This window comes from Haliscomenobacter sp., from assembly GCF_041740695.1.
Taxonomy (GTDB): domain Bacteria; phylum Bacteroidota; class Bacteroidia; order Chitinophagales; family Saprospiraceae; genus Haliscomenobacter.
In genome coordinates, this window is the sequence record NZ_JBGSLK010000091.1 from 1 (window position 1) to 93,905 (window position 93,905).

A 93,905-nucleotide genomic window follows, 5' to 3' on the forward strand; every position below is an offset into this window, starting at 1 on the left:
CTTCTGCAGTTACTTTACCCCAGCAAATTACGGTTGCGTTGGGAGAGTCGCTTGTAAACAAGCCATAAGTCCAAACACCAGCACAGTCGATTACTGCACCGTTGGTTTGGTTGTTGTCCATAACCCGTACGTATGCTCCGGCGCAAGATCCGTCAGATACGAGGTTACGGGTAAGTGTGAACTGGCAATTGGCATCCAATGAAACACTTACATTGTAACAACCACAACTAGTGGGTACTTCCGTACAAAGCGTTCCATTGTTGGCGAAGTTATTGACATACCGCTCCGTTGCCGTACCATCAACAACGGTATTGCGGTAATCGCCGCCACCCATACCTGCTGCTGCAGAACTAGGATCGCTTCCGTTGTTAAACAAACGAATTCCTTCTACACAAGCACCACCTGGCAGGGTAAAATGGAAAATCAACTTTTCCACACCAGAGGTAAAGTTGACAGGAGCGCCCAAGGAACCTACACCATGGAAATCACTGCCAGGTGCAGCACCTGGAGCAAAGGCGTTGGAATTGTCATCCCAAGCACCCGCTTCTACATTTGTAATGACCAAATCCGCATCCGGTACAGAAGCCGGAACAACTATAGAAATTTGGGAAGGGCCCCAAAAAAAAGTTGCATTGCTCGCCGAGGGCAACGCGTAAACCTCATAACGCGACAAGGCCAGGTTGTACCTGACCGTGAGCTGAAGGTTTTGAGCCAGCATGGGAATACTGCTCAAGAAAAGTGAATAAATAAAAAAGAGTATCGTCTTTTTCATGCCCAGAGATTTTGAAATGTCTTGTAGATTCAAAAGAGCCGACAGCTTTCGCTGCCGGCTGTAGTTAATCGATATGAATGATCTTATGGAAGTTGTTCAACAAATAAATCGTAGTTATACAGGTCCATCAAGTTCAGCGTGTAGTTGGTAATGATGTTGGCAAAAATGAAAGCGGGGTCGTTACCACTACCTTGGTATTTCACTTTGCCATCCATGTTGATGTCACCAGAGAAATAGCCCAGTGCCAAATCGAAGTTATAAGTACCACCTACATTGCTTGCATGCGTCAATACTTGTGAAAGGATAGTCGCATTGTCATTGCTTGGCCCCTGGTATTTCACCTTCACATCGGCATTGGCATTACCTGCCCAGAGTGCTTTTACCGCACCGATGGTAATCATCTCTGCACCATCATAACCTGCATTGTTGAATACATTGGCATTGCTCATGGTAGTGAAATCAACTACCGTACCACCAACCGTCAAAGTTTGAGCAGAAGCGGTCATCACACCCAGGTGGTTGCGGTGTTTGATGGAAACAAAGTAGCTGGTGCCCGCCAAATTGGTGAACTCAAGTGGGGAATCACCATCAACTGGGCTTACTACATCACCATCTCTTTGTACCAATGCAGCACGTGTTTCAACAACTACACTGGAATTACCCGAGCTGCGCAATTCGACAAACACCCAATCCACAATCGCATCAGGAGTACCTGCATCAGCATTCAACACCAGGTTTGTCGCGCTAGCTGCTCCACCACTACCCGCATGGGCAAAACGTGGGTTACCAGATAAGGTGTAAGGATCGTTAAGTGGAACGTAGCCATTTGAGCGAAGGTCATCGCGCATTACCCCTGGAGTCATGGTACCCAACAAGGCACCCTGAAGCAGCACTTTAGCGCGCAGACGGCCATTTTCATCCACATCCGTTATGGTCACTGCGATAGCCTGTACATCAGTCAGCGCACCTGCATCGGTTACGGTTACTTGTACATCGTACACATTGTTGGCACCTGCATCAGTTGGGTTTTCAAAATCGCGTCCTGATACAAAGGCCAAGGCGCCTGTATTGGCATCAATAGTGAACAAAGCCGCGTCGGCTCCACCCGTGATGCTGAATTTAGGTATACCATAGAGGTTTTCTGGATCCGTGGCAGTAACCGTAGTAACAGGTGTAGAATTTTCAGGAATGGAAATGCTCGCCGTTGCGCCACCACCATTTGAGGTAATGCTTGGTGCCTCGTTGACATTGGTTACGGTCACCGCAATGGCTTGTACATCCGTTCCTCCGTTGCCATCCGAAGCGGTTATTTGAACATCGTAAATGTTATTGGCACCTGCATCCGTTGGGTTTTCAAAATCCTTTGGCGTGATGAAGCTGAGTACACCCGTCATTGGATCGATGGTAAACAAGGCGCCGTCAGCACCACCCGTGATGCTATAGGTAACTGGATTACCATCTGGATCCATCGAAGTAACGGTGGTTACCGCGGTAGTGTTTTCAGGAATGGAAACACTGGCATTGGGACCACCACCATCCGAAGTGATGACTGGTGCGTCGTTGGCGTTGGTTACTGGCACCGTGATGTCCTGCACATCGGTCAAGAGGCCTGCATCCGTGACCGTTACTTGTACCTCGTAATTGTTATCAGTATTGGCATCCGTTGGTACCTCAAAATCAGGAGCGGTGATAAAGCTCAAAGCACCCGTTGCTGCATTGATGGTAAACAAGGCGGCATCTGCTCCACCGGTAATGGTAAACTTAGGCACATTGTATGCATTCTCAGGATCGGTAGCTGTTACAGTCGTTACTGCGGTAGTGTTTTCAGGCACTGGAATGTTTGCAGTTGGACCAGCTCCGTTCGAGGTAATGCTTGGTGCTTCGTTGACGTCGGTTATAGTCACAGCAATGGCTTGTACATCGGTTCCGCCCAATGGATCGGTAGCCGTTACTTGTACATCATAGATGTTATTCAAACCAGCATCCGTTGGGTTTTCAAAATCTTTTGGCGTGATGAAGCTCAGCGCACCCGTCATTGGATCGATGGTAAACAGGGCTTGATCAGCACCGCCGGTAATACTGAAAGTCACCGTACCATTTTCGGGGTCGGTTGCTGTTACCGTTGTTACTGCCGTAGTGTTTTCAGGAATGGAAACACTGGCATTGGGGCCGCCACCATCCGAAGTAATCACCGGATTTTCGTTGGCGTTGGTAACTGGCACCGTGATGTCTTGGACATCAGTCAAGAGACCTGCATCAGTGACTGTAACTTGCACGAGATACATGTTATCCGTGTTGGCATCCGTTGGCACCTCAAAATCAGGCGCGTTGATGAAGCTCAAAGCACCTGTTGCTGCATTGATGGTAAACAAGGCTGCATCCGCACCACCGGTAATGGTAAATTTAGGCACATTATATGCATTCTCAGGATCGGTAGCTGTTACGGTTGTTACTGCTGTAGTGTTTTCCGCTACTGGGATATTGGCAGTTGGGCCAGCTCCATTAGAAGTAATGGTGGGAGGTTCGTTGACATCGGTTACAGTGACGGCAATGTTTTGTACATCGGTCAATAAACCTGAATCCGTAGCAGTGACTTGCACATCATATACATTGTTGGCACCCGCATCGGTTGGATTTTCAAAATCCTTAGGTGTGATGAAGCTCAAGGCACCCGTCATTGGATCGATGACAAACAAAGCTTGATCGGCTCCCCCTGTAATGCTGTACGTAATCGCACCATTTTCGGGATCACTAGTCGTTACAGTCGTTACCGGTGTGGTGTTTTCAGGAATGGAAACACTGGCACTCGGCCCGCCACCATTGGAGGTAATGACCGGAGGCTCGTTGGCGTTGGTAACCGTTACTGCGATGTCTTGTACATCGGTCAAGGTACCATGGTCGGTTACCGTTACTTGCACATCGTACACATTATTGGCACCCGCATCGGTTGGGGTTTCAAAGTCAGGCGCAACTAAAAATGTCAATACCCCCGTAGCCGCATTGATGGTAAACAGCGCCGCATCAGCCCCACCAGTAATGCTGAATTTGGGTGTGCCATACAGGTTTTCTGGATCTGTAGCGGTTACCGTGGTTACAGCTGTAGTATTTTCTGGTACCGAAACACCAGCCGTTGGGCCACCACCATCCGAAGTAATCACCGGAGGATTGTTGGGATCGGTATAGTCTGGGTCACCGTCGTTGGTATTGTCGGGTAGGGTTGGATCATTTGCATCGCCAAATACGACTGGAGCCCCATCTACCACTTGTGGTATACCATCTCCTTCAGGGTCAGAATTGTTGTCGATAAAACCATCATCGTTGGCATCCAGTGTACCTGGGTTGGCCACGCCACTTTCTTCAATATCCGTTAAACCATCACCATCTGAGTCGATATCCAGGTAGTTCGGGCCACCCATGCCATCCGTATTGACTGGGGCGGGATCTGCTGAGTCTCCGAAGCCAACGAAGTTGTCCGCAGAATCAGGAATACCATCTCCATCAGTGTCCGGGCCATCTACTACACCATTGTCGTTGGCATCCACTAAGGCCGGATTGCCACTTTCTACTATATCATTGATGGCGTCGTTGTCGCTGTCCAAATCATATGGATTGGGGCGACCATCATTGTCAAAGTCATCACCAACCAGTGTATCTCCCGTACCTGCGGTAGAAGGAATACCGTTGTTGTTGGCGGGCATGCCATCATTGTCATCGGCCTCGCCATCTCGGTCCAGGTCGATTCCTCCTGCTTCGTCAACATCGCTAATGCCATCATTGTCGCTATCTGGATCCAAACTGTTGATGACGCCATCACCATCGGTATCGGTGCTGAGTTGGCCATTTTCTACGGTATCCAGAATACCATCATTGTCATCGTCTAAGTCAACGTTATCCGTAACTGTATCGCCGTCCGTATCAGGGAAACAAGTGGTTCCATTATTGTTGTAGTTGCCAACATAACGTTCTTGAGCCAAACCATCGGATACGGTATTGGAAAAGTCGCCACCACCCATGCCAGCAGCAGCCGAGTTGGGGTCGCTGCCGTTGATGAACAAGCGCAGTCCATCATAACAACCACCTGCAATGGTAAAATGGAAAATCAGTTTTTCTACGTTCATCACCAGGTTGGTGGGCGCCCCCAAAGAACCAACACCATGATAATCAAAAGCAGGAGTTACCGTAGGGGCAACAATAATCGAGTTGTCTATCCAGGCACCAGCACTTACACTTGTAATCGTAAAAGCAGCATCAGGCACAATGGCTGGTGCTACAATTGAGATTTGTGAAGGGCCCCAAGCAAAAGTTGCATTGGTAGCTGAGGGTCGGGCATACACCTCATAGCGGGCCAGGGGAATATTGTAGCGGAGGGTAAACTCGAGGTTTTGTCCATACAGGACTCCTCCAAGTAATACCAATCCTAGTGTGGTTAGAAGTTGTAATAATTTTTTCATGAAATACAATTTGAGTGGTCAAAAAGGAGAAACTTCCCTTTCCTGCGTGCAGGAAAGAGAAGTAGATGAAGGACTTGGTTATGGAATTTGCTCGTTGAATAAATCGTAATTGTATAAATCCAGCGAGTTCAATACAAAATTGGTAATCAGGTTGAGGAACATGAAGCCAGGATCATTGGTCGTACCTTGGTATTTCACCTTACCATCCAGGTTGAGGTCACCATAGAAATACCCCAACGCGAGGTCGTAGTTGAACACACCTAAAGTGTTGCCTGGAAAAGTCAGGACTTGACTCAGCACCGCTGCATTGTCGTTGGTTGGGCCCTGGTATTTGACTTTTTTATCCGCATTGGCATTTCCTGCCCACAGCGCCTTGAAGCCATTAATCGTAACCCTTTCAGCACCGTCATAACTAAAGGGTGAAGTAAAGTTGTACACATTTGCGTCACTCATGGTGATGAAGTCAACCGTAGTACCTGCCAGTGTCAAGGTCTGTTCAGTAGCAGTCATTATCCCGAGGTGATTGCGGTGTTTAACGGCCACGAAATATGCGTTGCCTGCCGTACCGGGAATCACCAATGGGGAAATACCATCAACAGGGCTGACTACGTCTCCATCTCTTTGCAACATTGCCGCACGGGTTTCTACAACCACTGTTGAATCCAGGGCACTACGCAGCTCCACAAAGACCCAGTCTACGATGGCATCATCCGTACCTGCATTGGCAGACAATACGCCAGAAGTAGTGGAAGCAGCTCCACCAGCTCCAGCATGGGCAAAGCGAGGATTACCAGATGCGGTATATGGGTCATTGAGCGGAATATAGTTTCCTGAGCGCAGGTTGTCACGCATGACACCGGGAGTAGGGCTATTAAACAAGGCACCTTGTAGCAATACTTTTACCGAGAGTTGGCCATTTTCGTCGACATCGGTCACCGTTACTGCAATATCCTGAACATCAGTAGCATTGCTTGGGTCCGTTGCCGTTACTTGCACGTCGTATACGTTATTGCCACCTGCATCCGTTGGGTTTTCAAAATCAGGCGGGGTATTGAAGGTCAAGGCACCCGTCATTGGGTCAATCGCAAATAAAGCAGCATCTACACCGCCTGTAATGCTATAAGTAACCACACCATTTTCTGGATCACTAGCGATTACCGTAGTGACTGCGGTGGTATTTTCAGGAACAGACACAGCTGCCGTTGGGCCACCACCATTGGAAGTAATGACTGGAGGACAAGTGTTGATGGTTACGGTAACTGCGCCAGAAGCAGGGCCATAACAACTATCTATGGTGTCATAAAAGAATGCATAATAAGTTCCTGCTGTAGCCGCACCCGGAGTTGGATAGGCGGTGCCTGTTGCTCCATTATTGGTAAACCAAACCACGGTGGAATCAGCACCCATCGGTGGAATATTGGTAACCAAACTATTCAAGTCAACTGTCACTGCTGGACAGGTATTGCTAATGGTATTTGCACTTAAAAGAGGCGCAGTGGTTGGACAACAATTTAAGCTGCCATCGTTGGCCCCACGGGTATCCACAAATGCCCCATAAACCTGAATGATGTTGATGACACTGGCCAAAGAGCCTACACTGATTTGAATCTCATCGTAGGGTAAGGTCGTACGGAAACCAATGTTAAAATCCCCGGGCCCAGTTAAACTTGCATTCAATAAGCCCAAAACCGCCAGATCGAGCAGGCCACTTCCATTCTCGCTTTCTTGTGGTATCCCATTATTATAGGTCGTAATGGTAATGCTGTTGAACAATTCAAGTTGCAAAAGGGTATTCACATCCCGAATCACAAACCCTGCTGTACTTCCAGCCGGGAAAGTACTGAGCACGTCTTTTACCGCAATGGAAGCAGGAGACAAGGCACCAATGACAGTAGTAATGACCGCAAAATCGGTGGTATCATCGGTAATCACATAAGGTGCATCTTGTACCGAACAAGCGACACAAGTTAAACCATCTACCCCACTGAGTGAATCATCAATGATCACCGGAAAATCCGGTCCATTCAAATAATTGGTCGTGTTGCATTCCAGCACAACCGGGCAGAATTTTTCAAAAAATACATTAAACACTCTGGTAATGCCTACATTGACCAAAAGGGTGTTGGATACACTCAACCTTACTTCGTCAAAAGGAGCTGCGGTAACAAAACCAACAGTTCGTCGGCCATTGCCAGTGAGCAGGCCAGTGCCCACTGCAAGTAAGGCAGCCAGGCCAGTTTTAGTTTCTACCGCAACAGGATTCCCATTCAAATAGGTAGAAATGGTGAGGCCCGCCAGTAGATCAACATTTACTACTGCGGTATTTTCAATGTCAAAAGCCACAAAAGTTCCGGCTGGGTAATCCGTAAGTTGGTCTCTAACCGCAATACTACCAACAGATCCAACCCCAGCAGTGAGGTTGATTCTGGCAGAATTGTTCGGGATGTTATCAATCAGGTTATTGGTACTATCCACGCTACACAGTACACACGCTATCCCTGAGGTGCCCGTATTAGGGCCTGCAACCAAGACTGGATACGCGGGTGTAGCCATTGAGGTAAGCGTATTGCAAGGCAAATCTGGCCCCACACAGAAACTTTGGAAAACGGCACCATATACATTGGTCGTGCTGGCAACCCCCAGCAAGTTGGTCACTTCTATTTTCACTTCGTCAAAATCCATTGTCGTGACAAACCCCACGGTTTGTTTCCCTGCGCCTGTCAACAAGGTAGAGCCCACGGAGAGCAGGGTAGCCGCATTTGAGGTTTCCCTCGGCGCACCATTTTTATAGGTTCTAATCGTTATCCCTGACAACAAATTGGCGTTGACCAAGTTGGGATTTGAAATGTCAAAACCCGCAAAAGTTCCTAAAGGGTAGTCGGTGAGTTGATCCATAACTGCAATCGACCCGGTTGTTCCTAAGGCGGCGGTCAATACGATGGTTGCAAAATCGGTAGTGCTGTTGCTCACTGCATTTTCAGCATTGTTGACCGAACAACCTACACATACACCGCCCGTAATGCCCGTATTGGTGGCACTTATTAAGGTTGGGAAGGTCGGATTGTTCATCCGAGTTTGAACGTTACAAGCCAGGGATGGCCCTGCACAGTAGCGCTGCACTACTGCATGATATACTGTCCCGGTAAATAGCAAGGCTACAGCAGCGGTGTAGGTAATGCGAATTTCATCAAAGGCACCAACAGTAGTTACAAAACCGAGGGTGGCCGTTCCGTCGCCATTGATCAGGCTAGAGTTCAACCCTAATCCAGAACTTACTACTGTTTGAGACTCAACAAAAGAGCCACCATTATAGGTAGATATGGTAATGTTCAGGCCTATGCTTATCCCCACTAAACCTGCTGTTCCGACGCGATAGCCAGCAAAGGTCCCTACAGGATAGGTATCAGATACATCTGTATCCACCACACTTAAGGTAGAACTACAACCACCCAATCCACTGACGAAATTGATGGAAGCAAAATCACTCAGGTTATTATTGCGCAAATTACCAAGATTGGTATTGCTGCCTATACAAGCGAGACCATCAGCAGCGAAATCTATAACCGAGGAGCTAAGTCCATTAAATGACGAATCTACCCAAGGCATTTTGGTATTGCAAGGGTAGTTGCTCGCACCAAAATTGGCCATCGGTGCTTTATCGTAAGCTTTTGCTTCCAGAACGCTAACAAGCATCAGCGCCAATATCCATAGGTATCTTGACTGCATCAGCGAGGATTGAAGGGTGGATAGGATTGGACTAAGTCTTTGAAGCGTACAGGATTGATTCACCAAAAATGGCAATAAACCTCTCCCGTTCAAAGACTTGAGCGATTTCAAGTATTTGTAGCGTGTTTGCATGTGCGGTCGTCTTGTAAAAACAGTTATAAAAGGTGTATTTGAATACTGTACATGAAGTCAGCATCAACAAGGCATTTTAAGGCTCACCAAGTAAATACTCGTCCTAATAAATTAATAATCAGCATTTAAGGGATAGACAAAACGTAGCGAATGTTATCTTCAAAATTGAGTCAATTCAACAGCTGAGCCAGCCAAAACAATTGATACAGTGTTCAATTGGGGGGTTTCTAGTTTTGGCTAGCTCATTGTTAGGTGCATTTTTTAGCACACAGTGTTAGAGTGCCATTAGCGTCTAAGCGCCAACGGTGTCGATTGTAATCACTTTGTTAAACGTAACAAGTTCAACAATCATAGTGATTGAGGCGATAACATCCATTGAAACGGTATTTACAGTGTTCAAAAAAACTTTACGATTACAAATATCGGGAGGTCTACATTAAGATGTAAGGACACTAAACGCCATTTTGCTTCTTTATTAATTACGTCTAATAGGAAAAGTATTTTTTTTAATAGTCTTGCTATCAATTTATTAGATTATTCAGATTTGTTGCTTTTACGGAAAAGCCCTCTTGGCTTCTTTTTAAGCTGTCTAATTAAATAATCAAGGTGCTGGAGTCCTTTTTTACAATTGACTCTATTTTTCTAACCCTTTTCGGGTATCTCTATTTTCCAGATGTTCTAAAATGATACCCCATAGTTTTTCGTAAGGGATAATTTCGATTTCTCGGGATTGATGTGCCATTTCCAATGGTACTTTGGTTAATCGTTGCCAGTATTTTTCGGTATGCCGCTGAATAGCAACGGGGTGAAAATTCTGTAGTGGGATTTCAAGCAACATATTGATGAAGCAGTTGCTCCTGAACAATTCATTTTCCTTGAGGTAACGGCTGCAATATTTTTTCATTGCTTCGATCCGATCAATTACCGCATCGTCTTTTTGTTCCTGGAGCAACAACAACATTTGTACAATCAATATAGGCACGTTCATTCCTCTTTTGTCTTTGGAAAAAATAGGAATGGTGTTGAGAAATTTTCCTAGCCGGAAATGATTGAACACGGAGTCATCGGGTGGAAGTGAGATTTTTCCTTCACGCTGTAAAAATACGGCAAAGGCCAAGTTGATGTACCAAATTTCCTTGGTGGGAGCGGGTAAAGCCTCAAAAGCTTTTTCATTAAATACCATTTCCAGCACGTCACAGCCGCCCTGAAAGTTGTCGTTGTGAAAAGAGAGCTGAAGAAAAAGTTCGTTGTATTTAAACCAATTGTAAGAACCTCTTTCAATGTACTGAAGTGCACGTGGTGCCGCTTGTTGTCCTCGAGGATAATCACCAAGCTGGATAAAGCAGATCAATTGCTGATAGTTAAAAATTTGGATCGGGACTCCAGCGGTGTAGGGCTTTTGGCTGAATTTGTCCAGCATATCATCGCATAAGCCCAGCAATTGTTCATAATCATTGACGCTGGAATGAATGATGAGTTGAATCAGGCCACTGTACAACAAGAGTCGATAAGTACCGTATTCTTCTACTGCAGGTTGGAGTTCTGCATAAAATTGGACCGCAGCTTCCTGGGTCTCCGCTTTGACCGACTTGTCTTGTACATAGCTAGCACTCAAATTGGCGTACAGCTCCTCAGCCAGGTCTTCAAAACTCAGGATCTTCCAATATTTATGGTACAACTCATTGAAATGACCGAATTTGTCCAGACGCCCTTCGCGGGTACCGTAGTGCAAACGCAGGGCCCGCGCAATATCCGTGACCAGATCGGTGAACTCATAAGTTTCGGCCTTTTTCAGGATATGCTCTAACAAAATCATTGCTGCGGGCTGGGTATTGCGGCTGAGAATGATTTTAGCAGCAGCCCATTCTTTGTAACATTCAAAATAGGCGCGTTGGCGATCCGAGAATTTTTCTTTGACGATGTCGATGAAAAAAACGGCATCCACCAAACGCCGGCGCAGGTTCCCCTTTAGTTTCAAGTAAGCCGAATGACGTTTATTGGCTTGGTAAAGCTGTAGGGCAGCATCGTCGTCATCTTTAAATTTGTCGCTGATGAAACCTTCGTACAATACCGATAACTTGGGGTGGTGTTCAATACTTTGCAATAACTCTGGTAGGTACAATTTAGTATTGTGAATCAGCACCGCCAGCCCTTTTACCAGATTCATGGTGGTTTGTTTTTCGTCAAGTATTAGGTGTTAGTGTTCTACAGAAGCAAAGCTTCAAAAAGACAAGGCTAAAAGTAAGCATAAGTTGGGGATAATACAGTGGGGAATTACTGGATTCGGAGATAATTGCGCTGATTCTACTTTTTAACACCAATAAAAGCGATTACTGATACCCATATTTTTTCCAAATCTTTTTAGCTTCCGCTGAAAACAAAAAATCAAAAAATTTTCGACTGGCCTCCGGGTGCTGCTTTTGTCCATAGCTAGTAATCACGGCCGCCTGGCGAATCGGCGCATGGTGTTTGGGATCAATTTCTATCCATTTGCCTTTGCTGCGCATTTCTTCGGCCATCACCATCGACTTAGCAGTTAGCCCTACCTCACAGGCTCCAGCCAAAATGTATTGGGTGGTTTGGGCAATACTTTCACCGTACACCAATTTGCTTTCCACCTTTGTATACAAGCCTTTTTTCTTCAGCCATTCAATGGCCGCTCGCCCGTAGGGCGCCGTTCTGGGGTTAGCTACTGCAATTTTGTTTACCCGAGTGTCCAACAGAATTTTACCATCTGACTTAAGCACAAGCCCCGGCTGAGTACTCCACAACACCAACGTGCCTTGGGCATAGACCTTGGGTGCATTAGCCGTCATCCCGGCTTTTTGCAAACCTTGAGGATAATCTACATCGGCAGACACAAACACATCAAAAGGAGCGCCTTGGGTGATTTGGGTGCTCAGTTTACCGGAGGAACTGTAGTTGATGTCAACTTTCAGTTTGGTTTTGGCTTCGAATGCTTTTTCAATGTCTTCAAGGGCGAAACGGACATTGGCGGCGGCGGCTACGGAGAGGTCTTGGGATAGCAAAGGGATAGCAAAGAAAAATAAGGCTACAATAATAGAAGGCATACATTTCATACAAAGTCATCTTGTTTTTGAAAAGAACCGTAGGCTCCTTTTCAGTTGCGAAAAGAAGCCCCGGTTGCCGTATATAACCTAATATCAATAGACAAATTTGAATCTGGCCTGTACTCAGCATCGGAGATGCACAACCTAAGGTGCCCTTAGGTGCCTTAGGTGGTTCAAAATGAGCCTAATTGGTTCTGAAAACTTTAGAAGTTTTTAATTTGAACCACCTTAGGCACCTAAGAGCACCTTAGTAAAGATGCGCGCCTTTGGCGCTTACGAGAAGCCGCAGCTAAAATAGCGTTATATTTTTAAAGAAATAACGAAAAGCAAAAAAAGTTCAACCCGAGCTGTTTTTTTAAGCTTTGCTCAGCATTATTCCCCGCGCAATAGGTTTCGAGTTTCTTGCTGCAAAAAAGCTTCAAAGCGCTGGCGCAGTTCGCGGTAAGTTTGAATGAGTGTTTGGGCTGTCTCGCTGAGTTGGGCTCCCCCACCCTGCTCACCGCCCGTTTGGGTCACAATCAGTGGCGTTTCAGCCTGCCGATTGAGCGACTGCACCATCAGCCAGGCTTTTTTGTAAGACATGCCCATTTCTTTGGCGGCTTTGTTGATCGAGCCAGTGGCAGCAATCCGTTCCATGAGTTCAATCCGCCCAGGGCCAAGGAAAGGCTCGTCGGGGCCAACGATGCGTATCATGCCACTGACGCGGTAAGACGAGCTTTCTTTGAGGTATTTTTGGATGTTCAAGATTTGATGTCTTTTTATTCGAATGAAAAATACCATTAAAGTCCATACATCACCGCTTTATCACCTCAATTCGCGTAAAAAATTATCAACAGAATTAATTTTTTCAAAAACTCTATCGAAAAACTAGACTTTTAAAAACATTCCCCTATCTTTGTAACGCTCAACTAACAAATCATCAAAAACTACAAGGAGATGAATTCGCTGACCCAAGCACTAGTCGCACAAATCGCCAACCAACTGGACGCCCAGGGCGAAGCTAACCCCCTGCAAAATCTCCGCCTCATCGCCGAGCAATTCGCAGGCAAGGCGATTTTTTTGACCAATTTTACCCTCGAAGACCAACTCATCACCCATTGGATTGCCATACACAACTTGCCCATCAAGATCGTCGTGAGTAATCCTAACTACCCCTTCAAAGAAACTTACGCTACCTGGGCAAAAACCCAGGAGCGTTATCAAGTGCCGATTGCCGTTTATGCTGCCGATGGCAGTATATTGGAAAACCAGCCCCAAGATCCAGCAGCGACTACATCTTCACTGGAAGATAATCTACAGTCTGTTTTGCAAGGTGAAATGTTGTTGATCACCGGTACTCGCGCCGGTCAAAGCTGGCAAGGCCGTCAGCTCACCGCTGATTTTTCCTGGAACAAATCCTTGAAGATTTTTGAATTTCATCCCCTCTTTCACCGCTCCTTTCACAAAGTATTTGTGGAAGTACTGCGCGAAGGGGTTCCTTTCAACCCCCTGCACAATAAGGGTTACCTGCGGGTAGGCCATGCACAGGACATCGAAACGGCGCATAGCTCCGAATTTTGGGATGGCCGCTGGTGGTGGGAGCATGCCCAACGCATTTTTATCCATCCACATACTCCTGGCGTGCGTAAACAAGCGGTGTAGATAGTTCATATTTTCCTTGTAGAAAACAATCAAAAACGGCATGGTGGATGATCCGTTGAGCTACAAATTTGCCTCACCACCAAGGCTCCTGTCAAAAGTTTTACCCCCAATACCTTTGGCCTCCAAGACTTGGCGGGCATTGTAAGGGAGTGGTGTGCAGACAATTCTCCCCCTGATCATTACTCAGATATTTTAAGTACCGCCCAGCTCTCGGATAATCCTGAGGGTCAAGCGATAGCTTTGACCCAGTTGAACTGTGTACCTATAAAAGTGATGCGTGGCGGCTCATTTTTGCACCATAACTCCTTTGCAATTCGAAAGCAAAACACCCGTGATTAACACATTTACACTTTTAAATACAATGAGCATGAGCACGACAAAAACTTTGCGATTATTGATTCCCCTCTTGCTTTGGGCTAATCTTATCCTGGCTCAGGATCAATTGACGGGCAATGTTAAGGCCAAAGACGGTACGCCGCTGGTAGGCGCTACGGTGGTCATAAAAGGCACCAACCTTTTTACGGTAGCAGACATCAACGGCGAGTTTAAGCTGCAGGTCAAAAAAGAACTGCCTTTTGTGGTACGCATCAGTTCGGTAGGTTTTATTCCTCAAGAACTTGAAGTGACGAGTTTGGCTACCAATTTGGAGATCAAACTGGTAGACGACAACAACCTGTCGGAAGTAGTGATCTCTTCACGCCGCCGGGACGAAACTGCGCAGGATGTGCCGATTCCTATTTCGGTAGTAGGCGGCAAACTGGTGGCCGATGCCGGCGCGTTCAATGTGAACCGCCTCAAGGAACTGGTGCCTACGGTACAACTCTATACCTCTAATCCTCGTAACACGACATTGAATATACGTGGTTTGGGCTCTACCTTTGGCCTCACCAACGACGGGATTGACCCTGGGGTAGGGTTTTATGTAGACGGCGTTTATTATGCTCGTCCCGCCGCTACTACCCTTGACTTTATCGACATTGAGCGCATTGAAGTACTGCGTGGCCCACAAGGTACCTTGTTTGGTAAAAACACCACCGCCGGTGCCTTCAACATCGTCACCAACGGGCCTAGCTTCAAACCTGGAGCCATTTTTGAAATGAGCTACGGCAACTACGGCTACATCCAGGCCAAAACCTCAATTACTGGGCCAATTGGTGAAAAATTCGCAGGACGCCTTTCCTTCTCTGGGACCCAGCGCGATGGGTTGATTTACAATACGCGTACCCAAAAGTACATCAATGACATGAACAACCTGGGCTTGCGTGGGCAACTGCTTTACAACCTAAGCGACAACGTAAAAATCAATTTTACGGGGGATGTGTCCAGCCAAAAACCGGATGGATTTGCTCAGGTTGTTGCAGGTGTGGTGACTACTCAGCGTGCCCCATATCGCCAGTTCAGACAAATCATCGCTGACCTGGAGTATGCCTTGCCTTCTGAAAATCCTTTTGACCGTGTTGTTGACCACGATTCACCCTGGCGTTCAGGGAATGAACTGGGCGGTTTTTCAGTCAATTTGGACGCCAAAATTGGTAAGGGTACCCTGACCTCTACTTCGGCTTGGCGCTACTGGAACTGGGATCCTTCCAACGACCGCGACTTTACGGGTTTACCTGTCTTGTCTAAATCTGCCGCAACTTCCCGGCATACGCAGTTGACGCAGGAAATCCGTTATGCAGGCGATATTTCCTCCAAACTGAGTGGTGTGATTGGGGCCTTCTACATTAGCCAAGACCTGAATACCGACCCCGTACATACCGAAGAATCCGGCGCTGCCCAGTGGCGTTTTTCACAAAACTCGACCAGCGCACTCTGGAAAACGCCTGGGCTATTGGAGGGTTATGGCATCAAGACCACTTCACGTTTGCAAACCGTAGGAGCGGCAGTATTTGGTCAACTTGACTGGGCCATTACCGAAAAACTACACGTATTGCCCGGTCTGCGCTACAACTACGACACAAAAGATGTAGACTACGAGCGCAAAACGTATGGGGGCTTGCAAACGACCGACCAAGCACTGCTCGCCATCAAGCGTGGCGTATATAGTGATCAAGCGTTCAAAACAAGTGTAGATGAGAATAACTTATCTGGTCAATTGACCATTGCTTTTAAAGCTTCAAAGCGCTTCAACTCTTTTGCTACGTATTCTACCAGCTACAAACCCGTGGGTGTAAACCTGGGTGGTTTGCCCACCGCGAACGGTGCCGTATTGCTGGATTTGGCGCGCGTCAAGCCGGAGTACGTGACCCACTGGGAAATTGGCATCAAAACTTCGCCAACCGAAAACTCTACCTTGAACATTGTATACCACAACACCGATATCGAGGATTACCAAACGAACGTACAAACTGCCGAAGTGGGGGTAAACCGTGGTTATCTGGCCAACGCTGAGAACGTACGGGTAAGAGGGCTGGAAGTAGATGGTAACATCCGAATCAGCAAAGCGTTTTATGTGTATGGCGCCGTAGCTTATACCGATGGCAAGTACGTTTCTTTCAAAAACGCTCCGGTTCCATTGGAAGAAACAGGTTCAGCCAGTGGTGCCTTTAAAGACATTTCAGGGGGCCGCTTGCCTGGGATTTCCAAATGGGCAGGTTCACTGGGTGGCGAGCTGAGCTTCGCGGGTAAATTGACCAGCGAAGAAGGCAAGTTTTTCCTGGCGCTTGATTCTTACTACCGCTCCGAGTTTTCCTCTAGTCCTTCACCTTCCCAGTTCCTGAACATTGAGGGGTATACCCTAGTGAATGGCCGGATAGGTTTCCGGGCCAATGATGGATTGTCCCTTTTCGTATGGGGACGCAACCTGTTGAATAAGGATTACTTCGAGCAATTGTTGCCCGCAGCAGGAAGTGCAGGTCACTATGCCGGGGTTTTGGGTGATCCAAGAACCTATGGCGTGACTTTGCGCTACACGCTATAATAAAGCATACATAAAAGCACACAGGATAAGGAGATATCCCGTGTGCTTTTATTCCATCCTCTTGTACAACTTATAAAATTTGCTATCTTTGAAAAAAAAAATCATTCTAACTTCTTGTTTTTATGACAGATAGAGTCAACTCTACAGCTGGGAGAATAATTTTTCTCAATAAACTCTACTAAGTTGATGAGGTTTTAATAAATTTGTGTCTTGAACGCCAATAAACTCAAAATATGCTCGAAAAAATTACGCTTAGACACATCACAGTAAGCATTGTGGTACTCAAGGTGGCAATGGCTATCTACTTGGTTGGGAGTGTATGGAGTCAAACAGGAGGAGTTGCTACCTTTCATTTTGACTGGACATTTCTCGCCTACTTGCTGACCGGCTTTATCGCTCAACTAATTGATGGCGCTCTAGGAATGGCCCATGGGGTAACCTGCACAACGCTGTTGTTTCACTTTGGCGTTTCTCCGGCAGTAGCAACCGCCAGTGTCCATACAACAAAAGTATTTACAGCCGGGGCTTCCGGGCTTTCTCATTTGTATTTGGGCAATGTTGACCGCAAATTGCTATTGCGCCTCATTTTACCCGGTATTTTGGGCGCTGTAATTGGAGCATATATGATCTCGGAAGTATTTGACGGCAAATGGATCAAACCCTACGTCACCATGTACTTGCTTTTTTTAGGGGTACTGATCTTATTAAAAAGCTTTCGATCACAACGCCCAAAGACCGAGATAAAATTTGTCTCTTTGCTGGGGGCATTTGGTGGTTTTTTCGATTCTATTGGTGGTGGTGGTTGGGGGCCGATTGTGACTTCCAACATCGTGAATCAAGGCAATGATCCACGCGAGGCGGTGGGTACGGTCAATACTGCTGAGTTTTTTGTGGCTTTTTGCAGTACCTTGGTATTTCTGGTCTTTGTTGTTGTAGAGAGTTGGCAGGTGGTTTTTGGACTCATTGTAGGTGGGCTTTTGGCCGCACCACTAGGCGCATTGTTGGTTCGGAAGATCAGTGCAAAATCGCTGATGTTTTTAGTAGGGATCACCATTATTCTTTCACAAACTTACACCCTGTATACCTGGTTGTTTTAGAGCTCGTTTTAAACAAGCTCCTAATCAACAAAAAATTCACTTCAAGAGGGGTGAATTTTTTTGGCAAAAAACTCGATAAAATCAATAGAATTAGTTTTTCAATTTGATAAAGCTCGATTTATGAAACAGATTTATCTCCTCTTTGTACTCATATGGGCCTTGGGCATCACCCATCGAGTCAGTGCCCAGAACAACTTGGTTGAAATCAGTGGCCAGGTGAAAGACGCGGCTGCAAAAACGCCCTTGGCCAATGCCACGGTATACATTCGTGAACATGATGCAGGAGCGGTGACGGACAGTACGGGACAATTTGTGATCAAAAGTTACCTACGTTTTCCTTTCACCCTGGAAATTACTTTTGTGGGCTACGAAAAACAGTTGTTTACCGTAGAAAATGAACGCGCCAAGCTCCAATTCCAATTGCAGCCACTGGTGATGATGTCGGATGAAATGGTCGTTACCGCTTCACGGGTGGAAGAGCGCTTGTTCAAATCACCTGTTGCCATTGAAAAACTGGACATTCGGGCCATTCGCGAAACGCCAGCTGCATCCTATTACGATGCCTTGGAAAACGTTAAGGGAGTGCAACTGACTACCTCGAGCTTGACCTTAAAAGTACCCAATACCCGGGGATTCAACAACCCGAATAACTTCCGCTTCATGCAACTGGTGGATGGGGTGGATGTACAAGCAGCTACCTTGGGCGTACCGCTGGGCAACACCATCGGTCCATCTGAATTGGATATTGCCTCGGTAGAAATTACCCCTGGATCGGCTTCCGCGCTTTATGGGATCAACTCCATCAATGGTTTGGCCCATTTGCGCAGCAAAAATCCATTTTTAACCCAGGGTTTGAGTTTTTATCAACGCGTCGGCGTGAATCATGTCGATGCCATCGACCATCCCACTGCCTTGATGAGCGAAACTGCGCTGCGTTTTGCCAAAGTGTTGGACAAAGCTGAAAAAGTTGCCGTAAAACTCAACCTGAGTTACTTCCAGGGCATTGACTGGGTGTCTTCGGCTGCCGTGGATCAAAATGCCAGCAACAGAGCCTCAGCCAATCCAGCCTTCCCGGAACTGGGCAGCGGCGAAACCAACCCCGCTTACGACGCCTGGAACCGCTACGGTGATGAGCGCAACAACAACGTAGCCGTAGCCGTCAACTACCTGGGCAAACGCCAAACCTTCAATGTACGCCGCACGGGGTACTGGGAAAAAGACCTGACTGAACCCCAGGTAAGCAACCTGAAATTTTCAGGAGGGCTGTTTTATCGGCCTTTTAAAGATTGGGAGTTGAACTACAACTACCGCTACGGGAGTATGGATGGTACCTTCCAGCGTGGCAACAAAATCAGGCTCAACAATGCCGTGGTGCAAAACCATTCATTGGAATTGAAGAACAAGCGCCTGACCGCCCGGGTGTATTTCACTGACGAAAACACGGGCGATTCTTACAATCTCAAACCTTTGGTAGACAATTTCGAATTGACGACCAAAACCAATAAAGATTGGAGCGCTCTGTATCAAACTACCTTGCAAACTGGCATCGACCAGGGCAAGTCCCTGACTGAAGCACACCTGGCCGCCCGCGCTAACGCCGACAATGGCCGTCCGGAACCAGGAACACAGGCATTCCAAGACTTGAAAAACAAGATTATCGGCATCAACAATTGGGATCACGCTTCTTTGATCGCAGGCGCCCCTGCCACGGGTGGAGCTGCGCTCTGGCAACGCAGTCATTTGTACCATGGCGAACTGCAATACGATGCTTCGCACTGGTTTAAGGAAAAAGTAAGCTTGTTGCTGGGCAGCGATTTGCGGGTCAACGAGGTGATTCCTGATGGCAACAATTTTGTTGATTTTAGCCGTCCGATTGAAGACCGCACTTTGCCTGGAGGTGATAAGGTTCGGTATTCCAAGCTGGGTGCTTTTGCCCAAGCCACCAAGTTGTTGTTTGAAGAAAAGTTAAAACTGGTTGCATCGATTCGTTACGACCACAACTACGACTTCCCCGGGCGTTGGAATCCACGGGTAGCTGCCGTTTATTCGCCGAACGAAAAATGGAACTACCGCATTTCCTACCAGTCGGGGGTACGTTTCCCAGCTTTGTTTGAGGCACTTTCTTACGTCAACAATGGCAATGTACGCCGGGTAGGTGGTTTGGCCAAAGTGAATGAAGGCCTGGGCTTCCTCGAAAACTCCTATACCCTCAACTCCCTCGATCTTTTTACCGCAGCAGTGAACAAAGATGTGGCCGCAGGCAGTACCCGCAACGATGCTGGGATCAAAAACCGCAACTTGTTGGCGGTTGCCAACTTGCCACAACTGAAACCAGAAGCCGTACAAGCCTGGGATGCCGGGGTGAAGAGTGTGTTGTTTGACAACAAAGTGGTGCTCGACTGGGATTTCTATTACAACGTCTATGGTGGCTTCCTTGGACAGGTGGAAGTAGCAGTACCGCTGGATGGCAAAGTGGGTACCGACGCCTCAGTGTTGAACATGTTGGACCGCAACAAACAGGTTCGTTACCGCGTGTTTACCAATGCTACAAATACCTACTACAACTATGGTTCGGCGCTGCGTTTGAGCTACAACTTTTACAAAAAGTATTCGCTCTCCGGCAACCTGAACTACAACGATTTGCAAACCAAAAACGACAACGACATTTTCATCACCGGCTTCAACACGCCAACCTGGTCGGGCAATATTCAGTTTGGCAACCGGGAAGTACTGCCCAATTTTGGGTTCAACGTGGTGTGGAAATGGCAGGATACTTTCCGGTGGCAGACGCCATTGGCGGAAGGCCAAGTGTCTGCTTTTTCAACCGTAGATGCTCAAGTATCCTTACAAATACCAAAATGGAACGCTTCCTTCAAATTGGGGGGCACCAACCTGGCGAACAAACGTTACATTCAGTACGCAGCCGGGCCAACCATTGGCGCCTTGTACTACCTGAGTGTGACCTGGGATATCTGGAAGAAGTGATTAAAATCAAACCTGATCAGCAGGATTGTTTTTATCTTTAGGAATTGGATACAGTGCGGCGAATTAATCATAAAAATCCTAAACCGCTTTCAATCCAAGTATGTTCTCATTCCATACATATACCTAAAAACAAAGAATATGAGTTTGCGTCTCGGCGATATTGCGCCCAACTTCAAAGCCCAAACCACTGCGGGCGAAATTGACTTCTACGAGTACCTGGGTACTGGCTGGGGTATCCTTTTTTCACACCCTGCTGATTACACTCCGGTATGTACAACTGAGCTAGGCCGTACTGCTGCACTGAATGACGAATTTGCCAAGCGCAATACCAAAGTGCTGGCCGTAAGTGTGGATCCCCTGGACAAACACAAAGGCTGGATCAACGACATCAACGAAACCCAACATGTCGATGTACAATTCCCCATCATTGCGGATGAAGACCGCACGGTGGCTGGCTTGTACGATATGATTCACCCGAATGCTTCGGAGACCTTTACAGTGCGTTCTTTGTTCATCATCGGGCCAGATAAAAAGGTAAAACTGATGATTGTTTACCCTGCATCTACGGGTCGTAATTTCACGGAAGTACTACGGGTATTGGATTCACTGCAACTGACTGCCAATTACAGCGTGGCGACTCCTGCCGACTGGAAACATGGTGAAGATGTGATTGTGGTGCCTGCGGTATCTACGGAGGCTGCTATTGAAAAATTCCCTAAGGGAGTAACCATTGTGAAGCCGTATCTGCGCTATACACCACAGCCAGATTTGGAAGATTAGAAACAAGTTTTTAATAATCGAGTATATTTTTCGGAGCGCTCTGTCGCAAGACAGGGCGCTACTTTCCCACGAATAAATTCATGGGCTGTTTTCCCACCGCTACCGTTCTCTAGGCTCTAGCGTTTGAATTGCCTCCAGCTTTAGCTGGTGGTTTGAAGGACAAATCTTGAATGGGCTTTAGCCCAATATCAACTTAATAAATGGGGCTAAAGCCCAAAACTAGCGTCCACTGCTTACCCACCAGCTAAAGCTGGAGGCAATTCATGCGCGTTCAGTCAAAGATGATAGTTTATTTCAAAAACTTCAGGATTCGTAGGTTATTTGAATACCACCTTATAGATCACCCAAGTTCCAGATTTCCCGTTGCGCCACTTTGGGCCATTCTCAATGATGTGTTCAGCGGCCTGATCACAACCAAAACCCAGACCACGCAGTACGCTGATCCGAGTCGGTGTTCCATCTTTTTCAAACGTAAATTCCAGGGTGACATCTCCGCTGATGGCGTTCCGTTTGGCCTCGTGGGGCGTTTCGAGATTTTCCCGAATGTATTGTTCAAACTTTTCAAAGCCTCCTTCCGGACTCGGATAACCTACCCCTTCCCGGCGGTCGCTGGCCTCGAAGGATTTTTTTAAGGTTTTGGTTTTGCGTTGCAGCACTACTTTTTCGTCGTTATCATCCAGGCGCAGCGACTGCGTTTCAAATTCAGGATCAACGACCTTCACTTGTGCGGGGGCGGAGGAAGGCAGTGCAAAAGCCCCATCGCGATTGGTAATGGCGAAGGTATTGGCATCGCGTTGTACGGGGATGCCCACTGCGCGTTGTCCACGTTCATCTACCACTATGCCTCCTACGGTGGGAATGGGCTGTAGCGCAGTCAGATCACGTGTAGAAGCAGGTGGGCTAATTTTTGCCAGGTCTTTATCCGCCGCATTGCCTGCTGCACGACTACTGGCGGCATTGCCAGGAGCATCATCTCTAGTTGCTTCTACCTTAGGTTTTGCTTCGGCGATTTCTACAGCGGCCAGGCCATTTGCATCTTCTTTGATTGCGCCTTCATCAGCTAACTCTTCAGTGCTGAAGGTGGCAGGTTCAGGTCCTTGATTGGCTTTGTGTTTTTGGGGTGGTGTTTTTTCTGTTTTTTCAATGGGGACATTGGCTACCTCTGGAACGGCAGGAACAAGTTTGGATTCGGTTTCCCTGTTTGATTCAATTTGTGGAACATCAACCACTAAATCTTCACTGGGTACAGGGTTAAAGAGCCATTTCCAACCAAAAGTAAGCAGTAACAATACCGCAGCAGCAGCAGCTAGGCGGGGCAACCAAATCAAAATCGGCCCAGTTTTGCGCTGATCTGTTTGAGTCCTAGTGGCAATTCTAGCATTCAGTTGCTTGAGCTGCTGCAAGTGCTCGGCTTGAGGCTTTTGGCTCAAACCCTCCCAGGCATCTGCCAGGAAAGGATCTTCCTGTGCTGCTCGTTCCAAACGACTTTCTTCGCTGCCTCGGGTTTCACCGCGCAGCCAACGTCGTAAAAGATCGATTAATGCCTGGTTTTGCATACATTTATTTTTAGGCACCCGCGAGGGGTGCCTCTACACAATTTTTCAAATTCCGCCGCCCGTTCTGGATATGGGATCGCACAATGTTCAAATCCACCTGCATCCCATCGGCAATATCCTTGTAACTGCGGTCTTCAAAATAAAACAATCGAACACAGTCCTTTTGTTGATCGGAGAGTTTTTCGATGCAGCTTTCCAATTTTGTCAGCATCACTTCCCGATCTGGAAGCTCTTCTGCATCAGGATGCAACAATTCGAGGGAATACATAAGTCCGGGATCAAAACTTACGGTAAAATTTTGGCCTGCCTTGCGCAAACGCATCAGGCAATGGTTTTTGGCCAAAACGTACAACCAGGGCCGAAACTGAGCGATGTCGTGCTTTTTCGCTTTTTGAACCAATTCTTCAAAAATTTCCATGACTGCATCGGCTGCCGTTTCTTCCTGCTTCAAGTATTTCAAACAAACGCCATAAACCAATTCCGTATAACGACTGTACATGGTACCCAAAGCTTGCAGGTCGCCACTCTTCTGATAGTGGGCCAGCAAGTTTTCGTCCGAGGACGTTTCCGCTTTGGGTGTAAACAGACGCAGTTTCAAATGGATCAAATTATCATTGGTAGTGGGGCAAAAATAAGTGTTCATTTTTCCTGAGTCAAAGGATTAGATAAGACACTTAAAATGAATCGTTAACTTATCTAATCCTTTGACAAAATGAAGCACTTATTTTTTTATCGCCCCTTGTACGGGTAAAAATAGGAAAAGGGAACGTGGAAATAGTACTCGTTAAAAAAAATTCTTCCCTGCGCTGGATTTACGGCCAAAAATCCCGACCTTAAACAAGAACCAACTAAAGCTTATCCATACCAAAACCTGATACCATGCAAACCATCCTCGGCGCCGGAGGCGTCATTGGCAACGAATTAGCCAAAAGCCTCATGATTTACACCGATCAAATCCGCCTCGTCAGCCGTAATCCAAAAGCCATCAACAAAAACGACGAATTATTTGCAGCTGATTTGCTTGATCCTAAAGCAGTCCAGGCGGCCTTAAAAGGCTCAAACATTGCTTACCTCACCGCAGGGTTGCCTTACTCCAGCAAAATCTGGCAAGAAAAATGGCCGATTTTGATGCGCAATGTCATCGATGCCTGCAAAGCCAATGAAACCCGCCTCGTCTTTTTTAGCAATGTGTACGCACTGGGCAAAGTAGAAGGTTGGATGTCGGAAGAAAGCCCAATGAATCCATGCAGCAAAAAAGGTGAAGTTCGGGCTAAAATCGAACAAATGCTCCTGGATGAGGTCCAAAATGGCAATATTCAGGCCATCATTGCCCGTGCTGCCGACTTTTATGGCCCTGATGCCAACCTTGGCTTTGTGGATTTTATGGTTTTCCAAAACCTGGCAAAAGGTAAAACCCCACAAATTTTGGTCAACGCAAATACCAAACATTCCTATACCTTTACACCCGATGCAGCCCGAGCTACTGCTGCCCTAGGCAACACAACGGATGCCTACAATCAGATTTGGAATTTACCAACCGATCCTGACGCCTTAAGCGGAAAGGATTTTGCCGAACTCGTTGCCCAAGCCTTTGGAGCCAAATTCAAATACACCCTTGTGCCCAAATGGATGACTCGCATCCTGGGCTTGTTCATCCCCGAAATGGGGGAAGCCGTAGAAATGCTCTACCAAAACCAATACGATTATCTGTTTGACAGCAGTAAATATGTCCGGCATTTTAAACATCCTGCTACCACCTACCGCGAAGGCATCCAAGAAACCGTAGCTCATTTGCAACAGCAAAAATAATGAAAGTCAACTTATAATAACACCCAAACAATGAACACCTTAGCGCACCAGATTACCCAGCTATTCCCGGAAGAAAATGGCATTCCTGAGGAAAATAGGCTGAGTGCCCCCATTCACCAGCGCGAAATGCTGATCGATGGACAAATGATTCCCTGGTCAGGTACAGTGCAAGACGTGTATTCACCCGTACATGTTCACACACCCGATGGGCTGAAACGACTCCACATCGGCAGTTATCCCTTAGCTGGACAAGCTGAAGCCGATGCCGCGCTGGAAGCTGCCGTACACGCTTTCGACAATGGTCGGGGCGAATGGCCAACCATGCCGATTGGTGAGCGGATCGAATGTATGGAAAAATTCATCGGTCGGATGATCGAGCAAAAAGATTTGATTGTCAACCTACTGATGTATGAGATTGGTAAATCCATTGCGGACTCTACCAAGGAATTTGACCGCACGGTGGAATACATCTACGATACCATCGACATGCTCAAAGAGCTCGACCGTAATTCTTCGCGCTTCCGCATTGAGCAAGGGATCATTGGTCAAATTCGGCGCTCGCCGCTGGGCGTGGTACTCTGTATGGGCCCCTTCAACTACCCCTTGAACGAGACTTATACGATGTTGATTCCTGCCCTGCTGATGGGGAATACCATTCTGTTCAAACCTCCAAAACACGGTACGCTCTTGCATTACCCCATGTTGGAGGCCTTCCGCGACTGCTTCCCTAAGGGTGTGATGAACACTTTGTATGGGCGCGGTGGAACAGTGGTTCCCGCTTTGATGCAATCGGGCAAAATCAATGTGCTGACCCTGATTGGCTCAAGTCGGGTAGCGAATGACTTGAAAAAAATGCACCCGAAGGTCAACCGCCTCCGGGCTGTATTGGGACTGGACGCCAAAAACGCGGCCATCATTCTGGAAGATGCCGACATCGATTTGGCGGTGCGGGAATGTATCCTGGGCTCCTTGTCTTTCAACGGCCAGCGTTGTACAGCCATTAAAATCATCCTGGTGCACCGCAACATTGCCGACAAGTTCCTGGAGCGCTTTTCAGCCGCAGTGAATCAATTGCCTTTTGGCATGCCCTGGCAAAAAGGGGTTGCGATCACGCCACTGCCCGAGCCCAACAAACCAGCTTACCTTCTGGATTTGGTCGAAGATGCCAAAGCACACGGTGCTCGGGTGATGAATGAAGGCGGCGCCACCATTCACGAATCCTTTTTCTACCCAGCGGTGGTTTACCCCGTCACTGACGAGATGAAAATTTACCGTGAGGAACAATTTGGTCCGGTCGTACCTGTATCTTCTTTTGCCAGTGTAGAAGAGCCGATCCAATACCTGATCGACTCCCCACACGGCCAACAAGTCAGCATCTTTGGCAATGATCCCGATGAAATCGCCCACCTGGTGGATCAACTGGTCAACCTCGTAAGTCGCGTAAACATCAATGCGCAATGCCAGCGTGGGCCGGATACCTTCCCCTTCACCGGGCGCAAGGACTCTGCCGAGGGTACCCTTTCGGTGGAAGATGCGATTCGGGCTTTTTCCATCCGTACCATTGTCGCTACCAAGGAGACCGAGAAGAACAAAGAGATTTTGAACGAAATTGTGGAGGGGCACAAGTCGCAGTTTTTGTCTACGAAGTTTATTTTTTAAAAAATATAGCCACTAAGGGGCGATAAAAAAATAAGTTCATTTTGCCCCACTACTAAGAACAAACACATTCTGAATTTCAGAAAATTTCCAATGCGACATTTTTTTATCACAAAGAAAACACAAAGAGACACAAAGAGCACAAAGTCAGATGTTGACAACGCTTCGCTTTGTGTCCTTTGTGTCCTTGTTTTTTTCCTCTGTGATAAAAAAATGTCGCTTTAGTTTTGAATCTTTTTTGCTAAATGGTTGGTGATTTTCACTTCAAAATTGCCGCCCCCACCGCACAATGCAAACACTGCCGCTGATCACAATACATGCGTTTCAAATGGATCAAGGCCTGGGTTTGTCCGGCGTCTTCAGGTTCAAAGCCCAATTTTTTCCAGCCATCAATGATGTGATTCGCCTCTGGGGGGAGCTCTTGTAAGAAGCGCAGGGCTTTGTCACAATACTTTGAGTCCTGGGTGTACATCCCATAATAAAAGATAAGTGGGATGCAGGCATTCAGAATGAGCAGCTCGATAAAACTGCTCCCAAGGTGCTTCAATTTGCGGGTCGAAGGCTTGTCGAAGGTGTAGTGTTCCGACCAGTACCCATGCAAAGTAACACTGAACAAATTCGCCAGTTCTTCGACATCCTGAGCAGCTAAAATTTTGCTAAAAAGGTTGCTACCTTGGTACAAGAGCACCGCAAATTGAGCCAGACGCATCGTGGGAAAATTGGCAGGGCGCATCCGCAAAAACTTCCAATTGCTGGCGGCCATTGGCTCCAGGCCATACTTCTGGCGCAAAAAACGGTATTCGCCTTGCAATTGCTGCGGGTATTTTTCCACAAAATCGGGTTCCAACAAACCCGCCTGACCAAAAAGCAGGGCTTCAATTTGCAGCAAATTATCCCGATGGCGGCCAATGAGTTTGAGGGGCAAGCTGCGGGCCACCTGTTCGCAGGGGTCCAGGTTGACACTGAGGCCAAAATTGCGCAACAACAATTGGTAACAAACCTCTTCCCAATCTCCCTGATTGAAGTCCAAAAATCGTTTGACAAGTTCGGTTTTGGCCTCCAAACGTTCAACCATTACCCGTTCCAGCCACAACTTGACACTTAGCGTTTTTACCTCTTGCCAATGGTTTTGACAAGGAACCCACAAGTTGTTGTTGAGCATGCGGTAATAAGCGCTACAAAGGTTGGGATCGAGCAAGCGACGCAACTCCAGACACGGAATGCGCTCGCCATTTGGATCGTAAATGGCCTGGTCTTCGTCCAGCACGACATGCAGGATGACATTGGCATAAGCAGGGTCTTTCTCATGCCGATGCAACAACCAATCCGATGCTTTAAGGTGTACCTCTACATTGCCCGCCCAATAGGTATCCTCAATCCGGAGGCGTGCATTGAGAAAATCGGGGCCAGCGTGGCGGTTGTGCTCACCAATAGCCAGAATGGTCAAGTTTTGACCTTGGGTCGTTTGTAAATGGTTGGAATTAAAATGCTGGTAACGCCAGGCGTAATGGAGAAAATCTTCAGTCATGTTCTCAAGGTTAAAAGATGAATAACCTGAGAATCATTGTTGTTAAGGGTGGATCGAATGCACAAAAGTGCCGTATTGCTTACAAATTTAAAACTTATTTTTTAAAAAGCAAATCCTCACACTTCTTCTTTGCTTTCAATCCGGTTGTAGATTTTAAAAATGTAGTCCATTTCGTTTTTGTCGTCGGCTTTATGGGCCTCTTTGAACGTCAGGCGCCATTCCTTGGGCTCAATTTTTGGAAAAAAAACTTCCCCTTCCGGTTCCAGATCAACTTCGGTGAGGTAAATTTTATCCCAATAATCCTGGCTTTGTTCGTAAATCTGTCCGCCGCCAATGATAAAAGCCTCGCTTTCCCCATTGTCGTAAGCCAATTCCAGGGCCTCGTCCACGGAGTGTACCACCATACAATCGGTAGCCACAAAAAAGATGTCGCGGGTCACGACGATGTTGGTCCGTTGGGGCAGTGGACGCCCAATCGAATTAAAAGTATTGCGCCCCATGATCACGTGGTGATTCAGGGTAGTCCTTTTGAAGTATTTCAAATCGGCAGGCAAATACCAGGGAATTTGGTTGTGCATCCCGATGACGCGATTTTTAGCGGCGGCGACGATGGTGGATACGATCACGGGCGTTTATTTTTCGGTAGGAATAGTAATCTCTTTGGCACTCACTTTACGTTCTATGGCACCATGTTGCGTCAAGTTTTTGCGAATCACATCCGCACTTTGTTTCATCGCAGCGCGGGTAGTTTCGGGCATGGGTTGCTGGGCTTGCATTTCCCCATTTTCAAAAGCGGCCACTGGCACGGTCATGTAAACAGGTTTACCCGCAGCCGGGCGATAGATGTAGCGGTATACCGGAATGTACTCCACTTTGCTGATTACCGTTTGCGGACTGCTGATGGCTGATGGCTGACTGCTGACCGCTGATTCCTGACCGCCGTTCTTTTTTTCTAATTCAATTTCCACCATCAAACCAATGTCGGTATAAGTTTTGGTTTGAGCAGAAATGAAGTTCCCCATCGAATACACCACCAGTCCATTGCGGGTGCTGCCATCGGCTTCCTGCAAGGGATAGTTTTTGATGGGTTGCACCACATGAGGATGGGCACCAATGACCATGGTAGAACCCCAACTGAGCATTTTTTGAGCCAGGGCGCGTTGGCGTTCGTTTTCAGCCAGCTGGTATTCATCACCCCAATGGACTACGGTGATGATGGCATCAGGTTTATGGGCTTTGGCCGCATCGATGTCGGCTTTAATGGCTTTCTCGTCGATGAGGTTCACCACGCTGGGCTTGTGGTTGGGGATGCCGTTGGTACCGTAGGTATAATTGAGAAAAGCCAGTTTAAAGTTGCCTTTGTATACAATCAATGGGTACAGGGCCGCCCGATGCGAGGAATCGATAAAGGTACCCGTTTGATAAAATCCGTTTTTTTCCAGGGTTTTGATGGTGTTTTGCACCCCGATCAGGCCCCCATCGTTGGAGTGGTTGTTGGCGGTGACCAACAAGTCGAAACCCGCAGCGCGCAAGGCCAAGGGCAATTCATCCGGGCTCTTGAAGGTCGGGTAACCCGTATAAGGCGGCTTACCCGGCAAGGTCAACTCCAGGTTGCCGATGGCCAGGTCGGATTGCTCCAACAAGGGTTTGAGGAACTGAAAACAAGGGGAATAATCGTAGAGTTTATTGGCTTCGATGGCGGCAGACTCAATTTGGGGGCCATGCCCCATGATGTCGCCTACAAAAATCATTTTGAGCTTGTCTTGAGCAGAAAGCGTAACGCCTAAAACAAACAGGGTAAAAAACAGCAAAAAATTCTTCATAAATACTTAAAATTAAGCCAATTAACTCAAATCAAATGGCAATCCCGAAGGGATTGTATGTTTATGGCACTACTAAGGTTGGCTTGATTTGCCTTTTTTCCCAGGAACTTCCCGAATGATGTAGTCCTTTTTCAAGACCTGTTTTTCCATTTCCCGGCGAGCTGGCGTCCGAATTTCCCCTTTGAGGTATTTTTCAATCATCAAACTGGCCACGGGTGCCGCAACGGAGCCCCCAAAACCAGCGTTTTCGGCATACACCGCAATGGCAATGCGCGGATTGTCTTTTGGGGCAAAACAGAAAAAGATCGAGTGGTCTTCCCCTGAGCTGTTTTCAGCAGTACCGGTTTTACCACAAATAGCAATATCCGGGATAAAGGCCCGACGGGCGGTACCCGCTATGGTAACCCGTTCCATTCCATCCACTACGGGTTCGAAGTACTTGCGTTCGATTCCCACTTCATTTTTGGTACGGAAAGTGCTCCGGGTAGTTAGGGAGGAATCACCAAAAGCCTTGAGGAAGTGCGGGGTATAATAATGGCCACGGTTGGCGATGGTAGCGGCGAGGTTGGCCAACTGGATATTGGTACACAACAATTCCCCTTGCCCAATGCCCAAGGAACGAATCCAAATCGATTTCCACTGACCGTCGCGTGCATACCAACGGTCAAAAAAAGCGGATGTAGGAAAGCGGCCCGCTTGTTCACCGGGGTAGTCAACCCCCAGTTTGCGGCCATAACCAAATTTATTCAGGTAATGGTTGATCGTATCCAGGCCCTTATTGGGATGGCGATACCCATTCATGTCGACAATGGCACGAAACAGGGTTACAAAATAGGCATTGCAAGAATGTTGGATGCCTGCACGCAAATCACTACAATGGGCGTGTCGGTGACAACCCAAACGCACACCGGGTGCAAAGTAGCCCCCGGCACAGCTCACGCCCCGATCTTCGTTCCATATGCCAATCTGCTGGCCAATCAGGGCCAAAATCGTTTTGTGGATAGACCCTGGAGGATACTGCGCCATTACCGCCCGGTTGAACAGAGGAATATTGGGGTCGGTAGCCAGTTTTTTATACACGTCGCCGCGGGCGTTGTTGGTAATGGTGAGTTCGTTGGGGTCGTAGTTGGGCGTGGTCACCATGGCCAGAATTTCTCCGGTCCTGGGTTCAATGGCGACCAGACCTGCACGTTTGTTGCTGAGCAGGTGCTCGGCGTATTGCTGGAGGTCCAAATCGACGGTGGTTCTAAGGTCTTGACCAGGCACTACTGGAATATCGTCTTTGCCATTGCGGTAGGAACCAGCATAACGTCCCAATTTATCGCGCAACACAAAAGCGACGCCTTTTTTACCCCTCAGCTCATTCTCGTAAGTTTTTTCTAGTCCACTTGCTCCGATGTAGTCACCAGGGGCATAGATGTCGGACTTGGTTTCCACCTCGGTCCTGTCCACTTCGCGAATGTATCCCAACAAATGTGCAGCCACTGGCGCCGGGTATTGACGGGCGTTGCGCAGGACGATTTCAAAGCCGGGAAATTCGGGCAGCGCTTCCTGAAAACGCGCGAACGCCTCAGCAGAAATTTTACTTTTAAATACAAAGGGAACGGATCGAGAAAAACGACCACTTTTGAAGTCTTTATCCAGCGCTTTTTTGTACTCTTCGCGGGTCATGCCCGCCAGTTTGCAAAAGCGCCCTACATTGATGTTTTTATCCATTGCATCCACCGTGAGCATCAGGTCATACATGGGATTATTGACTACCAGTAATTTTCCGGTGCGGTCATAAATCAAACCCCGTGCCGGATAAATAGGAAAACGGGCTACAGCACCAGTGATTTTATCACCAGATTTGAACTCTCCATTGATGACCTGCAAGTAAAAAGCCCTAGCCAGAAGCAAAGTTGCTGCAACGATGAATACCACCTGTATGACCTGCTGACGATTGCTGCCGATATCCATAGCGCTATCTTATGAAAAATGAGTTAATCTAAACCGTTTAATATACCTGCTAAAATTAGGGTAAAAAAAACGGAAACTATAAAACTGAGTAGACTTTTAACGATGATTTCCACGATAAATACATGTGAAAAGAACACCATTATGTAGTAAAAAGGCAAATACACCAAAAAGGAATAGATCACGTAGCGCAAAAATGGAAGGAATTTTAGCCTCCCTAACGACGGTGTAAATGCCTCATCGATTCCACGAGGCAAAACCAAGGCTAAAATATAGGGCCGGGCAAAAGCCAACACAACTGCACTCGCCGTGTGTACACCCAAGGTATTGTAGGAAGCGTCGATCAAGAGCCCCGAAAAGAATGCAATGAGCATCAACCTGTTGACATGCATGCCAAAAGGGAGCAATAAAATGAACAAAGGATACACAAACGCTTCATAATAATAAGAACCCAGTGGCAAAAACTGTACCTGCTTTAGCACAATGATTTGGAGGATCCAAATGATGATGAATTTTAGCGAAATGCGCAATGTCGAGCTACTGTTCATCTTTGGCGCGTGCTTCTAGTTGATTGATTTCATCGGCATGTACGTTCACTACAATTTGAGCGTAGCGCACGTTTGCCATATTGGTATTCAGTTTGACCTGAATCAAATGGTTGCTGGATCCGGGTGGGATGCTGTGGTAAAACACTTTGCCGATCGTCACCCCGGGTGGATAATATGTGGAAAAGCCAGTGGTTTCTACAACGTCTTCCTTAGAGCTAATTTTGTTGTGCTTAGGAATATCGACCAATTGCATGAAGCGAGGGTCTTTACCTCGCCAAACCAGAGAACCATAAAAACCTTTGTCTACGCCGCGAATTTGCGCACTTACCCGGGAATCGGTATGCAAAACGGACATAACAATGCAATAATACTTCGATACGTACCTGACAACCCCCAATACTCCGTCGGCGGTGATTACCCCCATGTTTTCCTTTACCCCGTGGTAACGGCCCCGGTTCAAGGTGAGGTAGTTTTTGGGTTTATCCACGGAATTATTGACTACGGTAGCTTCGATGTACTTGTAAATTTGGATGCGGGTACTGTCGAGCACCCGTTGTAAAGTATCGATACTGACTTGGGTATTGTACTGATCCTTGGCCAATTGCCCACGCAGCACACTGATCTCGTGTTGCAATTTTTCGTTTTCCCTGCGGAGGTTGAAGTAGCTCCCTATGGCGGTAGCACCGCTGCCAAAAAAGCCAGTCACCCTTCCTGCCGAATTCAAAAAAATCTTACCCTGCGCTTCGTTGTTCCGAACAATCAGAAAAAGCGAAACGAACAGCAGCACAAAAAACAAAACCCGGGAATTGACCCGATTGAGTAATTGCAGGAAAGTATTCATGTGGTGATTGGAACTCGCGGGTGAGGAATAAGGTTGTTTTGATGCTGCATTTTAATGCATCAAAACAACCTTACACACTGTAAATCACACACTTTTGCGATCGATCAAAAAGGAAAAACGATCGGTATTTTTGAGCGCAATGCCCGTTCCCCGAACCACTGCGCGCAATGGATCATCGGCAACCTGAACGGGAAGTTTGGTTTTTAAGGAGATGCGTTTGTCCAAACCACGCAGCAGCGCACCGCCACCAGTTAGGTATAAACCTCTTCTGAAAATATCGGCGGCCAACTCTGGTGGAGTAGATTCCAGGGCTTTGAGTACCGCATCTTCAATTTTGGAGATGGATTTATCCAGCGAGTGGGCAATTTCGCGGTAACCTACCTTGATTTGTTTGGGGATACCCGTCATCAAATCCCGGCCATTTACGGCAAAATCTTCGGGGGCTTGATCTTCTTCCAATTCATGCAGGGCGGAGCCCACGTGAATTTTGATTTGTTCAGCCGTCCGTTCACCAATCAAGATGTTGTGCTGGCGCTTCATATAGCTCACGATATCGTTGGTGAATTCATCACCAGCAATCCGAATCGATTGATCACATACGATCCCGGAAAGGGCAATCACCGCAATTTCGGTAGTACCCCCACCGATGTCGATGATCATGTTGCCTTCGGGCTCTTCCACATCCAGACCTATCCCGAGTGCAGCAGCCATTGGCTCATGAATCAGGTAGGTTTCTTTGGAGTCTACGTGATCGGCAGAGTCAAATACCGCGCGTTTTTCCACTTCTGTGATCCCCGAAGGAATACAAATGACCATTTTCATGTGGGAAAAAAAGCGACGACGGCCATCGATCATATTGATGAACCCTTCAATCATATTTTCAGCCGCCTGAAAGTCGGCGATTACTCCATCTTTCAGTGGGCGAACGGTTTTAATATTCTCGTGGGTCTTTTCGTGCATTTGCATCGCTCGACGACCAACCGCAATGGTTTCGTTCGTTTTGCGATTGATGGCCACGATTGAAGGTTCGTCCACAACAATCTGATCATTTTGCATGATCAGGGTATTGGCAGTGCCAAGGTCTATGGCGAGTTCTTGTCTAAAAAAACTGAACAGCTTCATTAATTTTCCTTACCTAAGAGTTTTTGTAAATTATGTCAAACGCGCTCCTTAAAGCTTGATTCTGATCAAACAGCTGGTATACCGCTGGCGTTTCATGCTCGCAAAAGAAAGAAAATTTAGCGACATTAATGCATGTTCGGCCCTGCTTAACCAAATTTTTTTGATCAAACCCTGAAAAAATGGTCCGAATTGGTTATTTAGGCTTTGCCCACGATTACTTCGCTCATTTTCTCGGGGATCAAATACTTTTGCGCCATGGCTTGAATGGATTCAGGCGTAACGGCCAAAGTAAGATCTACCGAGTCTTGTAGCTCCGTAAAGGGCAAATTTTCGGTCACCAGGAGGCGCAGCAACTCCGCCACATTGAATGGCCCATCGATCATGGTCAGGTAATTGCCCAGGATGTAGTTGCGCATCATTTCCAGTTCATCTTCGTCCACGAGTTCCTCACGCAAGCGGTCCATTTCCAAATAAATTTGGGTGCGTGTGTCCGCGACAAACTCATTGCCCACCTCGGTTCCTATGTAAAAGCAACCATCAAATTGCATGGCATCGAGGGTAGAATAAATGTTGTAGGTATAACCCTTTTCTTCCCGGATATTGGTCATCAGGCGTGAGCCAAAGTAGCCCCCCAGAATCACATTGAGGATGGAAAGGTCAAAAAAGTCGGGATGATGCCGATCGAAGGTGCGAAAGCCGATGCGAATGGCCGACTGCAAACTGTCCGGCTTGGAAATCAACAAGTGTTGGGGTGGAGCTTCCTCGAGGATCAAACTGGGTTCAGGGATTACACCGCTGGGAATACCATGCCCCAATTGTTCATTCAGTTGTTCGAGTACCTCCGGGGTCACTTTCCCACTGATGATGATGAGGCAATTGTCTTTGGTAAACAAACTGCTGTGGTGCTGCAACAAATCCTCCCGGGTGAGTTGGTTATACGTTTCAGCAGTGCTGTTGTAGCCATAAGGGTGTTCGGGGCCAAAGAACATCTCGGTAATTTGGCGATAGGCTACTACATCACTTTTGCTCAGGTCTACTTGCAAATGTTGCACACTGCGCTGAATGAAAGCCTGTAGTTCGTGTTCCGGGAAACTAGGGGTTTTGATCACCTCCCCCAACAAGGGCAATACATGATTGAAGTGTTTGTTTAAGGACAACAGCGTCAGGCTAGCCGTATCGGTATGGTAAGGAATGGCGAGGCTACTCCCGTAATAATCCAGTTTTTCGGCCAACTCAGCCGAGTTGTAGTTTTGAGTGCCTTCGCGCAGGAGCGCACTTGTAGCGCGTGAGGACAGTTTTTTGTGCTCATATGGGCGGCCACCCTTAAAGATGACTTCCACCTTGAGTACCTCCTGGGTACCCATGGCGACGACATAAACAGGGATTCCGTTATCCAAGCGCAACTCTTGAATTTCCGGCATTTTAATGTCGGTGATGGTTTTAATTTTGGGCGCTCTCGAACGGTTTGGCATAGGTTACTGTACAGAGGTTTTTGAAATAGGGGGCAAATATAGGGGCTTAGGGGTTGTAAAACAAGCATTATTGAAAAGTCAATTGGGATTCGTTTTTAAACAATGCGCACTGCTTTGGCCAGAATGCTTAGATCGTAATCGATCCCCAAGCCAGGGCGTGTAGGGATTTCAACTACGCCCTCTTTGGCTTCAATTTTGCTATACCAGGTGGGCTTCACGGATTTGGCATCGTACACAAATTCTTGAAAACCAAATAAATTAGGCGCTACAGCAGCAACTTGCCAAAACGGGGCAATGAGCGGATCTGCTTTAGGCGTGTGTGGAGCGATGCCTTTGAGCCCATAATGACTGGCCATGGCTGAAACCTGTAATGTGCGCATGATCCCACCATTATAGTATAGGTCGGGTTGCAATATGTCATAAACCTTATTTTGGGCCAGGCGACGAAAACGGAAAAGACTAGAATCTTGTTCTCCTCCAGCCAGTACCACTTTTTTCAGCGCTTTGTTGATCTGACGCATACCTTCTTCATCCTCAAAGTTGCAGGGTTCCTCGAAAATCGCCACTCCGTGATCCTCCAGCAAACGACCAGCTTCGATGCCTTCTTTGACATTGTACGAACCATTGGCATCGGCATAGATCGTAATGGCATCGCCTAGTCCCTTGCGCAAAGCGGGCACAAAGCGCCTGGTTTGTGCAGCGTTTTCGGGAGTGTTCACCATACGCCCCCCAATTTTGATTTTAACTCCCTTGGCACCTGTTGCTTTCAACTTTTCCTGCAAAACTTCGATGATGGCGGCAGGATCACCCTCCCGACTCCAGTCGGAAATGTAAACGGGATAGTTGCTGCGAACTGCCGTTCCCAACAACTGGTGAACCGGCTTTTGGGCAATCCGCCCCAATAAATCCCATATGGCAATCTCCACCGAACCAATGCAGTTCCACAAGGGCATTCCGGTGTACTTGTAATTGCTGTTCAAGCGGTAGGCATTGTCTACGAGTTGTACCAAATCACGGGCATCAAATCCGATGAAATGAGGCAAAACCAAACCTTTTAACAGGGATACCAAGTGGGGCATCCGGTCGTTGCATTGTGTAATGCCGATTTGTCCATTGCTGCGCACCACCATCAGGAGATATTGATCTACTTTGAGTAGTTCAATGGAGTCTATCAGTACCTTATTGGGCAAGACTGCCTTGAGGTCGGGAACTGGCCACGTGAGCAAAGGCTCCGTATTAGGGCTTGCCTCAGCGCGGAATTGGGGCAAAAACGCAAAAGCGGTAGCCCCAATAAAGCCTTTTTGGAAAAAACTACGGCGTTGCATTTATGGATGAATTTTAATTTGAAAAATAGGCTCATCGCCTTTCGATGCATCAGAAACGCTACAAAAAGTAGTTGTCAAAACTAATCATTTTTTAAACAGCTCGCTTTTCGTCCAAAACATTCCCCTTACCAATGGATCGACAAGCACCAAGAAATTAATGATCTAAACCTCTTAGTAGTGGGGCAAAAATAAATGTTGATTTTTTCTTTCAACCGTACTTTCTTTTCAGCCGTGGCAAATGCATGTTCAACTTTGGGTAATGCTTTGTAATCCTAATTCGCCAATATAAAAAATGTAGCTTAGCTTTACGATTCATAAACTAGAACATTCATCAATCCACTTTTTTCGCGATGAACAGACGTGACATACTTAAAACATTAGGGGCTGCTGGTATGGCCACCGTTTTGCCTGTAGACTTATTGGCAGGTACGGCACTGAAAAAAACCAAGTTCCGCTTTTGCCTAAATACCAGTACCATCAGTGGCCAGAAATTGGGCATTGTGAAGTACATTGAAATTGCTGCCGCCTCAGGTTACGATGGCATCGAGATTTGGTTGCCCGATCTCAACGCGTACCTCAAAGAAGGTGGCACCATGACTGCACTGGCTCAAAAGGTCAAAGATGCGGGGATCACTGTAGAGGACGCCATTGCTTTTGCCCCCTGGATGGTGGAAGACGATGCCCAACGCGCAGGAGGTTTCAAACAACTGGAAGAAGAAATGAACCTCCTCGCACAGCTTGGTTGCAGACGCATTGCTGCACCACCCGCCGGAGTAAAAAAAGATCCACCACTGGATTTGTTCAAAGCTGGTGAGCGTTACAAACAAGCGCTGGATTTGGGTCGAAAAACCGGGGTAATGCCTCAATTGGAATTTTGGGGTGCTTCGGGCACCTTGTTTCACCTGGGGCAGGCATTAGCTGTAGCTGCAGCCGCCAACGATCCTGATGCCCGCTTGTTGCCCGATATTTACCACTTGTTCAGAGGCGGATCTGGTTTTGATAGCCTGAATTTGTTGAGAGGGGATACCGTGGAGATTTTCCACTTCAATGATTTTGTGAACAATAAACCTATTGCAGAACAAACCGACGCAGATCGCATCTATCCCGGCGACGGTGATGCGCCAATTGAAGGTGTGGTGCAATTGTTGAAAGAAATGGGGGGCTCCAAGGTCATCTCGCTTGAACTCTTCAACCGGGATTATTGGAAACAGGATCCACTGCTGGTCGCAAAAACCGGGCTGCAAAAGCTGCGGGCACTAGTGTAAGTAGCCGACACAAGCCAAAATGACAATGATTTTACGGCGATAACAACAACATAAGCGAATGACTCCCTTAACTTTGCAGCATGAGGGAGTCATCTCACCTTTATTCAATAAAATCACCCACTATGTTATCCCTACTTAAAACGCCACTGGGGCGCTTGCGTGTTATTGCTTTCGCCGAAGGTATGTCCTTTTTGATTCTGCTGTTCATCGCCATGCCACTGAAGTACATCTGGCAGTACCCACAGGCGGTTCGCAATTTTGGTTCATTGCATGGACTGCTGTTTGTGCTGTACATCCTGCTCGTGATCCTCTGCAGCATCGAGTACCGCTGGAAATTCTGGAAGGTGGGAATCCTGCTGTTGATTTCGGTCATTCCCTTTGGAAATTTTTATGCAGATAAGCATTATTTGCAGGAAGGGAAAGCGTAGGACTACTTCAATTTGAGCCTATTTCAACATTGAGACTTGTAAATTGGGAATCCGTTGGACATGTACTACTGGATCCCCCTAAATACTCAATCCCTGTACCGCCAACGCTAGCCCCATCCGCATTTTATCCGCGTCAGGTTTGGTTTTGGACACGATACGCATGCCGTGTACATAGTTGAGTAAAAAAGTAGCCGCCACGCCGGGATCAAAGTCTGGCCTAAACTCTCCTTGCTCCTGACCGGCGCGCAAAAGTTTTTCAAAAAAAGCCTCAACGGCACAGATATTGCCTTGGGCAAACTGGCAAACATCTTCGTCGAGGATCGCTAATTCAGCCGTGGCATTGGCCATCATACAGCCCCTTTGATCGGGATCGGCAAGGGTCTCTTCGAGGTTAGTTTGCAATACCGCCATAAGTTGCGCCTTAGGGCTATTTCCAGAAGCAGCAACCGCCCTGGAATTTTGGCGTTGTGATTGACTCTGGAAAAGCTTTAGCGCCGCCATATAGAGCTGTTTTTTGTCTCCGTAGGTATCGTATAAACTGGCTCGGCTAATGCCCATGGCCGTTACCAAATCTTCCATCGAGGTCGCGTGATAACCTTTTTTCCAAAAAACATGCATGGCTTTTTCTAGCGCCTCTACCTCGTCAAATGCTTTGCTACGTGCCATAAATTAGGCGATTTTACACAAAAGTACACCTCATTTCAGAACAATTGTTCCAAAATGAGGCAATTTTTTTTGCGGTATGACTACCACAAGACTCCCGTACCACCATCCACCAGGATTTCGGCACTCGTGATGTAGGAGGCATCGTCCGAAGCGAGGAAAACTACGGTTTTGGCAATTTCGGCGGCATCTCCAAAACGGCCCATCGGGATTTTTGGAATGAAGCCAGCGGCAAAAGCGGCAAGTTGCTCTTCGTTCATACCCAGTTTATTGTAGATTGGAGTACTAATCGCGCCGGGGCTAATCGTGTTTGCCCGGATGCGACGTACAGCCAATTCCACCCCCAGTGTTTTAGCCAAATGGATTAAGGCTGCTTTGGAAGCGCCATAGGCCGAGTTGCCCGCCATAGTGCCATGCCCCAGGAAAGTACCATTAAAGATGATCGAAGCACCATCGTTCAATCGGGGTAATAAAGCCTGGACAGTGAAAAATGCACCCCGGAAATTGATGTTCATATTGGCTTCAAATACTTCCAGGCTCATGTCAGCGACCGGAGCGAATTGAGCTACACCCGCATTGTAGAACAAAATATCGAGTTTTTCAATACCTTGAGCACTAAGTTTTTGCGGCAGCGCTTTGATTTCCTCCAGGTTCGAAGCATCACATTCGATGGCAATGCTAGCTGCACCGAGTTCAGCGACGGCTTGGAGAAGTGATGCTCTGTTGCGGCCAATGATGATTACCTTGGCCCCCTGGGCAATAAATTCATGGGCGGTAGCCAGGCCAATGCCGCTGTTCCCGCCAGTGATGAGGGCTGTTTTCCCGATTAATCTACTCATTGTGGTATGGTTTAAATTTTTTCTGGAATGATCATTCTGTTATTTTGCTTAAAAAAACCGCTCAACGGTTTGTGTAGCGGAATGATGCAACAAAGATATAATTACAGAACGATCATTCCAAAATTATTTTCCCGCTTTTTGCCATTTTTTTCAATTATTTTTAATCAAAAATAAATTATAAGTCCCTTGCTTTGGCTCAAAATTGATCCCGAAAAATCGATAAGTTAAAAAACCCTAAAAAAAAAGTTAAAGCCTAAAACCTCGGTAACAATCACCAGCGGAAATCGTCTTTTTAGTGGGGCAAAAATAAGCGCTCATTTTTCTTGAGCCAAAAGATCAGATAAGACACTTGAAATGAAGCGTTTACTTATCTAATCCTTTGGCAAAATGAGCGCTTATTTTTTTATCGCCCCTGTCCTCCTATTTAAAAACCGATTTCAAAACCAAAAAACTTTCTAATGGTTAAGCAAACATGGTTTTCCGTTTTAGGCCTGATGGGCCTGTTCCTCCTTACTTTTAATGCTTGTACCAAAGACGAAAATGTAGTAGACCTAAGCGAAGAAGAAAGCGTGGAAATGGCCACGCGTACCCTCAAAAGCCAACAATTGATTGGTACTTCTTTTGGCATTGCCACCCGGGGAGCGGCTGAGGTAGATGGCTTGGTGAGCGGCAATCCCGAAATCCGCAGTGCTTGTGGCACCATTACGGTCACCCCTAAAGATTTAACAACTTTTCCGAAAACGGTAGTGGTTGACTTCGGCACAGGATGTACCGATGTAGACGGCAAAAACAAAAGTGGCAAAGTGACCATGGTCGTTGGCAAACTCTGGGAACCCAACTCGCTGGTAACCTTGCAATACGAGAATTACAGCGAAGATGGGGTAAAACTGGATGGCAAATTCACTTTTAGCAACAGCAGCACCAACACCGCTGGCGTTTACCAGATCAAAGCCGATAAGGTAAAAATCACCGACACCAACAACGAAACCTGGACCTGGAGTGGCGTTCACGATTTTAACCAAACCCGTGGCCATGCTAGCTGGTGGGATTGGAGCGATGACGTGTACGATGTGACAGGCAACATTGATGTACTTTTCCCCAACAACGAGGTCGTTACCTGGAACATCGGTCAACCCCTGGTGAAGGCCAACAACTGTTACTGGGTAAGCAAGGGCCTGGGGTTGTTGAAGTTGAATGGCAAAGACATTCAGGTAGATTACGGCGATGGTACTTGTGACAATGTTGCGGTGCTGACGCTGAATGGGAAGACTTTTACGATTAAGTTGTAAGCAGAAGAGTTGCCTCAATTTTTAAACATTGCCAAAGCGACATTTTTTTTTAGCACAAAGGAAAAAAAGAGGACTCAAAGAACACAAAGCGAAGCGCTGTCAACGTCTAACTTTGTGTCCTTTGAGTCCTCTTTTTTTTTCTTTGTGCTAATAAAAATGCCGCTTTGGTTTTACATTGAAAATTCGGGATGAATCATGTTTGTGCAATTTTTCATACATTAGATGACCAAAATCAAATCGCACTACCATGACACCCAATCGCCGCCAATTCCTCAATCTTGTCGCCGGGGCCTCTGCCGCTACGGTATTGAGTTCTACCCAATCCGAGGTGTTTGCCTCCTACCCTACCCCCATTGCGGCCAATTCCTACAACTGGTTTACCTTTTATGGCCGTGACAATAAAAAATGGGGCGAAGACCTGGATGCCTGCATCGCCGATTTTGCCAAAACGGGCCTGAAGGCTTACGAGCCCAGTTTTAACACGCCCGAAGAGGTTGCCAAGCTTGGCCCGGTGCTCAAAAAGCACCAAATCGCCATGCCTTCGGTGTACGTCAACAGTGTTTTGCACAAGGCGGATGAAGCAGCCAAGTCAATCGCTTCGGTATTGGCAATTGCCGATGAAGTCAAAAAACTGGGCACGAAAATCATGGTGACCAATCCTACGCCCATCCGTTGGGGGGGTGATGAGGTAAAATCTGACGAAGAGTTGAAATTGCAAGCGGCTAGCTTAGATAAACTGGGCGCGGCCTTGCGCCAAAAAGGCATCACCCTGGCCTACCATACCCACGACGTGGAAATGAAAGCGGGTGCCCGCGAATTCCACCACATGCTGCTGAATACTTCGCCACTGAATATGTCCTTCTGCTTTGATGTGCATTGGGTATACCGGGGTTCACAAAACTCGCAACTGGCGGTGTTCGATGTCCTGAAATTGTATGGCAAACGGGTGGTGGAACTGCACATCCGCCAGTCGGTCGATGGCGTTTGGTCGGAAACTTTTGGCGATGGGGACATTGATTATCGGCGCTTTGCCGCGGAGTTGAAGAAACTGAAATTGCAGCCACATTTGGTCATTGAACAATGTGTGGAAGATAAGTCGCCACATACCATGGATGCGGTAAAGGCGCATGTAAAAGACCTGGCAGCGATCCGGGACGTGTTTGGGGGGATTTTGGGGTAGAAGCAGCCAGCAGTTTCGGTGCTACGCACCTTAAAATTGATCTTCGTTCCCTTACTATCGACGTTAAGTGGCTAATGCCACTGGTCGTAGGTGCGAAGTCTTACCATTTTTAAAATCTCCCACTTTGGTCAAAAAACTCATCCAAACCGAGCTCTACAAAAGAGCTTTCCAAACCTATCTCTACAGCCTTTTTTGCAAATCCAGCATAATCCACAAATCGACGACCCTTGATGTTCATCTTTTGTCCAGCCACAATCGCCTCAATCAGAGCCAATCTATTTTTCACGCCATAACCTTTCTCTAAAAAATCATGTAGTAATTTTTCCTGCTGCTGCTTGAAGCGAGGATCTTTTTGCTCAATAGTCACAATTCCCCAGTCTAATTCATCGAGAAAGGATTTCCCAAGTGGGTTCCAGCCTTTTTGCGCCCGCCACCATTCATCATTGATTACCACATTGGATAGGTCTACCTTTTGGTTCAAATGGGATGGCGTTAAAAAATCGCTTACAACAGATTGTGGTAGCCTGAGCTGATGTGTTTCCAGATAGTGGACAAGGCCTTCTGGCCAAACGTATTTTCCATCACTGAATTCACCTGTCCCCAAGTTGTTGATCCCACAACGGAAGCGACACCAACTGAGGCCCATCCAGGCATAGGGCATCGGCTGTCCAGCATTTAAATGCACAATCACCTGGTCTCTTTCTGCCATATCCCAGTCTGGATCAACAAACCAGGCGGGATCTGGATAATGGGGTTCCAAATGACTGTGCCAATAACCGATAAGGATAAGTTCTGGCTTGTTCATTGTTGTTTAATTCGGTATTGCTAGAAATTCTAGTTCCACTTTTTCCATTTGCCCCACATGTCGTTTTGCATGCTGCGCCAGGAAATAAAGGTATTGATAAACATCAATTTTCCCCAAATCATTTACGGTCATGGTGGTTTGATACAACACCCCTTCGCCATTTTTCAAGCGATCGAGCGTATCCAGACATTGTTGAAGCTGAGCTTGTAATTGTTGACGAACCTCCAACAGGGTTTTGTGGCCCAATGGCTCCATGTGCTCGGGGCGTACCCAGGGAAAGGATAGATGAACACCAACCTGATCCAGTTTTTCTTGCAGGAAATTGTAGCTAGATAAGGCATCTTCTAAATCCACCTGTGTCGATTTATTGAGGGCTTTTTGGGTCCCTTTATCAATGAGGATGAGGAGAAAATGGTTGGTCAACCCGATGTGCTCCAGGATTTGATCAATGGACCAGCCACCATTGAGAGGCGAGTAGCCCCGCAGGTTAGCAGGTTTGTCAAACCAGGTATCTACGGCTGCAAAGGTATGCTGGTGTAAGATTCGAATGTTGGCAATAAGGGCACTAATGTCCATTGAGTTTTTTGAAGGTATACAAATTACAGGGTGCCTAGGTTCCCGATTTATGCTCAAACGACCAGCGGCTTAGCCGCGCAACGTCTGTAGCCCTTGATCAAGGCGTGACGTTTAAGGTGCGTAGCACCGAAACAGTGCTTGTATTAATTGCCAATAACTCCAATAAAATCCCTTCAAAGGGAAAATCGTCCATGCCCCGGCGTCAATCCTACATTCTTTCCCCGGGCATTAAACCTGAACTTTGTGTCATCATTCAGCGGGAAAATGGAAAGCTCCTTTAGCCGCTGATTTCCATTCTTTAACCATTCAAAGAAAAAAAATGACACAGTTCAATGTTCCAACCCGTGATCAAGTCAATGAAAGCAATCAAGTGATTTTTGATCAATTAAAAGCAGCACTTGGTTTTGTACCCAATTTGTACGCAACCATTGCCTATTCCAAGAATGCCCTTGGCAATTATTTGCAACTCCAGAACGCCAAAACCTCTCTAAGCAAAAAAGAAAAAGAAGTCATTAATCTGGTGGTAAGTCAGGTCAATGATTGTGAATATTGTTTGGCGGCCCACACCGTTATTGGTAAAATGAATGGCTTTACCGATGAGCAAGTACTGGAACTGCGCAGTGGGTATGCGTCCTTCAACGCCAAGCTGGATGCGCTCGCGCAATTGACCAAAGTTATTGCCGAAAACAAAGGCCGTTTGAGCGATGAAGCACCGCTGGATGCTTTCTTTGCCGCGGGTTATAGCCAGGAATCTCTGGTAGACCTGATTGTAGTGATCGCCGACAAAATTGTGATGAACTACCTGCACAATTTGACCAAAATTCCGGTTGATTTTCCAGCAGCCCCTGCCTTGACTGCGATTGAGGCCTAAATGAACCCTTGCGCCCCAGCTGAGTGCTTGGCTGGGGCGCATTTTGGTCACCTTTTTAATTCAACAATCATGGAAAAGCGTTTTCCCCTTCCTCCGTTCACCCTTGAAACAGCTAAACAAAAAATTCAATTGGCAGAAGATGCCTGGAACAGCCAGGACCCGGAACGAGTTTCGCTGGCTTACACCCCGGACAGTGAATGGCGCAATCGCAATGAATTTGTCAATGGACGGGCAGAGATCGTTGCCTTTCTCAGCAAAAAGTGGCAAAAAGAGCTGAATTATCGGTTAAAAAAAGAATATTGGGCACATACCGACCATCGAATCGCCGTGAGATTTGAATATGAATACCAAAACCAGGCGGGAGAATGGTTTAGAGCTTATGGCAATGAAAATTGGGAATTTGATGACAATGGCCTCATGCAAAAACGATTTGCCAGCATCAATGACCTGGCCATTGCCGAAGAAGATCGAAAATTAATATAATGTTATGGCAAAAAATTATGCGACCCTGGCCTTTACGGATGCCGTAAAAGCACTGCAAGAACTACACGGTAGTCGCCGAACCTATGCTCGCGTGGCGGAATCCCGGCACAGCAATGGGCTATCTGAACAGGAAATTGTGTTCATCGCAGAACGTGACAGTTTTTACCTGTCGAGTATTGGGGAGAACGGCTACCCTTATATCCAGCACCGCGGCGGCCCGGCCGGTTTCATCAAGGTGTTGGATGCCAATACCCTAGGGATAGTTGATTTTGAAGGCAACAAGCAATACATCACGGTGGGTAACCTGCAAACCCATCCACAGGTCGCCTTAATCATGGTAGACTACCCGCGGCAGGCCAGGCTTAAGCTGTACGCCGATGCTAGGATTGTTGAACTGAAAGATGACCCGGCGTTGTTTCAGCAATTGGATCCGAGTGATTATCCGCACCGACCAGAGCGCATGATGTTGTTCCACATCCAGGCCTACGACTGGAATTGCCCCCAGCACATTACGCCCCGCTATACCATGAGTGAAATTCAAGCGGCATTTGCACCCCAACATGCTTATCTTGAGGCACTGGAGAAGGAAGTAAAGGAGCTGAGGGCAGCACAAAAAATACAGGTTTAACGCAATTTTTCATGTACATGCACACGCACTATACCTTGATTAACCCCCAAAAGGGAAGCCTGGCTTTTCGGATATTTCCGTTTGAGGATGCCGACCCATTTGAAGCGTTGCAACGACTCAACTACTTCAGCATCATTTTGATAAAATCCGGTCATGCTCATTTGACGGCTGATTTTACGGAATACCGGGTGACGGCACCGTCTTTAATGGCCTTTTCGCCTTATCAGCCCTACCGGTTGCAATCGGAGGGTGCATTACAAGGCTGGGCCATCAATTTCCATCCCGAGTTTTTTTGCATTTTCAAACACCATCAAGAGATTGCCTGCAATGGGCTTTTATTCAACAACATTTATCAAGTTCCCTACCTCGATCTGGATGCGTCGGATGTTGTCCATTTTGAAGGCCTGATCGAACAGATGGTGACTGAAACCCAAAAGGCTGAACTGGCTCAATATGAGTTGTTGATTGCCTACCTGAAAATTGTTTTGATCAATGCTGTCCGATTAAAAATCAATCAACAACCTACAGTCAAAGCAGCTATGCCGAGCGTGAAAGAACCTTTTGTGCTGCAAAAGTTAAAAGATGCCATTGAAGCCCACTACCGAACCAAACATTCGGCAAGTGATTATGCGGAAATGCTCAACATCACACCCAAAGCTTTGGCCAAAATCACCAAAGCTTATTTTCAAAAAACATTGACGGATTTAATCAGTGACCGAATTGTCATTGAGGCAAAGCGAGAACTTTACCTCAGTGCTAAATCCATCAAAGAAATTGCCTATGAGCTGGGTTTTGATGACGAGTTTTATTTCAGTCGATTTTTCAAAAAACGGGCGGATATTTCGCCCCAGTATTATCGGGATACCGTGGGTTTTGCAGCAGCGGTTTGAGGGGGTAGTAAAAAAAAAAGCGCATAAGATCAGGTCAACTGCTTATGCGCTTTTTGTATTATTCGGAAAAGGAGCTTATTCCCCCTTCAACGTCTTAAAATATTCTTCCACTAACGACTTGTAATAAGGCTTCAGTGCTGGCGAAACCGTCTTATACGTCTCTACCTCCGAGCGGCGTTTTTTCAGGTATTCCTCCAGGGCTGGTGGGGATTTGCGCTGGTAATCCTGGGCGGAATCCGATTTGCGTTTTTCATCCAATTCACGCTCACGCTCGGCTTTTTCGTGCTCGAGCAGGCGCGTGAGGATGTCTTGCTGGCGCTTGAGGGTTTCGTTGCTCAGCTTTTTATTGACCAGTTCAGTTTCGGTTTTGTCCATCTGATCCAGGATGTCCTGTACCTCTTTGCTGCCTTTGCCTTGCTGCTGCATTTTGCGTTGCTGCTTCTCTAAGGCTTTGCGGATAGCTGCTTGTTTGGCGGCCATTTGAGCAAATTCTTTGGCATTGGGGCCACCCTGACCATCCTTTTGGTTCATCTTCTCGCGGGCATTTTGCATATCCTTGTTGAGCCCTTCCTGCCCGGGCGACATTTTATCCTTGGGGGTATTGCCTTGGCCTTGTCCTGGATTTTGTTTGCCGGGGTTTTGGCACATTTGGCTACCCGACATCATGCCCGACATTTGTTGCTGCATGTTGTTGAGCACTTCGCTGAGCATGAGTGCCAGGTCGTTGAGGCCCTTCATGGTGCGCTGCTGGCGGTCGGAGGCCATACCTTTTTCCCGTTCTTCCAGTAGTTCAATGCTTTCGCGCATGTTCACCTTGATCTCGCCCACTTTTTCGGTAACGAAAGATTCAATTTGGAACACCCGCTTGCTGAGGGCATTGAGGGTATCTTCGGCTACGCGGAAATCGTCTTTGATTTTGAACTGGCGCTGCACTTGTTGGACATAACGCGGCGTATTGATCTCGGTTTTTTTCAAACCATTGATCAGGTCTTCCTGATCGAAAGAAAGGCCCACGAGGTTTTCGAGCAACTGGCGCAACATTTTCATGTCTTCCTGGACGGATTCCATTTGATTGGATTTCATCTGGGAGCGCATTTTGTTGGCCTTGTTTTTCATTTTCTGGGCAGCGCTTTTTTGCGCCTTGGAGGACTTACTGTTCTGGTTTTGCTCCAGTTGTTTTTTACTGTCCTCCATGTCTTTTTTGATGTCCTCCATTCCTTCCTTGGGGTCATCCATTTTTTGAGGATTTTCGAGTTCTTCGTTTTTCTTCTCGATGTCCTCCATTTTTTTCTCCAGGTCTTCCAACTCTTTGGTCAGCTCTTCCTGCTTTTTTTCGAGTTGTTCGTTGGATTCTTTTTTATCCTCGGTTTTTTCACTCAGCTCTTCCTGTTTTTTGGCCATCTCGTCCAGCTTGTCGGCGGCCTTGTTGATTTCCTGTTCCAGTTCCAGTTGTTTGAACAGTTCTTCCATCCGTTCCAACTCATTCTCACGCTGCTCATTGCGGTCTTTCATCTCCTCCATCATTTCCAGGGCCTGGTCTTTCTCCATTTCCTGCATGAGTTTTTCGATTTTTTCCATGAGCTCCTTCATCTCTGGATCTTCCAGCGATTCCATGAGTTGTTCCAACATTTCCTGCTTTTCCTTGGTCTCTTCGGGCGTTTCGCCTAGCTGTTCCTGGTTTTTCTTATTTTCTTCAAAAGCTTTTTGAGCTTCCTTGATTTGTTTTTCCAGTTCTTTTTGGCGCTCCAACAGTTTTTCCAATTGTTTGCGGGTCTGCCAATTGATGTCTTTTTCTTGCAAGAGTTTTTCCTGCAAACGACGGATTTCTTCCTGCAATTTTTTGGCTTCGGCCAAAGCATCTTTCAGGTTATTTTTGATTTTGTCGTCGTTTTGTTCGGCGCGTTTTTCCATTTCCTCCAGCGTGGGCATGGAGAAGACCATTACCCCGGTGCGCGCAGCTTTACTGCCGTTGACGGCATCGTTGTCTTTAATTTCAAAGTAATAGCTTAGCTCATCGCCGGGTTTGAGGTCCATTTCCATGGCGTCGAAGGAGTAGTCAAAAGTAGTGCTTTTGCCTTCGGGGCGCTGGATGGTAATGGACTGCAATTGGCCAGGATCGCTCTTGGCTTTGCGGATGCGGTAGTTGAAAGTGAGTACCCGCAAGCCGTAATCGTCGCTGGCTTCACCCGCAAAATATTTGGCGTTGGCATTGGTGCTGTCGTCAAAAGCCTGGGCCCGAATTTCGGGATATTGATCCGGGATGATGGTCATGGAATAAGTCACCGAGTCTCCTTTGGGCAAGGCCGCATTGGAAACGATCAGTTTGTAGGTTTCATCCAACATCGCTTTTTTGCCAAACAAAAACAGGTCGTCGCCCTGGCGAGTGGCCAATTGGAATTTGTTGTTGCGCGAAAAACGCATTTTGATGGCCTCGGTTGATTCCGTGTTGAAAATCCACTGTACCTGCGTACCTACGGGTAGTACCAGATCGCCGATGCTTTGCAAGACCTCATCAGTACGGCCAATGTAGTCCGGGTAATTGAGTTTGACCTGAAAATCGCGGATATTCGGTTTTTTGAGTACCGCAAGCAGGTAATTCCGGGAATCAACGCCACCACCTCTGAGGGTAAAACGCACGTCTTTTTCAACTTTATTGAAGCGGTAACTGAACTCGTTGGGGCTGGTTTTGCTCATGCGGTATTCATAGTCGTCAACCACGATGAACACGTCATTGGGCAATATTGCGCCGTCCACTTTGATTGCCAGATCGTAGTCTTCGTATTGAACTACGGTCAATTTTTTTTCATCCAGCTTGAACGCAAACGGAGCAGGGCGGAAAAACTCTTTGCCGTTTTGGATCAAACGTTGGGTACTATCGCGGATGACGGAGGGGGCTGCAAACAACAAAACCAGGAGTACCAAGAGAGGGGGCAATGCATAACGCAGGTACTTGCGGTTTTGAGACAGGTTGATGGCGGCCTGAAAGGGAACGGGTTTGATTTCCTCCGACTTTTGATTGATGCTCGCCAGGATCAAGTCTTTGTGATCAGCCTGACTGGCTTGCTGATTGAGCTGGAGGATGTTGAGCAGTTTGTCCTTGACATTGGTAAAATGTTCACCAATGATGGAAGCTGCTTTTTCGTGGCTGATGACCCGCCCCAAATGAAAATAGCGCAAGAGGGGATCAATGACCCAATTGCCGAGCGCGAGGCCGCTGATGCCTAAAAACGAATAAAACAGGATTTTTCGCCCGGTGGTATCGAAATAGTAAAAGTACTCCAACACTGCTGCGATCAGGAATAAGCCCAGGATCGTGCCCACGCTGTACAACGCGCCACGGATCAGCTTGTTGACATAGTATTTGCGAATGAAAGCGTCGAGCTTTTCAATCAACAGTCGGTAATTGTCTTGCATTGCCATAAATCCCTCACTTAAAGTCAAGTAATCAGGAGCAAGTCACGCTCCTGCGCTACAATATAACGAAAAGAACGTGTGAAAACCAAATTTCCACACGTTCCTGACGGCTAACTTACCTAAAAGACAACAAAAAAATCTAGTAGCTGGTTGAAAATTATTTTATCACCGGCAATTGATCATAAACTGATTTCAATTCAGCGTTGGTTTCTTTGCTTTTGATGTCATCAATTATTTTGGCGATACGATCTGCATTGCTCGTCAAGGTCGTTTTTTCAGTACCCGCAGCGCTGCGCGCTTTCACCCGAAAATCGTTGCGCAGGTCATTGAGGGCTTTGACTGCTCCAAATTTACGCCACAATGATGGATCGCTGCTCGTGCCAAAATTTTTCAGGGTTTCGATGGTTTTATCAATCGTCGCCTGGTCTCCACCGGAAGCCAAAATCTGATAACTTTCGAAGAAAGAAATAGCGGTGAATCCGTCTACGTCTTTCAGGCGTTTTTCAAAAAACGGCAGAAATTTTGCATCACCTTTGTCGGTGTAGATCCCTGCAATCGCTTCCAGGAGTGGGCCTTTGGCAGTTTCACTCAGCTTTTCGGCCAGGGCCAAACCTTCTTCTTCGTTTTCCTGATAAATGATGCCCAGAGCACTGGCCCGTACACTAAGTGCCTGTTCTTTTTCAAAGGCGGCTTTGGCTACAGCCAAAGTTTGAGGGTCGCCACTATCAGCCAATGCGGAAAGGGCCTTGGAACGCACTTCGGAGTGTTTGTCGTTTTGGGCCAGGTCGCGCAGTTTGGTCAACAACTCTGGGCTCACTTCTTCGGGCAAATTATCCAGTGCGATGGAGCGGATGGAGTAAAAGCGGTCGTTGAGCGCCGTGCTCAAAAGACCCAGTATCTCGTCACTTTCCAGACTCATCAGGCGTTCGATCGCCTCGTTGCGGTCCATGAACTTGGGCGCATTTTTGAATTGGAACACCAGTTCTTCCTCGCTCTTGTTGTCTTCAATTTCGGCCAAAAGGGCCCGATCCGCATCAAAATTGATCAGGTCGGGTTTGGCACTGGCAGGGAAGCGGAAGGTTTGTTCCCGCTGGTCTACCCGAATGTCGTGGCGCATGCTACGGCCATTGGCGTATACGTCTACGGCCACAGGGATCACAAATACGCCGGGAACCCCTCTTTCATCCTGGGTTTGTTTGACTTGTACAACCGCTTCTTTGGCTGCTGCATCGTAGCTGTATTCGATGTTCAGTTTGGGGTGCCCCGAGGCGAAATACCATTGGTTGAAAAACCAGTTGAGGTCTTCGCCACTCACTTCTTCCATGGCCAGTCGCAGATTGTGTGCTTCAACCGCTTTGAAGGCATTTTGCGTCAGGTAGTTTTTCAGGGCAGTAAAAAAAGCCTCATCACCGACGTAGCGACGCAACATGTGCAAGATTGCACCGCCTTTGTTGTAGCTGTGCGCATCGAACATGTCGTCTTTGTCTTTTACCCCAAAATAAATCAAGGGGTGAATACCGCCAGCCGCAGAACCAATGTACCCCCCTTGCTCGGTGAGCAGGTGGTGGTCGGCATAATCGGAGCCATATTTGTGTTCGAACCAGAGGTATTCAGAGTAGTTGGCAAAACCTTCGTTCATGGTCAGATTGGGCCAGCTTTCGCTCGTCACATAGTCGCCAAACCAGTGGTGGAACATCTCGTGCGCAACGATTTTATCATTGGAATCGTCGATGAGTTCCCACTTGTGTTTTTGGATGAAGTCGCCAAAAACAACCGCCGTGGTGTTTTCCATCGCGCCCGACACATAGTCGCGCACAATGATTTGTGAAAACTTGGGCCAGGGGTAGTTCACACCCAGTTTGTTCGAGAAGAACTCCAACATCTCTGGCGTGTGGGCAAAAATATCACGGGCGTCGGCTTCATATTCAGGCTCGACATAGTAGGCTACTTCGATGTTGCGCCACTTGTCTTTTACCACCGCAAAATCACCTACTGCCAGCATGAACAAATAGGGCGCATGGGGCAGATCCATTTTCCAGTAGTCGGTACGGGTACCATCGGCGTTGTTGGTAGAGGTAGCCAAAATACCGTTGGAAAGGGTTTTGAACTTTTGCTCTACGGTAACGTAAAGCTCTTGGGTGCAGCGCTCGTTGGGGCGATCGATGGTGGGGAACCAGCGGGAGTTCCATTCGGTTTCGCCCTGGGTCCAGATTTGTTGAGGTTTGCCCAGTTCTTCATTGCGGGGATTGATAAAAAACAAACCCTGGTTAGAAGTGATGGCATCACTGCCGCCGTCACCTTTGGGGCGGGCCGTGTATTCGAGGTAGATGCTGTATTCTTCACTGCGGTTGAAAGAGCGACCCAGTTGGATTACAATCTGCTGATTGTCTTCGTACTTGTATTTCAACTGCTGCTCATTGCCCGCAAATTGTACTTTTTTGAACTCCATCCCCTTGGCATCCAGTGTCAGAGTAGACGTTGGATTGAAGAAGGGTTTGAGGCGCAGGGTAACTTTGCCGTATACTTCTTCTTTGGCCCAATCAAAACGTACGTCAATCTTGGTATGCAGCAGATCGTTTACCCGCTTGGCAGTAGGGCTATAAGGAGATAAAGTTGTTTCTACTTCCTCATTTTCTTCTCCTTCGCCCTCGTCCACCATGGATTCAATATCCAGGGTATCCAGATCCACCTCAGCAATGAGTTCCTGGGCAGGTTCAGTTTTAGTCGTGACAGGTTTTTGGGTTGAGCAAGCGCCCACAATCAAGGTGATGCACAACAACCACAAGATTTTTTTCATGCTATGGTCAATTTTTTCCGCGAAAAATAAGGATGATAGTTTAAAATAAAATCACCCGCAGTGGGGGATAAAACAGTTGAGAAAGTTGAGGGAGGTTGAGAAAGTTGAGGCTACCGCAGCGACTTGAACTTGGACATGTCAAAATCGCTGCGGTAGCCCTAAACCTTCTCAACCTCCCTCAACCTTCTAAACTAAATTATTTGCTTACCGGCACCAAGCCAGATACCTCTTGGAGGAATGCCGACAGGTGACGATTGAATTCTTCTTTTTTCTCCATCATGGGTGCATGACCACAAAGTTCGATCAAGTGCAAGCGAGAATGTGGAATCATTTCATGAAATTTTTCCCCAACGAAAGCCGGTGTAACCTGATCCTGACGGCCCCAAATGAGTAGAGTAGGTACTTTGATGTTGTGCAACTTGTCGCCCAGGTTGTGCCTTACCGCCGATTTGGAGGTAGCAATCACCCGAATGGCCCGGTTGCGGTCGTTGACGATGCTGTAGACTTCGTCGATCAATTCCGCCGAAGCAATGGTCGGATCGTAGAAGGTATCCTGGGTTTTTTTCTTGATGTATTCGTAGTCACCACGTTTGGGAAAACTATTACCCATGGCACTTTCGAACAATCCTGAGCTACCCGTCAAAATCAATGAAGCGATTTTATCCTGATGCCCAAGTGTATACAACAGCGCAATATGCCCACCCAGAGAGTTGCCCAATAGATGCACCTTTTTGTACCCTCTATCTTCGATAAAATCGCCAAGATGTTCCACCAGCCCCATTACGGATACTTCCCGAATAGGCAATTCAAACATGGGCAAAATGGGGATCACCACATTGTGAGACTGGCCAAAGGCCGCAATTATCCCTTCAAAATTGCTCAAAGCTCCAAACAGGCCGTGCAGCAGGATGAGGGTTTCTTCTCCGCCTTTGGTTTCAATATATGTGTATTTACCGTCCTTAATGGTAGGGTATTCCATTTATACTTATGCGCTAGGTGACAAAATAAAATTTCTGCAAACCATTAATTTAAGGGATTTAGACTAAGCTTTTTTTGCTTAAACGCAAAAATAGGCTTTTAAATTTGTTTGGCAAAACGATGGAGAGTGCTTGCAGCAAGATTTGAACAGTTTGCACGAAAATAGATTCCAAAATTTAATCTTCGATGACAGCAGAAAGTCCTCGATCAATCAAAGCATCTTTTTTGGGCTTCAATTCTTTTTTTGGCGCCGTTTTGACGGTTGCTTTTCCTTTAAAATGGATGATTAAGGCCAATTGCTCGGCCTGATCCTGGGGATATTCCAATACTTCTACAAAACACTGGATGACCCATTCAAAAGTATTGTGGTCATCATTGTATACAATCAAACGGGAATGATGACCCAATAGCTCATTGATCTCATCTTCTACCAAGACTTCTTCTAATTCTTCTACCTCAGGATTGTACGCGGTAATCATTGTTTTTTGAATGAATACTAGTTTGATCTTAAGCACTGTTTTGACCAGTCATAAAACCGGTCAAAACAGTCAGTTGCCACTAGCAATTAGTTAAGGGCAGCCAGGGCTGCTTTTACATTGGCAAAATTCGGCATTTCTCCCGCATTTTCCAACACTTCAGCGTACTGGATTGTTCCATTGCCGTCGATTACAAAAGCGGCGCGTTTGGAAACACCTTTCATACCAAAAACAAAATCCTGATACAATGCTTCATATGCCGTTGAAACGCCTTTGTTGAAATCAGACAACAAATGGAAATTCAGGTTTTGATCCTCTTTAAATTTAGCCAGTGTGAAAGGTGAATCTACGGAAACACCTAAAATTTGGGCATTTAGTCCTTGGTAAAAGGCAATGTCGTCACGCATATTGCACAATTCTGTAGTGCATACACTGGTAAATGCCATCGGGAAAAACAGCAAAACGACATTTTGTCCCTGAAAGTCTTCCAACTTCACTTCTTTTTTGTCACTGGAAAACAAAGTAAAGGCCGGGGCCTGATCACCAATTTGTAGCATGATTGTCTGGATTAATGGTAAAAATGATTCTATCTTGCCTACCTAAATGCACTAAGCAAGGGAATAGTTCAATGACAGCAGCACAAAAAGCGTACCTCCAACTGCATTTTGCAGTTTTGCTCTTTGGCCTTACCGCCATTTTGGGAAAAATGATTCAATTGAGTGCCCTGGTGCTGGTTTGGTGGCGGGTGTTGATCACTTCTTTGAGTTTGATGCTGTTGATCAATGTGGTTAAGCTCCTCAAGACCTTGCCCCGCCGTCAATTGTTGATTTTGATGGGCATTGGCACCATTGTGGGTTTGCACTGGTTGGCTTTTTATGGGGCGATCAAATTGTCCAATTCTTCGGTTGGAGTGCTGGCGATGGGTTCTACCTCTCTTTTTTCAGCCATTCTAGAGCCTCTGATTCTGAAGAAAAAATTCAATGCGCTGGAACTTGGACTGGGTTTGTTGATCATTCCCGGGATGGCTTTGGTGGTCAATGGCATCGATTTTTCGATGGTAGATGGTCTGGTGGTGGGAGTTATCGCGGCATTGTTGGCAGCGCTATTTGCCATTCTGAACAAATCACAGGTTGCTAACCTCGACGCGATGAGCATTACTTTTGTGGAATTGAGTAGTGCCTGTTTGTTTTTGGGACTGGTGATTGTGGGTTCGGGTTTGAGTAAGGCGGGGTTTCCAGTCATGATCCCGCCGCATTGGAGTGATTGGCTGTATTTACTGATATTGGCCTTGCTGTGTACCACCTTCGCTTATGTGCTGTCTTTGAATGCATTGAAACACCTTTCCGCTTTTACCTCCAACTTGACCATGAACCTGGAGCCGGTTTACGCCATCGTGCTGGCCTGGCTCCTCCTGAATGAGGACAAAGAGGTCAGTAGTACTTTTTATTGGGGCGCGGCGGTGATTATGGCGGTGGTGTTTTCGTATCCGTTGCTTAGCAAAGTTGAAAAGTTGAAGGGTTGAAATGTTGGGCTACCGCGAACGACACTTCGACTTCGCTCAGTGACCGTTCGCGGCAACCCCAACTTTTCAACTCTTCAACTTTTCAACTAAACCGGCAAATACGGTTTCCCCCCCGTCACTTCCCTCGAAATCACAATCCGCTGCACCTCCGAAGTCCCTTCGTAGATCTGCGTAATTTTCGCATCGCGCATCAGGCGCTCCACGTGGTATTCTTTGACAAAACCATAGCCGCCATGAACCTGCACCGCTTCTACACTGTGGCGCATGGCTACTTCGGAAGCATACAATTTTGCCATTGCGCTGGCGGCGCTGTAGTCCAGGCCTTGATCCTTGAGCCAGGCAGCCCGGTAAACCATCAGTTTGGCTGCTTCGATCTCGGTGGCCATGTCGGCCAATTTGAAGGCGATCGCCTGGTGTTGGTTGATGGGTTTGCCAAAGGCAGTGCGTTGTTTAGAGTACTCCAGGGCCAACTCGTAAGAACCCCCTGCTATTCCCAGGGCTTGGGCAGCAATGCCGATGCGGCCACCTGCCAGGCTTTTCATAGCGAACTTAAAGCCAAAACCATCTTCGCCGATCCGGTTTTCCTTCGGCACTTTGACATCGCTATACATAATGGTGTGGGTATCCGAAGAACGGATGCCCAGCTTGTCTTCTTTGGCCCCGACGGCGACGCCGGGCGTATCGGCTTCTACAATCAGGCAATTGATGCCTTTGGAGCCTTTTTCCGGGTGGGTTTGGGCCATCACCAGGTGTAACTTGGAAGTACCTCCGTTGGTGATCCAGTTTTTGGTGCCGTTGAGCAGGTAGTGGTCGCCCATGTCTACTGCGGTGGTGCGCTGGTGGGTGGCATCGCTGCCAGCTTCGGGTTCGGAGAGGCAGAATGAGCCGATCCATTCACCGCTGGCGAGCCGAGGAAGGTATTTGGCTTTTTGTTCAGCGCTGCCAAAGGTCTCAATGCCCCAGCAGACCAGGGAATTGTTGACCGACATGATCACCGAGCAAGAATTGTCTATTTTGGAAATTTCTTCCATGGCGAGCACATAGGACAGGGAATCCATCCCGCCACCGCCGTATTCAGGCGCTACCATCATGCCTAAAAAGCCCAGCTCGCCCATCTTTTTGACTTGCTCATAAGGGTATTCCATTTTGGAATCGCGCTCGATGACGCCAGGCTTCAATTCTTTTTGGGCAAAATCACGTGCTGCGGCCTGAACGGCCAGGTGTTCTTCGGACAAGTGAAAATCCATCGCCATGTGGTTTTGATGGCGGGTACTGGCAATCCCAGTACCCGCTATTTGGTCTGGTTAATGTTGAGGCTAAAAAACACAGATTGGTTCGCTGTACCGGAAATTCCAGCACAGTCGAAAGAATTGGCGAATTTACGCTAAAATTTGGAAAGTGGGTAGCGAATTTACGCTAAAATTTAGATCACGAGTAGAATGTACCCTCACGGCGCCTCCCGCAACCTTTCCCCCTTGATCGCTTTCGCCATCAAATCCGGAAACGCATCCGGCGTACACGCAAACGTAGGAATCTCCAGCTGCGTAAACTGCGTAGCAATATGGTGGTCATACATCGGCGCGCCCTTGTCATTCAAGGCCAGCAGCGCAATCAAATTGACGCCCATGGCCTTAATTTCCGCAGCTTGACGGAGCAAATCATCTGGCGGCCCACCCTCCATCAAATCCGAAATCAATACCATTATAGTATGCCTCGGTTGGCGAATGTGTTGGCGGGCATAACGTAGCGCCTTGCTGATGTGCGTGCCGCCGCCGAGTTGGGTAGCGAACAGCAGGTCAACCACATCGTGTAAATGTTCGCTAAGGTCCACCACGCTGGTATCAAATACGATGAAACGGGTCGTAATGCTGGGCATGGAAGCCATGATCGAGCCCACAATCCCGGCGTAGACCACCGATGCCGCCATGGAGCCACTTTGGTCTATCAGCAGGATCAGGTCTTTCATTTTGGGTTGGCGGCGACCGAAGCCCCAAAGTTTTTCGGGAATGATGCTGTGGTATTCCGCTTGGTAGTGTTTCAAATTGGCGCGGATGGTGCGGTGCCAGTCGATGGCATTGGGTTTGGGTCGGCGGGAACGAGCCACCCGACTGAGGCTACCTTTGATGGCGTTTTGCAGGGGTTGGCGCAGTTTTTTCTCCAGTTCTTTGACCACTTTGCGAATGACCTCACGGGCGGTTTCGCGGGTTTGGGCGGGCAGCACTTTTTTTAGGCTCAGCAAGGTGCTGACTAAATGCACATCCGCTTGCAAGGTTTCCAGCAATTCGGGTTGCAGCAACATTTGGTGCAAACGCAGCCGCTCCAGCGCGTCTTTTTGCATCAATTGTACGACGGGCGCAGGAAAATACTTGCGGATGTCCCCCAACCAACGCGCAACATTCGGCGAAGAACTACCTAGTCCACGCTCGCGCTCGCTGTCGTACAAGGCATCCAAGACCTTGTCCATGCCCTGTTCTTCCTCCCCTAGCCCGATGCTTTCTTTGGGGTCAGCATTTTGGCCAAGTACCAGCCGCCAGCGTTTGAGTTGTTCTTCTTTGTCCATATTTTCACAATCGTTACCAAAAATGGAAAAAATTACTGAATTTCGGGCTCAAGTATCGCAACATAATTGATGAGCGGGTACTTTATAAATTGGGCAAACGCCCCAAAACCACGTCAGAGTGAAGCAAGAAGAAGCCTGGAAAGATACTGAAAAGGATCAACATAAGGCATTAAAGTCAATTTCGCCCTACCGCATTGTAATTCCTGCTCTACTCGGTCTGGCAGGAGTGTTTTATATGTTGTGGCGCAATTTTGATCTGGAAGAATTTAAGCGCATCCAGTGGACGGGCCATGTTTATTTTTGGATTGGGATGGGGATATTGACTATCGTAATTCGGGATCTGTCCTACGCACTTCGTTTGCGGGCTTTGACCAATAAAGAACTTTCCTGGTGGAAATGCATCGAGGTCGTTATCATTTGGGAGTTTAGTTCAGCGGTTTCACCTTCGGCCTTGGGTGGCTCGGCAGTAGCCTTTTTTATTTTGTCCCAGGAAAAACTTTCGGTGGCCCGCACGGTGACCATTGTAACCTATACCATTGTGTTGGATGCCTTATTTATGCTCTGTACGCTGCCCATTTTATTCCTCATTTTTGGGTTTGACATTTTACGACCAGGTGCACAATCTTTTGCCGATTTGGGCCAATGGGGTTATTTGGCCTTAGGTTTTTACATCTTCATGATCGTATACTCTATCATTTTTGCTTATGGGATTTTCTGGGGGCCCCAGCAGATGAAGCGTTTGTTGGGCTGGGCAACGAATAATCGGTTGCTGCGGCGTTTTCATCAAAGTGCAATCAAATTGGGCGAGGATTTGGTCACCGCATCAAAAGGGCTAAAAGAGCAAGGCTGGCCCATCCACCTTCAAGCCGTAGTAGGAACCTTGCTGGCCTGGATTTTCCGTTTTTCGCTGATCAGTTGTTTGGTGATTGCCTTTACGCCTGAGCTGCCACTGACCTTGCGTTTTCAAAGTGAGTTGTATGCGCGGCTGCAAACCATGTTTTTTGTGGTCATGTTCAGCCCCACTCCAGGCGGAGCAGGGATCATCGAATTGGCTTTTAATGGATTCCTGACTGATTATGTACACAGCAATACCCACGCCACGGTCATTTCGACGATCTGGCGCTTGTTGTCATATTATTTGTATCTGATGGCGGGAGCGCTGGTGGTGCCGGTTTGGATTAGGGCGGTGTTTAAAGGAAAAAAGACGAAGGAAACTGAGCAAAATCCTGATTAATCCCGGAGTGTTTTTATCATCGTAAAAATTCCCCGATGCTCCTCCTTAATCTTCGCCAATTCCAGCCAACGTTTGTACAATAGCTTATACCCATTTTTCACATAAAAATCCAGATTGTACGCATTGCTATCCATCACCCGGAGCCACAAATACTCCGCCTTGGCCTGACGCGCCTGTTCATCCGCAAAATCCATCAATGTTTTTCCAATCCCCTTACCTTTTGCTGCCTCAGTCAGGTAAATTTTATCCAAAGAGACCGCATTGCTAAAGGGGGTATCGGAGATGGGCGCGTCAAAAATGAGTTTTAAATATCCAGCAATCAGCCCATCCTCCAACTTTGCAAAATAATAATGGTGTTTGGGATTAGCCAAGTGCTGCTCCAGCACCTCCAGATTGTTGATGTAAGCCAAATAAGCCTTGCCTTCATCGTGCCAGAGGTAGCGAAAATAGGGCAAATACGTTTCCTCCACTACCCTCTGCAGGGTCAAAATATCCTGGGGCAAAACCCGTTCAATCCTTAGCATAAACACAAGTTTTTTATCGTACTTTTGGCCCGTACCTAACCAAATTACCATGCAAGACGCCGCTGTAGACCAGATGGTTTTCAACCGCGCAGGCTTTTCTGACGAGTTACTGCTCAGCCTGTACAGCCAACTCCTTTATCCTCGCCTGATCGAAGATAAGATGCTCAAGTTGCTTCGCCAAGGCAAAGTGAGCAAATGGTTTTCTGGCATTGGTCAGGAGGCCATTTCCGTGGGGGCAACCCTGGCGCTGCTACCCGATGAAATGATCTTTCCCATGCACCGCAATTTGGGGGTATTTACTGGCCGCGAGGTACCTTTTGATCGTTTGTTTGCCCAGTGGCAAGGCAAATATTCCGGTTATACCAAGGGTAGAGACCGCTCTTTTCACTTTGGCACCCTGGAGCACCACATCGTAGGCATGATCTCCCATTTGGGGCCACAACTTTCGCTGGCTGCTGGCGTAGGGTTAGCACATAAACTCTCAGGTGAAGGCCGGGTAAGTCTGGCCTTTACTGGCGATGGCGCCACGAGTGAGGGTGAATTCCACGAAGCGCTCAATGTAGCCGCAGTGTGGCAATTGCCCGTGATTTTTTTGGTTGAAAACAATGGCTACGGCTTGTCTACGCCACCTACCGAACAATACCGTTGCGCCCAGTTGGCCGACAAGGGGATAGGATACGGGATGAAAGCGCTCACCATCGATGGGAACAACATCCTGGAGGTGTACCGCACGGTGTCCGAACTGGCCGAATCCATGCGAGAAACCCCCGAACCCGTGCTGCTGGAATGTATGACCTTCCGCATGCGGGGCCACGAGGAGGCTTCTGGCACCAAGTACGTGCCCAAAGCCTTGATGGATCATTGGGCCTTGCGCGACCCGCTGAGCAATTACGAACGTTTCCTGATGGAAGAAGGGCTATTGACCGAAGCCAGCAAAAAGGAGTTGACCGCCAAGTGGAAAAAACACATCGAAGCGGGTTTGCAACAAGCCTTTGAGGAAGGTGATCCACAAAATGAGCTGTCCGAGGAATTGGCCGATGTGTATGCACCCTATGTGCCCCAGTTTACGACTCCAAAGACCGCGCAAAAAAGTGACAAACGATTTGTCGACGCCCTATCTGATGGCCTTCGCCAAGCCATGGAAAAACACGATAAGCTCATCCTGATGGGCCAGGACATTGCCGATTACGGCGGGGTGTTCAAAATCACCGATGGTTTTGTGGCCCAATTTGGCAAGGAGCGGGTGCGCAATACACCATTGTGCGAAAGTGCCATCGTGGGTGCGGCCTTGGGTTTGAGTCTGAAGGGCTACAAGGCGATGGTGGAAATGCAATTCGCCGATTTTGTGACCTGCGGCTTCAACCAAATCATCAACAACCTGGCGAAACTCCACTACCGTTGGGGTGCCAATGCTGACGTGGTTGTACGGATGCCCTGTGGGGGAGGTACGAGTGCGGGGCCGTTTCACTCCCAGAGCAATGAGGCCTGGTTTTTTCATACCCCGGGTTTAAAAGTGGTATATCCTGCTACCCCTTATGATGCCAAGGGACTATTGTTGGCAGCTTTTGAGGATCCCAACCCGGTGATGTACTTCGAGCACAAAGCCTTGTATCGCAGCCTGAGTGAAAGCATCCCCGACGACTATTATACCGTAGAAATTGGCAAAGCCCGGGTAGTACGTGAAGGCAAAGCCCTGACCGTGGTGACCTACGGCATGGGGGTACTATGGGCACAAAAAGTGATCGCCGAACTGGGCATTGATGCCGAGATCATCGACTTGCGGACTTTGCTCCCCCTCGATTATGAGACCATCGAAACGAGTGTGCGCAAAACCAATAAGGTGATCATCCTGCATGAAGATACCCTGGTGGGCGGCATTGGCGGGGAAATTGCAGCGCACATTTCTGAACACCTGTTTGAATACCTGGATGCGCCAGTGATGCGGGAGGCGGCGCTGGATACGCCGATTCCGTTTGCGGGTTCGCTGGAGAAACAGTTTTTGCCCGTGGGGCGGTTTGTGGAGAAGTTGAAGAAATTGATGGGGTATTGAGGGAACCCCTTTACCTTGATTTTTGTTGGAATGCTATTTATTTTTATTGCCGTAAAAAAGGAAAATGAGCTTAGCACAAATTCGGGAAGAGTCGCAGTGATGAATATGGGGCAACCCATAGCTCAAGGTTCTTTCCACTAAATGTAGTTTTTCTGTCGAAGGAACTATTTTTCTATTTTATAAGTTAAACTCAGGATTATACTGGTAATTAGGCCTTTAACAGAACTAGGATTCTCAAAGTTTCAAGGCTAAAAACAGCACAAATGAATAAAAAATTAGATTTTAACGACTTATCGAGAGAAGCTTTAAATGAAATGCTGGAAGCAGTTGAACAATGCATTTTATATCGAAAGGAAGAGCATGAACAATGGGCTGATTCTAGATTTCCTGGATGTTTGGGAATTCCTGCTGCCATATTGTTATTTTCTATTGCTGATGCAATTGGGAGTTATCATAGAGACAGAAACAAAAGTTTTGTTGTTGAGATAGATGGTGCACCCCAGGCTCTTGATAACAAGGCAAAGCATTTATACATTCTTAACTACAAATTTTATGGAGATCAACGACTTAGTAGCAAGGAACTCGATGTACTTTACAAGAATTATCGATCAATTTTGACCCATAATCTAGGTCTACCAGGTTCTCATATTTTGATATTGGACCCCACAGGAAATAAGTTGATTGAAAAAAAACAAGGTCCGCAGAATGATAATTGGGTACTAAATTTGAATGTTTTCTTTAATTTGACTAAGAAGGCAGTTGAAATGTTCTTGTCAGACTCGAAAGAAATCATTGAAAACAGTTTTGCTGTGAAAGATGAGGTTGCAAAAAAAGAGACTGATCTCTTTGGTGGAATTGATACAATCGACCAACTGTACAATTCAACTTCCAGTGGCGATTATGTTTCTCCAAGCGGCACCAACTATACGATACCTCCGAATAATTCAAACCATTAACTAACCTGCGAAAGCCCCATTAGTCATTCCTTAAAAGATGAATCCAATGGCAAAATCAATGAAAACCACTGAAGCACTCGATTTATTACATCAAGGATAAAGCGGCACAAGAATGGCTGAAACAAAATTCTAAAAAGCTTGAGCGCGTGGTGAATAAATTGGTACTAGACTTGTATCATACCGAGCAGATGTTGCATACAGAATGAGGGAGAAGACAATTTCAGAATTGAAAGAGCAGGAAGTTTCTGAATTTGTAATCTGCTTGGTCTTGACAGACAGATTAAACTGGCAAAGTTTCTTGAAATGAAGAGAGTGCATGACAAAATCGGGGCAGATATAAAACCAAGGAGTGACCAAAAGATAACATATAAAGGTTTGTTGGCAAATCACGCCTAAATTTTTTGGCCATATTGATTCATTAATACGGATGGTGTTATTTTGCCCAGAGGGCAATTATCTTTGTAGCAGCAAAGGTTAATGCCAAGTAATGATGGGCTGCCCGGCGGGCAGCTATCTGTACAGCAATAGATCATCGAAATTTACAGCTACCAGCAGGAGTTTTAGATAGCTGCCCGCCGGGCAGCCTCATCAATTCCTATGAATTGCGCCAAAGCTACAAAGATGACTGCCCGCCGGGCAGTCCGTCTATTCATTGGAGTGCATGACAAAATCACAAGGTGGTGACATCCTACAATTTTTACATTGCCCCAATTTTGTCATGCACTCAAATGAAGACAAGACAATATCACCCCTGTGAACACCAAACCTCTTCCCTAGATGAAAACCAAACTCGCAATATTCCTCCTGATCTGCACCACCACCTCATCCGCTCAAACTAATTTTTTCCCCAACCGAGAACTCAATTATCCCATTTGGCCAAATTGTGAAACAGGCAACACCTATTTATCTGAACAAATAGCTTGTAGTGAAGAAGCTTTTACCAACTTCTTGCGCTCCAAGATCAATTGGGCTGAGGTCTCTACAACGCCTATTTCACGCGCTCAAGTTTACCTGAGTATTGATCACACTGGAAATGTAAGTGGCTTTGGGATTGTGGACTGTTGTGATGCTCAATTAGCGAAGCAATTGTTAGCGGCTTTATCCCAGGTGCCCAATCATTGGTTACCCGGAAATCAGTCCAACAACTCAGGCACAACTTCAGAGCAAGCCTATAAAATCGATGCCAGAATTTATGCGGAATTATTTTGGAGTACCCAAAGCCGCAATCTAGATTCTTTACAATTTTACAAGCTTATTGGTTTTAGGCGAAGACCTTATGACTATGGACGTGTGACCCCAATAGGCGACTTTCTAGACTATCCCGGTCAAGTCAAAGCGCTGACCAAGCACATGGTCTTTGATATGAAAATTCCTGCCAGACTGGAAAAAAAGATAAGTATTAAAGACACTTTAATTTTGCGCGGTGTGATCAATCTTGATGGGTACCTGGATTCTATTAAAATTTTGCAAAACCTAAACAAAAGACTTACTGCTTCCACCATACGCCTGCTCAAACCCATTTATTGGGTCAAAAGTGACTCTAGTGGCTGCAACCAAACACGCATTGTTTTTGCCAAATTTGTTTTTAACCTTAACCGGTGGGTTATGGAAAATGAGCGACATCCATTAGTTACCTATTCAGAATACCACCAAGCTGGTTATAGTTTTCCAGAAGGCTCTTCGGGCCTACTCAGGTTTATTCATAGCAAGCTAGAAATTCCTCCTCAACTGAGTGAAAGTGATCTACATTCTTCAACTGGTAAATTCCAGTTATTTTTCAATTCAGACGGCCAGATTTACTATTCCAGAGTTATCAAATCCGTACACCCTATGATCGACCAACGCATTCAGTCCATTATTATGCAAAAAACCCAATGGGTAAATAGTCGTTCTCGTGGTCACGTCGGTGAAGCAGTTATGGATGTGGAGGTTTTTGTCCCAATGGAACGCTGAACTATTGCGGCAACACCGCCTCCAAAACCCCCTCCGCCTTCTCCAACTGCGGAATCTTCCCCACATCCATCCAAATGTCCTCATTGTGCGGATAGGCCAGAACCCATTCGTTTACCGCCGCATTCAGGTACGTATCAATGATGGAAAAAACGGAGGCCTCCGCCGGGAAAAAATCAAAAATCTGCGGACTGATCGCATGAATGCCACTGAAGCACCAGGGCTTTAAGTCAGGCTCATCGCGCGACAAGCGGGTCTCACCTGTTTTTTCATTGCGCCAACCACACAACTCTCCAGCTGGGTTAAACAAAAAATACCGCGAACTCTCCCGCTGGCGCACCGCCAGGGTAGCTAAGGCATCGTTTTGCAAATGAGTTTGGTAAAACTGCCGTAAATCGAGATTGGTCAGTGCATCGGCGTTGGTCACCAAAAAGGGCTCTTCTTTCAAAAACCACTCCGCTTTTTTCAAGCCCCCTCCCGTATCCAAAAGCAAATCCCGCTCATCCGAAATTTGAATGTTGATCCCAAAATGATCATTAGCTCGTAAAAAATCGATGATTTGCTCGCCAAAATGGTGGATGTTCACGATGATATCCACACAACCCGCGGCCTTGAGGCGCAAAATGGCAATTTCCAGTAAGGGATGGCCTTTGATCGGCACCAATGCCTTGGGAATGCTGTCGGTGATGGGACGAAGCCGGGTACCGAGCCCGGCGGCGAAGATGATGGCACGCATATAGTTGAGGGAGGTTGAGAAGGTTGAGAAGGTTGAGACTACCGCAAGCGACTTATACCTCGACTTACTTCGGTTTAGCTCGGTGATCGCCGCTCGCGGTAGCCTCAACCTTCTCAACCTCCCTCAACTTCCTCAACCCTATACTAAAATTTCACCCACTTCGCAGTGGACTTTCCAGATTCAATGACTTTTTCGATAAACCGCATGCCGCGTACACCGTCCTTTACCGATGGAAAATCGAGTAGTGGATCGGGTGCTTCGCCGGCCATGCGTGCTTGGACAGCCAGCGCAAAGTTGCGGTAAATGTTGGCAAAAGCCTCCAGGTAACCTTCCGGATGCCCTGCAGGTACCCGGATATGCGCATTCGCCTCCGGGCTGAGTGGCGTAATTTTCGGGCGGTAAATTTCCTTGGGTTTGTCCAGGCGACTGACCAGCAGGGTATTCGGCTCTTCCTGACGCCAGTATAAGCCACCCGTTTCACCGTAGACCCGGATATTCAGGCCATTTTCTTCCCCCGCCGAGATTTGGCTGGCGTGCAGAATACCCTTGGCACCATTGTCGAAGCGCAGCAGTACGTTGCCGTCATCGTCCAGTTTGCGGCCTTCTACAAAGGTGCTGATGTCGGCACACATTTCGGTGATTTGTAAACCTGTGATGTATTCGGCCAGGTTTTCAGCGTGGGTGCCGATGTCGCCCATGGCACCGGCGATGCCCGATTGGGTCGGGTCAGTACGCCAGATCGCCTGCTTGTAATTGGTATCTTCCTCTTTGCGCGAAAGCCAGCCTTGGGGGTATTCCACCACCACTTTGCGGATTTTGCCCAACTCCCCATTGCGCAGCATGGCCCGGGCTTGTTTCACCATCGGGTAGCCGGTGTAGTTATGGGTGAGGGCAAAGATCAAGCCCGTTTTTTCTACCAGGGCTTCCAGTTCCAGCGCTTCTTCCATGGTAAAAGCAAGGGGTTTGTCGCATACCACGTGGAAGCCATTTTCGAGCGCCATTTTTGCGGGGCCGAAATGCACGTGGTTGGGGGTTACGATGGACACAAAATCCATCCGCTCGCCCTCTGGCAACAACTTTTCTTTTTCAATCATTTCCTGGTAGCTGCCGTATACCCGGTTGGCGGGCACGTACAGGTCTTCGCCCGACAAACGAGAGCGTTCGGGGTCACTGCTAAAAGCACCACATACCAGTTCGATATGACCATCGATAGCGGCGCCGATCCGGTGTACTCCTCCGATGAAGGCACCACGGCCACCCCCTACCATGCCCATTCTTATTTTGCGTTTCATGATCCGTAGGTGTTAAAATTTTGGATAAAGATAAGCCTGGAGCACGTATTTTCACGCACCCCAGGCTTAATTAACCCACGATTTTTTTTGTGGGACTTGCGATGTTGTAAGCTATAGAAGCTGAAAAAAGACTGATGTTAAGATTTTCTTTTTTTCACCCAAAAAAACAGAATGGTAAACAGCACAATCAATATAGCCGGGAATAAGACCATGGTTCCCAAAGTAGCCTGACCGGCTACCAATTCCAGTTCATCACCTGTAAGTCCGGTTGCAGCCGCAGCTTTCTTATCGGCATCAATCCAACGCCCAATAATGGGCTGAAAAATTGATGTGGAGAACATTCCGACTGCACCGATAATCGACATCCCCAGGGCGCCACTGGCTGGTATTTTGTCTGCAATAAAACCAATCATATTAGGCCAGAAATAAGCGACCCCCAATGCGAAGAAAATTGCAGCCACATAGGCCATTGCTCCGGTTTGTGTACTGAAAAGAAATACTCCAATGGTAGCAAGAACTGCAGACCCAAGAAGGACCCCGGTCTGATCAAATTTGTGAACAACTTCTCCGCCAAAATACCTACATACAGCCATCAAACCAGTAACCAAGGCCAGAATCAACATGGGTTGAGCACCACTCTTTGCCAATATCAAACTCGACCACTGTTGCGGGCCAAACTCTGATATTGCGGTTAAGGCCATACAAACCATCATAAAAATGAACAATGGCGAAATCATCGCTTTAAGGTTCATCGATAAGCTGGCCTCTTCCTTGGTTTTAGCTACCGGCCAATCCTGGCCATAGAACAAGTAAGCATAGACCAGGGTAGGAAGTAAAATAACCCAAATCTGCGCCTCCCAACTAAAATTGGCATCAGTCATAAATTTTGAAACCAAACTACCGATGACTATGCCTCCGGGAAACCACATATGAAAACGATTCAACATTTTGCTCATGGTGTTGCCTTCAAAAGCGTCTGCAATCATCGGATTACAAGCCGCTTCCGTGCATCCATTTCCTATTCCAATGAGCAAGGTGGAAATAAGTAATGCAACGTAGCTGCCTGAATAAATAGTCATCAGAATACCGACTGCATGCGCCAAAAAAGCAAATTGCATAATGCGCTTGCCTCCAACTGTGTGATAAATTAATCCACCGATTACCATTGAAATTGGAAATCCGAGGAACCACATGGAGTTAATATATCCCAATTGTTCAGCTGACAAACCAAGCTCGTCACCAAGCTGGGGTAGAATACCCGCCCTGATGCTAAAAGACAAGGCAGTCGTGATAAGGGCAAAACAACTGCCGTAAAAAAGTCGTGATTTGTTGATCATAGCAAGACCGAGTTAAAAGTGTCTGTTGAATGTTGTTTGTTATAGACTTGTGTCAAACCTGTTTATAGTTTCCGCAATTTGATGTTGCGGAAGGAGATTCCATCACCATGGTCTTGCAGACCAATGTGTCCTTTGCGGAATGTGCCAAACTGAGGGTGATCTTTCCACTTGCTCTTGGGGATCAAGGCTTTCCATTCAGCAGAGCCCATCGTGGTAGAAACCACTTTTTTGCCATTCAGCCAATGTTCTACCAGGTCGCCTTTACACACCAGGCGTACTTTGTTCCATTCCCCGATCGGCTTGGCCGTTTGTGGGGTAGCCACATACATATCGTAGAGGCTGGAGGCCCGGCGGTTTTCAAATTTGGCATCGGGGTGGCAGTCATTGTCGATGAGTTGATATTCCAGCCCGGTCTGCCAGGGGTAGCGGATTTGTGCATCTTCATGAATGTGGTAAATAATGCCACTGTTGCCACATTTGGCAATTTTCCACTCGATGCGCAATTCGTAGTTTTCGTATTCAGCCTCAGTGATGATGTCGCCACCGCCACCTACCTGAAAGCCATCGGCATTTTTGTTGGATACGTCCAGATACAGCACTCCATCGGCTATTTTCCAGCGCTCACCGATGGTTTGTTTGTTGTAATTGCGCCAGCCTTTTGTCGTTTTGCCGTCAAAAAGCAACATCCAGCCTGCCGCTTTTTCTTCGGCAGTCAAGGTATTTGAAGCAACTGCAGGCGTAGCTTTTTCATTTTTCAGCACAAAAGCAGTACCCACTGCAAAGGCTGCGAGGATCACGCACAAGGATAGAAATCTGTTCAACATATGTTTAAGACTTTGAAAATGGCGGAATTGGGTAAAGTTTAAGTGTTGGTGAGTTCATGGAAAAATTTCGGATAATGTATTCGTCACACCAAGGTAAGCAATGAATTTTATTTTTTAAAAAGAGTTTAAGACAAAATATTATCGCGATTTTCTCATCAAAATTATCAATGCATGTTTTTAGTCGACAAAATGCAGAAATCGCTATCTTCCCAGCAAAAAAACATGCGGAATTTTTTTCTGTCCATGGTGTTCATGAGCCATGCTTTTTTGGCCCTTGCCCAAACCACTAAAGATCCCAATGCCATCATTCAGCCAGATTTGTTGGCCAATTTGAAATACCGCCACGTAGGCCCAAGCCGGGGTGGCCGAGCGACGGCGACTACCGGAGTGCGTCAGGAGCCCTTTACCTTTTACCTGGGTGCTACGGGTGGTGGGGTTTGGCGCAGCAACGATGCAGGCAATACTTGGGACAATCTTTCCGATGGCCAGATCAAATGTGGCTCCATTGGTGCGATTGCGGTAGCTCCTTCTGACCCTTCCGTCATTTATGTGGGCACGGGTTCGGCATGTCCACGGGGCAACATCTCTGCGGGAGTGGGTGTGTACAAAAGCACCGACAAAGGCAAAACCTGGGAATTCATCGGCCTGCCCAAATCCGGTATGGTTGGAAAAATAGAAATTCATCCCCAAAATCCAGATGTGGCTTTTGTAGCAGCACTAGGCAACCCCTTTGGCCCCAATCCCGAACGGGGCGTATACCGCACGACCGATGGCGGAAAAAAATGGGATTTGGTGCATACTGCCGGAGATTCCACTGGTTGTGTTGATCTGGTGATGGATCCCAGCAATCCACGCATCCTCTACGCCGCCATGTGGCGTGCCGAGCGCAAACCCTGGACCTTGCACGATGGGGGCAAAAAAGGGGGCATCTGGAAATCAGTCGACAGTGGGACTACCTGGAAAAAACTGGAAGGTGGCCTACCCACTGGCCTGCTGGGGCGTATTGGCATCACTGCCTCTCCCGTCAACCCCAATCGCCTTTGGGCCATTGTCATCACCCCCGACGACGCCACTTCCGGCCTGTACCGCAGCGAAGATGCTGGTGATTCCTGGACGCGGATTTGCCGCGACCACCGCTTGCAACAACGCGGCTGGTACTACAGCCACGTCACTGCCGACCCTAAAAACGAAAATGCGGTGTACATCAACAATGTCGACTTTATGAAGTCGATCGATGGGGGCAAAACTTTTGAAGAAATAAACGTGCCCCACGGCGACTGCCACGGCATCTGGCTCAATCCCGACAACCCCAGCATCATGATCAACTGCAATGATGGGGGTGCTACAGTGAGTTTGAACGGAGGCAAAACCTGGACCGACCAGCACAACCAACCCACTTCGGAATTCTACCGGGTTACGGTCGACGAACAGTTTCCCTACCTGCTTTATGCTGGTCAGCAAGACAACAGCACCATCAGTGTTCCTTCCCGCGATCCCGGGGGCCTGAGCGACACCGAGCACTGGCACGAGGCGGGTGGCAGCGAATGCGCCGATGTGGCGGTTAGCCCAACTGATCCGAACATCATCTGGGCAACGGCATACAGTGGTGAAATCACGCGCATGAATCGCGCCACCGGAGAGGTACGGCAGCTGACCGCTTACCCACACTACACCGAGGGCACCGAAATGCGCGACCTGAAATACCGTTTTCAATGGAATGCCCCCGTATTAGCTTCCAAACACCAGGCGAACACCATTTATTATTGTTCCAATTACGTGCACCGCTCCACCGACGATGGTCAGACCTGGCAAATCATCAGCCCCGACCTGACCCGAAAAATGGATCAATACCTGGGCATGCCCGGTGGCCCGGTTCAGCACGATGCCACGGGTGTAGAAGTTTACAGTACCGCTTTTGTGATTGAAGAAGCACCCCAAACCGCTGCTGAGCTTTGGGTAGGCAGCGACGATGGCCGCATCCACATCACCCGCGATGCAGGCAAAACCTGGACCGAGATCACACCCAAAGGCATCATTCCTTTTGAATGTACCATCAATAAAATTGAACTATCGGTGCATGCCCCCGGGCGGGCCTTTGTTGCCGTCCAAAATTACCGCAACAACGATTTCAAACCCTACATCCTGCGCACCAATGACTACGGCAAAAGTTGGCAATTGTTGACCGATGGCAAAAATGGCATTCCCAGTGGGCACTTTACCCGCGCCATTGCTGAAGATTCAGATAAAAAAGGTTTGTTGTTTGCCGGAACTGAGTACGGCATGTACATTTCGTTCGACGATGGAGCACATTGGCAATCCCTGCAATTGAACCTACCGTATACGCCGATCACTGATCTGGAAGTCCATCACGGCGACCTGGCCATGAGTACCCAAGGGCGTGGATTCTGGCTTTTGGAAGGTGTATCCGTTTTGGAACAATTGCAAAATGAACAAGCCAAAGCAGCTTTACACCTATACAAACCTCGCGACACCTACCGCACCAACGTAAGCGGCTACCGCGCAGTTTTTCATGCCCAACTTGCCGATGAACCCAGCAAGGATGTGGAAAGCAAAGTGGAAATTCTAAACGCGCAGGGAAAAGTGGTGCGCACTTACAGTTCCAAAGGTGAAGATCGCCGCAGGAAGTTGAGTTTGAAAAAAGGCTGGAATACTTTGTCTTGGGATTTGTTGCACGACGGGCCGATCAATGCTGAAAAGCTGGTGCTGATGGAAATGGGCGTTCCTATCATGGGGCCACCCGCAGCACCGGGTGATTATCAAGTCCGTGTTACAGTAGGGAAAGAAAGTAAAACCCAAACCTTTAAAGTGTTACCTGATCCACGTTGGAAAGATGTTCGCCAGGAAGATTATGTAGCACAGGAAAACCTGGCCTTGGAGATGCGCGACCTGATCAGCGACTCTCAACGCAAGATCAAAAATCTGCGCAGTTTGCGGGAGCAAATTGAGGATGCGGCTGGATTGGCCGTAAAAGCTGGTCATGCTGCCAAAATTAAGGATTTGGCTACCGAATTAGGCAAAGGTTTGACCGCCGTTGAAGATGAAATTGTCCAAAACCAGGCCGAAGCGGGCCAGGACAATTTCAACTACCCTCGTCGCTTCATCAACCACATCGCGCGGATTTACAGCGTGCTCATCGGAGATCACCACCGCCCTACGGGTGGGGTGCTTGAAGCTTATGCAGACCTTAAAAAGGTGTACGAGGGAATCTCACAACGGTATGATGTGGCGGTGAAAAACACCCTGGAGCGTTTTAATAAGGTGTTGGAAGAAGAAAAGGTGGCACGGGTGATTGATTTGAAGTGACCCAACTGAGGTGACTCTTGGGTGCCTTAGGTTTCTTAGACGGTGAAAGATTACCCTGCTTCGCAGGTTTTTTCTCTTTTTCACCACCTAAGAAACCTAAGACACTTAAGGAACACCTTAGAAATCATCACCAGCCCTGCATCCCGCCCGTATGTACCACACAAATCCGCGAACCTGCTGGAAAGTAACCCTGCTTCGCCTTATCCAGCACTCCCCACATCATTTTTCCCGTATAAATTGGTTCCAAAAGAAGGTCATACTTTTTCATTTCCACCAAAAAATCCAGCAACTCAGGGGGCGTTTTGGCGTAGCCACCAAAATGATAATCGGTAGCAATAGCCCAATTATCCCTATTTTTTGAATCCAATAACTGTTGAACTTCCGCCTTGTGGAAATCGCCTTTCAAAGCTGAAAACCCCAATGCAAAGGCTCGGCCCGCCAAACCCTGAATCACTCCCGCAAGCGTTCCGCCCGTCCCACAACTCAAACAGAGGTAATCAACCTGTTCTTGTGCCAAAATTTCCTCCGCCAGTTCGGCGCAGCCGCGCAAAGCCAGAGTGTTGGTGCCCCCTTCCGGTAAAATATAAGCTTGAGGAAATTGTTCCTGCAATTGGGCTAAAATGAATGGATCGTCTTTCCGTCGATAGGCTTCCCGAGACCAAAAATGCAGTTTCATCCCGCAAGAGGTGGCAAAGTCCAAGGTTGGATTCAAGGGCAAGACCTTCTCCCCTCTTATGATACCGATGGTATTAAAACCAAACAATCTTCCTGCGCTGGCGGTAGCAGCAATGTGGTTGGAAAAAGCGCCGCCGAAAGTGAGTAAGCTGGTATAACCTTCCGCACGAGCTGCGGCGAGGTTGTATTTCAGTTTGCGCCATTTGTTGCCACAAAAAGCCTGGTCGCCGGGTTGCGATTCCAGTTGTAATAAATCGTCGCGTTTGATGAAACAAGTGAGGTTCCGGGCTTCCAGGATGGGGTGATGGAAGGCTTGGAGTGGGCTGGGTGGGTGTTGGAAAAGAGCCTGCATGTTACTGGTTGAGAAAGGTTGAGAAAGTTGAGAAGGTTTAGGCTACCGCAGGCGGTTTTGACCATGTCCTTGTCTAAGTCGCTCGCGGTAGCCTAAACCTTCTCAACCTTCCTCAACCTCCCTAAACTTTCTTAATACCCAAATACCTCTTCCAAGCTCACTTCACGCAGTGCTCCGAAGTTTTCCAGGTAGTTCAGATCGACCTGAGATTTGCTGCCCATGACCAGGAAGGTATAAGCGCGGCCCCGCACATATTCTTCATGGAAAGCAACCAAATCCCGACTGCTCGATCGTTCGGTATGTTGATATATTTCCTGACGCATATCACCATGATGACCCAATTCCCGATTGGCGCGTGCCGTCCAATAGATCCGAGAAGGGATGATGCGCTCACTTTCAATGCGTTTCAGAATGGCCTGCCGGGCGTGTTCAATTTGAGAATCAACCACGGGCATTTCATTCAACAATTGTAGGAAAGTAGGAATGGCATCCGAAAGTTTATCGGGCTGCGTACCCACGTAGGCTTGCAGGTAATGCGCCCAGTCCCGTTTGCGGGGCGAGCTGTAAAAGGCATAAGTGGAATAAGCCAAGGCTTTGGATTCCCGAATTTCCTGAAAAACAATTGAGGAAAGCCCCAATCCAAAATAATCGTTGAACAGATCGCTGCTCAAGTGCTCATCCATGTTGAACTGCGGGGTGCCTTTGGATACCAACATCACATCCGTTTGGACAATCGGAAAATCCAAAAATACCACCTGATTTTCTTTGGTATCCAACTGGTTGAATGCCCGAGAAGGAACCGCTTTTTTCAGTGGTGTGGTAACCCGGTGGTGCGTTTCCAGCAAATTGGTTACCTCCGACATTGGCATTTGACCGTAGTAGTAAATCTTATGCTCAAAGCCACTCAGGTCTTTGATTTTTTGGCAAAGCTCATCGGCCTCCAATTGGCGCAATTCTTCTACCGCCAGGCGATAAGTAAAAGGAGAATCGGTGCCGTAACGAGCGTAATTTCCCAAGGCATTGCGCAAAACGATATTCCGGTCTTTTTTAGCATTGGCCCGGTGGGTCAGTGCGTCGGTGACGACGTTTTGCAGAATGGCTGTATCCGGTTGAAGATTGCTGATGATGTGCTCCAACAATTCCAGCCCCTTGAGCATATTGTCTTCCAATCCACTCAGGGTCATGTAAGTATAATCGTCGTCGTTGCTGACTTCGAAGCTCAGGGCCAAACGATATAGCTCACGTTGCAAGTCCGCAGAACTGTAGCGACTTGTGCCCAAATAAGGCAGGTATTGTACCGCGATGGCCAATTTCCGGTCACTGTTTTTTCCCATCGGAAAGATGTAATCGAGGCGGAAAAGCGAGTTATTGGGATTGCGGACATAATCTAAATGTACGCCCGATTTGAGGGTAGTGGCTTGAATGGCCGTTTCAAAATCGACAAAAACGGGTTCAATCCGCGGAGTAGTGATGTCCAAAAAAGCTTGTGCGTAATCGGAAACGGAGTCCCGATTGAGTTCCACTGCGGTGATTTCAGGTTTTTCAACCTTGACCACATTAGAATCTTCCGCTTGCACTTTATTTACTTCAACGTAATTGTCCTTAAAATGCTTTTGGGCAAATTCGACAATCTGTTCCTTGGTAATTTTAGCAATGTCGCTGATTCGGCGGGTGTAATGCTCCCAATCCATCCCGAGTATAAAACTGCTGGTCATGGCATTGACCCGGGCACTATTGGATTCCGAAGCCATAATTTGCCCAAGTTTGTAGTCGTTAATGACCGCTTCCACCATCCATTCGTCAAATTCACCACGGCAAATTTTCTGCAATTCGCCCAGCAGGATGTCCTTGACTTCCTCCAGGGTTTGGCCTTCCCGGGGTTTGCCATACAAACCAAAAACGGAATAATCCTCATAAAACCAGAACCAGGATTCCGACTCCAATACTTTTTGCTGTTGGTTGACATTGAGGTCGAGCAAACCCGCCTGATCATTGTACAAAAGTGTGCGGATCAGCAAGAGGAAAAGGGTATCCGCCGATTTGGCCTGATCAAAACGCCAGGCCAGCATGACGAGCGCCGGTTCTTGCCCATAAACAACCTTCAAGACGGGTTCCGTCAAAGGTGGCTGTGGGGAAAAAGTGAAAGGTGGAACATCTTTTGCTTCGTAGGTTCCAAAGTATTTTTCAGCCAGTTCTACTACCTCCGCAGGATCAAAATCACCCGCCATGGCCAGAGCCATGTTGTTCGGTACATAGTAAGTTTGGAAATATTTCTGGATGTTCACCTGTGAAGGGGTGCGCAAATGTTCTGCTGATCCAATAGTTGTCTGAGTGCCATAGGGATGTGAAGGAAAAAGTGCCTCCCGAATCGCAGTATTGACTTTGCGAACATCCTTATCCTGAGAAATATTGAACTCCTCGTAAACGGTCTCCAATTCGGTATGGAACAAACGAAGGGCCATCATCCGAAAACGTTCGGATTCCAGCTGCATCCAACGCTCCAATTCATTGGCGGGGATGTCGTTTACATAAACAGTTTGTTCAACCCAGGTGTAGGCATTGGTATCTTTTGCGCCAATGTTGCTCACCAATTTATCGTACTCGCTGGGAGCGGTCAATTTGGCAGCTTCAAAAGAAACCCGGTCAATTTCGGCATAAATACGCCGCCGTTCAGCTTCGTCCTGGGTAGCGCGATGGGCTTCATACAAATTAGAAATTTGCTCCAGCAGTACTTTTTCTTTATCCCAATCCAGTGTACCAATGCGGCTAGTGCCTTTGAATAACATATGTTCCATGTAGTGGGCCAAGCCTGTAGTTTCCGGTGGATCTTGTTTGGATCCTGCCCTGACCACAATATTGGTGTACACTCTTGGTTCATTTTTATTTACACTCAAAAACAATTGTAAGCCGTTAGAAAGGGTATAGCGTAGAACTTTCAATATATCGTCAGGGACGGTTTTGAAAGCGTATTGCATTTTTGCGTCAATCATCTCTTCTCCAGATTATTTTTATAAAACAGCATGTAATATAATGCATTGAACCGAAGAATAGTTTTTTTCAAACTTAAACAAGCTCATATCGGGTCATTATTGTCCCCACACAAATCGGGCCAAAGCGACTTTGATCTTCGTTTTACTGCCTTATCCCCTTACAATTGGGCTTTTGGGCTTTGTTCATTTTTTTTTCATCCGGCATGAGCTATATTCGCCTAATCACTCCACTACCACAACTTTCTGGGGGTGTTTTCTATCTCAGCCATTGGCTTATCGTACCTCAATTCGGGATAAGCTTAATTAACCAAATCCAAATTTATGCAACTTAGGCAGCTATTTACCCTATGCTGTGCAGTTTTTGCTATGTCTCTCCCTGCACAAACCCTTGATCTCAAACCGCTCAAAAACATCAAACCACGCAACATTGGCCCATCCGGCATGTCTGGGCGGGTAACTGCCATTGATGTGGTACAAAGCGAGCCCGACCACATTTACGTGGGTAGCGCTTCGGGCGGAGTATGGAAGTCCGAAAGTGGCGGCATCACCTGGACGCCCATTTTTGACGATCAAAACATTCAATCCATTGGTGCCATTGCCATCAACCAATCCAATCCAAGTGACATTTGGGTCGGTACGGGTGAGGGCAATCCGCGCAACTCTCAAAACTTCGGTTTGGGTATTTTTCGCTCACTTGATGCCGGGAAAACCTGGAAAAACCTGGGCTTGAAAGAAACCAAAACCATCCACCGCATCATCATTCACCGCGATAATCCCAATGTGGTTTTCGCTGGTGCGCAAGGTTCAGCCTATGGCCCCAATGAGGAGCGGGGCGTTTACCGCACCAAAGACGGGGGCAAAACCTGGGAGCGGATCCTTTACGTCAACAACCAGACTGGTGTAGCTGACATGGTTGTTGATCCCAGCAATCCCAACAAAATCATCGTGGCCATGTGGGAATATGGCCGCAAACCCTGGACTTTCAACTCGGGTGGAGCTGGCTCCGGCATCTACGTGACCCACGATGGTGGCGACACCTGGGAACGCCGCAGCGACGCCGACGGCTTGCCCAAAGGAATGTTGGGTCGGGCCGGTTTGGCGATTTCCCGCTCCAAACCCAATATCGTTTACGCTTTGGTGGAAGCCAAAGACAATGCACTCTACAAATCCACCGATGGTGGCAAAAAATGGAGTGTAGTAGCCACCAAAAACATTGGCGACCGTCCCTTTTATTACGCTGAAATTTATGTTGACCCCAAGAATGAAAACCGCCTCTGGAACATCTTCTCTTTGGTAACCAAAAGTGAAGACGGAGGTAAAACTTTTGAGACCGTACTCCCCTACTCGGGCGTACACCCCGATCACCACGCATTCTGGATTCATCCCGATGATCCAAATTACATCATTGACGGCAACGACGGTGGTTTGAACATCTCGCATGACGGCGGGAAAAGCTGGCGCTTTATCGAAAACATTCCAGTTGGCCAGTTTTACCATGTCAATTACGATATGTCAATTCCCTACAAAATCGGGGGTGGCATGCAGGACAATGGTTCCTGGGTAGGCCCTAGTGCGGTTTGGCAGGCGGGTGGAATCCGTACCAGCCAGTGGCAGGAAGTGTTTTTTGGCGATGGTTTTGACCTCGGTTTCCGCCCCGACAATTCACGGTACGTTTACGCCATGTCGCAAGGCGGGAACGTAGGCTATGTGGATACCGAAACGGGCAAAACCCAGTTCATCAAACCTACTTCGCCCAATGGCACCGAGCTGCGTTTCAACTGGAACGCTGGCTTTTCGCAAGACCCTCACAATACCTGTGGGGTGTATTTTGGCAGCCAGTTTTTACACTACAGCAAAGATTGTGGCCAAAGTTGGGAAGTCATTTCTCCCGACCTGACCACCAACGATACGTCCAAACAAAAACCACACCTGAGTGGTGGTCTGACCCTGGATGCCACCAATGCTGAGAACCACACCACCATCCTGGCGATTGCACCCAGCCCCAAAGACGCCAAGGTGATTTGGGTGGGTACCGATGATGGCAACCTGCAATTGACCCGCGACGGTGGCAAAACCTGGAGCAATTTGATCAGCAAATTGCCCGGTTACAAGGCGGCCAGTTGGATTCCCTACATTGAAGCTTCGGCGCACAATGCGGGGGAGGCCTTCGTGATTGTGAACGATTACCGCCGCAACGACTGGCGACCAATCGTGTACCATACCAGCGATTATGGCCAAACTTTCCGTAAAATCGCGGATGAAAACAAAGTAAGTGGTTTCAGTTTGTGCATTGTACAAGACCCGATTGAGCCCAAATTGTTGTTCCTGGGCACCGATCACGGCCTGTACCTCAGCATCGACAAGGGGACGACCTGGACCAAGTGGACCAATGGCTACCCCAGCGTGCCAACTGCGGATATGAAAATCCATTCGCGAGATCACGACCTGATCATCGCTACTTTTGGCCGGGCCTTCTGGATTCTGGACGACATTCGCCCCTTGCGTGAAATTGCCCGTACGGGCGGCAAGGTGCTGGAGCAACCTTTCAAAATTTTCCCCGTTCCTGATGCCTATCAGGCGGCTTTCAAATCTTTTGAAGGCATCCGCTTTTCTGCCGACGGGATGTTTGCGGGGGAAAACAAAGCGCCTGGTGCCTGGATCACTTTGTGGGCACCTTATGTGAAACCAGCTGCTGCGCCCGCTGGCGCCAAACCGGCGGCCAAGGAGGAAAAACGCGCCGAGCGGGTAAAAATCATCATCCTTTCGAGCACAGGTGACACCGTACGCACCTTTAGTCCACGGATCGACACGGGCATGGTGAAGGTGTACTGGCCCTTGAACCGCAATGGGGTGCGCCAACCCAGCCGCCAGGAACGCCGCCCGGACGAAGATGCCCCCAACGGCCCACAAGTACTACCTGGCACGTACAAGGTAGTAGCCATCTGGGGCAAACTCAAGGATTCGACCTCGGTAACGGTTAAATCTGATCCACGCCTTGAGGTCAAAATGGATGACCTGAAAGCCAAAGACGCTGCGTACCGCGACTTTGAAAAAGTGATCAAAAAAGCCAGCGAGGGTTTTGACCAACTCAAGGAGGCCCGCAATACCATCCGCCGCGTAGATGCAGCCCTGGCCAATGCGCCCGATAGCACCAAACAACAATTGGCTAAGCTGAGTAAAGTGCTGCAAGACAGCTTGAACGTGCTGGAACGCCTCTACACGGAGCCCGAAGACATTAAAGGTATCCAACGCGACGACGACAACCTGACTTCGGCGCTTGGCCGTGCCCAGCAGTACATCAACGCCTCAGAAGGCACACCGAACCAAGGTGCCCAACGTATGCTGGCCCAAGCCCGCAAACAAACAACGGAGGTGCTGGCCCGGATCAATAATTTCTTCAGTACGAAGTTTGCGGATTATCGGAAGAAGGTAGAAGTGGTGCAGTTTTCTTTGTTTAAGCCGTATGTGCCGCTGAAAGTTGAGTAAAGTCTATATAACTTAGGTGATTCTTAAGTGTCTTAGGTATCTTAGGTGGTGAAGAAGAAGTTTTTTTTCACCACCTAAGAAACCTAAGACACCTAAGGGACACCTCAGTAAAATGTCCTGCTAAGCTACTTCGAGTGCCTGCAACCAGCCCTGACGCTCAAATAAGTCTTGCACATCTTTCACAAAGCGCTGCCAATCGAAGTTGGCGATTTTCTTTTTGGGAAGCCATTCCAGCATGGTGTCGATGTATTTGGTGGCCATTAGGTGTAAGACCTCTTCAGGGGTGGATTTTTGCACTTCATCGTAGGAGAGGCGCATTTGGGTGGAAAGTTCTTTACGTTTGGGGCGATAGCTGAAATCGTCCTCGTGGATTTCGTTTTCAGCATGGGTAATAATATAAATGAACGCAACACCTACAATATCACCATAGTCGCTCAGCTTTAAATTAGTTTTTAAGGTATCTTCTATTGTAACCACATTGTCAATGGCAACTTCATCTGAAACTTGGTGCCAACTTATACTCGAAACGACAAATGGATCTCGCATGATTACTGTTTTGGGTTTACAGGGTTGGGGAATCCAATAATAAATTGATTACTTTGGAAATTGGTTCCTTACCAAAGGCAAAGTTAAATAAAATTCTTAAAAGGTGAATTTTATCGTCTAAAAAATGAATGTCTCAGAAAAAGATACTTCCCGCAATGCGTTATTCACCCAGGTAAAGGGAGTAATTAAGTCTTTGGGGCTTGATCAAATGGTGCTTGCAGAAAAATTAGGGGTTAATCAGACCAATATTAGCAAAGCCCTGAATGGTGGCAATGAAAAGACCTTTCAACGCATTGTCAATCTGCTTGAAAATGAATATGGTGTCACTTCTTTGAATCAGCACCTGGAATCGGCGGTAGGGAATGATATCGGCGAGATCAAAGCCGAATTGCAGGCTATTAAGGGTACTTTGGAGGAATTAAAGATGATGATTGGGAGGTTGGAGAAGTAACCTAGGGCATCCGCTACCTTGTGAGTCCGACATAGCCCAATTAAAAAACGGGAATAGGAAACAAAACATAAGGGTTCACAACCCTTCTTTCTACAGACATGCTCCCTTTTGAGTGCTCTATAAATTTGTATTCAAAGATAAGGTCAAACGGTAAGCATAAGTTGCTCCTTTGTGGTGTATCCTGGTAAAATTGCTTTAAAATGTATACGGTTTTTTTATCCTCTAGTTTTTCTTTTAACTGCTGAATAATGCTAATGTTCATTGTTAAATAACATACAGGAACCATGTAGATGTTGTTCTTTTTGTTTATCCAATCGAGGCATACTTCCGCGTTCTTGGCATATTTTTCTTCTAATTTTTTCATAACAGCTTTATCAATCTCAACAGACGATCGGAATTGCGCCAATTCATAGCTTAACAAAAATGTAATCATCTGATTTCTACGCTTCAAAAATCTAGATGCGCTATTTATTCTTTCTCTTTCCAAATATTTGTTCAAATAACTAGGCGATATAGTAGTGTTGAAAAAATTGTATGTTGGATTTTTAAGCAATTGGTTGTTGTAAAAATAGACATGATCACAATAGTCGCTATCTGTCCAAAAAACTGGCTTGGGGGTGGAGTCTCTAAAGTTATAATAATCAATGTTTATTTGCTTTATGAGTGCATCTATATCTACTTGATATCTTTTTGATGCAGATGTATTGCCCTTCCAAGGTTCCGAAACCCAAGAGGGTAATGCATCTGCATTAAAAATTCCATACGTTGTCTTATCTTGCTCTTCATTATTTGAACAGGTGTAAAATATCAGGCAAAGCAAAAGCATGGAATACCTCATTGTTTCAGCCTATTTGAGAAATTATCAATTGGTTTTTGGTTATTGTAAAAAATGTGCAAAATTTTACGGTCGTCCTCCTGTTACAGCTTTTCAAAAGTTACCACACCGGAATATCTTGGATCAGAACAAAAGGATTTAATAACTCCCTACGAACAACTATATCTCCTTCTTTACCCATTTCAAAGTCATATCGAATGATCAAATCAAATGCCTTACAAGGATCATCCCCACCAATGGCTGCATAAAAGCCATTAATCGTATGGTTGATGGTTTTTAAAAGCAAAAAATTAGCGAAAAAATAACAGTCATAAGCTTCTTTCTTTCCGTTTCTAGTCGAATAGTAATGATTTTTGCATTGTTCATGGGGCTTTTTATATTTTTGATACAACCATGCCCATTTATTCTGGTCAGTTGAAAAAAATAATCTGCTAGAATCCCAAGGGTACAAATCAGTTTTAGAAATGAAATCAGCTAAGTTTTCAAGTTTTTCATCGGATAAAGATGAGCTAATCTTCAAGCCAAACTCTCGCACACATCTTTCTTTTATCAGGAACTGATCTACAAAAGGAGCCTTTTCAAATTCATCAGCATGAATTTCCCAAGCAGTGATCCGATGACAAATTGAAGGGGTTTTCCACTCTTCAGGTAGATCCTCCCGTAAGAGAAAACGGTTGTGAATTTGGTTGGCACTGGTAATAACAGCATCTAAATCCAATAATGGAAATGGGTCAGTACAAGGCAAATCCGCACTGGTTTGAGTCCTTGCCTTTGAATAAGCATTTGATTCTTTATTTTGGCACGACATAATCAAGATTAAACCGAGGAAAAGAGCTATCCGAGTTATAACAGAATATGGGTTCATTTTTTTATCTTTTTTGTGAAATTACGGCTACAGACAAAAAACCTCTAACTGGTTTTCACCGAGAGGCTTAAGTCTTTCCATTCTAAGTTTCAAGAGGAACGTTGATTCAAGTCAAATCGTGTAGATAATAGTACAATTCTCGCGATCCGTACCAGCGGCAGCACGATGTTTTTCATTGATTTTGAAAGACTTGGGCTAGCGGAGGTGCTGGCGCGCATCAATAATTTCTTCAGTACGAAGTTTGCGGACTATCGGAAGAAAGTGGAAGCGGTGCAGGTTTCCTTGTTTAAGCCATATACCCCATTGGAGGTGGAATAAAGTGCTTATCTTACTGAGGTGATTCTTAAGTGTCTAAGGTTTCTTAGGTGGTGAAGAAGGAGGTTCTTTTTTCACCACCTAAGAAACCTCAGAAACTTAAGAATCACCTTAGTAATGATGCGCCAACGACGCCGCTTAAAGCAGGCTTAATTTTTCATGCAAAAAAACGAATTACATCTCACCCACGGAACCATCTCCTACCACCAATATGGAAATGGCCCCCACCTCTGGCTCGCCTTCCACGGCTTCGCTCAGGATGGAAGTGTTTTTGCAGCCTTAGCCCCTTATTTGCCCAAAGATGTCTGTTTGATTGCGCTGGATTTGCCCTGGCATGGGGCCTCCACTTGGGAGAAGGACTGTTTTTCTTTGAGTGACATACAGGAAGCTATTGATTTGTTGTTGGCCGAAAAACAGCAGTTGCGGTACAGCGCCTTGGGCTTTAGTTTTGGCGCTCGGCTTTGTTTAGCCCTGGCTCAAGTGGAAGCGCCACGTTGGGAGCATTTGGTTTTATTGGCCCCGGATGGATTGCCGCGCCGTGGTTGGTATGCTTTTTTTGATCACTTACCGTTAGTCCTCAAAAAACAAGTGGTTCGTTGGTTCGATCGGTCTGAGCTGTTGCTGAAGTGGGCGAACAAACTCTATGAATGGAAATGGTTGGATGCTTTCAGCGTGAAATTTGTGCGCCAGCACCTACAAACGGAAGCTACTCGCAAGCGCTTAAAAGGCATTTGGCTTTCTGCCGCCGCTTTTCCCACTCTACAGTCAAGCTGTTCCTTATTGTCTGCAAAGCCTGATCGAACCGTGCAGCTCATTACAGGGGAACGTGATGCGGTGATCCCGCCTGCTTCCTTTGCCCATCTGGCCCAACGAATCCCCCAACTGCAATGGACAAGTATTGCCGAAGCCGGGCATGATTTGTTTCATGCCGCTGTTTTGCCCCAATGGGCCTCAGGTTTATTCAAGGATTCGCACGCGGATACCCATCCAGAGTGACAAGGTATTGATGCGGTCGCGGCTAGGTCCAAATCCATCCGAAAAATGGCCGAGTGAATGTTGGTAGGTTGGTTGAGCAAATAGACTCCAGCGGTCGCTCATAAAATGTTCTACGCCCAAGCCCAGGTTGCCAGTGATGTAGCCGTTTTCTTTCACCGAGCCGCCTTCCAGGATTCCACCCGAGGTGTTGTCGAAGGGAACATCCCGCATCTCTGGTTTTAATGGCCCAGGGTTGGAAGAAGTGGTGGTAATGAAATAGGACGTCGAAGCAGCAACCTGCAAGGAACCTCCTATCACTGCATACAAACGGGAGCGTTTGTGCAAGAAGAAATTATAACGTGCGTGGAAAGGAATATTGATGATGTCGAGGGCAACCTGATTGAACGAAGCTTTGGTATAGCCTTGATCTAAACTACCCTCGAGTTTTATGATCTGGCGAGGATTGTAAGGCTTCGCTGCATAAATCAAACCTGTACCCAATTCCCAACGGCCTCTTTCTGCTGAAAAAAGAATCCCTCCACTGTAGCCCAAGGCATAGCGGATGAACGCGTCGGTGCGGTTCTCTTCGTTGGCGGGTGTAATGATTTGATTGTAATCCGAACCACCAAACATGGCCGCACTCAAGAGGGTCTTTTTGCGGAATGGTTTCAGGGTATTGGCTTCAAAAATGTTCAGGCGTCGTGCCGATACCGCATTGGAACGTTGTTGGGCTAAGGGGGTCAATTGATTGCCAAACACGTAGTAATTGGACATGGCCTCAGCCTGATTGGGGTCTTCAATTGGTAGTTTTTGAGCTTCCAACTCAGGCGTTTTTCCAGCCAGGGTTAGGTTGGCAGATTCCAGTGTAGAGAGTACCTGGTGGTTGGGGTGTGATACAATTTCAACCTCGGGCGCATTGTAGGAAAATACCTGATCATGGCCTTTATTGTCCTGACGGATGTTGCGGCCTTGGCTCAAATTATTTTTAGGTGCCTTTGCGGCAGAGTGGTTCGTGGTTGTGGGTGGATTCAAACGTCCAGCAATTGCCTGCTGCTGAGGCGCGGTATTTTGATCAGGAAAAGAAGGTTTATTTTCTGGATTGGATAGTGGCAATTGGACAAAAAGCAATAAGGCCAGCGTAAAAACCAAAACTTCGCCAAATTTGGAACCTAGGATAAGTTTGCGCAAATACAAAGCCTCCTCCATCCGACGGCGCAACCGCGCCCAATGCCGAGGTGCAGCCCCCACATTGAAATGCCGCATTTGTTGAAGTACTTCCCGGTCGAAAGCCGATTCAGCGGCATTCACAGGCTCAAGTTCTTCATCAAAAGACATGGCTTCTTCCATCCGTTGCCAATGGTCGGCACGGAACTCCGGATTCAGGTTCTCCAGTTTTTCGCGAATGAGTCGGTCAAATTGCGGCTGCTCCATTTTCGTCGTAGTTGCGAGACATCAACATCTCTTTCAGTTTGAGGCGCGCCTTCACCAGGTTAGACCGGGAGGTGCTTTCGGTAATGTTCAAAAGGTCGGCAATTTCCTTGTGGGAATAACCTTCCAAGATGTACAGGTTGAAAACGGTTCGGTATGCAGGAGTGAGTTGTTGGATGGCTTCCAGGATTTCCTGTTGGCTGCACATGCTCACGGCATCGGCGTCTTCTACGCTCAGTTGGACGGCCTGATCGATATCTTCAGTACGGCGACGGATACTTTTGCGGTAAAAATCAATGGCCGTATTGACCATGATGCGCCGCATCCACGCCGTGATTGAAGTACCTGGCTGAAATTTATTCACATTTTTGAAAACCTTGATAAAGCCTTCGTGCAAAATGTCGAGGGCATCTTCTTCTCCGTTTGAGTAGCGGAGGCAAACGCCCATCATTTTACCGTAGTACTGCTCATACAAAGCTTGTTGTGCCCAACGCTCTCGCCGTACACAGGCTTGTATCAAGTCGTCTTCTCCATAGTTGGCAGGCCATGCTATCTCCATAGACCACGAAAATTTATCCAAGCTACAAAGATTATTCCACACTGCCAATAGCCTTCTCAAATTGGGTCGGTAAATCGACAATTGGGGAACGTATCGGGATTCCAAAATGCTGCTTAGTGCAGCATAGATTTAGTGGAATAAATACTCCATTTTTTAACGACAAACGGCACGCTCTTTGTGCAAAGAGCGTGCCGTTTGTAAAGAGGTGACCACACTACTGGACATTTTTATTTTCAGATGCGAAATGTCCAGCAGTGTGATAGGTGACTATTAGTCCTCCTCCTCGTGTTGCTGTGCTGGCGTGGTCAGTACTTTGTAAAAAAAGTACGTAGTGAAAGCAGCCACCGTAATATTTGCGCCAAGATACATGATCAATGCAGTTGTATTCATGGTAATAGTTTTTTGAATGATTAATGCGTGAATCTACCTTCGCGTTGGCGCTTGCGGTAAGCCACGTATACCAATACCGCAATCCCTATCCAAATGGCCAAAAGCCCAATGCGTGCGATGTTTTGGTACAAAATTGTTTTTTTCAGGTGGGCAATCACGGCGGGGTCAGTAGCCTCAGCAATTTGAGCGTACAGACCAGTGTTCATGATTTTTTCCCAGTTCGCAGGCATACTTGTAAACAATACCCAACCCAGAATAACTGGGGTCACGTATTGAATGATGTACTTGAAAACAATCGGTACTTTGATGTCGGCACCGCGGGTGATTTCTTCCCAGCCTTTTTTCATGCCAAAAACCCAAGCAAAAAGGATGATTTCGAAGAAAGCAAAAACAACCAAGGATACCGTACCGGCCCAGTGGTCGTATTCGTCGAAGACGCCATAGTTGAAGAACAAGACAGTAGGTAGTCCCAAAATTCCTACAGTAGCCCCAAAAGCCCAGGCGGCACGTTCTCTTTTCCAGCCAAATTCATCCTGCAGGAAGCCCACACAAGGGGTTCCCATGGCCAGGGATGAAGTAATGCCCGCAAAAAACAACAAACCAAACCACATCACACTGGCCATAACCGCCAGGAATGGGCCCCATTGTTGGAACAAAAACGGCAGGGTGCGGAAACCAAGACCCAAACCACCCACTTTATTCACCAGTTCCAGCATACCATCTACGCCAAAATAACCAACGGTAATTGGAATAACGATGGCACCACCTAAACACACTTCGACAAATTCGTTCATCCAACCCGCACTCATGGCGTTGAGTGCTACGTCGTCGCGGGATTTGAGGTACGAGGAATAACACTGGATACTACCCATGCCCACCGAGAGGGTAAAGAAGATTTGCCCGGCGGCGGCCAGCCAGACTTTGGGCGACCAGATGGTGGAAAAGTCGGGTGTCCAGAGGTAATTCAAACCTTCAGTACCTGCATACAAGGCATTTCCACTGCCAGGCTGCAAAGTCACCCCACGAATGGCCAGAATAACGCCAAACAGGATCAACAAAGGCATACCAACTTTGGCTACTTTTTCTACTCCACCACTCAAACCGCGGGACAAAATCCAGGTATTGAGCACCAAACAAATGACCCAGAAAATGATCGGCTGGGCATCACTTAAGCTGGTATAATTCGTAAAGAAGTTGGCCACTTCGTCGCGGGTTTGCCCATTGAAGGTACCCGATATTGAGTGCCAAACGTAACCCAAAGTCCAACTTTCCAGGTAGCAATAATAAGCTGCTACGGCCAGGTTGGTAAAAATACCAAATACCCCGATGTATTTCCAGAAGCGGTATTTCGACATGGAATCAAGGATAAAAGGGGTACTGTGGTGGCCGTATTTACCACCAAATCGTCCCATCGACCATTCCACAAACAACAGTGGAATACCCATCAATAAAAAACAGACGAGGTAGGGAATGATGAAAGTACCACCACCGTTTTGGATGGCCTGTACGGGGAAGCGCAGGAAGTTACCCAGACCTACCGCGTTGCCCGCCATGGCCAGTACCAGGCCAACTCGGGAGCCCCAGGATTCTGTATTGCTACTACTCATACCATTGTGAAGGTTAGTGATTGAATAAGGTTTTATTGGTAAAAATGAATCAAATTTAAAAACTATTCCGCCACATCATACTTTCTACTGGTTTTTCTGTGCGTTGATTGTATTTGGCGTCGGTTTTGAGGTTGTAGTAACGTTCGATTTCTCCTTCCACGGCAAAATAAATGAGTTGGCCGATGGGCATCCCCATGTAAACCCGTACGGGTTGGGTGCAAGAAATTTCGAGGGTCCAGGTATTGCAAAAACCTACATCACCTTTGCCTGCGGTGGCGTGAATGTCGATGCCCAGGCGGCCCACGCTGGATTTGCCTTCGAGAAAAGGGACGGCATTGTGGGTTTCGGTGTATTCCTCGGTTACGCCCAAGTACAAAATGCCGGGGTGTAGTACAAAACCTGTTTCGGGTATTTCGAAGTGTTCTATTTCGTTGTGTTTGCGGGCGTCCAGGACTTGGTCTTTGTACATGGCCAGCCATTTGCCCAGGTGTACATCGTAGGAATTGGTGCCCAGACAGTCGCGGCTAAAAGGTTCAATGACGATTTTTTTTGCCTCAATTGACTCTAAAATCTTCTTGTCCGAAAAAATCATGTGTTCGAGTGGTTTTCTATGGGGCGATAAAAAAATAAGTGTTCATTTTGCCAAAGGGTTAGATGAGTAAACAATTCATTTCAAGTGTCTTATCTAATCCTTTGGCTCAGAAAAAATGGACACTTATTTTTGCCCCACTACTATGAAGGCGGCAAGGTACAAAATTAAATTTTACGACAAACTCCGCCACAACATGATGCTGCGGTCGTCACTGGCGGAAACCAGAAGATCGTCGTGCGTTGACCAGAGCAAGGCATTGACCGAATTGACGTGGCAATGATCCCGGATGGTGTTCAATACTTTGTTTAACTTAAAACTTTCAGCATCCCAGATTTTGATGGTTCGATCGCGGCTGGCGGTGGCAAACAGAGTGCCTGTGGGGTTAAAAACAATGTCATTGATGGTAAACAAGTGGGCAGCTTGTGAATTGAGCAAATCCAGGTTCTCGGCATCCCAAACGTTGAGCAGGGCATCCCTGCCACCACTGACGAGGTATCGGCCATCGGGGCTGTATTGCACACAAAAAACCGAGTGGTTGTGCGCTTTGGGGATACTGGCTTTGATTTGAAAGGTATCAATGTCTACAATGTAGAGGTTATGGTCGCTGGCCCCTACTGCAATTTCCTGGCGGATGGGGCAGTAAGCCAATCCACGCAGGCTTTGGTGGCTGAGTTGAATGCTCTCCAGGGTACGGGCAGTGTGGATGTCCCAACGCGTCAAGATGCCATCGCCCCCTGCGGTAAACACCTGCTCCCCTATGCGCAGGATGCGGTAAACACCCTTGCGGTGGTGAGCGATGTTTTTGGTTTGCTCGGGTTCGCTCAGGTCTACCCAATGCACCCCCCCATTCATGTTGCCAACCACAACTTGATTGAGATCGGGCAAATGTAAAAGGGAAAAAATTTGGGTATCCACTTTGGCGATCAATTTGCCCAATTCGGGTGCTTCCAGGTCCCAACGCACCACCCAACCCTCCCCTGCTCCGGAAAGGAAAAAACGGGAATCATCCGTTGGACTCAGGGCAAATACCGCAGCATTGTGACCGGTGAGTACGGCATGGCGTTGAAGAGGTAAGGAAGAACCCATATTTTTCTTGGCTTTGATGCGCTTTTTTGACAAAAAATAACGGTGAAAAATTTAGTTATTTGCAACAATTAGCGCTTACGACTAGCGGCAGCGCCGCAAAACGTCTGTAGATTTAGTGCATGATACCAGCGTACAAGGTGCAGCGCACCGAAACATTTCGCGAGTATTGTTCCGGTGCGCTGCACCTCCATGCTGGATTTTTGTCCTTTTTCTACAGACGTTTTGCGGCTCTGACGCTGGTCGATGCGCTCAAATATATGCATATAGACCAGAAATGCCAATCGTTAGTCAACATCAAGATCAGAGTACCTACGCCATCTGGCGCATTGAAGAATCCGAAGCGTGGTTTTTGGAACAGTTGCAACTCAGTGCCGCTGAGCATGCTCAGTTGGAAGCCATTAAAGGTTGGCGAAGAATGGAGTGGTTGGCAGTTCGCCAGCTGGTGGCAGCATTGGTTCCGGGAGCTGAAAGGGCTATCCTAGTCAAGGATGAATACGGCAAGCCACATTTACACAATAGCCCGCTGCATGTTTCAATCAGCCACTCCCATCAGTTGGCGGCAGCGATGGTGGGAAAAAAAGTGCTAGGCATTGACATTCAACAAATAGTCGAAAAAATCGGGCGGCTGGCCCCACGTTTTTTAAGTCCACGCGAACTGGCGTTTATCCATCCAGCCGAACACCGCATCGCCCACCTACACGTATGTTGGTGTGCCAAAGAAGCGCTGTACAAGGCTTATGGAAAACGGGAAATCGATTTTTGCGACCACCTTCTACTCGATCCTTTTGACTATCAAACAGAAGGTGGCTCATTTCAAGGGCGGGTCATCAAGGACGAATTTGAAGCCACTTTTGCCTTAAAGTACAGTAAGTTTGAAGATTGTATGTTGGTGACTGCCACTATTTTGGAGGTATAATCACACCAATTCCTCTTCCCAGTCGCCATCTCCTAATTGCAAATTGGCCAATTCATGCATCACGATAGATACGGTTACGGCAGCTACCAAAGTACCTACAATCGGTCCAATGATGGGCACCACAAAACAAATCCGCAGGATAATCCCTGCGGCTAGGGCGATGCCTGGAAAACGCAGGGAATATTTAAAACTGTCCTTGATTTTTAGACCAAACATTTCATTGTAGTTGTCCAGAATCAGGACGCCCATAAAGAAGCAATGGATAAAAAACAGGATGGGTTCTTTGAGCCAGGATACCACCGGAGTAGCCTTAAGGATGGGTTCAACAATCGCAACCACAATCCCTTCTACCACCATACAAATCACGCCCAATACGGCGATGCGAATTTGAGCTTTGACGAAATCATTAAGGCGGGGTTCCCGCATTTTATCTTTTAATAAAATGTCTACTGCGCGGTGAGTAACGTGGAAAATGAAAATTTCGAGCAGAATCAAGATGCCATAGCGAAATCCTTCGTCGGTGAAAAATTCCCATTGGCTTTTGACCAGATTGTCCACAAAGTTGTCCATGGAACTCATCAGCGCCATTGCATTGGAAGTATCTACTGCGTTCATGGACTCAAAAACATTCCCCAGGGTTTGGAGTCCGGCAATAATGCCCACCAAAATCAAAATTTTGTTCACCCAGCCATACTTCAAAAAACCTTCCCAAAGCCGGTTTTTGCGAAAAAAGCGAATGGACTCCGGAATGGAATGTATAGTGTACAAAAATTGATTGAAATGCTCTTTCAGGTAGGTACGCAAGTTTGACATAATATGGTACTTGATTAATCATTCGGGATAAGTGTTCCTAAAGATAGCGAACAAAATACCTTTGATCCCTGCAAATTCCGATCAGCTCGGGTTTTTTTTGGATCAAAGCGCATTTCTTTTGAGCAAAGGAACGGAAACTAAATAAAATAAACATTTGACTGACTCTTTTTTAATTTTGCTGCGTTACTCGTCAGTTGCGTAGTTCACTATGCGCCTTCCTCGCGCCTGGCCAAATCAAAAAATAGCCAACTCAACTCGTTTACTTTATTTAATTTCCGTTCCTAAGACGAGATAAAACGGCGATTGGTTACGATTGATGTACTTAACTTTTGAGCAGCAGTGTCTTTTTCAGCTTCTCCTTTTCCCGGCAGTTTTAAGAATTTTTGTTGCTGTCCTAGGTTTTTCACCATTGTTGCTATCTTGTACGCTGAAACCAAATTACAGAACTGCACGAGATGGAACAAACGAACACCAAAACCGCTTCCCCACAAATGACCCTGAGGGAGCAATTGCCGGTATGGATTGTTGTCGGCGTAGCCTTGTTTATTAATTTTCTGGCCTATGGCCTGCATGTTTTACCCGATCTGGTTGCCACCATTGCCCGTTGGATTGGCCTGGCTGGACTGGCTTATTTATCCTACCGCCGAGGCAGCATCACCACCTGGATTTTGTTTGCGTTGATCCTGGGTGCCGAAGTTGGGCATACGCTCCCTGGTGGTGCCGACTGGTACAATGTAATGAGCAAAGTGTTCATCAAATTGATCAAAACCATTGTTGCGCCTTTGATCTTTGGTACACTGCTGGTGGGCATTGCCGGGCATTCCGACATGAAAGCGGTAGGCCGCATGGGGCTTAAAGCCATCATTTATTTTGAAATTGTGACCACCATTGCCTTGGTAATCGGGTTAGCAGCGATCAATATCACCAAAGCAGGCGAAAACCTGCCACCCATGCCAACTACCGAAACACTCCCGGAAGTACGGAAGCCGATGACTGGTCCGGAGATCGTTTTGCATACTTTTCCTGAAAACCTCATCAAATCGGTGGCCGAGGGCGAAATCCTGCAAATCGTTGTCTTTTGTTTGATTTTTGCTTTTGCGATGACGCAAGTTTCTCCAGAGCGCCGTCGTCCTTTCTTGACCTTTGCGGAGAGCTTGTCGGAGATCATGTTCAAATTCACCAACATCGTCATGTACTTTGCGCCTTTTGGGGTAGGTGGGGCAATTGCCTACACCGTGGCCAAACTGGGCTTGGGTGTTTTTGCCAATTTAGGGCTGTTGTTGCTCACCTTATATGGTGCATTGATAGTATTTGTTCTGGGGGTACTGCTCCCCGCTGCATTGATTTTCCGTATCCCCGTTCGGCGATTTTGGAAATACGCCAGCGAACCAGTCACCATCGCTTTTGCTACGACCAGCTCGGAGGCTGCGTTGCCCAAAGCCTTGGAAAATATGGAGAAAATGGGAGTTTCCCGTCGGGTAGTTTCCTTTGTTTTGCCTACTGGGCTGAGTTTCAATCTTGATGGTTCTACTTTGTACCTGTCCCTTGCGGCTATTTTTGTAGCGCAAGCGGGTAAAATTGAAATGCCCATCGGCGCCCAAATCACGATGTTGCTCACGCTCATGCTGACCACCAAGGGGATTGCTGGGGTGTCGCGTGCGTCTTTGGTGATTCTGACCGGAACAGCCGCTTCATTTGGTTTACCAGACTGGCCCATTGCGGCCATCCTGGGTATTGATGCCCTCATGGACATGGGGCGTACTGCCACCAACACGCTGGGCAACTGCTTGGCTACGGCCATTGTAGGCCAGTGGGAAGGAGAGACCAACTTTGTGGATGAAGAGCCGGTTGCGCAAGTTTAGAAAGTTGAGAAGGTGAGGGAGGTTGAGAAGGTTGAGGCTACCGCAGAGGCTTAGACAAGG

Annotated in this window: 71 protein-coding genes and 1 pseudogene; 28 read left to right on the forward strand and 44 right to left on the reverse strand. The window is 47.3% G+C overall.

All coding sequences use genetic code 11. From position 1 onward, the window contains the following. From ACEW9O_RS18005 to ACEW9O_RS18030, 6 genes and pseudogenes are all read right to left on the reverse strand, one after another. Positions 1–772, reverse strand: a pseudogene (locus ACEW9O_RS18005) (hypothetical protein); the annotation flags it as partial. Positions 773–855: 83 nt separating this feature from the next. Next, positions 856–5,223, reverse strand: coding sequence for a cadherin domain-containing protein (locus ACEW9O_RS18010; protein ID WP_373551575.1), 4,368 nt, complete (start codon positions 5,221–5,223; stop codon positions 856–858). 78 nt (positions 5,224–5,301) lie between these two features. Next, entirely contained in the window at positions 5,302–8,949 is a 3,648-nt protein-coding gene (locus tag ACEW9O_RS18015) for a cadherin domain-containing protein (protein WP_373551576.1), read from the reverse strand. 766 nt (positions 8,950–9,715) lie between these two features. Then, positions 9,716–11,248 (reverse strand): hypothetical protein, encoded by a 1,533-nt coding sequence (locus tag ACEW9O_RS18020; RefSeq protein ID WP_373551577.1) that lies wholly within the window; start codon positions 11,246–11,248, stop codon positions 9,716–9,718. Positions 11,249–11,411: 163 nt separating this feature from the next. Continuing rightward, on the reverse strand, positions 11,412–12,152 hold the full coding sequence (gene modA, locus ACEW9O_RS18025) for a molybdate ABC transporter substrate-binding protein (RefSeq protein ID WP_373551578.1): 741 nt from the start codon (positions 12,150–12,152) through the stop codon (positions 11,412–11,414). A 372-nt stretch (positions 12,153–12,524) separates the two neighbouring features. After that, positions 12,525–12,896: a winged helix-turn-helix domain-containing protein gene (locus tag ACEW9O_RS18030; protein ID WP_373551579.1), complete on the reverse strand. Its 372-nt coding sequence runs from the start codon at positions 12,894–12,896 to the stop codon at positions 12,525–12,527. 192 nt (positions 12,897–13,088) lie between these two features. On the opposite strand from ACEW9O_RS18030, the gene ACEW9O_RS18035 reads away from it, so the two are divergent. The 6 genes from ACEW9O_RS18035 to ACEW9O_RS18060 all read left to right on the forward strand — a co-directional run bounded on the left by ACEW9O_RS18035 (position 13,089) and on the right by ACEW9O_RS18060 (position 21,575). Then, positions 13,089–13,793, forward strand: a complete 705-nt coding sequence (locus ACEW9O_RS18035) for a phosphoadenosine phosphosulfate reductase family protein (protein WP_373551580.1) — start codon at positions 13,089–13,091, stop codon at positions 13,791–13,793. Between the two features lie 129 nt (positions 13,794–13,922). Beyond that, positions 13,923–14,132 (forward strand): hypothetical protein, encoded by a 210-nt coding sequence (locus tag ACEW9O_RS18040; RefSeq protein ID WP_373551581.1) that lies wholly within the window; start codon positions 13,923–13,925, stop codon positions 14,130–14,132. A 28-nt stretch (positions 14,133–14,160) separates the two neighbouring features. Then, positions 14,161–16,713, forward strand: a complete 2,553-nt coding sequence (locus ACEW9O_RS18045; protein ID WP_373551582.1) for a TonB-dependent receptor — start codon at positions 14,161–14,163, stop codon at positions 16,711–16,713. 233 nt (positions 16,714–16,946) lie between these two features. Continuing rightward, the gene (locus ACEW9O_RS18050; RefSeq protein WP_373551583.1) at positions 16,947–17,810 is read left to right on the forward strand and encodes a sulfite exporter TauE/SafE family protein; all 864 of its coding nucleotides are present in this window, start codon (positions 16,947–16,949) and stop codon (positions 17,808–17,810) included. A 120-nt stretch (positions 17,811–17,930) separates the two neighbouring features. After that, on the forward strand, positions 17,931–20,795 hold the full coding sequence (locus ACEW9O_RS18055) for a TonB-dependent receptor (protein WP_373551584.1): 2,865 nt from the start codon (positions 17,931–17,933) through the stop codon (positions 20,793–20,795). 138 nt (positions 20,796–20,933) lie between these two features. After that, the gene (locus ACEW9O_RS18060) at positions 20,934–21,575 is read left to right on the forward strand and encodes a peroxiredoxin (protein WP_373551585.1); all 642 of its coding nucleotides are present in this window, start codon (positions 20,934–20,936) and stop codon (positions 21,573–21,575) included. A 317-nt stretch (positions 21,576–21,892) separates the two neighbouring features. Here ACEW9O_RS18060 and ACEW9O_RS18065 read toward each other — a convergent pair whose 3' ends face one another. Together ACEW9O_RS18065 and ACEW9O_RS18070 are read right to left on the reverse strand one after the other, a co-directional pair. Continuing rightward, positions 21,893–23,131, reverse strand: a complete 1,239-nt coding sequence (locus ACEW9O_RS18065) for an energy transducer TonB (RefSeq protein WP_373551586.1) — start codon at positions 23,129–23,131, stop codon at positions 21,893–21,895. A 10-nt stretch (positions 23,132–23,141) separates the two neighbouring features. After that, the gene (locus ACEW9O_RS18070) at positions 23,142–23,774 is read right to left on the reverse strand and encodes an RNA polymerase sigma factor (RefSeq protein WP_373551587.1); all 633 of its coding nucleotides are present in this window, start codon (positions 23,772–23,774) and stop codon (positions 23,142–23,144) included. A 236-nt stretch (positions 23,775–24,010) separates the two neighbouring features. Between ACEW9O_RS18070 and ACEW9O_RS18075 the strand changes: the two genes are divergently transcribed. Both ACEW9O_RS18075 and ACEW9O_RS18080 read left to right on the forward strand, forming a co-directional pair. Beyond that, the gene (locus ACEW9O_RS18075; protein ID WP_373551588.1) at positions 24,011–24,940 is read left to right on the forward strand and encodes an NAD-dependent epimerase/dehydratase family protein; all 930 of its coding nucleotides are present in this window, start codon (positions 24,011–24,013) and stop codon (positions 24,938–24,940) included. 30 nt (positions 24,941–24,970) lie between these two features. Next, complete coding sequence (locus tag ACEW9O_RS18080; protein WP_373551589.1) at positions 24,971–26,599, forward strand: NADP-dependent glyceraldehyde-3-phosphate dehydrogenase; 1,629 nt, start codon at positions 24,971–24,973, stop codon at positions 26,597–26,599. 256 nt (positions 26,600–26,855) lie between these two features. Here ACEW9O_RS18080 and ACEW9O_RS18085 read toward each other — a convergent pair whose 3' ends face one another. The 9 genes from ACEW9O_RS18085 to ACEW9O_RS18125 all read right to left on the reverse strand — a co-directional run bounded on the left by ACEW9O_RS18085 (position 26,856) and on the right by ACEW9O_RS18125 (position 37,211). Beyond that, positions 26,856–28,124, reverse strand: a complete 1,269-nt coding sequence (locus ACEW9O_RS18085; RefSeq protein WP_373551590.1) for a DUF2851 family protein — start codon at positions 28,122–28,124, stop codon at positions 26,856–26,858. Between the two features lie 116 nt (positions 28,125–28,240). Next, positions 28,241–28,750, reverse strand: coding sequence for a type 3 dihydrofolate reductase (gene folA, locus ACEW9O_RS18090; RefSeq protein ID WP_373551591.1), 510 nt, complete (start codon positions 28,748–28,750; stop codon positions 28,241–28,243). Between the two features lie 6 nt (positions 28,751–28,756). After that, on the reverse strand, positions 28,757–29,947 hold the full coding sequence (locus tag ACEW9O_RS18095; RefSeq protein ID WP_373551592.1) for a CapA family protein: 1,191 nt from the start codon (positions 29,945–29,947) through the stop codon (positions 28,757–28,759). Between the two features lie 72 nt (positions 29,948–30,019). Beyond that, positions 30,020–31,906: a penicillin-binding protein 2 gene (gene mrdA, locus ACEW9O_RS18100; protein ID WP_373551593.1), complete on the reverse strand. Its 1,887-nt coding sequence runs from the start codon at positions 31,904–31,906 to the stop codon at positions 30,020–30,022. A gap of 23 nt (positions 31,907–31,929) precedes the next feature. Beyond that, complete coding sequence (locus ACEW9O_RS18105) at positions 31,930–32,451, reverse strand: hypothetical protein (protein WP_373551594.1); 522 nt, start codon at positions 32,449–32,451, stop codon at positions 31,930–31,932. Beyond that, a complete protein-coding gene (mreC, locus tag ACEW9O_RS18110) occupies positions 32,441–33,292 on the reverse strand; it encodes a rod shape-determining protein MreC (RefSeq protein ID WP_373551595.1) in 852 nt (283 codons plus the stop codon). The genes ACEW9O_RS18105 and mreC overlap by 11 nt, the downstream gene beginning before the upstream one ends. Before the next feature lie 84 nt (positions 33,293–33,376). Continuing rightward, positions 33,377–34,414, reverse strand: coding sequence for a rod shape-determining protein (locus ACEW9O_RS18115; RefSeq protein WP_373551596.1), 1,038 nt, complete (start codon positions 34,412–34,414; stop codon positions 33,377–33,379). Positions 34,415–34,611: 197 nt separating this feature from the next. Continuing rightward, the gene (locus ACEW9O_RS18120; RefSeq protein WP_373551597.1) at positions 34,612–35,886 is read right to left on the reverse strand and encodes a M16 family metallopeptidase; all 1,275 of its coding nucleotides are present in this window, start codon (positions 35,884–35,886) and stop codon (positions 34,612–34,614) included. Between the two features lie 95 nt (positions 35,887–35,981). Continuing rightward, positions 35,982–37,211: a mandelate racemase/muconate lactonizing enzyme family protein gene (locus tag ACEW9O_RS18125; protein ID WP_373551598.1), complete on the reverse strand. Its 1,230-nt coding sequence runs from the start codon at positions 37,209–37,211 to the stop codon at positions 35,982–35,984. Between the two features lie 350 nt (positions 37,212–37,561). Between ACEW9O_RS18125 and ACEW9O_RS18130 the strand changes: the two genes are divergently transcribed. Continuing rightward, entirely contained in the window at positions 37,562–38,476 is a 915-nt protein-coding gene (locus ACEW9O_RS18130) for a sugar phosphate isomerase/epimerase family protein (protein ID WP_373551599.1), read from the forward strand. Between the two features lie 122 nt (positions 38,477–38,598). Next, positions 38,599–38,904, forward strand: a complete 306-nt coding sequence (locus ACEW9O_RS18135; RefSeq protein ID WP_373551600.1) for a DUF3817 domain-containing protein — start codon at positions 38,599–38,601, stop codon at positions 38,902–38,904. 78 nt (positions 38,905–38,982) lie between these two features. On the opposite strand, the gene ACEW9O_RS18140 is transcribed toward ACEW9O_RS18135, so the two are convergent. Continuing rightward, positions 38,983–39,570, reverse strand: coding sequence for a TetR/AcrR family transcriptional regulator (locus ACEW9O_RS18140; RefSeq protein ID WP_373551601.1), 588 nt, complete (start codon positions 39,568–39,570; stop codon positions 38,983–38,985). Positions 39,571–39,650: 80 nt separating this feature from the next. Then, entirely contained in the window at positions 39,651–40,406 is a 756-nt protein-coding gene (locus ACEW9O_RS18145; RefSeq protein WP_373551602.1) for an SDR family oxidoreductase, read from the reverse strand. A gap of 458 nt (positions 40,407–40,864) precedes the next feature. Between ACEW9O_RS18145 and ACEW9O_RS18150 the strand changes: the two genes are divergently transcribed. Continuing rightward, positions 40,865–41,695, forward strand: a complete 831-nt coding sequence (locus ACEW9O_RS18150) for a hypothetical protein (RefSeq protein ID WP_373551603.1) — start codon at positions 40,865–40,867, stop codon at positions 41,693–41,695. 247 nt (positions 41,696–41,942) lie between these two features. After that, positions 41,943–42,875, forward strand: a complete 933-nt coding sequence (locus tag ACEW9O_RS18155; RefSeq protein ID WP_373551604.1) for a sugar phosphate isomerase/epimerase family protein — start codon at positions 41,943–41,945, stop codon at positions 42,873–42,875. A 109-nt stretch (positions 42,876–42,984) separates the two neighbouring features. Here ACEW9O_RS18155 and ACEW9O_RS18160 read toward each other — a convergent pair whose 3' ends face one another. Together ACEW9O_RS18160 and ACEW9O_RS18165 are read right to left on the reverse strand one after the other, a co-directional pair. Then, positions 42,985–43,680: a hypothetical protein gene (locus tag ACEW9O_RS18160; RefSeq protein ID WP_373551605.1), complete on the reverse strand. Its 696-nt coding sequence runs from the start codon at positions 43,678–43,680 to the stop codon at positions 42,985–42,987. Positions 43,681–43,686: 6 nt separating this feature from the next. After that, a complete protein-coding gene (locus ACEW9O_RS18165) occupies positions 43,687–44,256 on the reverse strand; it encodes a DinB family protein (RefSeq protein WP_373551606.1) in 570 nt (189 codons plus the stop codon). Between the two features lie 319 nt (positions 44,257–44,575). Between ACEW9O_RS18165 and ACEW9O_RS18170 the strand changes: the two genes are divergently transcribed. From ACEW9O_RS18170 to ACEW9O_RS18185, 4 genes are all read left to right on the forward strand, one after another. After that, positions 44,576–45,127: a carboxymuconolactone decarboxylase family protein gene (locus ACEW9O_RS18170; RefSeq protein WP_373551607.1), complete on the forward strand. Its 552-nt coding sequence runs from the start codon at positions 44,576–44,578 to the stop codon at positions 45,125–45,127. A 69-nt stretch (positions 45,128–45,196) separates the two neighbouring features. Next, entirely contained in the window at positions 45,197–45,610 is a 414-nt protein-coding gene (locus tag ACEW9O_RS18175) for a DUF1348 family protein (protein ID WP_373551608.1), read from the forward strand. A 4-nt stretch (positions 45,611–45,614) separates the two neighbouring features. Beyond that, positions 45,615–46,238, forward strand: coding sequence for a pyridoxamine 5'-phosphate oxidase family protein (locus ACEW9O_RS18180; protein ID WP_373551609.1), 624 nt, complete (start codon positions 45,615–45,617; stop codon positions 46,236–46,238). A 17-nt stretch (positions 46,239–46,255) separates the two neighbouring features. Then, on the forward strand, positions 46,256–47,128 hold the full coding sequence (locus ACEW9O_RS18185; protein ID WP_373551610.1) for a helix-turn-helix domain-containing protein: 873 nt from the start codon (positions 46,256–46,258) through the stop codon (positions 47,126–47,128). A gap of 75 nt (positions 47,129–47,203) precedes the next feature. Here ACEW9O_RS18185 and ACEW9O_RS18190 read toward each other — a convergent pair whose 3' ends face one another. From ACEW9O_RS18190 to ACEW9O_RS18210, 5 genes are all read right to left on the reverse strand, one after another. Further along, positions 47,204–50,548 carry a DUF4175 domain-containing protein gene (locus ACEW9O_RS18190; protein WP_373551611.1) on the reverse strand — a complete coding sequence of 1,115 codons (3,345 nt, stop codon included), beginning with the start codon at positions 50,546–50,548 and terminating at the stop codon, positions 47,204–47,206. Positions 50,549–50,699: 151 nt separating this feature from the next. Beyond that, positions 50,700–53,339 (reverse strand): M1 family aminopeptidase, encoded by a 2,640-nt coding sequence (locus ACEW9O_RS18195; protein WP_373551612.1) that lies wholly within the window; start codon positions 53,337–53,339, stop codon positions 50,700–50,702. Positions 53,340–53,535: 196 nt separating this feature from the next. Beyond that, a complete protein-coding gene (locus tag ACEW9O_RS18200) occupies positions 53,536–54,318 on the reverse strand; it encodes an alpha/beta fold hydrolase (RefSeq protein ID WP_373551613.1) in 783 nt (260 codons plus the stop codon). 175 nt (positions 54,319–54,493) lie between these two features. Then, complete coding sequence (locus tag ACEW9O_RS18205) at positions 54,494–54,796, reverse strand: ATP-dependent Clp protease adaptor ClpS (protein ID WP_373551614.1); 303 nt, start codon at positions 54,794–54,796, stop codon at positions 54,494–54,496. Positions 54,797–54,882: 86 nt separating this feature from the next. Further along, positions 54,883–55,350, reverse strand: a complete 468-nt coding sequence (locus ACEW9O_RS18210) for a redoxin domain-containing protein (RefSeq protein WP_373551615.1) — start codon at positions 55,348–55,350, stop codon at positions 54,883–54,885. A 71-nt stretch (positions 55,351–55,421) separates the two neighbouring features. On the opposite strand from ACEW9O_RS18210, the gene ACEW9O_RS18215 reads away from it, so the two are divergent. Then, entirely contained in the window at positions 55,422–56,315 is an 894-nt protein-coding gene (locus ACEW9O_RS18215) for a DMT family transporter (RefSeq protein WP_373551616.1), read from the forward strand. Between the two features lie 86 nt (positions 56,316–56,401). Here ACEW9O_RS18215 and ACEW9O_RS18220 read toward each other — a convergent pair whose 3' ends face one another. Both ACEW9O_RS18220 and ACEW9O_RS18225 read right to left on the reverse strand, forming a co-directional pair. Beyond that, positions 56,402–57,562 carry an acyl-CoA dehydrogenase gene (locus ACEW9O_RS18220; protein WP_373551617.1) on the reverse strand — a complete coding sequence of 387 codons (1,161 nt, stop codon included), beginning with the start codon at positions 57,560–57,562 and terminating at the stop codon, positions 56,402–56,404. Positions 57,563–57,762: 200 nt separating this feature from the next. Next, positions 57,763–58,875 (reverse strand): VWA domain-containing protein, encoded by a 1,113-nt coding sequence (locus tag ACEW9O_RS18225; protein WP_373551618.1) that lies wholly within the window; start codon positions 58,873–58,875, stop codon positions 57,763–57,765. 118 nt (positions 58,876–58,993) lie between these two features. Here ACEW9O_RS18225 and ACEW9O_RS18230 point away from each other — a divergent pair, with 118 nt between their 5' ends. Then, a complete protein-coding gene (locus tag ACEW9O_RS18230) occupies positions 58,994–60,109 on the forward strand; it encodes a YbhN family protein (RefSeq protein WP_373551619.1) in 1,116 nt (371 codons plus the stop codon). Here the strand turns inward: ACEW9O_RS18230 and ACEW9O_RS18235 are convergent. Beyond that, the gene (locus ACEW9O_RS18235; protein WP_373551620.1) at positions 60,106–60,633 is read right to left on the reverse strand and encodes a GNAT family N-acetyltransferase; all 528 of its coding nucleotides are present in this window, start codon (positions 60,631–60,633) and stop codon (positions 60,106–60,108) included. The two genes, ACEW9O_RS18230 and ACEW9O_RS18235, sit on opposite strands and share 4 nt — an antisense overlap. Before the next feature lie 49 nt (positions 60,634–60,682). Between ACEW9O_RS18235 and ACEW9O_RS18240 the strand changes: the two genes are divergently transcribed. The 3 genes from ACEW9O_RS18240 to ACEW9O_RS18250 all read left to right on the forward strand — a co-directional run bounded on the left by ACEW9O_RS18240 (position 60,683) and on the right by ACEW9O_RS18250 (position 65,592). Then, positions 60,683–62,683 carry a thiamine pyrophosphate-dependent enzyme gene (locus tag ACEW9O_RS18240; RefSeq protein WP_373551621.1) on the forward strand — a complete coding sequence of 667 codons (2,001 nt, stop codon included), beginning with the start codon at positions 60,683–60,685 and terminating at the stop codon, positions 62,681–62,683. A 263-nt stretch (positions 62,684–62,946) separates the two neighbouring features. Next, a complete protein-coding gene (locus ACEW9O_RS18245) occupies positions 62,947–63,639 on the forward strand; it encodes a hypothetical protein (protein ID WP_373551622.1) in 693 nt (230 codons plus the stop codon). Between the two features lie 777 nt (positions 63,640–64,416). Further along, positions 64,417–65,592 carry a hypothetical protein gene (locus tag ACEW9O_RS18250; protein ID WP_373551623.1) on the forward strand — a complete coding sequence of 392 codons (1,176 nt, stop codon included), beginning with the start codon at positions 64,417–64,419 and terminating at the stop codon, positions 65,590–65,592. 1 nt (position 65,593) lies between these two features. Here ACEW9O_RS18250 and ACEW9O_RS18255 read toward each other — a convergent pair whose 3' ends face one another. From ACEW9O_RS18255 to ACEW9O_RS18270, 4 genes are all read right to left on the reverse strand, one after another. Then, a complete protein-coding gene (locus ACEW9O_RS18255) occupies positions 65,594–66,325 on the reverse strand; it encodes a nucleotidyltransferase family protein (protein WP_373551624.1) in 732 nt (243 codons plus the stop codon). A 143-nt stretch (positions 66,326–66,468) separates the two neighbouring features. Next, a complete protein-coding gene (locus ACEW9O_RS18260; RefSeq protein ID WP_373551645.1) occupies positions 66,469–67,599 on the reverse strand; it encodes a Gfo/Idh/MocA family protein in 1,131 nt (376 codons plus the stop codon). 155 nt (positions 67,600–67,754) lie between these two features. Continuing rightward, positions 67,755–68,954, reverse strand: a complete 1,200-nt coding sequence (locus ACEW9O_RS18265) for a sugar MFS transporter (protein WP_373551625.1) — start codon at positions 68,952–68,954, stop codon at positions 67,755–67,757. Between the two features lie 62 nt (positions 68,955–69,016). After that, positions 69,017–69,778 carry a DUF1080 domain-containing protein gene (locus ACEW9O_RS18270; RefSeq protein ID WP_373551626.1) on the reverse strand — a complete coding sequence of 254 codons (762 nt, stop codon included), beginning with the start codon at positions 69,776–69,778 and terminating at the stop codon, positions 69,017–69,019. A 222-nt stretch (positions 69,779–70,000) separates the two neighbouring features. Here ACEW9O_RS18270 and ACEW9O_RS18275 point away from each other — a divergent pair, with 222 nt between their 5' ends. Further along, the gene (locus tag ACEW9O_RS18275; RefSeq protein ID WP_373551627.1) at positions 70,001–73,102 is read left to right on the forward strand and encodes a glycosyl hydrolase; all 3,102 of its coding nucleotides are present in this window, start codon (positions 70,001–70,003) and stop codon (positions 73,100–73,102) included. Between the two features lie 127 nt (positions 73,103–73,229). On the opposite strand, the gene ACEW9O_RS18280 is transcribed toward ACEW9O_RS18275, so the two are convergent. Then, positions 73,230–74,129 (reverse strand): 1-aminocyclopropane-1-carboxylate deaminase/D-cysteine desulfhydrase, encoded by a 900-nt coding sequence (locus ACEW9O_RS18280; RefSeq protein WP_373551628.1) that lies wholly within the window; start codon positions 74,127–74,129, stop codon positions 73,230–73,232. 131 nt (positions 74,130–74,260) lie between these two features. Then, on the reverse strand, positions 74,261–77,119 hold the full coding sequence (locus ACEW9O_RS18285) for a M16 family metallopeptidase (protein ID WP_373551629.1): 2,859 nt from the start codon (positions 77,117–77,119) through the stop codon (positions 74,261–74,263). Positions 77,120–77,440: 321 nt separating this feature from the next. On the opposite strand from ACEW9O_RS18285, the gene ACEW9O_RS18290 reads away from it, so the two are divergent. Next, on the forward strand, positions 77,441–80,605 hold the full coding sequence (locus ACEW9O_RS18290; RefSeq protein WP_373551630.1) for a hypothetical protein: 3,165 nt from the start codon (positions 77,441–77,443) through the stop codon (positions 80,603–80,605). 120 nt (positions 80,606–80,725) lie between these two features. Here the strand turns inward: ACEW9O_RS18290 and ACEW9O_RS18295 are convergent, their stop codons facing one another. Further along, complete coding sequence (locus ACEW9O_RS18295; RefSeq protein WP_373551631.1) at positions 80,726–81,151, reverse strand: hypothetical protein; 426 nt, start codon at positions 81,149–81,151, stop codon at positions 80,726–80,728. 124 nt (positions 81,152–81,275) lie between these two features. Here ACEW9O_RS18295 and ACEW9O_RS18300 point away from each other — a divergent pair, with 124 nt between their 5' ends. After that, positions 81,276–81,602, forward strand: coding sequence for a helix-turn-helix domain-containing protein (locus ACEW9O_RS18300; RefSeq protein WP_373551632.1), 327 nt, complete (start codon positions 81,276–81,278; stop codon positions 81,600–81,602). A 40-nt stretch (positions 81,603–81,642) separates the two neighbouring features. On the opposite strand, the gene ACEW9O_RS18305 is transcribed toward ACEW9O_RS18300, so the two are convergent. Next, positions 81,643–82,440, reverse strand: coding sequence for a hypothetical protein (locus ACEW9O_RS18305; protein WP_373551633.1), 798 nt, complete (start codon positions 82,438–82,440; stop codon positions 81,643–81,645). Positions 82,441–82,537: 97 nt separating this feature from the next. Then, complete coding sequence (locus ACEW9O_RS18310) at positions 82,538–83,302, reverse strand: hypothetical protein (RefSeq protein WP_373551634.1); 765 nt, start codon at positions 83,300–83,302, stop codon at positions 82,538–82,540. A gap of 165 nt (positions 83,303–83,467) precedes the next feature. On the opposite strand from ACEW9O_RS18310, the gene ACEW9O_RS18315 reads away from it, so the two are divergent. Beyond that, positions 83,468–83,620, forward strand: coding sequence for a hypothetical protein (locus ACEW9O_RS18315; RefSeq protein ID WP_373551635.1), 153 nt, complete (start codon positions 83,468–83,470; stop codon positions 83,618–83,620). Between the two features lie 156 nt (positions 83,621–83,776). Next, positions 83,777–84,613 (forward strand): alpha/beta fold hydrolase, encoded by an 837-nt coding sequence (locus ACEW9O_RS18320; RefSeq protein ID WP_373551636.1) that lies wholly within the window; start codon positions 83,777–83,779, stop codon positions 84,611–84,613. Here the strand turns inward: ACEW9O_RS18320 and ACEW9O_RS18325 are convergent. The 5 genes from ACEW9O_RS18325 to ACEW9O_RS18345 form a co-directional block, all read right to left on the reverse strand. Next, positions 84,575–86,023 (reverse strand): outer membrane protein, encoded by a 1,449-nt coding sequence (locus ACEW9O_RS18325; protein WP_373551637.1) that lies wholly within the window; start codon positions 86,021–86,023, stop codon positions 84,575–84,577. The two genes, ACEW9O_RS18320 and ACEW9O_RS18325, sit on opposite strands and share 39 nt — an antisense overlap. After that, positions 86,004–86,579 carry an RNA polymerase sigma factor gene (locus ACEW9O_RS18330; RefSeq protein WP_373551638.1) on the reverse strand — a complete coding sequence of 192 codons (576 nt, stop codon included), beginning with the start codon at positions 86,577–86,579 and terminating at the stop codon, positions 86,004–86,006. Before ACEW9O_RS18330 ends, ACEW9O_RS18325 begins: the two co-directional genes overlap by 20 nt. Positions 86,580–86,989: 410 nt before the next feature. Then, positions 86,990–88,576: a sodium-dependent transporter gene (locus tag ACEW9O_RS18335; protein WP_373551639.1), complete on the reverse strand. Its 1,587-nt coding sequence runs from the start codon at positions 88,574–88,576 to the stop codon at positions 86,990–86,992. A 55-nt stretch (positions 88,577–88,631) separates the two neighbouring features. After that, complete coding sequence (gene dcd, locus ACEW9O_RS18340) at positions 88,632–89,168, reverse strand: dCTP deaminase (protein ID WP_373551640.1); 537 nt, start codon at positions 89,166–89,168, stop codon at positions 88,632–88,634. Between the two features lie 171 nt (positions 89,169–89,339). Beyond that, positions 89,340–90,254, reverse strand: coding sequence for a WD40 repeat domain-containing protein (locus tag ACEW9O_RS18345; RefSeq protein WP_373551641.1), 915 nt, complete (start codon positions 90,252–90,254; stop codon positions 89,340–89,342). Positions 90,255–90,528: 274 nt separating this feature from the next. Here ACEW9O_RS18345 and ACEW9O_RS18350 point away from each other — a divergent pair, with 274 nt between their 5' ends. Then, positions 90,529–91,170, forward strand: coding sequence for a 4'-phosphopantetheinyl transferase superfamily protein (locus tag ACEW9O_RS18350; RefSeq protein WP_373551642.1), 642 nt, complete (start codon positions 90,529–90,531; stop codon positions 91,168–91,170). Here ACEW9O_RS18350 and ACEW9O_RS18355 read toward each other — a convergent pair whose 3' ends face one another. Then, on the reverse strand, positions 91,171–91,983 hold the full coding sequence (locus ACEW9O_RS18355; RefSeq protein WP_373551643.1) for a hypothetical protein: 813 nt from the start codon (positions 91,981–91,983) through the stop codon (positions 91,171–91,173). 455 nt (positions 91,984–92,438) lie between these two features. On the opposite strand from ACEW9O_RS18355, the gene ACEW9O_RS18360 reads away from it, so the two are divergent. Next, positions 92,439–93,845 carry a dicarboxylate/amino acid:cation symporter gene (locus ACEW9O_RS18360; protein WP_373551644.1) on the forward strand — a complete coding sequence of 469 codons (1,407 nt, stop codon included), beginning with the start codon at positions 92,439–92,441 and terminating at the stop codon, positions 93,843–93,845. Positions 93,846–93,905 lie beyond the last annotated feature (60 nt).

Bases quoted from the DNA above. Each gene is read 5' to 3' on its own strand.
- ACEW9O_RS18010 (WP_373551575.1), bottom strand. From the start codon at position 5,223: ATGAAAAAATTATTACAACTTCTAACCACACTAGGATTGGTATTACTT.
- ACEW9O_RS18015 (WP_373551576.1), bottom strand. From the start codon at position 8,949: ATGCAGTCAAGATACCTATGGATATTGGCGCTGATGCTTGTTAGCGTT.
- ACEW9O_RS18020 (WP_373551577.1), bottom strand. From the start codon at position 11,248: ATGAATCTGGTAAAAGGGCTGGCGGTGCTGATTCACAATACTAAATTG.
- modA (WP_373551578.1), bottom strand. From the start codon at position 12,152: ATGCCTTCTATTATTGTAGCCTTATTTTTCTTTGCTATCCCTTTGCTA.
- ACEW9O_RS18035 (WP_373551580.1), top strand. From the start codon at position 13,089: ATGAATTCGCTGACCCAAGCACTAGTCGCACAAATCGCCAACCAACTG.
- ACEW9O_RS18045 (WP_373551582.1), top strand. From the start codon at position 14,161: ATGAGCACGACAAAAACTTTGCGATTATTGATTCCCCTCTTGCTTTGG.
- ACEW9O_RS18050 (WP_373551583.1), top strand. From the start codon at position 16,947: ATGCTCGAAAAAATTACGCTTAGACACATCACAGTAAGCATTGTGGTA.
- ACEW9O_RS18055 (WP_373551584.1), top strand. From the start codon at position 17,931: ATGAAACAGATTTATCTCCTCTTTGTACTCATATGGGCCTTGGGCATC.
- ACEW9O_RS18060 (WP_373551585.1), top strand. From the start codon at position 20,934: ATGAGTTTGCGTCTCGGCGATATTGCGCCCAACTTCAAAGCCCAAACC.
- ACEW9O_RS18065 (WP_373551586.1), bottom strand. From the start codon at position 23,131: ATGCAAAACCAGGCATTAATCGATCTTTTACGACGTTGGCTGCGCGGT.
- ACEW9O_RS18070 (WP_373551587.1), bottom strand. From the start codon at position 23,774: ATGAACACTTATTTTTGCCCCACTACCAATGATAATTTGATCCATTTG.
- ACEW9O_RS18075 (WP_373551588.1), top strand. From the start codon at position 24,011: ATGCAAACCATCCTCGGCGCCGGAGGCGTCATTGGCAACGAATTAGCC.
- ACEW9O_RS18080 (WP_373551589.1), top strand. From the start codon at position 24,971: ATGAACACCTTAGCGCACCAGATTACCCAGCTATTCCCGGAAGAAAAT.
- ACEW9O_RS18085 (WP_373551590.1), bottom strand. From the start codon at position 28,124: ATGACTGAAGATTTTCTCCATTACGCCTGGCGTTACCAGCATTTTAAT.
- ACEW9O_RS18095 (WP_373551592.1), bottom strand. From the start codon at position 29,947: ATGAAGAATTTTTTGCTGTTTTTTACCCTGTTTGTTTTAGGCGTTACG.
- mrdA (WP_373551593.1), bottom strand. From the start codon at position 31,906: ATGGATATCGGCAGCAATCGTCAGCAGGTCATACAGGTGGTATTCATC.
- ACEW9O_RS18105 (WP_373551594.1), bottom strand. From the start codon at position 32,451: ATGAACAGTAGCTCGACATTGCGCATTTCGCTAAAATTCATCATCATT.
- mreC (WP_373551595.1), bottom strand. From the start codon at position 33,292: ATGAATACTTTCCTGCAATTACTCAATCGGGTCAATTCCCGGGTTTTG.
- ACEW9O_RS18115 (WP_373551596.1), bottom strand. From the start codon at position 34,414: ATGAAGCTGTTCAGTTTTTTTAGACAAGAACTCGCCATAGACCTTGGC.
- ACEW9O_RS18120 (WP_373551597.1), bottom strand. From the start codon at position 35,886: ATGCCAAACCGTTCGAGAGCGCCCAAAATTAAAACCATCACCGACATT.
- ACEW9O_RS18125 (WP_373551598.1), bottom strand. From the start codon at position 37,211: ATGCAACGCCGTAGTTTTTTCCAAAAAGGCTTTATTGGGGCTACCGCT.
- ACEW9O_RS18130 (WP_373551599.1), top strand. From the start codon at position 37,562: ATGAACAGACGTGACATACTTAAAACATTAGGGGCTGCTGGTATGGCC.
- ACEW9O_RS18135 (WP_373551600.1), top strand. From the start codon at position 38,599: ATGTTATCCCTACTTAAAACGCCACTGGGGCGCTTGCGTGTTATTGCT.
- ACEW9O_RS18140 (WP_373551601.1), bottom strand. From the start codon at position 39,570: ATGGCACGTAGCAAAGCATTTGACGAGGTAGAGGCGCTAGAAAAAGCC.
- ACEW9O_RS18145 (WP_373551602.1), bottom strand. From the start codon at position 40,406: ATGAGTAGATTAATCGGGAAAACAGCCCTCATCACTGGCGGGAACAGC.
- ACEW9O_RS18150 (WP_373551603.1), top strand. From the start codon at position 40,865: ATGGTTAAGCAAACATGGTTTTCCGTTTTAGGCCTGATGGGCCTGTTC.
- ACEW9O_RS18155 (WP_373551604.1), top strand. From the start codon at position 41,943: ATGACACCCAATCGCCGCCAATTCCTCAATCTTGTCGCCGGGGCCTCT.
- ACEW9O_RS18160 (WP_373551605.1), bottom strand. From the start codon at position 43,680: ATGAACAAGCCAGAACTTATCCTTATCGGTTATTGGCACAGTCATTTG.
- ACEW9O_RS18165 (WP_373551606.1), bottom strand. From the start codon at position 44,256: ATGGACATTAGTGCCCTTATTGCCAACATTCGAATCTTACACCAGCAT.
- ACEW9O_RS18170 (WP_373551607.1), top strand. From the start codon at position 44,576: ATGACACAGTTCAATGTTCCAACCCGTGATCAAGTCAATGAAAGCAAT.
- ACEW9O_RS18175 (WP_373551608.1), top strand. From the start codon at position 45,197: ATGGAAAAGCGTTTTCCCCTTCCTCCGTTCACCCTTGAAACAGCTAAA.
- ACEW9O_RS18180 (WP_373551609.1), top strand. From the start codon at position 45,615: ATGGCAAAAAATTATGCGACCCTGGCCTTTACGGATGCCGTAAAAGCA.
- ACEW9O_RS18185 (WP_373551610.1), top strand. From the start codon at position 46,256: ATGCACACGCACTATACCTTGATTAACCCCCAAAAGGGAAGCCTGGCT.
- ACEW9O_RS18190 (WP_373551611.1), bottom strand. From the start codon at position 50,548: ATGGCAATGCAAGACAATTACCGACTGTTGATTGAAAAGCTCGACGCT.
- ACEW9O_RS18195 (WP_373551612.1), bottom strand. From the start codon at position 53,339: ATGAAAAAAATCTTGTGGTTGTTGTGCATCACCTTGATTGTGGGCGCT.
- ACEW9O_RS18200 (WP_373551613.1), bottom strand. From the start codon at position 54,318: ATGGAATACCCTACCATTAAGGACGGTAAATACACATATATTGAAACC.
- ACEW9O_RS18205 (WP_373551614.1), bottom strand. From the start codon at position 54,796: ATGATTACCGCGTACAATCCTGAGGTAGAAGAATTAGAAGAAGTCTTG.
- ACEW9O_RS18210 (WP_373551615.1), bottom strand. From the start codon at position 55,350: ATGCTACAAATTGGTGATCAGGCCCCGGCCTTTACTTTGTTTTCCAGT.
- ACEW9O_RS18215 (WP_373551616.1), top strand. From the start codon at position 55,422: ATGACAGCAGCACAAAAAGCGTACCTCCAACTGCATTTTGCAGTTTTG.
- ACEW9O_RS18220 (WP_373551617.1), bottom strand. From the start codon at position 57,562: ATGGATTTTCACTTGTCCGAAGAACACCTGGCCGTTCAGGCCGCAGCA.
- ACEW9O_RS18225 (WP_373551618.1), bottom strand. From the start codon at position 58,875: ATGGACAAAGAAGAACAACTCAAACGCTGGCGGCTGGTACTTGGCCAA.
- ACEW9O_RS18235 (WP_373551620.1), bottom strand. From the start codon at position 60,633: ATGCTAAGGATTGAACGGGTTTTGCCCCAGGATATTTTGACCCTGCAG.
- ACEW9O_RS18240 (WP_373551621.1), top strand. From the start codon at position 60,683: ATGCAAGACGCCGCTGTAGACCAGATGGTTTTCAACCGCGCAGGCTTT.
- ACEW9O_RS18245 (WP_373551622.1), top strand. From the start codon at position 62,947: ATGAATAAAAAATTAGATTTTAACGACTTATCGAGAGAAGCTTTAAAT.
- ACEW9O_RS18250 (WP_373551623.1), top strand. From the start codon at position 64,417: ATGAAAACCAAACTCGCAATATTCCTCCTGATCTGCACCACCACCTCA.
- ACEW9O_RS18255 (WP_373551624.1), bottom strand. From the start codon at position 66,325: ATGCGTGCCATCATCTTCGCCGCCGGGCTCGGTACCCGGCTTCGTCCC.
- ACEW9O_RS18260 (WP_373551645.1), bottom strand. From the start codon at position 67,599: ATGGGCATGGTAGGGGGTGGCCGTGGTGCCTTCATCGGAGGAGTACAC.
- ACEW9O_RS18265 (WP_373551625.1), bottom strand. From the start codon at position 68,954: ATGATCAACAAATCACGACTTTTTTACGGCAGTTGTTTTGCCCTTATC.
- ACEW9O_RS18270 (WP_373551626.1), bottom strand. From the start codon at position 69,778: ATGTTGAACAGATTTCTATCCTTGTGCGTGATCCTCGCAGCCTTTGCA.
- ACEW9O_RS18275 (WP_373551627.1), top strand. From the start codon at position 70,001: ATGCGGAATTTTTTTCTGTCCATGGTGTTCATGAGCCATGCTTTTTTG.
- ACEW9O_RS18280 (WP_373551628.1), bottom strand. From the start codon at position 74,129: ATGCAGGCTCTTTTCCAACACCCACCCAGCCCACTCCAAGCCTTCCAT.
- ACEW9O_RS18285 (WP_373551629.1), bottom strand. From the start codon at position 77,119: ATGATTGACGCAAAAATGCAATACGCTTTCAAAACCGTCCCTGACGAT.
- ACEW9O_RS18290 (WP_373551630.1), top strand. From the start codon at position 77,441: ATGCAACTTAGGCAGCTATTTACCCTATGCTGTGCAGTTTTTGCTATG.
- ACEW9O_RS18295 (WP_373551631.1), bottom strand. From the start codon at position 81,151: ATGCGAGATCCATTTGTCGTTTCGAGTATAAGTTGGCACCAAGTTTCA.
- ACEW9O_RS18300 (WP_373551632.1), top strand. From the start codon at position 81,276: ATGAATGTCTCAGAAAAAGATACTTCCCGCAATGCGTTATTCACCCAG.
- ACEW9O_RS18305 (WP_373551633.1), bottom strand. From the start codon at position 82,440: ATGAGGTATTCCATGCTTTTGCTTTGCCTGATATTTTACACCTGTTCA.
- ACEW9O_RS18310 (WP_373551634.1), bottom strand. From the start codon at position 83,302: ATGAACCCATATTCTGTTATAACTCGGATAGCTCTTTTCCTCGGTTTA.
- ACEW9O_RS18315 (WP_373551635.1), top strand. From the start codon at position 83,468: ATGTTTTTCATTGATTTTGAAAGACTTGGGCTAGCGGAGGTGCTGGCG.
- ACEW9O_RS18320 (WP_373551636.1), top strand. From the start codon at position 83,777: ATGCAAAAAAACGAATTACATCTCACCCACGGAACCATCTCCTACCAC.
- ACEW9O_RS18325 (WP_373551637.1), bottom strand. From the start codon at position 86,023: ATGGAGCAGCCGCAATTTGACCGACTCATTCGCGAAAAACTGGAGAAC.
- ACEW9O_RS18330 (WP_373551638.1), bottom strand. From the start codon at position 86,579: ATGGAGATAGCATGGCCTGCCAACTATGGAGAAGACGACTTGATACAA.
- ACEW9O_RS18335 (WP_373551639.1), bottom strand. From the start codon at position 88,576: ATGAGTAGTAGCAATACAGAATCCTGGGGCTCCCGAGTTGGCCTGGTA.
- dcd (WP_373551640.1), bottom strand. From the start codon at position 89,168: ATGATTTTTTCGGACAAGAAGATTTTAGAGTCAATTGAGGCAAAAAAA.
- ACEW9O_RS18345 (WP_373551641.1), bottom strand. From the start codon at position 90,254: ATGGGTTCTTCCTTACCTCTTCAACGCCATGCCGTACTCACCGGTCAC.
- ACEW9O_RS18350 (WP_373551642.1), top strand. From the start codon at position 90,529: ATGCCAATCGTTAGTCAACATCAAGATCAGAGTACCTACGCCATCTGG.
- ACEW9O_RS18355 (WP_373551643.1), bottom strand. From the start codon at position 91,983: ATGTCAAACTTGCGTACCTACCTGAAAGAGCATTTCAATCAATTTTTG.
- ACEW9O_RS18360 (WP_373551644.1), top strand. From the start codon at position 92,439: ATGGAACAAACGAACACCAAAACCGCTTCCCCACAAATGACCCTGAGG.